At 69.2% G+C, this 83,021-nt stretch carries 71 protein-coding genes and 7 pseudogenes (1 of these 78 cut by a window edge); 44 read left to right on the top strand and 34 right to left on the bottom strand.

Annotated features, from left to right (window positions below; genetic code table 11):
* The coding region (locus ISP_RS29680) for a hypothetical protein (protein WP_265049868.1) at positions 1-631 on the top strand (631 nt) is incomplete at its 5' end.
* Between the two features lie 323 nt (positions 632-954).
* The gene (locus ISP_RS29675) at positions 955-1,380 is read left to right on the top strand and encodes a hypothetical protein (RefSeq protein ID WP_141748470.1); all 426 of its coding nucleotides are present in this window, start codon (positions 955-957) and stop codon (positions 1,378-1,380) included.
* On the opposite strand, the gene ISP_RS29670 is transcribed toward ISP_RS29675, so the two are convergent.
* From ISP_RS29670 to ISP_RS29655, 4 genes are all read right to left on the bottom strand, one after another.
* Positions 1,335-2,468 (bottom strand): hypothetical protein, encoded by a 1,134-nt coding sequence (locus ISP_RS29670; RefSeq protein ID WP_014467354.1) that lies wholly within the window; start codon positions 2,466-2,468, stop codon positions 1,335-1,337. The genes ISP_RS29675 and ISP_RS29670 overlap by 46 nt on opposite strands.
* Positions 2,465-3,115, bottom strand: a complete 651-nt coding sequence (locus tag ISP_RS29665; RefSeq protein ID WP_014467353.1) for a hypothetical protein — start codon at positions 3,113-3,115, stop codon at positions 2,465-2,467. The genes ISP_RS29670 and ISP_RS29665 overlap by 4 nt, the downstream gene beginning before the upstream one ends.
* Positions 3,112-3,672 carry a hypothetical protein gene (locus ISP_RS29660; RefSeq protein ID WP_013227603.1) on the bottom strand — a complete coding sequence of 187 codons (561 nt, stop codon included), beginning with the start codon at positions 3,670-3,672 and terminating at the stop codon, positions 3,112-3,114. Before ISP_RS29660 ends, ISP_RS29665 begins: the two co-directional genes overlap by 4 nt.
* Before the next feature lie 1,036 nt (positions 3,673-4,708).
* On the bottom strand, positions 4,709-5,206 hold the full coding sequence (locus tag ISP_RS29655) for a DUF6998 domain-containing protein (RefSeq protein ID WP_230468432.1): 498 nt from the start codon (positions 5,204-5,206) through the stop codon (positions 4,709-4,711).
* A 146-nt stretch (positions 5,207-5,352) separates the two neighbouring features.
* On the opposite strand from ISP_RS29655, the gene ISP_RS29650 reads away from it, so the two are divergent.
* Entirely contained in the window at positions 5,353-5,736 is a 384-nt protein-coding gene (locus tag ISP_RS29650) for a hypothetical protein (RefSeq protein ID WP_141748471.1), read from the top strand.
* 184 nt (positions 5,737-5,920) lie between these two features.
* Here the strand turns inward: ISP_RS29650 and ISP_RS29645 are convergent, their stop codons facing one another.
* Positions 5,921-6,178 (bottom strand): hypothetical protein, encoded by a 258-nt coding sequence (locus tag ISP_RS29645; RefSeq protein WP_141748472.1) that lies wholly within the window; start codon positions 6,176-6,178, stop codon positions 5,921-5,923.
* Positions 6,179-6,357: 179 nt separating this feature from the next.
* Here ISP_RS29645 and ISP_RS29640 point away from each other — a divergent pair, with 179 nt between their 5' ends.
* Positions 6,358-7,083: a hypothetical protein gene (locus ISP_RS29640; protein WP_013227601.1), complete on the top strand. Its 726-nt coding sequence runs from the start codon at positions 6,358-6,360 to the stop codon at positions 7,081-7,083.
* 16 nt (positions 7,084-7,099) lie between these two features.
* Positions 7,100-7,876: a hypothetical protein gene (locus ISP_RS29635; RefSeq protein WP_013227600.1), complete on the top strand. Its 777-nt coding sequence runs from the start codon at positions 7,100-7,102 to the stop codon at positions 7,874-7,876.
* Between the two features lie 16 nt (positions 7,877-7,892).
* On the opposite strand, the gene ISP_RS29630 is transcribed toward ISP_RS29635, so the two are convergent.
* The gene (locus tag ISP_RS29630; protein WP_013227599.1) at positions 7,893-9,866 is read right to left on the bottom strand and encodes a CHAT domain-containing protein; all 1,974 of its coding nucleotides are present in this window, start codon (positions 9,864-9,866) and stop codon (positions 7,893-7,895) included.
* Positions 9,863-11,827, bottom strand: a complete 1,965-nt coding sequence (locus tag ISP_RS29625) for a CHAT domain-containing protein (RefSeq protein WP_013227598.1) — start codon at positions 11,825-11,827, stop codon at positions 9,863-9,865. The genes ISP_RS29630 and ISP_RS29625 overlap by 4 nt, the downstream gene beginning before the upstream one ends.
* Positions 11,828-11,990: 163 nt before the next feature.
* Between ISP_RS29625 and ISP_RS29620 the strand changes: the two genes are divergently transcribed.
* Together ISP_RS29620 and ISP_RS29615 are read left to right on the top strand one after the other, a co-directional pair.
* Positions 11,991-12,701 (top strand): TauD/TfdA family dioxygenase, encoded by a 711-nt coding sequence (locus ISP_RS29620; RefSeq protein ID WP_013227597.1) that lies wholly within the window; start codon positions 11,991-11,993, stop codon positions 12,699-12,701.
* A complete protein-coding gene (locus ISP_RS29615) occupies positions 12,698-13,714 on the top strand; it encodes a hypothetical protein (protein ID WP_013227596.1) in 1,017 nt (338 codons plus the stop codon). Before ISP_RS29620 ends, ISP_RS29615 begins: the two co-directional genes overlap by 4 nt.
* 13 nt (positions 13,715-13,727) lie before the next feature.
* On the opposite strand, the gene ISP_RS29610 is transcribed toward ISP_RS29615, so the two are convergent.
* Positions 13,728-15,818, bottom strand: coding sequence for a tetratricopeptide repeat protein (locus ISP_RS29610; RefSeq protein ID WP_013227595.1), 2,091 nt, complete (start codon positions 15,816-15,818; stop codon positions 13,728-13,730).
* Positions 15,819-15,960: 142 nt separating this feature from the next.
* On the opposite strand from ISP_RS29610, the gene ISP_RS29605 reads away from it, so the two are divergent.
* From ISP_RS29605 to ISP_RS29595, 3 genes are read left to right on the top strand one after another with little or no spacing between them, the layout of a single operon-like run.
* The gene (locus tag ISP_RS29605; RefSeq protein ID WP_013227594.1) at positions 15,961-17,193 is read left to right on the top strand and encodes an OmpA family protein; all 1,233 of its coding nucleotides are present in this window, start codon (positions 15,961-15,963) and stop codon (positions 17,191-17,193) included.
* A gap of 3 nt (positions 17,194-17,196) precedes the next feature.
* Entirely contained in the window at positions 17,197-17,808 is a 612-nt protein-coding gene (locus ISP_RS29600) for a hypothetical protein (protein WP_141748473.1), read from the top strand.
* Positions 17,809-17,819: 11 nt separating this feature from the next.
* On the top strand, positions 17,820-18,782 hold the full coding sequence (locus ISP_RS29595; RefSeq protein WP_013227593.1) for a hypothetical protein: 963 nt from the start codon (positions 17,820-17,822) through the stop codon (positions 18,780-18,782).
* Between the two features lie 146 nt (positions 18,783-18,928).
* Here the strand turns inward: ISP_RS29595 and ISP_RS48365 are convergent.
* Positions 18,929-19,555, bottom strand: a pseudogene (locus tag ISP_RS48365) (DUF2637 domain-containing protein).
* Between the two features lie 1,000 nt (positions 19,556-20,555).
* On the opposite strand from ISP_RS48365, the gene ISP_RS29585 reads away from it, so the two are divergent.
* Positions 20,556-21,623: a tyrosine-type recombinase/integrase gene (locus ISP_RS29585; RefSeq protein WP_014467348.1), complete on the top strand. Its 1,068-nt coding sequence runs from the start codon at positions 20,556-20,558 to the stop codon at positions 21,621-21,623.
* Positions 21,624-21,847: 224 nt separating this feature from the next.
* On the opposite strand, the gene ISP_RS29580 is transcribed toward ISP_RS29585, so the two are convergent.
* Both ISP_RS29580 and ISP_RS29575 read right to left on the bottom strand, forming a co-directional pair.
* Entirely contained in the window at positions 21,848-23,263 is a 1,416-nt protein-coding gene (locus ISP_RS29580; protein WP_230468431.1) for a recombinase family protein, read from the bottom strand.
* 167 nt (positions 23,264-23,430) lie between these two features.
* A pseudogene (locus ISP_RS29575) lies at positions 23,431-23,672 on the bottom strand (IS110 family transposase); the annotation flags it as partial.
* 234 nt (positions 23,673-23,906) lie between these two features.
* Between ISP_RS29575 and ISP_RS29570 the strand changes: the two are divergent.
* The 6 genes and pseudogenes from ISP_RS29570 to ISP_RS29545 all read left to right on the top strand — a co-directional run bounded on the left by ISP_RS29570 (position 23,907) and on the right by ISP_RS29545 (position 32,101).
* Positions 23,907-24,035 carry a hypothetical protein gene (locus tag ISP_RS29570; RefSeq protein WP_014467346.1) on the top strand — a complete coding sequence of 43 codons (129 nt, stop codon included), beginning with the start codon at positions 23,907-23,909 and terminating at the stop codon, positions 24,033-24,035.
* 773 nt (positions 24,036-24,808) lie between these two features.
* Entirely contained in the window at positions 24,809-26,992 is a 2,184-nt protein-coding gene (locus tag ISP_RS29565) for an ATP-binding protein (RefSeq protein WP_014467344.1), read from the top strand.
* Positions 26,993-27,328: 336 nt separating this feature from the next.
* A pseudogene (locus ISP_RS29560) lies at positions 27,329-27,706 on the top strand (transposase); the annotation flags it as partial.
* A 118-nt stretch (positions 27,707-27,824) separates the two neighbouring features.
* Positions 27,825-28,214 (top strand): hypothetical protein, encoded by a 390-nt coding sequence (locus ISP_RS29555; RefSeq protein WP_155258933.1) that lies wholly within the window; start codon positions 27,825-27,827, stop codon positions 28,212-28,214.
* Positions 28,215-28,354: 140 nt separating this feature from the next.
* The gene (locus tag ISP_RS29550; RefSeq protein WP_013227589.1) at positions 28,355-31,546 is read left to right on the top strand and encodes an alpha-L-rhamnosidase; all 3,192 of its coding nucleotides are present in this window, start codon (positions 28,355-28,357) and stop codon (positions 31,544-31,546) included.
* Positions 31,547-31,900: 354 nt separating this feature from the next.
* Entirely contained in the window at positions 31,901-32,101 is a 201-nt protein-coding gene (locus ISP_RS29545; protein WP_034285207.1) for a hypothetical protein, read from the top strand.
* Between the two features lie 102 nt (positions 32,102-32,203).
* Here ISP_RS29545 and ISP_RS29540 read toward each other — a convergent pair whose 3' ends face one another.
* The gene (locus tag ISP_RS29540) at positions 32,204-33,073 is read right to left on the bottom strand and encodes a helix-turn-helix domain-containing protein (RefSeq protein WP_013227588.1); all 870 of its coding nucleotides are present in this window, start codon (positions 33,071-33,073) and stop codon (positions 32,204-32,206) included.
* A 63-nt stretch (positions 33,074-33,136) separates the two neighbouring features.
* Here ISP_RS29540 and ISP_RS29535 point away from each other — a divergent pair, with 63 nt between their 5' ends.
* The 3 genes from ISP_RS29535 to ISP_RS29525 are packed head-to-tail and all read left to right on the top strand — an operon-like array spanning position 33,137 to position 34,990.
* A complete protein-coding gene (locus tag ISP_RS29535; protein ID WP_230468429.1) occupies positions 33,137-33,766 on the top strand; it encodes a DsbA family protein in 630 nt (209 codons plus the stop codon).
* A gap of 19 nt (positions 33,767-33,785) precedes the next feature.
* Complete coding sequence (locus ISP_RS29530; protein ID WP_013227586.1) at positions 33,786-34,592, top strand: MBL fold metallo-hydrolase; 807 nt, start codon at positions 33,786-33,788, stop codon at positions 34,590-34,592.
* Positions 34,583-34,990: a nuclear transport factor 2 family protein gene (locus tag ISP_RS29525; RefSeq protein ID WP_013227585.1), complete on the top strand. Its 408-nt coding sequence runs from the start codon at positions 34,583-34,585 to the stop codon at positions 34,988-34,990. Before ISP_RS29530 ends, ISP_RS29525 begins: the two co-directional genes overlap by 10 nt.
* 166 nt (positions 34,991-35,156) lie before the next feature.
* Here the strand turns inward: ISP_RS29525 and ISP_RS29520 are convergent, their stop codons facing one another.
* Positions 35,157-36,155, bottom strand: a complete 999-nt coding sequence (locus ISP_RS29520) for a LacI family DNA-binding transcriptional regulator (RefSeq protein WP_013227584.1) — start codon at positions 36,153-36,155, stop codon at positions 35,157-35,159.
* Positions 36,156-36,420: 265 nt separating this feature from the next.
* On the opposite strand from ISP_RS29520, the gene ISP_RS29515 reads away from it, so the two are divergent.
* Together ISP_RS29515 and ISP_RS29510 are read left to right on the top strand one after the other, a co-directional pair.
* Positions 36,421-36,618, top strand: a complete 198-nt coding sequence (locus ISP_RS29515; protein WP_013227583.1) for a helix-turn-helix domain-containing protein — start codon at positions 36,421-36,423, stop codon at positions 36,616-36,618.
* Positions 36,619-36,941: 323 nt separating this feature from the next.
* A pseudogene (locus ISP_RS29510) lies at positions 36,942-38,024 on the top strand (glycosyl hydrolase); the annotation flags it as partial.
* On the opposite strand, the gene ISP_RS29505 reads toward ISP_RS29510, so the two are convergent.
* Both ISP_RS29505 and ISP_RS29500 read right to left on the bottom strand, forming a co-directional pair.
* Positions 37,960-39,699 (bottom strand): glycosyl hydrolase, encoded by a 1,740-nt coding sequence (locus tag ISP_RS29505; RefSeq protein ID WP_013227582.1) that lies wholly within the window; start codon positions 39,697-39,699, stop codon positions 37,960-37,962. The pseudogene ISP_RS29510 and the gene ISP_RS29505 sit on opposite strands and share 65 nt — an antisense overlap.
* 117 nt (positions 39,700-39,816) lie before the next feature.
* Complete coding sequence (locus ISP_RS29500) at positions 39,817-41,997, bottom strand: alpha-L-rhamnosidase C-terminal domain-containing protein (RefSeq protein ID WP_013227581.1); 2,181 nt, start codon at positions 41,995-41,997, stop codon at positions 39,817-39,819.
* On the opposite strand from ISP_RS29500, the pseudogene ISP_RS48360 reads away from it, so the two are divergent.
* Positions 41,884-42,408 (top strand): annotated as a pseudogene (locus tag ISP_RS48360) (LacI family DNA-binding transcriptional regulator); the annotation flags it as partial. The gene ISP_RS29500 and the pseudogene ISP_RS48360 overlap by 114 nt on opposite strands.
* 39 nt (positions 42,409-42,447) lie before the next feature.
* A complete protein-coding gene (locus tag ISP_RS29495; RefSeq protein WP_013227580.1) occupies positions 42,448-43,302 on the top strand; it encodes a substrate-binding domain-containing protein in 855 nt (284 codons plus the stop codon).
* Between the two features lie 163 nt (positions 43,303-43,465).
* On the opposite strand, the gene ISP_RS29490 is transcribed toward ISP_RS29495, so the two are convergent.
* On the bottom strand, positions 43,466-44,497 hold the full coding sequence (locus tag ISP_RS29490) for a LacI family DNA-binding transcriptional regulator (protein WP_176742137.1): 1,032 nt from the start codon (positions 44,495-44,497) through the stop codon (positions 43,466-43,468).
* 170 nt (positions 44,498-44,667) lie between these two features.
* On the opposite strand from ISP_RS29490, the gene ISP_RS29485 reads away from it, so the two are divergent.
* The 4 genes from ISP_RS29485 to ISP_RS29470 are packed head-to-tail and all read left to right on the top strand — an operon-like array spanning position 44,668 to position 50,307.
* The gene (locus ISP_RS29485; protein ID WP_013227578.1) at positions 44,668-45,612 is read left to right on the top strand and encodes a carbohydrate ABC transporter permease; all 945 of its coding nucleotides are present in this window, start codon (positions 44,668-44,670) and stop codon (positions 45,610-45,612) included.
* Entirely contained in the window at positions 45,609-46,430 is an 822-nt protein-coding gene (locus ISP_RS29480) for a carbohydrate ABC transporter permease (protein WP_013227577.1), read from the top strand. The genes ISP_RS29485 and ISP_RS29480 overlap by 4 nt, the downstream gene beginning before the upstream one ends.
* Positions 46,427-49,054, top strand: a complete 2,628-nt coding sequence (locus ISP_RS29475) for an alpha-L-rhamnosidase (RefSeq protein ID WP_013227576.1) — start codon at positions 46,427-46,429, stop codon at positions 49,052-49,054. The genes ISP_RS29480 and ISP_RS29475 overlap by 4 nt, the downstream gene beginning before the upstream one ends.
* The gene (locus ISP_RS29470) at positions 49,051-50,307 is read left to right on the top strand and encodes an ABC transporter substrate-binding protein (protein WP_013227575.1); all 1,257 of its coding nucleotides are present in this window, start codon (positions 49,051-49,053) and stop codon (positions 50,305-50,307) included. The genes ISP_RS29475 and ISP_RS29470 overlap by 4 nt, the downstream gene beginning before the upstream one ends.
* A 6-nt stretch (positions 50,308-50,313) precedes the next feature.
* Here ISP_RS29470 and ISP_RS29465 read toward each other — a convergent pair whose 3' ends face one another.
* The gene (locus ISP_RS29465; protein ID WP_014467338.1) at positions 50,314-50,949 is read right to left on the bottom strand and encodes a flavodoxin; all 636 of its coding nucleotides are present in this window, start codon (positions 50,947-50,949) and stop codon (positions 50,314-50,316) included.
* The gene (locus tag ISP_RS29460) at positions 50,949-51,353 is read right to left on the bottom strand and encodes a (R)-mandelonitrile lyase (protein ID WP_013227573.1); all 405 of its coding nucleotides are present in this window, start codon (positions 51,351-51,353) and stop codon (positions 50,949-50,951) included. The genes ISP_RS29465 and ISP_RS29460 overlap by 1 nt, the downstream gene beginning before the upstream one ends.
* 124 nt (positions 51,354-51,477) lie before the next feature.
* On the opposite strand from ISP_RS29460, the gene ISP_RS29455 reads away from it, so the two are divergent.
* Genes ISP_RS29455 through ISP_RS29445 form a run of 3 tightly spaced genes read left to right on the top strand, consistent with a single transcriptional unit; the run spans position 51,478 to position 53,804 of the window.
* On the top strand, positions 51,478-52,359 hold the full coding sequence (locus tag ISP_RS29455; protein WP_013227572.1) for a helix-turn-helix transcriptional regulator: 882 nt from the start codon (positions 51,478-51,480) through the stop codon (positions 52,357-52,359).
* Between the two features lie 60 nt (positions 52,360-52,419).
* Complete coding sequence (locus ISP_RS29450) at positions 52,420-53,301, top strand: aldo/keto reductase (protein WP_013227571.1); 882 nt, start codon at positions 52,420-52,422, stop codon at positions 53,299-53,301.
* A 56-nt stretch (positions 53,302-53,357) separates the two neighbouring features.
* Positions 53,358-53,804: a helix-turn-helix domain-containing protein gene (locus tag ISP_RS29445; RefSeq protein WP_013227570.1), complete on the top strand. Its 447-nt coding sequence runs from the start codon at positions 53,358-53,360 to the stop codon at positions 53,802-53,804.
* Here ISP_RS29445 and ISP_RS29440 read toward each other — a convergent pair.
* Positions 53,776-54,612 (bottom strand): oxidoreductase, encoded by an 837-nt coding sequence (locus ISP_RS29440; RefSeq protein ID WP_013227569.1) that lies wholly within the window; start codon positions 54,610-54,612, stop codon positions 53,776-53,778. The two genes, ISP_RS29445 and ISP_RS29440, sit on opposite strands and share 29 nt — an antisense overlap.
* A 142-nt stretch (positions 54,613-54,754) precedes the next feature.
* On the opposite strand from ISP_RS29440, the gene ISP_RS29435 reads away from it, so the two are divergent.
* From ISP_RS29435 to ISP_RS29405, 7 genes and pseudogenes are all read left to right on the top strand, one after another.
* The gene (locus ISP_RS29435; RefSeq protein ID WP_014467337.1) at positions 54,755-55,789 is read left to right on the top strand and encodes a zinc-binding dehydrogenase; all 1,035 of its coding nucleotides are present in this window, start codon (positions 54,755-54,757) and stop codon (positions 55,787-55,789) included.
* A gap of 14 nt (positions 55,790-55,803) precedes the next feature.
* Positions 55,804-56,781 carry an aldo/keto reductase gene (locus tag ISP_RS29430; RefSeq protein ID WP_013227567.1) on the top strand — a complete coding sequence of 326 codons (978 nt, stop codon included), beginning with the start codon at positions 55,804-55,806 and terminating at the stop codon, positions 56,779-56,781.
* A complete protein-coding gene (locus ISP_RS29425; RefSeq protein ID WP_230468427.1) occupies positions 56,778-57,167 on the top strand; it encodes a DUF2255 family protein in 390 nt (129 codons plus the stop codon). Before ISP_RS29430 ends, ISP_RS29425 begins: the two co-directional genes overlap by 4 nt.
* 204 nt (positions 57,168-57,371) lie before the next feature.
* Positions 57,372-57,716: pseudogene (locus ISP_RS29420) on the top strand ((2Fe-2S)-binding protein); the annotation flags it as partial.
* Between the two features lie 6 nt (positions 57,717-57,722).
* The gene (locus ISP_RS29415) at positions 57,723-58,694 is read left to right on the top strand and encodes an FAD binding domain-containing protein (RefSeq protein WP_013227564.1); all 972 of its coding nucleotides are present in this window, start codon (positions 57,723-57,725) and stop codon (positions 58,692-58,694) included.
* Positions 58,691-59,179 (top strand): hypothetical protein, encoded by a 489-nt coding sequence (locus ISP_RS29410; protein WP_013227563.1) that lies wholly within the window; start codon positions 58,691-58,693, stop codon positions 59,177-59,179. The genes ISP_RS29415 and ISP_RS29410 overlap by 4 nt, the downstream gene beginning before the upstream one ends.
* Positions 59,180-59,595: 416 nt before the next feature.
* Positions 59,596-59,700 carry a hypothetical protein gene (locus ISP_RS29405; RefSeq protein WP_014467335.1) on the top strand — a complete coding sequence of 35 codons (105 nt, stop codon included), beginning with the start codon at positions 59,596-59,598 and terminating at the stop codon, positions 59,698-59,700.
* A gap of 1 nt (position 59,701) precedes the next feature.
* On the opposite strand, the gene ISP_RS29400 is transcribed toward ISP_RS29405, so the two are convergent.
* The 3 genes from ISP_RS29400 to ISP_RS29390 form a co-directional block, all read right to left on the bottom strand.
* Entirely contained in the window at positions 59,702-60,106 is a 405-nt protein-coding gene (locus ISP_RS29400; RefSeq protein ID WP_013227562.1) for a DUF1003 domain-containing protein, read from the bottom strand.
* A gap of 2,756 nt (positions 60,107-62,862) precedes the next feature.
* Entirely contained in the window at positions 62,863-63,720 is an 858-nt protein-coding gene (locus tag ISP_RS29395) for an SAM-dependent methyltransferase (RefSeq protein WP_013227561.1), read from the bottom strand.
* Positions 63,721-63,809: 89 nt separating this feature from the next.
* Positions 63,810-65,201, bottom strand: coding sequence for an APC family permease (locus ISP_RS29390; protein ID WP_230468426.1), 1,392 nt, complete (start codon positions 65,199-65,201; stop codon positions 63,810-63,812).
* Between the two features lie 288 nt (positions 65,202-65,489).
* On the opposite strand from ISP_RS29390, the gene ISP_RS29385 reads away from it, so the two are divergent.
* The 5 genes from ISP_RS29385 (at position 65,490) to ISP_RS29365 (ending at position 70,592) form a co-directional block, all read left to right on the top strand.
* Positions 65,490-65,681 carry a hypothetical protein gene (locus ISP_RS29385; protein WP_013227559.1) on the top strand — a complete coding sequence of 64 codons (192 nt, stop codon included), beginning with the start codon at positions 65,490-65,492 and terminating at the stop codon, positions 65,679-65,681.
* Positions 65,682-65,854: 173 nt separating this feature from the next.
* Entirely contained in the window at positions 65,855-67,081 is a 1,227-nt protein-coding gene (locus tag ISP_RS29380; RefSeq protein WP_013227558.1) for a cation:proton antiporter, read from the top strand.
* A gap of 39 nt (positions 67,082-67,120) precedes the next feature.
* Positions 67,121-67,567, top strand: a complete 447-nt coding sequence (locus tag ISP_RS29375; protein ID WP_013227557.1) for a CBS domain-containing protein — start codon at positions 67,121-67,123, stop codon at positions 67,565-67,567.
* 19 nt (positions 67,568-67,586) lie between these two features.
* The gene (locus tag ISP_RS29370; RefSeq protein ID WP_013227556.1) at positions 67,587-68,879 is read left to right on the top strand and encodes an ArsB/NhaD family transporter; all 1,293 of its coding nucleotides are present in this window, start codon (positions 67,587-67,589) and stop codon (positions 68,877-68,879) included.
* Between the two features lie 861 nt (positions 68,880-69,740).
* Positions 69,741-70,592, top strand: coding sequence for a formate/nitrite transporter family protein (locus ISP_RS29365; protein WP_013227555.1), 852 nt, complete (start codon positions 69,741-69,743; stop codon positions 70,590-70,592).
* A gap of 21 nt (positions 70,593-70,613) precedes the next feature.
* Here ISP_RS29365 and ISP_RS29360 read toward each other — a convergent pair whose 3' ends face one another.
* The 11 genes and pseudogenes from ISP_RS29360 to ISP_RS29310 form a co-directional block, all read right to left on the bottom strand.
* The gene (locus ISP_RS29360; protein WP_013227554.1) at positions 70,614-71,798 is read right to left on the bottom strand and encodes a hypothetical protein; all 1,185 of its coding nucleotides are present in this window, start codon (positions 71,796-71,798) and stop codon (positions 70,614-70,616) included.
* Positions 71,795-71,959 (bottom strand): hypothetical protein, encoded by a 165-nt coding sequence (locus ISP_RS29355; RefSeq protein ID WP_013227553.1) that lies wholly within the window; start codon positions 71,957-71,959, stop codon positions 71,795-71,797. The genes ISP_RS29360 and ISP_RS29355 overlap by 4 nt, the downstream gene beginning before the upstream one ends.
* A gap of 5 nt (positions 71,960-71,964) precedes the next feature.
* Positions 71,965-72,636, bottom strand: coding sequence for a phosphate/phosphite/phosphonate ABC transporter substrate-binding protein (locus tag ISP_RS29350; RefSeq protein WP_013227552.1), 672 nt, complete (start codon positions 72,634-72,636; stop codon positions 71,965-71,967).
* Positions 72,636-73,763, bottom strand: a complete 1,128-nt coding sequence (locus ISP_RS29345; RefSeq protein ID WP_014467330.1) for an acyl-CoA dehydrogenase family protein — start codon at positions 73,761-73,763, stop codon at positions 72,636-72,638. The genes ISP_RS29350 and ISP_RS29345 overlap by 1 nt, the downstream gene beginning before the upstream one ends.
* Positions 73,764-73,844: 81 nt before the next feature.
* Positions 73,845-74,087, bottom strand: a pseudogene (locus ISP_RS29340) (phytoene dehydrogenase); the annotation flags it as partial.
* Between the two features lie 29 nt (positions 74,088-74,116).
* Entirely contained in the window at positions 74,117-75,112 is a 996-nt protein-coding gene (nrfD, locus tag ISP_RS29335) for an NrfD/PsrC family molybdoenzyme membrane anchor subunit (RefSeq protein WP_013227549.1), read from the bottom strand.
* Positions 75,109-75,939 (bottom strand): 4Fe-4S dicluster domain-containing protein, encoded by an 831-nt coding sequence (locus tag ISP_RS29330; protein WP_230468960.1) that lies wholly within the window; start codon positions 75,937-75,939, stop codon positions 75,109-75,111. Before ISP_RS29330 ends, nrfD begins: the two co-directional genes overlap by 4 nt.
* A 55-nt stretch (positions 75,940-75,994) precedes the next feature.
* Entirely contained in the window at positions 75,995-79,276 is a 3,282-nt protein-coding gene (gene fdh / locus ISP_RS29325) for a formate dehydrogenase (protein WP_013227547.1), read from the bottom strand.
* Between the two features lie 47 nt (positions 79,277-79,323).
* The gene (locus ISP_RS29320) at positions 79,324-79,620 is read right to left on the bottom strand and encodes a hypothetical protein (protein WP_013227546.1); all 297 of its coding nucleotides are present in this window, start codon (positions 79,618-79,620) and stop codon (positions 79,324-79,326) included.
* 4 nt (positions 79,621-79,624) lie between these two features.
* Entirely contained in the window at positions 79,625-80,104 is a 480-nt protein-coding gene (locus ISP_RS29315) for a DUF4383 domain-containing protein (protein ID WP_013227545.1), read from the bottom strand.
* A gap of 91 nt (positions 80,105-80,195) precedes the next feature.
* Positions 80,196-80,579 (bottom strand): phage holin family protein, encoded by a 384-nt coding sequence (locus tag ISP_RS29310; protein WP_014467327.1) that lies wholly within the window; start codon positions 80,577-80,579, stop codon positions 80,196-80,198.
* 389 nt (positions 80,580-80,968) lie between these two features.
* On the opposite strand from ISP_RS29310, the gene ISP_RS29305 reads away from it, so the two are divergent.
* Complete coding sequence (locus tag ISP_RS29305) at positions 80,969-81,409, top strand: SPW repeat domain-containing protein (protein ID WP_013227543.1); 441 nt, start codon at positions 80,969-80,971, stop codon at positions 81,407-81,409.
* Positions 81,410-81,562: 153 nt separating this feature from the next.
* Here ISP_RS29305 and ISP_RS29300 read toward each other — a convergent pair whose 3' ends face one another.
* On the bottom strand, positions 81,563-83,021 hold the 3' portion of the coding sequence (locus tag ISP_RS29300; RefSeq protein ID WP_235190539.1) for a glycoside hydrolase family 15 protein. Its footprint extends 317 nt past the window's final position; only the last 1,459 of its 1,776 coding nucleotides appear in the window; its start codon lies beyond the right edge, outside the window — the gene reads right to left on this strand; its stop codon occupies positions 81,563-81,565.

The raw sequence follows: 83,021 nt of genomic DNA, 5'->3' as shown, positions 1-83,021 counted from the left end.
CCACTTCTCCACATCGTCCATCGTTGATCAACGATATCGCCTACCTTGCAACACGCCCAAACGAGATGCGGTCTTAGTGCTCGGCATCAACGCCACCCTCGCCGACATCGAGTGGGACGAGGACCGCACACCCCAGGCCGAGGCTGCCTGGGAACGGCTCGGGTCGCACCTGGGGTTCACGTCGACCCGGCCGGAGAAGCTGTATGGCAAAGGCCCGGACAACCTCTGGGCACTGGCCGGTGACCGCCACGCGGTCGTCGAGATGAAGACGGGCTGCACCACCGACATGATCGCGAAGAAGGACGTCGACCAGCTCGGCGGCTCCGTCCGCTGGGACCAGGACAACCACCCGGGCATCACCAGCATCCCGGGCATCACCAGCATCCCGATCATGGTGCACCCCAGCCGGATCGTGAATCACCAGGGAACGCCAGTGCCCGGGATGCGGGTGATCACGGCCGCCAAACTCGACGAGCTCAAGACTGCGGTGCGGTCGTTCGCCGTGGCGCTGGCCGATGGACAAGGCCGTTGGTACGACGAGCAGGGAGTGTCGGTGCAGCTCACCCAGGCACGGCTGACCGCCGGAAAGTTTCTCAACGCGTTCACCGAGGTCAACCTGGTCGAATCCTGACAACACCGAGGTCACAGCTGTTGTAGGTGGCTAAAGGACAAATTCGACAACCAGTCGGTCGAACTGGTGCGCAAGGCACTGCGCCGTGACGGCAGCGGCATCGACGACGAGCCGACCCCGAGGGGGGCGTGGCCCGGGGACGAGCCGACGGGACGTCTAGAAGCCGAGTCGGCTTGTGCCACCTTCAGGAGCGATGGACCAACTGGACGAGCGGCACGAGGGTTTGCGCGAGGCCCGACCTCGCCGAGCACTCCGCCAGAACGGGCGCCTCATCCACTACCATGTTCGGCAGCCGGCCGTCGCGCCACCTAGAGGGGGCCGCCGTGTCCCCGCGCGAACGAGATGCGCACGAACTGCGCCAACTGGCCAGAGAAACTGCCGACCAGCTGGCTTCGTTCGCGCACATCTTCTCTGCGGCCGACCGACGTAACGATCGCGTCACGCCACCTGAATTATTCACGCTGGCGGGTCTGCTCGAAGATGCGGCAGCCGTCCTGGGCGAGGATGCCCGAGTGAAACCCCTGATCTTCTCGTTCAAGGACACGATCGTCCCCCAAAAGGAGCTCAATTTCGACATAGCCTACCGGTACCTGACTCCGATCGTCCGGGCCATCAGATCCAGGTACAACCTTCCTGGTTCACCCCACGCGAGTCCGGCATCGAAACCCCGCAGACGAGTCGACGTCCGGATCGACACCGATCGTCACGACCGTGCCCAGAGCGACGGGGATCGAGACTCCGGGACGTAGTCGGACGCTGCGGCGGGGCCGGGCGTCGGCTCCGGAGACGGCGAGGGGCCCGACGCCGGAGTCCGGGGCCTGCCGGGACCGCTGAGGCGGATCCCGACCTGGACTGAGACTTGTGAGAGCGGGGTCAAGTCCCGGAAGTCTTCGAACATGGACCACTCCGGTTCGCCGAGCTGGCGCAGAACCCGGTTCGAAATCGCGGTCAGGCCCGTCAAGTCGAGGTCGACCAGGTCCATCTTGGAGAGCGCGCGGGGCCAGTGATAGCGGTCGAACTGGGCTGTTCGCAGTGCCTGGCCGTGCGCGGTGGCCAGCTCCGCGATCGTCGTTCGCAGGTCATCTCGTGCGGACGGCCGTCCGTAAGTCAGCTCGGCGAGACGCACACCGCACTCCCACCAGAGTGCGACCGGCCGGCCGGTCACCCCCACCGACGTCGCCTGGGTCGCTTGACTCGCTCGACGGAGCAGATCGATGCCGATGCCAAACCCATCGACACCATCGGCGGAGGACAGCGCGGTGAAGAGGACCGCGATCTGCTGGGCAGGTGCCAGGAGACGCCGCGGAAGAGAGAAATACCCTTCGTCGACCCTTCGCGCCTCCGGTGCTGTTTCCGAGCCGAAGATGATTGATCGAAGCTGCCCTGCCGCTTCGAAGGCGGCGTCACCCGGCCCGACGGCCGCCGCGGAGAGGAAGTCGCCGAAGGGAAGCCCGAGTTCACGGTACAGGCTCGCCGACTGAAGCAAGAGGTTCCTGCCCTCGCGTGTATCGCCGAGAAGGGCAGCTTGCGCTGCATGGCGTAGCGCGTCGGCTCGCTCCGCCGTTCTGGCCCACGGCCTGCGTCCCGGTCGACCCGCCGCTTCGGCCATTCTCCGGCGAAGCAGGCCCGCCGGGCCGGCATCGTCGGTATCGGTGAACTTGGCGACCTTCTGGTCTGTCTCGTCGCCGAGCGGACCGTCCCGGAAGGCGTCGATGACGCCGTCGACGTCGAAGAGCGGGGCCTCGCTGCCGGCATAGCCGATGAAGAACTCCGCCCTGTCCCGCACCACGACCCTGTCCAGGCCCAACGCGTCCCACTGCTCGTCCGTCAGGCTCACAACATGTTCCGTTCGCCGAGCAATGCCGCCGGGTGGGTGAACCTCAGGTTCCACAGGACTTCGTCCCATTTCGACTCGCCTGACGGCAATGGGGTCCAGTGCACCGCACAGAGTATCTGCCTAGACGGCACGTTGATCTTCGCCATCACCTCGCCTTGGGGCTGCCACCGTGAGTAGGATCTGCCGAGATTCAGCTCCCGATATTCCTCAGCCACCGAGGGGATCGAGACCGCGCGGTTGACGCCGGTGAGAACGTAGCAGTAGAAAACCCAGCCAGCGCAGCGTGGCCAGTTCGGTCCCGGCTGGGAATAATCCGTTGTCGCGAAAGTTAAGGCGGTACGCAATGCGGAGTGCGTCTCATTTCGTTCGATGGCCACCTGTCGATCCACGCACCCCGCGGAAAGAGAGATGAACGGGGTGACGTCGTGGAACGGGGCTCCGGTGACAGGGTCGGGATCGCTGTATTTGTTGACATGGCGGTCGAGGTTGTCCTCAGTCAAACGGTCGAGGTTCTTGCCGAGCGGGAAGGGTTTCGGAGCGACAGTGAGCCAGCTTCGGCACCGGATCCCCGTTCCGCCGGTGAGTATCCGTTCCGCCTCGCGCTCGGGCAGCTTCGCCATTCCCTTGCAGCACCACTGGACGATCATCGGCCGACCGCGTCCGATCGCTCGATGCCGACCTCCGCGCTGAATGTCATCACCAAGCCTTCGTAGCACTTCTTGACAGTCAGCAGGGACGAAGTCCGCGGAACTCCGGAGAACATCTCACTCCAACCCTCTTCCCATTTCTTGGGATAAACATCGGCTCGGTTGCCGTTGTGTGAGGTCATCTCGGTGCGCAACCGTGCGCCCTTTCCCGGCTGTGCGTATGTTTCGAAAAGCAGATCGATGAAGGCTCCGTAGACGTCGAACGCGGATGATGTGAAGAACGCTCGGTTGGCGTGGAAGAGCCGGTCCAAGTCACGTTTACGCTGCAGCACATCCACTGGGGAAAGTGATGCCCAGGTGCCGATCCAAGAGAAGTAGCAGTACAGGTCGTTCAGCTTGGGCAGCGCCTCGCCGAGCACTTCGATTCGCTTCTCGATCAATTTCTGGTTCAACCAGTTGCTGTGCTCGAGACGGCGCATGGACCGCGTCAGCACAACGCCGATGAGAGCCACGGACAACGGAGTCAGCGCGGCCACGATCAGTTTCGCGATCTCCATACGCCCTCCAGGCGCGCCCGACCCGACGGCTGGTAGGTCGCGGCGAGGTGCGCCGCTGTTACGCATCGAGGCCGGATCATCCGCGCCATCGACGAAACATGGGACGAGCGTGCTCCGTAGCCGAGGGTGGCCACCCGGCACGGACGAAGGCTGCCGCGGCGAAGGGCAACCACGGCGGCCGGCCGAAGGTGATCGACGAGGACATGCTGGTTTCGTCCGTGCCCTGCGGGACAAGGATACCTCGATGCCGGAGATCGCGAAGAAGCTGACCAACCGCACCAGCAAGAACTCGTCGGTCGCCTCGCTCTACCGCGCCCTGGCCGACGCGTCATGACCGTCGCCATCCTGCAACTGCGCGAACCGGGAGCGGCGCAGTCCAACCTGATCTATTACTTCTGCGACCGGCCGCCGGGCATCGGCACATCCGCCCGGCTGGACCCCGGAATCACCGCGATGACCCCGGCTGACCGGCTGGCGAACATTCTCTGGGTGAGCGGGCCGCGCGGTTCTGATAGCGTGCTTCTCCGAAAGCCCCGTCGAGCACCTGCACTGGCTGCTCAACGACCGCGCGTTCCCGCCCTGGGCACTGCTGTTCACCCGCGAGTGGGTCTACTGCTCCGACGGCGTACCGGTCTGGTATACCCGCGAGGCCCAGCACCGGACCTTGACGCCAAACCAGCGGGACTGGGCGGTGAAGTTCGACGCCTACACCAGCGACTGGCTGCACGAGCGGAAGTGGCGCATCCCCATCCGGCCCGAGTTCAGCGGGCTGCAGATCACCTCCGACGTCATCGGGTCCGTCATCATCGGCGAACCGACATGGAAGCTGTGGCGGCAGGTACTCGAGCCGACCGACTACCTGATCGGCATGGATGGCACTCCCGGACTCGATGGTGTCTGCCCCGGAGGTGGCGCCGCACTGGCGGTTGCCCGCGTTGTGGGAGCAGATCCACGCGTTCTGCTGGGACCGTACGAATCGCCGGTTCGTCCTCGTTCACGCTCCGGCGCAGAGCTGAGACCGCACAACCTCCGGCAGCTACCGCGAGGCGACGGCACGGAACCTCGCCGTGACATCCACGCCGAGCCGAATGCCGGCGGTGATCCTGATTAGGCGCCCGTTGACGTGGTCGGAGTGCCGACCGGCAGTTTCGAGATCGGCGGCCGGCACCTCTCTGGCCTGGCGCAGCGCGTAGGTGGCGCTGTCGAAGGTGATCAGCACCGCGATGTCGAATTCGAAGGAGTGGAAGACCGAGAACACGGCACCCGCCCGGGTGTCCGGCGCGACGGTGCGGGCCTTCACCTGAATCCGGCGGCCATCGGCGGCGAGCAGGTCGTAGGACTTCAGCGAGTTTGCGGCCAACTCCCCGTCGTAGACCTGGGCCGCGAGGTACTCGGCGTAGTCACCCAGGGGAGCGTTGCGGGTCCGCACGACGCCGCGGTCTTGCAGCTCCTGCAGGATGGCGGCGTACCTGCCCAGCAGGTCCGGTACGGACACATGGCTGAGATCGTCGCGCGCTGCTTCCACTTTGTACATCCTTCTGCCGTGCGACCGTCTGTCGCTGCCCTCGATGACGTAGCAAGGACGCCGCTCGTTACCGTCGTGCGCCCGTTCCGCTGATCTCCCCGACTCGCCGAGTCGGAGCGACGCTTCGCCCAGACTCGCGGGTGTAGAACCTCGGCATGGTGAAGAAGAAAGGTCAGCGCGGTCTGCGCGGTCTTGTTGGCACCCCGATGGGCGGCCCCAGGAGTAAGCGACGCACAAGCACGCCGCCAGCCGAACGCAGCGATCACCACTGCCCTGATTGTCGGGCTGTGCCCGGCCAACCCTGCCGCACCATTGCCTCCGCGGTCGGCGCAGCACTCCAGCTCGGCAAGGTCCGGCCGACGATGCACGCCCGGCGCCCCAGCGGCCCGGTCGAGATCAGCAGTATCGACCCGAACCGCCCGGCGTTCGTGCCGCGTAATCAACGCCCCGATGCCGAACTCGGCCGAACTGACCGCCTCGGCCAGGACGCACTGCCACGTGGACAGCGACGCAACGTGACGCCCCGCAACTTCTACTGACAATTCTCCGCCGAGCGGCTGGCTGGGGGCGCTTCGCTGCAGAAGTCGGTAAGCCGTACGTCATCGTGACTCACGAAGCCGGCGCTCAGCTGAACGACGCATCTGGCGGACAGACCGCTCCGCCACGAAATGAGGAGGTAGCCAGACCTGGCCGGGCAGATCTGGCGCCTGTATGCGGTCGGCGTCAAGGCGTGCCGTCCTCGCATCGAGGCAGCGAGCCGGTAGCCTTGTCGATTCGTGAGGCAGCAGGCAGGTGCGGCGACGTGAAACCAAGCGAGGGCGAAGTTCGGGCGATTGTCGGCTCGGTGGCCAGTACGATCTTGCCGCCCGTGTCGTGCTGGCCAAAATGTCCACGATTGAGTGGGTGCAACTCGCGGATCCTGCCGCCGGCGTCGCGGATGACTTCCAGTTCGGTGCGGGTGGTGCGCGCTACGCGCTTCAAGTGAAGGGTCCCAGTACCCGAGTACGTACACCTGGGCTGACCTGACAAGCGCCTCGAAGGACGGGCCGGCACTACTGCACGAGCTGGCACAGGCGTGGCGAAGGCTACGGGGAGTGACGACTGGGAAGCTGGTCGTGTGCCTATGTACTAATAACACCCCGTCCACCACCAAGGCTACGGTGACCTCGCCGATCGGGAAGTCGACCGCGTCGGGGACGCGAAGTCTCGCCACCTTTCAAGGGCAGGCTTTTTTGCCCGTGCAAGACCGCGTCCGCCGAACGGGCATCACCCGATGGGCTGAACTAGCGCAACTATCCGAGATCACGCAGTGGGAGCCGGCGTGGCGAGCGCTGCGGACATGCAGCGGCCTTGATGACGACGCGTTCGTTTCATTCCTGTGCGACTTCGAGTTCAAGTTCGGGATCCTCCTCGTCGATCCACTGCTGAGCCCGGACCAGGACCCAGTCAGCCGCGATGCTGAACATCTCGCGCGCGAGATGTTCAGCATCGTTCGTGATCCCGCTCAACCCGCCAGGCTGAGCCGCGACGAGCTGCTCGCGCGGCTGGGTTGGACGGATCGCCTGCTTTACCGTCATCCGGGGCCTGCTGGCTCGGGCAAGTCGACGCTTCTGGCGGACCTTATCCTGCCTGGTCGCGTCGTGCGCCAACGGCTGTTGTTCCTCTTCGTCGGCATCGTGCGCAAGCAGGTCCTGGAAGTGGACTGGAACCAGGCCAAGGCCGCGATCTACAACCGGGCCACCAAGTACCTCGCCGTCTATACGACCCGGCCTACGAAACGCGCGATTCCGGCCGTGGCCGTCCGGGTGGCCAACGTCGCCGACGCGCATGCCATCGTCGCCGCGGCCGAAGCGGCGTCGGCAGCGCCTAGGCTCGACATCGTCTGAGCCTCGAGAGGTGAGCATGACCGCGGACGACGAGCTGGCGAAGGCCCGCCACGCCTACAAGGTCGCGACAGAGCGGCTGAACACGGCCAAGGCGAGGTTGAAGAAGGCCGGCCGTAAGGCCTTGGACGAGCTGGAACAGAAGTTCGGCAAACAAGTGGATGTGGCTGCCGCTCTGCACTACAGCACGTCGAACGTCGCCAAGCTGCGGCCCAACGAACGGGACACGCCGTGGGAGCCCAGAGGGCTGAAGTTCTACAAGACCGTGGACAAGGAGACCGGGAACCGCCATGACCTGGGTCGCCTCCGCACCGAATTCGATCAGGCGAAGCGAGCTGTCAGCATGGCCGCGGATGCGGTTCACGATGCCGAGGCCACTGCGGACATCGGTTCGCTCGACCTCGAGTCTGCGGCCGTGACGACGGCGACCGCCGTCAGCATCGACGACGTGCAGGTCTTCCAGAAGTTTCGCTGTGTCGTCCTGGACGTCCGCGTGCGCAACACGGGTCCGTCGGTGGCCAATCTGACCCGCGTCAGCCTACGAATCCTCGACCGTAAAAGTTACTTGACCGCTTACGCTCCTTCGGCAGGCTACGACCTGCTCGTCGACGGTGACGAGGGCGAGGTCGGCGTGCGGCACTCGCTGCTCCCCGACGAGGTCGACAACTTCCTGGTCACCCTAGGATTCACGGAAGCGGAGTCCGGGTACGAGTTCACCGCTGAGCTCGGCGTCCGCTACAACGGCGACCAAGTCGCCGTGTACCGGCCCTTGGTGTTCGAATCCTGCTTCGATTGACGAAGACGAGCGCGGCTCATCGATCGTCGCGTCCGAAGACGGCGAGGCCGGCCCGGTCGATGACCGTGGTGAAGCCGCTTCGGCCGATCGCCGCCCGGACCGCGTCGGCAAGCCCGCTCTCGGGTTCGAGCAGCGCGTCGGCGAGGATCCGGGCTGTCGAGGCGGCAGGCAGCGGCCACAAGCCCGCCACGACGGTGGTGGCGCCGGCGAGGAGCAGCGCCGTGGGCACCGCGAGCGGGAACGCCTCCGGCGGAGGCCCGCCGGAACGGCACGCCGCCAGGATGACCCGCTGCGGCAGCCGGGCCCTGGCGAGCGAGAGGACGTCGACCGGGCCGTCCGGCAGGTGCAACCGGTACTCGAGACCGGCGCCGGTCCCGTGCGCGAAGATCACCAGGACGTCGTCCGGATGTGGTGCCGCAGGCAGCTTCGTGTGGACGGTCGCGTGTTCCTTCAGGACAGACAGCAGCTCCTTTCCTCCCTGGACGCTGCTGTCGATGATCGCGTGCACCCGGCGTCGCGCGGAGGCGATCGGCGGCACGGCCGCGGCCACCGACATCGACGCCGCGACGGTGATCGGGCGAGTCGTCCAGGAACGGCCATGCACGGTCGCGCTCGACCAGGGGACGGTCGCCAGCGCCCCGGCTGGCACTATCACCAGTTCCTGCGTGCTGGACTGGTCGAGGGCCTCGGCGAAGGCCGGCGAAATGATCTTGCCGGCGAGCCGGTCCACATCGTCCTGGCTGACCGAGCGCAAGCCGGACAGCGGGCGGCCGCTCAGGCGATCGAGGGTGCGCTGGTCTTCGGCGTCGAGCCACACGCGGTTCAAGAGGTAGCCGCCCGGCGGGCGCAGATAGAGGACGACGACGTCGGCGTCGCCGAGGCCACGTCGCGGGTGCACCAGCAGGACGTGGCGGTCGGCGAGCCGGTCGAACAGCAGCTCCAGGTCGGGCCAGACAGGCTCTTGAGACGCGCGGCGAGCCAGCGACGCCTGCAAAGCGGCTGGTGACATCGAGTCGGCGGCCCAGTCGACTTGGTCGCGGGTGAGGCCGGCGTCGGCGAGGGCCTCCAGCAGCTCGCACAGCAGGATGACCTGCTCGGATGTGGCGTCGATCAGCAGCAACGTAATAGCGGCGTCCAGGCCCGCGGTCGCCGCGCGGGGAACCTGGCCGAGCCCGCGCCGGGAACGCCAGAACCCGATCGCCCGGGTCAGTCCCGCGCGTGCCTGTCCGAGATCGAGCGTGGGCCGGGAGTAGGCCTCGATGGCCTGCCGCAGACCTCGCAGCATGTCGTCGTCGTGTCCCTCGCCGATGATTCCGTCGAGAACTTTCAGCATCCGCAGTGCCCCGGTGACCCGGCTGTCGAGGACACCGGCGTCGCCGGTGCCGGGGGACCCGGGCCACACCGTCGCTTCGATCGCTCGCCGGACGACGTTGTCCTCGGGCAGCAGCGCCGCGCCCGCCCGCGCTTGTGCGCCGGTTTCCGGATCATGGGTGACCAGCCACAGCATCAGGTGTGCGTGTACGAGCCGCTGCTGGTCGAGCCCGCCCTCGGCCAGTGCCCGCCGGATGGCCCAGGTGGCCAGGTTGTACTGCTCGACCTTGCGCATGGCTTCGGCGGCGAGAAGGAAGTCGACGGCCGGCTGGTCCGAGTGCCCGCCCGCGGACAGCAACGCCAGTGCCTGCCCGCCGAGCAGGATCCACGGTTCCGGCTGATCGGGCTCGCACAGGACCCGGGCGCTGGTGCGGGCGGCGAGCACGAGCTTGCGATCGGGCGCTTCTTGCGGCGGGAAAGCCGCCATGACCGCGGCCACGGCGGAGGCGCGGACGAACTTGTCCACTTTGGGCTGGTGCAGGTCGTGGACCAGCTTCCGGGCCAAGGCGGCGTCCTCGGGGTTGGAGGCGCCGGTGCAGGCCCGGGTGAGGACGGAGGTGAGCACGACGACCAAGTCGTGTTCGAGGGACTGGCGACCCTCGGAATGCTCGCCGGTCATGTGAGCCCATGCACGGCCAGCCCCCAGCGCTGATCGAGCAAGTCGGGCACGGATGCACGCGCCGCTGTCAAGGCCGTCACCAGTTCGGTGCCGGACGCGAGCCGGTGGATCAGATCGGCCACGATCCGTGCGGTCGGCTCGGCCGGGAGCAGCCACAGGCCGCCGATCACGGTCGAGAACCCGGACAGCAGCATCGCCGAAGGCAGCGTGATCGGAAACGAGACCGGTGGCGCGGCCAAGGCCCGGCAGGCGGCCACGACGGCCGCGCCGGCTTTCACCTCGGTGGCGACCTGCAGCGCCGGCACCGGCTGTGCCGCGGTACCGGTGCGGAAGCTCAGGCCGGTGCCCTCGCCGTGGGCGAAGACCAGAAGCAGATCGCAGGTCTGCGTAACACCGGGGGAGTAGTGGGCGACGGTCAGCGTGCCCGACCGTTGGGCGGCTTCGAGCGCGGCGCTGACCTCGTCGGCACCTTCGACGCCGGGATCGATGAGGGTGACGACGGTGCGCACGACGCCTGACGTAGGAGCCAGCCGGGCGTGCACGGACAGGGAAGGAGTCAGGGCGACGGTGACGTCGTCGAACACCGGCGCCGCCTGCCACGGCAGCGACCACAGTTCGCCGTCCGGCACGATCACGATCGGCTGCCGACCGGCATCGGCGAGGCGCTCCAGCAGCGCGGCCGGCAGCAAGGAGCTGATCAAGCGGTTGACCTCGCGCAGGTCGGTCGCGCGCAGCTCCGCCGGGCGGGCGCGCCCGAACCTCCGCAGCACCGCGGCGTCGGCGTCGGTCAGCAACGTCGACTTGATGGCGACCGAGTCCGGCGGCTCGACGTACATGCTGAGCACCGACGCGTTCTTCGTGGCGAACATGCGCTGCCGCCGCAGCAGCAACGCCGGACGTCCCCGCAGGCCGTGCACGCAGCCGGCGAGGTCGGGCCAGGTGGGCAGGGCACTGGCCACATCGGCGAACCGCGCCTGGACCAGGGCCGGAAGGACATCGAGGTGCTCGTCGAGGACGATGTCGGACAGGCCGGCGTCGGCCAGCGCCTCGAGGAACTCGGCCAACAGGTCGGCCGTGGCCGCGGTGGCGTCGATGGTGAGCATGCTCGCGATCATGTCGATGCCGGTCCTGGCCACTGCCGGCACCTGTCCGTAGCGCTGCCGGGACCGCAGGGCCCGCACGACCGTGGTGAGCCCGCGCCGGGCCGCTTCGACGTCCACCTCCCGTTCGCCCAGCGCGGCCATCGCCTCGGCCAGGCCACCGACGACCGGATTCCCGGTCTCGTCGTGAAGCCGGCCGAAGTCCTCCGCCAGCGATCGTGCGGCAGCCTCCCGGTTGCCCGCGCGGACCGCGTCCCCGGCCGGCTCGAGCTGCGAAGGCAGATCCGGGTGGAGGGTCGCACGCAGCCTTTCCGCCTGGCGGGCCCGCGGGTCATCCGGCGGCAGAGTCGCGGCCAGTTCGTACGCTCGAAGGATATCCGCGCGGTCCTGGCTGATCAGGGCGAGCACGAACGCCGCTGCCGTTTCTTGGCTCGGCGTGAGGTCGTCCGCGGCCGCAAGGGCCCGCTCGGCGGCCCAGCGCCCCAGCTGGTCCTGTTCGATGTGGTGCGCCGAAAGGGCCACGGCCACGAAGTCGGCCGTACGGCGGGCCGGGCGCCCGCTGTCCGCCAAGACGCCGAGCGCGGCGGCGACGGCCAGCCGTTCGGTATCGGCGAGCCGGGTCGGCATCAGCTGACGCGCGGAAGTCGCTGCCGCTTCGGCGAGTTCGTCGGTGAGCTCGTCTGGCAGGAAGGCGGCGCGCACGCCGCCGAGCAGAGCGACGAGAACGGTTTTGTCGATGTCCGATCGGGCGATCTCGTCGATGATGCGCTGTGCGGACTCGGCGTCGTCTCGCTGCTGGGTGCTCCAGCAGCGACGGCTCAGCACCTCACCCAGCGCCGCCAGCGCCACCTCGTCCGTCACGACGCCATCTTGCCCAATCCCGGGCCGCGCCACCGCACGGAGTTTCCGGGCTGGTTCCGAACGGAGCCGGAAACCGGAAATCCCAGGAAACGGCGAGAACGTCGGCGCGTGGTCGTCACCCGCCTCCCGCGGCGGGGCCACGCAAGCGAAACGAGGAACGATCGTGACGTTCTCCATGCCGATCGACGAGAGCCGTCGGCACCTGCACACAACCGGGTTCGTCCTGCTGCGCGGGTGCGAGTTCACCGACGGCCGGACCGTCGACCGTGGCGCGGTCGGCGACCTGATGAGCGTCTTCGGGAAGATCTCCGCGCGTGACGGTGGCACCGCGATCTGGCCCGTCCGGCCGGCCACCACGGACGTGCACGCGACGTTCAGTGTGCGTGCGGGCGCTGCCGAGTGGCACACCGATGCCGCCTACCGCGACGTCCCGGAGGACTTGGTGGCGTTGCTGTGCGTCCGTCCCGCGGCCGACGGCGGCGTCAGCCGGCTGCTGCACCAGCGGCACGCTCGCACGGGTCTGGACGCCGACGTCGTCACCGCGCTGCGGCAGCCGTCGTTCAGCTGGCGTCCGCCGGCGGTGTTCGGCGGCGGCAGCATCCGACAGTTCCCGGTCCTGGCCTCGGACACCGTCCGGTGGCGCTGGGACAACCTCGAGGTGGCGCGTCCGCACAACGCCGTTGCGGCGAGCTTCCGGGAGCACCTGGCCGCTGCCTCCGGCGCGCTCGACCTGCCGTTGCAGGCCGGGGACGTGCTGGTGTTCGACAACCGCCGCGTCCTGCACTCCCGCACGGCGTTCACCGATCCCCGGCGGCACCTGCTGCGGGTCCGGCTGTGGACCCGTGCGGAAACGCGTGCCGGGGAGCAGCGATGACCGCGACGCCGCTGTCGGCCGGGATGCTGGTGGAGGCGGCCCTCGACGTGCCGGCCTGGGACGGCGAGCGGGCGGACTGGCGCGCGCGGGGCATGGCCGAGCTGCTGGTGCAGGCGCTGGCCACGGGTGACGGAGACCTGGCGGATGCCGTCTTGCGCGTGGTCCCGTCGATCGGCCCGGTCGGGTGGCGGTTCGCCGAGCGGGTCAGCGCGCTCGGCGACATCTCGGTGTCGCGGTTCGGGATCCGGCCGATGCCGTCGATGCGCTACGTCCCGACCAGGCCGATCGCAACCCGTCTGCCGGACGCTGTACAGGAAGCGGCCGGTCGTCTCGCGCGCCTCCTGGACCGCCGGGAAGCGCCTGAGCCCGACGGCCCGGGCTACCAACGCCGGGTCGCTACCACCGCGCGTCGAGTCGCCGAGGTCCTGGAGCGCACGGCCGTCGACCGGCCGGCCGCGGTCCGGGGCCACCGGTGCGCCGACCTGGCGATTCCGGCGATGCTGACCTGGCGCGGCTGGCTGGCGACCGGCTGCGGACCGCTCTTCGCCGCGACGCCCCGCCTGATCACCGAGGCACAGTTGCGGGTCTGGCTCGGGCTGCACGTGGGCACGCACCTCGACCTGCTCGCCCGGAGCGCCGCGCCGGTCCGCTGGCAGTTCGGCCGGCGCCTGCTTGCCGCCGAAGCCCTGGCCACGGCGGTCGAGATCAGCGCTTACCTCATCAGCGAGCGGCCGGACGAGATCGCCGTGCTGCGCGCCGGGTTGATCGAACGCCTGTCGCGACTGCCCGGCATCGGCGAGTGGGGACCGCGCGCGGCGGCAAGCTCGCCTTCGATGGCATCGGCCGCGACGATGAGCAGTCCTGAGTTCGTCGCCCTGCCGACGCTCGCTTGCGCCTACGTCGCGGGTCCGTTCGTGTTGGCGGAGAAGCGGTTTCGCAGCCGAGGCGTGCCGCAGGAGTACGCCGACGCGCTGGACCGGCGGTGGCGGCGGGCCGGTCTCGCTCACGGCTGATGTCCGCGCCCGCTCACTGCGTCCCGGAGCTCTTCGCGATCCGGTCCCGCAGTGAGCGGGCGGCGGACAGCAGCGGGTGCGTCTTGGCCAGGGCCGTCAGCCCGTGGGCCAGCGGCCGGTCGGACAGGACCGGTTCCAGCAGCTTCGCGGCGTGCTCCGGAGAGTCGTCGAGCTGCAGCCGGGCCAGCGCGACGCGGACCGCGAGCACGCTGGGGTGCGCGGGGTCGATGCCGGTTTCGCCTTCCCTCAGCGCGCGGCGAAAGGTCTGGCGCGCACGGTGCCCCTCGCCTCGTGCCGCGTAAGCCTGGCCGAGATCGTGCAGCAGGTCGACGTGCCGCGGGAGGACGGGCGTGGACGACGAGGCGTCGACGAGCCGTTCGAGGTCGGCGACCGCGGCGGCTTGATCGAGCTGCCAGGCCGTCACCGCGGCGACGCGCCGGTACTCGATGCTTTGAGGATCAGGATCGGTGAGGTGACGCCTCAGCAGCGCGAGGCCGTCGTCGAGCACCTGCGCACTGCGGGCGGCGTCTCCCGCGGCAAGCCAGGCAGCGCCGAGCCAAACGCGCACGGAGAGGGCGTGCCGGAAGGACATGTGCTCGGCTACCCAGTTCTCGTCCTGTACGAGCTCATCGAGAATCCGGCAGGCGGACTCCGGATCACCGAGGGCCAGGTAGCAGCGAGCTTCCAGCGTCCGTGCCTGCCTGGTCAGCAGTGAGTGGCGGCCGGTCGCGTTCGCCGCGGCCGTGACGGCATCGGTGACAGACCGGCGGGCGAGGTCCGGGTGACCGGCCGCCAGCAGTGCGCGGCCGTGGGTGGCGCGCGCCAGCGCGGCGGTCGGGCCGTCCGGCGCGACCGCCCGCCCGCCCTCCCCGTCGATCACCTCAAGCAGGTCCTCGGCCAGCCGGACCGCATCCGTGACCTGGCCCGCGTGCAGGTGCGCCCGGGTCAGCACCACCGTGCTCACCACCGCCGCGTCCCACAATCGCGGTACGGGGCTGGACCAGACCGGACGCAGCGGGCGGGCGGCGACGGCCTGCCGGGCGAGGGTCAGGGCTTCGGTGACTCGGCCGGTCCGCATGTACAGCTCGGCGAGGTTGGTGCGCGCCCGGGCGATGTCGTGTTCGTTGCCGAGCCGGCGCGCCTCTCGAAGCGCCTCGGTCAGACTGGTCTGCGCTTGGGGATAGTCGCCGTAGCGCAGCGCGCACTGTCCGTGCCTGCTGCGCAGGCTTCCGATCAGCAGGGGGCTGGGCTGAGCGCGCAGTGAATCTTCCAGCTGCGAGAACTCCGTCAACGCCAGGCCGAACTCCCGCAGCGCGCGTCGCCACAGTGTCTGGCCGGAGATCAGTGCGGTTCCCAGTTCGGTCCGGCTGGCGATCTCCCAGGTCGGGGCATGCTCGGGCCGCAGCGCGCGGAGCAGCTGTTGTTCGGCCGCGTACGCCCGGCCGACCCACGGACCGGTCGCCGGCAGCAGCATCCCGGAGAACCACAGCCCCGTCACCTGCTCGGCGATCACCGTTGCCGGGGCGTGGGTGTTCTGCCACCAGACGCGCAGCAGCAGGTCCGACAGAGCGTCGGCCATCGACTGGTGCGCCGCGGTGTCGAGGTGGCCGACGGCTCGCGCGGCCACCTCGACACCTTCTCGCAGTCGCGGCGCGAACCCGACCCAGCGGTTGTGCGTCCGCGCGGCGCGCAGCACCGTGGCCCAGGGCTCGCCGAACGACTCGCTCCGCCAGGCCTTCTCGTCATCGTTCTTTTCGTAGTTGGAGATGTCGCTGAGCCCGTACACCAGCTGAACCATCAGTGTGCGTTCGCGGTGCAGGAACCCGGCGATGTTCTCCGCCACGTCGTGGAGAAGACGTCGTGCCTCGCCGACGGTGTGGCGTTCGGTGCACGGCGAGACGGGATTCTCCAGCCAGCACCACAACGCCGTGATGATCATCATCGCGCGCTTGCGGCCGAAGCGGCTGGTGAAGCTGCTCTTGCCGATGCCGAGCACGTGCGCGCAGGCCTTGACGTCGAGCTTGCGGTAGCCCTCGCCGCGGAAGCTCTCGAGAAGGAGCTCGGCGGCCGCCTCCGGCGTCAGGTCCTGTGCTCTGCCGCTCATGGCCTTAAGTCCAATTTCTTCCCCTCTTTTGTGGACTCGCCGTCGTGATCGGCCTTCCTACGCTCGCCGGCTACGGACAGGAACACCGAACGGATGAACTGGAGAACCGATGTCTTCACCTCGCCGGAGGCGACCACCCCGAGTGCGTGTCCTCATTGCCGGCGTCTTCGTCGGCTGCCCGATGGCGATCTCGGCGGCATGCGGGGTCGACGAGCCGACGTGCGACGAGACCTTGCCGGCCTACCAGGCCGCGGCGCCGGACCCGGGCGACCCCGACTCCCGCCTGGAGGTGCTGGTCGACCACACCGCCGACGCCCCGCGCATCAAGATGCCCGCCGAGCTGGGCGAGAAGCTGCACGACATGCTCGACGCGCACACCGGCGGCGGCCGGGTGCTCATCGACGTCGGCCAGATCCAGGGACGCAGCGACGGGGCGGCGTTCTGGAAGCAGACCAACCGCGTCGCCCGGTACCGCACGGACGTCGACGCCGACCGCGACGGCTACGTGCGCCGGGTTCTCGGATGCCTCGATGCCTGGACCTCCTCCCTCGTCCCCCAGCAGCCCGACAGCAGCCTGCTCGACGCGCTGCAGAAAGTCAGCCGCCAGATCGGTACCGAGCACGGGCCGGTCAGCGTGGTGGCCGTGTCCAACGGGCTGGACAACACCGCGCCGCTGGACCTGCGCGTCCCGCTGGCCGGCGACGCCACTCCGGAATCGGTCGCCAAGATGCTCGCCGGCGACGCCGAAATCCCGGGTCTGCAGGGCGTGGACGTGCAGATCCTCGAGCTGGGGCAGACATCGCAGGGGCGGCGGCAGATGACCGAGGGCGAGCAGCGCTGGATCGTCTCCGTCTGGGGCGAAATCCTCAAGGCCGCCGGCGTGGCCAAACCGCGGCTCGAACGCAAGTCCGGGGACATCCTCGACGGAGCACCGGCGAACGTGCCCGCCGACGCCGTATTCGCCGCGGCACCTCCGCAGCCGAAGCCGCCGGTCGGCACCGGCAGCGTGTCGCTGTCGGCGCAGGCGCTCTTCGACCCAAACTCGCCCGTGCTGGCGCCGGCCGCCGAAGCTGTGCTCCGCCCGTACGTGACGATCCTGCAGGGCCCCGGCGCCCATGCCACCATCACCGGTCACACCGCCACCTGGGGCCCGATCCCCGGCCGGGACCTCCTGTCGGTCCAGCGCGCCGAAGCAGTGCGGAACTACTTCATCGAGCAGCACGTCCCGGCCGAGGCGCTGGCTCCCGCCCGCGGTGTGGGCAGCAGCGAGCAGGTCGTAAACGACATCGACCCGGCCGGCAACCTGATCGAGCAGGCTGCTCAACGCAACCGCCGGATCGTCCTCGACATCGTCACTCCCACGAAAGGACGCTGACCCATGAGCACTGACGACGACCCGCCGGACCTCCGCGGTCGTGAAGATCGTCCGAAGAAACCCTCGTTCTGGCGCAGGTGGCGCAGCAACCGGCCCTTCGCGCCACACGAGCGGCGGATGCGAGAGGACCTCATCCACGAACTGGTCAACGGCAGATCCCGGTTTTCGGAGCGCGAGAAGGTCTTCGGCGACGTACGTGGCGAGCTCATCGCCAAGGCGGGTGTGTACACCGCCTGCGAGGCCAGAAAGGGCGAGCTGACTTCGACTGGCGGCGGGCTCGAACAAGCTCACGAGCAGCTCGTTCTCGCCCAGGAACGGGAAGGGGCCGGGGCCGTCCTGCTCGCGCGGCGCCTCGAGGAGCTCCGCTATCAACGGAGGATGGCCGATCTTCCGGCCGACCTCGACGACATGCCGGAGCACCAGGGCGGGACCCGCCGCCGTCCTACGAGGACCCGCCACAGCGGACGACGCCGCCGCACCTGCACCCCGACCGGCACCTCGACCTGGCCTCGCTGGAGACCGGCGGCAAACGCCGATACCGGCGCCTGCTCGCCCGCACGGCTGACGGCGTCGTCATCGCTTTCGACGAGCTGTTCTTCTTCCAGATCTACTTGACCATAAGCGGTTTGCAGGTCGGGCGGACGGACTGGGGACACCTGGTCATCGGCATGACCGGCGGGTTCTTCCTCGGCCTGCTCAGCCCGGTGGTCGTGATCGTCGCATCGCACGTTCTCGCGGAGCACGTCGCCCGTCTGCGCCACGGGATGCTGAAGGCCCCCGCGTACGTGATGTCGTCGGCGTCCGGACGCAGCCGTCACCTGGTGCGCGCGGCGCGCTGGATCACCCGCCACCTGCCCGGCCTGGGAGCCACCCTGATCTTGACGGCGGCTTCAATCTCCTTCGGGCTCGCCGCGTCGGCTCGGCTCGGGGCCTCCCAGGTGAGCGACGGGACCCTTCGCAACGCCATGGCCCCGGTCCTGGTGCTGTTGTTCGTGACCTTGCCCTGGGTCGTGTTCTTGGCCCACCTCTACGCGGAGAACCCGAAGCTCGAGCAGCTGGAAGCGTTGCGGGCCGAAGACGAAGCGCGGCCGCCCACCGCCTTGGTTCTCGCGGAAGAAGCCGCCGAGATCGCGCACGACAACTGTCAGCGCGCGAAGGAGGAGGCGATCGCGGCCGCGGCCCGGCGCGACACCGCATGGGACGCGGTGTACCGGACGGTCCACGACGTCCTGTCCGAAGTCGACTACTACCTCGCTCAGGCGTCCAATATCAGCCTGGGTGTCCGGGCCCTGGTCACCTGGCCGGACATCAGGACCGGTGAGCCCAGAAGGCCGCTCACCGCCGAACTGGTCAAGGCCCTGGCCGAGGTGTCGGTCGATCTGTCGCCGCTCGAGCCGCACCTGGCCCAGCTCGAACGCCTTGCTCCTGGAGAATCTCAGGCCCAGGAGATCCGGGCGCTTCGGTCACAGGCGCGGCGGATGCACGGGATCGTCGTCCTGGCGCCAGTGATCGGACCGAAGACCAATGGTTCCGTGCCGAAGGAAGTCGCGGAGGACATCATCCAGAGCGAGGAGAAGCCGCAGGCGTGAAAGCGTGGCGAATGCGGCTCCTCCGGCTCGGGAAGGAGCGGGCTGGCGGGCACCGCCGACCGGACGGCAGCCTGCCCCTTCCCCGGCTGCAGGTCTTGCCGCGGCCGAAATCGTTATCCCTCCCGCGACGCCGCCAGGAGTGAGGATCAAGTCGTCGTCGACGTGGTCAGGTCGGCGGCGCGCCACTTGCGCAGGATGCGGCGCCCGTAGTTGTGGGTGCCGGCGATCCGGTCGAGGTCGGCCCCGGTCGGCGTGCGCCCCTGCCGCCGCTCTTTTTCATAGAACTCCCACATCCGTTGCTCCGCGGTTTTGTCCACAGGCTCATCCGACTCTGTGGACAAGTCGGCCGCCTCTGCTTCCCGTGGGATTTTGAAGGCCTGTGCCGACGGCGAGCGTCGGCGCTTCAAAGCTCGGTTCAGTAATTCGACAGCGAGCAACAGGGCAAGGGGCGGGCAAGCGGCCACCATGATGCCGAAGATGCTCAGTTCGGGAGCCGAGGCGATGTTGGCGCAGAGCGAGAGCGAGATGCCGAATACGAACGCGAGCTAGGCCTGCCACTTGCTCCCGGCAGCTTTCCAGAGCTCGACGGTAGCGATGGTGAGCAGGCCGTCGATGATGAGTGGCCAGATCCAGGCGGTCGCCTCGTCCGCGCCGAAGCGCAGAGCGAAGTGGAGGCCGTGCCGGTAGGAGGCGAACGCGGCGCCGACCGCGATGAGGCCGGTGAAGAAACACTGGATCCCCAGTGACAGGTCATGCCGGTGAGTTCGCGTCATGACCGTCCCCAGTGGCCTCGGCCGAACTCGACGAGGGTCAGTGTCGCGGAGATCTCCAGGTCGGAGCGACGTCCAGGCCGCGTGGTAGCTGTGCGTACCTCATCGGGGATACGGCGTTCTGTACCGGGGGCTTGCACGGGGCCACCGGTCTGGCACTATCGCCGCCGGCTGACAATCGACTCGACAACCTCCCTAGCCCACTTGGCTGCGTGGAACAGGCGGCCGGATACCTGGAGGGAGCTCAGGCCACTCCTGCGAGACGTTCGCGGACTCGCGAGACTGCCCAATCGAGACGGCCGAGACCTAAAATTCTCCGTGACCTTGGAAATACAGGCGCATCAAACACGTCCAGCAAACGGCGTATCTCAACTGACGGGACCATCGAGACACGTTGAGCTGGCGAGCCGCGGCGGTGCTGCCGGACTCGGTTGCTGTTGATCTTTGTGTCGGCCAAGCTGGCGGGAGATGCCGTGGTTGATCAGACTGATGCCGTTGGCGGGCAAGTTGCTCGAGACGACTCGCCTCCGTTTGCTGCAGTGTCCCCTGCTGTTGCCGACGCGGTGGTCGCAGCGCTCATTCCGAGCTATTCACGGCCTATGCATGCTCAGCGTTCTCCGGTATTGCCAATGGCTGAACTGCAGTCATTGCTGAGCGACGGGTCCATGCAGTACGAGATCAGCCGAGTTGACTCCTCGGGCAGACTGTCTGCGCGAAGGCTTCTTCTTGCGTTGAACTGGAAAGTTGGAGATCAGCTCGCACTGCAGACGTCTGACGGTATCATTGTACTTCGTCCCGCAACACGCAGCGTGAGCCGCGTAACGAAGCAGTGCAGTGTGGTGCTTCCGGCTGCGGCGCGGTTTCGGTCCGGAATCCACGGCGGCGACGGTGTCTTACTAGCGGCTGCGGTTGAACACGACACGCTGGTGGTGCACTCATTCTCGGTCCTGGATCAGATGATGTCCCGCTATCACCCGGCGCGCGCGACAGCCGCGCAGTGACCATGGCAGCACAGCAGTCACGCTGCGCTGACCGGGCTGACGATCTGGCCGCGGCACGTCTTCTGCTGGAGCGGCTGGGCGTCGACCCAGCCGACCTGGTAGCTGATCAGTCTGAGTGCCCGACGTCTGTGCCGACCTTCAGCGAGTATATTCCGGTGGTGGCCGCGGCTGTGTCATTAGGTACACGTTCTACCTACGCTTCCTACTGGAAGCACCTGGAAACCAGCTGGGGAAGTCGGAGAATCGACGAACCCACCCCGTCTGAGGTCAAGCAACTCGCCGAAGAAGTCAAGGCGAACGCGGTCAGCCGTAACAACTTCCGCGGCGGAACCGGCGCAGCCGAGAGCTTCATCGCTGCAGCAAGGTGCCTCTACCACCATGCTGAAGACGACCGGCTGATCACACGGGTAGCGAATCCCGCTGCCCGCGTCAGCAAGCCACGTCGCTTACCATCGCCCCGGCGTGCACTCACTGCCTTAGAACTCACAGAGATCAACGGCGTGGCCGGCTCGACTGGCGACGATCCTGAGCTCGACTCACTCCTTCTCCGGCTCCACACCGAGACCGCATGCCGCCGCGGCGGGGCCTTGCAACTGAGGCCACGAGATCTCGACCGGCATCAGTGCCTGATCTACCTGCGCGAGAAGGCGAACACCAGTCGGTGGCAACCCGTCTCGCCCAGCTTGATGGCCCACTTGATTTCACACGGCGAAGGTCGAGGCGCCGTTGATCCCGATGAACCGCTCCTGCGCTATCGACGGAAACGCCCCATCACCAGGCGTCGCTACGACCACCTGTGGGACCGCGTAGGACGACACCTGCCATGGGTCGCGCATCAAGGTATCTCTACCCACTGGCTGCGCCACACGACTCTCACCTGGGTTGAACGTACGCATGGCTACGCGGTCGCCCAAGCCTATGCCGGTCATCAGAGTTCGACCACGTTGAATCAGGCCGGAACAACCGCAACCTACGTTAAAGCCTCGATCCACGACGTTGCTGCGGCCCTCGCGGTGCTCACCCGCGAACCGCATCCCGTTGCAGGCGGCGGGTCGCTAGGGGAAGCGTGATCTGCTATCGTCAAGCCATGACTTTCCCTAAACCGGGGAAGATTTACCGCCGTGGGGGTTCAAGTCCCCCTTTGAACACGTAGACGTGGGAAATCTCCCGCTTCGCGGTTGGGCTTCTGGATCTCAGTCAAGTCGCAGGTCCGTGGCGAATTTCAGGGTGGGGTTATAGATCAACTCGGTCTCGGACACTCAATTACCCCATTGAGCCGCGCGTCGCGGCCAGGTCAGAGTAGCAGCAGCTGGTCGCCGCCGGTCTCGACTGTCGTGGCAAGTGCGGATTGTGGGCTGGATGCCTTGACTTCTCGAGGCGGGCCGCCGCACATGATCGTTAGGTCGTTCGATCTGAGGTAGTCGGCGATCGTAGACCCGTCGTCACCGACAGTATCGGCGAATCGCACGTGGAGATCGTTGAGTAGGTGGTCTTCGCGAACGTAGACGTTTTTGGCGAGTTCTGGTGGGCGGTTGCGGGCGCTGGTGTGGCCGTGGCGGCAGCGGCAGCCCGGTCGGCCGTTCACCCAGTGAGAATCCAGTCGACGGCCGCACAGCTGACATTGCACGAGCCCTGCCAGCACGTACGTCCTGGTATGGCCGTGCTGGGGGGGTCGGGCTGCGCGCATGCCCTGAATCGCCGCGAAGGTGGCCTCGGTGACGAGCGCAGAATGTGTCACCTTCTCCGACTCGGCCCAACCTCCTGTCGCCGGCGGCCGAGTGGGAACGCGGCGATGGGAGGGGGCCGTAGTTCTGGTGCCGTGCCGGTTCCACACCTGCCGTCCGGTGTACCGCGGGTTTTCGAGGATGCCGATGACGGTCCGGATGATCCACTCGTGCTTCGTTCGATGACGATTCCGAACCCGGTCGGCACGCGACGGGCACGGGACGCCGCGGTCGTTCAGTTCCCGTGCGATTCCGGCTACGCTTCGCCCGGTGGCTCGTTGCTGGAAGATCCACCGCACCCACGGTGCGGTGGCCGGATCGGGCTCGAGACGGTGTAGGCGGCGACCCCAGCTCGCATGGGCTCGGTTCGGGTGCGGACCGGCATCGGCTAGGCGGTAGCCGTAGGGTGGCCAGCCGCCGAGGAACCTGCCTTGAACACAGGCCTGGATGTGCATCGCCGTCAGCACTCGGTGCCGAACCCGCAACACCTCGCGACGTGACTGGGACCCGAGCAACAGCATTAGTGCCTGGTGCACCGGGTCATCAAGGTTCACCGGACCGTCCGCTTCGGGGAGCCACAGCTGGATGCCTTGCTCCTGGAGTGTGGTCAGCACGGCGTTGAACTGGTCGCCGTAAAACGCTCGCTCGTACTCGCCAATGACGACGGCATCGAATGAACGGTTCGGGTGTTCCGCGGCTGCCATCAGCTGGGCCGCGGCCGGCCGTTGACGCCAGGGCAACCGACGTGAACACCCTTCGTCGAAGTACTCCGTCACGGTCACGCCGCGCCCGCGGATTGTCTCCTCGGCGACCTCTCGCTGCCACCCCAACGACGTCTCCCGGCCCTGGAACTCGACCGTGGACATCCGTCCGTAGAACGCGAACCTCAGCCCGCGGTCTCCGACGGCCTGCCGACGACACCGGGCGCCGGCCCGACGCGGCGGCACCGTGCGTGGCAGGATGGCTTCGTGGGCGGTTTTGATCATCGTGTACCTCGGTGCTTGAGGCGGTTCGGGGCGCGGGTGGAACGCGGTCGCCCGGCACAGATGACGAGGTTATAGTCGATCGCACCCGAATGGCCGCACTGCCGCTCGTAGGCCCGTTACTGCACTGTGATTGGCCGACTGTCGTTCACGCACGGATCGTCCCGCGTTGCCAGGGTGTCATCGCCGACGACGACCGGGCGCAGGGTGTGTGGCAGCGATTGGGCGGCGTCGGGGATGATGAACGCGTCCCGGGCGTCGGTTTGGCGCGGTCGGGGCAGAGGTCGGCGATGCGGCGCATCGCTAGCCCGGGCAGATAAGCCACCTGGCGTCCGACGCACGGTCGGCCGCGACCGGCGGCTCCGGTCGTGGCCGGCTGGAAGACCACGACCAGCAGCGTTCCGCGCCGCGCGAGCGTGTTGAGCAGGGCTTGCAATTTCGGTTAGGTGTTGGACCGCTCGGCGTCATGCGGCCGCTTCCGAGTGGTAGGCGGGGTGAACTTCGTCGCCCGCTGGAGAAGATTCATGAAGGCACTTGGCCAACTCGACGCCGCGGCGCTGACGGGTACAGGTCGCACCTGTGCTTGCCTCTATCGGCGAAGCATGTGAAGCGCTGACGATACCGGCTGGCCTCGTCGAGCCAGGCGTTGGTCTGCGACGCGGTCATCGCGCTCGCCAACATCGGCGACTTCATCATCGACAACACTGTCGTCACCTGGCAGACCGCCGACCGCCACTTGAGCACCCTTCTCGCGCCGGCGCGGACGCGCGACTGATTTGGCCACGTCTGATAGGTGCGCAGGCGCACCAAATGGTACGAATTCCTGTTCCGGCGCAGGCCGTTGCGGCGGAATCAGGCCATTGAACTTACCTCGTGCGCGCAGTCCATACTGTGGCTGCAGGTCTACATTCCCAGCTACGCCGGCTGGGTCAGTTAGATCAAGTCGCCCAGTGTGACCCCGGCTTAGTCGAAGGCGATCTTTCCTCTATATTTATGTGAACTGCACTGCTGAACGTCCCTGTCGTCAACGGAGGCGGGATGGAAAATCCACAACCTGCGGTCCATCGTACGATCATCGCGGTGGACATCGAGGGATACGGCGACCCGCGTCGCACCAATCCCCATCGACTCGCCGTACGTGCTGGACTGTATTCGGTCATGCGGCAGGCTTTCGAGGGTGCGAACATCCCGTGGGCAAAATGCGATCTTCAAGACCTGGGTGACGGTCTGTTTATACTTGCGCCACCAGAGATGCCAAAAGCTCACTTCGTGGAAGTGGTACCGCATCTGCTGGTTGCCGCCTTATGTGAGCATAACTCGACTCGTCCAGTGGAGGAGCGGATCCGACTGCGGATGACGCTGCATGCTGGCGAGGTGGCTTACGATGATCACGGGGTGACGGCAACGTCGATCAACCTCGCTTTTCGGCTGCTGGATGCGAAGCCGTTGAAGGACGCACTTGCTGAATCTTCTGGATTGCTGGCCGTCATTGCTTCCGAATGGTTTTTCGGTGAAGTAATCCGAAACTGTCGTGGAATTGATCCGGCCATGTTTAGGCTGGTCCAAGTCGACGTGAAGGAGACGATGACGACCGGCTGGGTCAATGTCATTGACCGCCATATGCCTGACAATATGAGCAGGGCTGCTGATAATCTACCCGCCGAGCTGACCAGCTTCGTCGGCAGGCGGCACGAGTTGAAGGAAGCGAAGCGCCTGCTGTCGACGGCGCGGCTCTTGACGTTGACCGGTAGCGGAGGTGTCGGCAAGACGCGGCTGGCGCTGCGGATAGCGGCCGAGCTACGCGCGGATTTCACCGACGGCGTGTGGCTGGTCGAGCTCGCCGAACTGCGTGACTCGAGGTTGTTGCCGAGCGCGGTGGCGACCGTGTTGGGGTTGCGTGATACCGCTGATCCGGCTGCTGGCCTCGCAGAATTTCTCAGGGACAGGCAGTTGCTGTTGGTGCTCGACAACTGTGAGCACATGGCTGACGAGTGCGCGGCCCTGGTCACCAAGTTGCTCACGGCGGCTGATCAGGTTCGCGTTTTGGCCACCTGCCGTCATGTACTACACGCTGAGGGCGAGCACGTCCTCTGTGTCGAGCCGATGGTGGTCCCACACGACGTCGACGCGAGCGGCGGAAGAGAGGCGGCCGGAAGCAAGCGTCAGACCGACGCGGTGACCCTATTCATCGATCGGGCGGCCGCGGCCGTGCCTCACTTGAAGCTCGCGCCGCGCGACATGGCAGCAGTGAAGCAGATCTGTGCGCGGCTGGAGGGTATTCCGCTCGCACTGGAGTTGGCCGCCGTTTGGCTGCGGGTGTTGTCGGTCGATCAGCTGCTACAACGCCTGGTGGACCGGTTCGCCTTGCTCACTATGGGCCCATGCACCGTGCGGGCGCGGCAGCGGACGCTCGAGGCCACGATCGACTGGAGCTATGAGCTGTGCTCTCCGGACGAGCAGTGGCTGTGGGCGCAGCTGTCTGTCTTCCCCGGCGGGTTCGACCTGGAGGCGGTCGAGCACATCGGCGAGGTTGAGCACGCGCCGAACGCCGGTGTACTCGGTGTCTTGACCGGATTGATGGACAAGTCGGTCCTGTTCCGCCAAAAAGGCGCGTTTTGCGGGCACACGTGGTATTGGATGTTGGAGACCGTGCGGGCATACGGTGCGGGCAAGCTCGCCGAGCGGGGAGGCGAGCAGGATGTGCGGTTGCGCCAGGCCGAGTACTACGTGGCTGTGGCCCAGCGATATCGATGCGAGGGGTTCGGGCCTGGGCAGCTGGAGTGGGTTGCACGGCTGCGCCGTGAGCACGCGAACCTCCGGGCCGTGATGGACCACTGCCTGTCGATCCCCGACCGGGCGAGCCAGGCGCTGGACATCGCCGCTTCCCTGTGGAACTTCTGGTACGGGGGCGCTCTCGTGCGCGAGGGCTACCGGCACCTGCATGAGGGGCTTGAACTCTGCCACGGTCACACACTGGTGCGGGCGCAAGCTTTGTATGCGGCCTCGTTCCTGGCGATCCAGATCGGTGAGGCCGGCCCTGCGGGGGAGATGCTGGCCGAACTGAGTGGCCTGGCCGAAAGTTTCGGTGACGAACGGCTCCGCGCTGGCTACGCCGAGTGCAGCGGGATGTCCGCGTTCTTCGCGGGTGACCTGTCCGGTGGCGCCGAACTGCTGGAACGTGCTCTGGCCGGGTACCGCGCGGCCGGTGACGCGCTGCTGGTATTCGACGCACTGGTCCTGCTCGCCGCCATGTACTTCTTCCTCGACGATCCGCGCGGCGAGGCTGTCGCTGCGGAGGCAGTGGCGTTGACTGAGCGACACGAGGCCCGTTGGTCGCGGGGGTACGCGTTGTGGGCGGTCGCAATTCACCGTTGGCGGTCGGGCCGCCCTCGTGAGGCTGCAGGCATCCTCCGTGAGGCCATCGCGTTGCGGTTGGCCGATCGCACCCTGCTCGCGTTTCTCTTCGAGGCGCTGACCTGGTGCCACTCGTCGGCTGCCGAGTACGAACGGGCCGCCCGCCTACTCGGTTGTACCGTGGCAATTTGGCGACAATCCGGCGCGCGCATCAACGAGACGAGCCCCTACCAGACTTTCGACGAGCAATGCGCCGAGCGAACATCCGCGGCACTTGGGGCCGAAGCGTTCGACACTGCCTTCACCGAAGGGGCCGGCTCCGGACTCGATGCGGCAATCCGGTACGCGCTAGACGAGAACCCACAACCACAGCACTAGCGGCCAGCGGATAGATCGGAAAAACTGCGCCACCGGCTTCCGTTCCGTGGCGCCGGACTACTGCTATCGATGTCATCGGCCATGTACGACTCGGAAATCCTGAAATCCTTCACGACCTGCTTCAACGAAGCATCGCCGCGACGGACCACGGCGACGACGTCGTCACGGAACTCACGGGAGCAGGGCTTGGCACGATGACATCCTTCTAGGGCCTGTATCGAAGTCGTCTCGAGCAAGCTGAGCTGGAGTTGGTGTTGCTGGGCGTGTCGGTGCTCGACATGGGTGAGGTCTCCGGTAGGTGGTTCGTCGACCAAGAAGAACCTGAACACCGGAGACCTCGTGGACAAACGCAAGTCGATGCAGCCGATGGCCGAACGGCTTGGCGTCGATCACCAGCAGCTGCAGCAGTTCGTCACCACCTCGACCTGGGACCACGTCGAGGTCCGGCGTCGGCTGGCCGCATGGGCCGGTGAGTTCGTCGACCCGGACGCCCTGGACATCGATGACACCGGGTTCCCCAAGGACGGCGAGGATTCCCCCGGTGTGGCGCGGATGTACTGCGGCGCGCTGGGCAAGACCGGGAACTGCCAGATCGGGGTGAGCGTGCACGCGGTCACCGACTGGGCCTCGGCCGCGATCGACTGGCGGCTGTTCCTGCCGGAATCCTGGGACGACGAGAAAGCCGCCGATGACCCGGCGAGCCGAGCGTGTCGAGGCTCGGTTCGCCGCGGGTGCCGATGTCCTTGGTGCCGTCGAGCTTTTCGGCTCTGACCCACTGGCCGTAGCCCTTGATGTCGGACACGCCGACCGGCATGACGCCGAGGGAGACGAGGTGTTCGACGGCGTTCCACTCGGTCGCCGCGACGCGCTTGGCGGGCCGGGCAGCTTCACCTCCTTGCCGCGCGCGTCGACGACGGTGATCGGACCGGTGCTGCCGGTGGCGGCGGCGTTGCTGGTGGGCGCCTCGGTGGTGCCGCAGCCGGCACGAAGAAACGTGGTGGCCGAGGAGCAGCCGGGTGATCCGCATGCTTCTCCTGTTTCGATGGGGCAGACCGACGCGGTGCGCGCCCCGGTGTCGTCGAAGCGGCCGACCGCGCGGGTGTGGATCCGCCCGCCGGGCTGCGGCCGGCACAATTCGGACGCGCCGACGTGGGCGGGCATTCGACGGATTCACCGAGCCGGCCGCCGGATCCCTGTACCGGCTTGGGTCAGGGGCCGTTGACGACCGTGACCGCGGTCACCTACTCTCACCGGAGCCCCGCTCGATTGAATCGTTTCAATTATCTGGGAGTCGATGTGGCCGGACGGCAGCGCCGCAGGAAAGCCCCTCGTACGGCCAGGAGCCTGCTGGCCGTCGTCCTCATGGTTCTCGGTCTGCTGCACGGCACCGAGGCCACCGCGACGACCGTGGCCACCCTCGACGGGCTCACCACGAACGGCCGGACCAACCCACTCGGGATTCCCGGAGCGGACCCCGTCTTCGGCTGGAAGATGTCCTCGCCGCGTCGGGCGGTCACCCAGATCGCGTACGAGCTCGAGGTCGGCCGGACGCCGGGAGCCGCCGACGTCTGGCGCTCCGGCCGGGTCAAGTCGGCGCAACAGGTCGACGTCGCCTACGGCGGGCCGGATCTCGCCTCCGGCGTCAGGTACTTCTGGCGGGTGCGCAGCTGGGACGACCGGGGCGCGCCCAGCCGCTGGAGCCAGCCGGCGTGGTTCGAGACCGGGCTACTGACCGCGGCCGACTGGGGTTCCGCTGCCTGGATCGGCAAACCGGCGCCGTCGGACGCCCAGTGGACCGACTACACCGTCACCGAAAACTTCCGGCTGAACAACCTGGCCTTCGGCACCTTCCTGCGTGCCCGGGACATCAACAACGCTTACATGTGGCAGGTCAACGTCGGCGACTCCGCGACGTCCGTGCCGCTGCTGCGTCCGCACCTGCGCGTCAACGGCGGCTACTCGGTGCTGGCCGAAGTGGACCTGCGGCCGTTCGGGTTCACCCGGGCCGGCCTGCTGGCCGGGACGCACACCGTGGCCTACACCGTCGACGGCACCACGATCCGGACCACATTGGACGGTGTCGTCGTCGACACGCGCACGGCCAGCGATTTCCCGAGCGGCCGGGCGGGCCTGCGCACTTACGAGACGGAATCGGTCACGGTCACGAAGTTCGCCGTCACCAAACCGGACGGCAGCGTGCTGGCGAACCCCGAATTCGCCGTGCCGAACCCGTTCACCGGCGGCAGCATCGACAACGGAGCACTGACCGTCACGGGTAGCACCGACGCCCTGCTGGCCGGCCGCGACTCCTACGAGCCGCTGCTGCGGACGTCGTTCTCGACCACGCCGGGCAAGCGCGTGGCGCAGGCTCGCGTCTACGCCTCGGCGCACGGCGTCTACCAGCTCACGCTCAACGGCCGCAAGGTCGGCGACCAGTTCCTCGCGCCGGGCTACACCGAGTACGCCAAGCGGATCCAGTCGCAGACCTACGACGTCACCGATCTGGTCCGGGCGGGCGCGAACGGGTTCGGTGCGGCGCTCGGAGACGGGTGGTGGGCCGGGAAGATCGGGCTCGCCGGCAAGGGGCAGTACGGGACCAACCTGGCGCTCGTCGCGCGGCTGAAGATCACCTACGCCGACGGCAGCGTGCAGTGGGTCGACACGGCACCGGGCTGGAAGTGGCGCACCGGTCCGTTCGCGGCGACCGACAACCAGCTCGGCGAGACCTACGACGCCCGGCTCGAACAGCCCGGCTGGGCGGCCGCCGGGTTCGACGACTCGGCGTGGGCGCCGGTCGTCACCCGCCCCTCGGACACGGCGAAGCTGTCGCCGCAGCCGGACGAGCCGGTGCGGGAAACCCAGGTTCTCGGCACGAAAGCGGTCAGCCACCCGGCGCCGGGGGTGACCGTGTACGACCTCGGCCAGAACATGGTCGGCGTGGCCCGGGTGAAGATCAGCGGCAAGGCGGGGGAGACGGTCAAGATCCGGCACGCGGAGGTGCTCAACCCGGACGGCACGATGTACGTGGCGAACCTGCGGGCCGCGACGGCCACCGACTACTACCGGTTCGCCGGCGACGGCACGGTCACCTACCAGCCGACGTTCACCCAGCACGGCTTCCGTTACATCGAGGTCACCGGGCTCGCCACGCCGCCGGCCGCCGCGGACGTGCAGGGTGTCGTGTGGGGTTCGGACCTGCCCCGCACCGGCACCCTGGGGACGTCCGACGGCATGCTGAACCAGTTGCTCAGCAACGTTTCCTGGGGTGCGCGGGGCAACTTCCTCTCGATCCCGACCGACACTCCGGCGCGTGACGAGCGGCTGGGCTGGACCGGCGACATCAACATCTTCGCGCCGACGGCGAGCTACCTCGGCGACACCCGGGCGTTCCTCGGGAAGTGGCTGACCGACGTCCGTGACGAGCAGAAGAGCAGCGGGTCCATCCCGGCGGTCGTCCCCTCGACGAATGGTGCGTTCGATGAGAGCGGCGTCGGCTGGGAAGACGCGCTGATCACCGTGCCGTACGCGGTGTGGCATGCCTACGGGGATGCGCAGGTGCTGCGCGACAACTACGCCGCGATGAGCCGGTTCTTCGCCTATGCCCGCGCGAGTGCCGGGTCGGACAACCTGGAGACCGGGCGGTTGACGTTCTTCACCAACGACTGGCTGAACCTGGACGACCCGTCGAACCAGGGTGTGCTCGGGACCGCGATCTGGGCGCAGGACGTCCGGATGATGGCGGAGATGGCCGCGGCCATCGGCCGGACCGCCGAAGCCGCCGAGTACACGAAGCTCTACGGCGACGTCCGCGCGGCGTTCGCCAACGCCTACGTGGCAGCGGATGGGACGGTGCTGGGCAACTCGCAGACCGGGTACGCCCTGGCGCTCGGCATGGACTTGATCACCGATCCGGCGTTGAAGGCCAAGGCGGGGGAGAGGTACGTGGCGAAGCTCGCCCAGAGCGACAACCACCTCAAGACCGGGTTCATCGGGACGCCGTGGCTGATGCCGGCCTTGACGAACATCGGCCGCGACGACCTCGCCTACACGTTGCTGTCCAAAAAGGACTATCCGTCGTGGGGGTACGAGATCGGCAAGGGCGCGACCACTGTCTGGGAGCGGTGGAACTCGATCCAGCCCGACGGCACGTTCGGGCCGGTGGACATGAACTCGTTCAACCACTACGCCTACGGCGCGGTCGCCGACTGGATGCACCAGTACATCGGCGGCATCCGGATCAAGGAGGCCGGCTACCGCCGGAGCGTCATCGAGCCGCACCTCGGCGGCGGGCTCACCCACGCCGAAGGCGCCATCGACACCGTCTACGGGCGACTCTCGGACGCCTGGAGCATCACCGGTGACGGGCTGACCATGGACGTCACCGTGCCCGCCGGCACCACCGGCGAAGTGGTGATCCCGGCGGCCAACGTCACCGAGTCGGGCAAGCCGGTGCGGTGGGCCCCCGGCGTTTCGAGCGTGACCTACGACGCGGCGAAGAAGGCCACCGTTGTGGTCGTCGGGTCCGGGAACTACCGCTTCCGGGGCTCGAAATAGCCGGGATTGGGCGTATCCCCGGGTAACGGTTGAGCCCCCCGCGCCGCCGAGCAGGTCGTCCGCTCCTGCCGGGCGGCGGCAGGGCCGGTATGTCAGCTACAGCGTCAAGGTGGCCGACCTGACGGCGCTGGGAGCGGACGTGCGGCCCTGGGACAGGCGGCGGGCGCCCACGCAAACCGCGGTAAACGGCGCGACTGCGGGCTGGCCCGCATCAAGAGCGGTGCGGGTCTGGGTGCGCGTCAGACGGGTCTTGCCGGCGCGCATTTCCCGCCTACGTCTGGATCAAGCCGCCGGGTGAGTCCGACGGCGCGAGCCAGCAGATCCCCAACGACGAAGGCAAGGGGGGTCGACCCGATGGGCGACCCGACCTTCCACGGTACCCAGCAAGCCGCGAACGCCTCGCTGCCGGGCAAGTGGTTCGAGGCCCAGTTCGGGCAGCTGGTCCAGAACGTCCACCCGCCCCTGTGCAGTAATGATCTCCCGGGCCGGGCGGCGTCGCGCATCCACCGTCCGGCCCGAGTCCATGCGCCATTCGGCGATCGCGGCGTCCCCTGAAGTCGCCTGCCGGACTGACACAGGTGAGAATGGAGTCCTCGACGGTGTTCGGCAGTTCGTCGAGGATCGCGCGTTTCAGCATGGTTTCGTACGCCGTGGTCATCAGCGGTGGTTCGCGTCCAGCCGGACGCGGTCGCGAAAGGCGGCCGGCGTCGTTCCGGTGCGGTGCTGGAAGTACTTGGAGAAGTTGGACGGATCGTCGAAGCCGAGGTCCTCGGCGATGCGGGCCACCGGGTTGCGTCCGTGGGCCAGTTGGCGCTTGGCTTCGAGGACGATGCGTTCGTCGACGAGCTGCTTCGCGGACAGGCCGGTGTTCTCGCGGGCGAGGCGGTTGAGGGTGCGGGTCGAATAGCCCAGCCGGGCGGCGTAGTCGGCGACTTTGTGCCGGGTCCGGAAACTGTTCTCCAGCTCGTCGCGGAACCACACGAACGCCTCGTGCGTGGGCGGGCGGCGGCCGCTGCCCTCCGGGACGGCCATCACCAGCAGGAGCAGCGCGGCGGCCAGCGCGCGGGCGAGCGCGGCGTCCCGCAGGCTCGCGTCCGGCGCGGCGGCGGTGACGAGCGCGGTGGCCAGCGCGGCCGCCGCCGGTGTGCCCGCGACCGTCGCGGCGGCCCAGTGGTTGGGCGTCGCCACGCCCGCAGACCGGATGAGCTCCCAGGTTCCGATGTCGATCGCGGACGGGGTGAACAGGAACACCGGGCCCTCGATGTGGTCGATGGCGCCCCACTGCTGCACCTGGCCGGAGCGCACCCAGAGCAGGTCGCCGGGCGCGAGCGGATGGCCGGTGAAGTCGACGGTGTGCACGGTGTGGCCTGCTTCGATCTCGATCAGCAGGTCGAAGCCCAGGCGCTGGGGCGCGACGAATTCGTGCGGTCCGCTGCGGGCCCGCATTCGTGCCAGCGACGTGAGCTCGATCTCGCCGGTCACCCCGGGTGGCGGCTCGTACCGGACCGGCCGGATGCTCTGTCCCATTTTTACCATGATAGGTCACGTGCCGACCGTGAAAAGGCCAGGTCGCGTTCCTACTCTGTGGTCATGGCAGTGAAATTGACCTATGTGTTCGACGCCTACTGCGGCTGGTGCCACGGCTTCGGGCCGGCGGTCGCCGGGTTCGCCGCCGCCAACGCCGGGCGGATCGAGCTCGACGTCGTCAGCGGCGGACTGTTCACCGGCGCCCGCGTCGCCCCGATCGGCACCATGCCCTACGTCGACGGCGCCAACGCCCGCATCGCCGAGCTGACCGGCGCCGAGTTCGGCCCCGGCTACCGCGCCCTCGTCTCCGACGGCCGGTTCCGGATGGATTCCACGGCCGCCGCCACCGGCTTCGCCGCGTTGCGGGCGGTCGCACCGGATCGGGCTCTGGAGGCGGCGGAGGCGATGCAGCGCGCGTTCTACGTCGACGGGCTGAGCCTCGCCGAAGCCGACACCTACCGGCACCTCGCCGGACTGCTGGGCCTCGACGCCGACGCCGTGCTGACCGGATTCACCTCCTCAGGTGCCTTGGCGGCGCAGGACTTCACCCGCGCCGCCCGGCTGGGCGTCACCTCCTACCCGACGCTGCTGCTGCACACCGCGACCGGCGTCGTGCGCCTCGGCGGCCCCACCTCGACCGCCGCCCACCTGACCGACGCCCTCGACCGCCACCTCACCTCTGTTTCGCACTGAACCCCGGAAGGACCGAACCATGAGCACCCTCGGTTACCAGATCATCGACGCGGCCGACACCTCGCTGAACAAGACCAGCGTGCTGGTCACCGGCGAGACCGAAGCCGTCGTCGTCGACGCGGCCTTCACCCGGGCCGACGGACACCGGATCGCCGCCGCGGTCCTCGACTCCGGCAAGCGGCTCACCGCCGTGCTGATCACCGCCGGCGACCCGGACTTCTACTTCGGCGCCGAAGTCATCGCCGACGCCTTCCCCGAGGCGGTGTTCCTCGCGCCCGCCGACGTCATCGAGCACATCCGCGACACCTACGACAAGAAGCTCACCGCGTGGGCGCACCTGGGCGCCAACCTGCCGACCCGGCTGGTGGACATCGCACCGCTGTCCACGCCGTCGGTCACCGTGGACGGCGTGGCCATCGAGGTTCGGCGCGGCAGCGCGGCCCTGGGCGACCGCGCCTGGTACGTCTTCGAGCCGGCGGAGCGCGCGCTGCTCGGCGGGGTGCTGCTGTTCGAGGGCCTGCACGTCTGGACCGCCGACAGCGGCAGCACCGAACAGCGCACGGAATGGCTCCGCGTCCTCGACGACCTGGAGGCGCTCGACCCCGCCTTCGTCGTGGCCGGCCACCGGGCCGCCGGCGCCCCGACCGACCTGACGGCCATCCGGCACACCGGCGACTACTTGCGGTTCTTCGAGAAGACCGTCGCCGAGGCCGCTGACGCCGCCGAGGCCGAGGAGCGGCTGCTGGCCGCGTACCCGGACGCCGGCCTGAAGATCGCCGCGTCGCTCGGCACCAAGGTCGCGAAGGGCGAGCTGACATGGGGCTGACCGAGGACACCTCGCCCGCCGCCGTCGTCCGGCGCCAGTACCTCGCTTCGGCCGCGGGTGATCTCGCCGCCCTGCGTGAGACGCTGGCCCCGGACGTCGAGTGGACGGAGATGGCGGGGTTCCCGCTCGCCGGCACCTACCGCACGCCGGAGGGCGTCACGAGCGGTGTCATGGAGAAGTTGGCGCAGGACTGGGAGAACTGGACGGCCCACGACGACACCTACGTCGTCGACGGCGAGGACGTCGTCGTCCTCGCCCGCTACACCGCGACGCACCGGGTGACCGGCAACCCGCTGAACGTCCGGGTGGCGCACCACTTCACGGTGCGCGGCGGGCTGATCGTCCGGTTCGAACAGTTCGCCGACACCGCGCTGGTCCGCGACGCCGCCACGTCGTGACGCGTGCCGGACCCGTCGAAACTCGCAGCGACGATCGCGAACTCGCCACCGGACGGAGAACCTTCTGCGTTGTACGGCAGAGCTTCCGGTCGGTGCGGTATTCGTTGGTGCTTGGCCAGGCAGAGCAAGCCGGCTGAGCTCAGCGCGGAGATCGAGGCTCTGGCGCCTACCGCGGAGCGGTCGACGCGCGGACGACCAATTCCGGAGTGAAGGTGACTTGCTGATGCTCGTGTGCGGTATCGCCGGTCTCCTGCATCAGCAGCTCCGCGGCCGTGTGCCCGAGTTGCCGGCGCGGTTGCCGGACCGAGGTGAGGGGGACGGTCGCGGCAGCGGCGAACTCGATGTCGTCGTAGCCGACGATCGCGAGGTCGTCCGGAACGCGGATGTGCAGGGCGGCGCACGCCTGGAGCAGGCCGAGAGCAAGCAGGTCGTTGGCGCAGAACGCCGCGGTCGGGCGATGCGCGGCCGGCAGGCCCGCGAGGCGGCGGCCCGCGTTCCCGCCGTCCGCCACGGCCATCTGCGACGTCGTGAGGTCGACCAGGCGGTCCCGGCTGAGGCCGGCGGTCCGCAACGCGCGCAGTGCGCCCTCTCGGCGGTCGCGCACCTGGCCGACGCCGAGCGTTCCGCCGATGAACGCGATTCGGTCGTGGCCCTGCTCGAGGAGGTGGCGGACCGCGATTTCGCCGCCGACCACGTCGTCGACGGCGACGGAGCAGTGGCTGCCGGAGTTGCGGGTGCGGTCGACGACCACCAGCGGTGTGCCTCGCCGTGCGATCTCGTCGAGCTGAGGTGAAGCGGGATCTACCGGCGTGATCAGGATGCCCTGCACGCGTTGCTGTTCCAGCCGTCCCAGGTGAGCGGCTTCACGGGCGGGGAGATTGGCGCTGTTGCACAGGAAGAGCGAAAGGCCAGTTTCGTCCACCGCGTCCTCCGCGCCGCTCGCGACGTCGGTGAAGAAGGGATTGCGCCCGTCGAGCATCACGTACGCGAGTACCCGGCTGTGTCCGACGCGGAGGTGGCGAGCGGTCTCGTTGCGCACGAACCGCAGCTCGGCGATGGCGGTCTGGACCCTGGCTCGGGTCTGGGAGCTGACCAGGTCCGGTCGGTTGAGCACGTTCGACACGGTGCCCACCGACACCCCGGCCGCGGCGGCGACCTCCTTCATGCCGACGGTGCGCCGCTCCGTGGGCTGAGGCAAAACGTTTCACCACCTGATCGCGCTCGGCGTTGACTTGCCTTTACAGGGGATAGTAGCGTCATCGCACCCGGTGTTGAAACCTTTTAATCTTCCGGAGGACGCGATGGTGCGACAGGATCCGGTTCGGGCAGCCCGCAGCGCGGTGTGGGGGAGTGATGCCGCCGATTCGGTGGCCGCCGGGCCTCGGGTGCTGGGCGCCGCCCTCGTCGAGGGGTGAGCAAGCGGTGGGCAGGTGAACGCGGTGCTCGAACGCGAAGACATCGATCTGCTCGCTCTCTTCGCGGAGGGGTTGCCGCTGGACACGATCGGGCGCCGGCTGGAGTTGTCTGATCGGACGATCCGTCGCCGGCTCCGGTCGATCTGCGATCGGGTGGGGTGTTCGACGCCCATCCAGGCGGTGGTGTGGGCCGCCCGTCGCGGGCTGGTCTGAGCCGTGGTGGCCGCGGGTTCGGGCTGCCCTCGGCGGGTGCGTCCGAATGTGGACAACCCCTTGTGCGGCAACGCAATCGGTCCTAGCGTCGAGAGCGTAAATCGATTCATTGCACAGGTGACGCCCGGAATGTCTCGCTGAAAGCTGGGCGTAGGGCGGCTTTCGTACGTGCGCGAAGTTCCTCGAGGGCATGCATCGCTTGCTGTACAGGGAAGCTCGGCCTCTTGAGGATTACCGGTCTTGTCGACCGGCGGCCGCCTGAGAGGTGAATCGTTTCAAGGCGGGGTGTGGACACACCTCCGGATCGACAACGAGGACAGTCAATGGCGACGAGTCGGCGAGGGTTTCTGCGCGGCGCGGCGGTGGCGGCGATCGGTGCGGCGGGCGCCGCGGCGGTGCCGGACACCGCGGTGGCGGCGGGCGGCACTGCGCCGGATTTGTCCGGGCTGGCACCGCTTGCAGGCCCGCGGCTCGCATCCGCGCTGGACGGTTCCGACGTGCTGGTCGGGTTCCGGACGCCGCCCGCCGACGCCCTGCCGCGCGTGTGGTGGCACTGGATGAACCAGAACATCACCACCGACGGCATCAAGGCCGACCTGGAGTGGTTCAAGCGCGCCGGGATCGGCGGGATGGTCAATTTCGACGGCGCGGGCCGCGTTCCGGTCGTGGTGCCCACCCCGTTGCCGTACATGTCCGACGGCTGGAAGGCCGCCTTCCGTTCCGCCATGCAGCTGGCCGACCAGCTCGGCCTCGAAGCCGACGTCGCGTGTTCGCCCGGCTGGTCGGAGACCGGCGGCCCGTGGGTGGCGGCCGAAGACGCGATGAAGAAGTACGTCTGGACCGAAACCTGGGTCAGCGGCGGCCAGCACGATGTCGAACTCCCGCAGCCGCCCGCCGTCGCCGGCCAGTTCGCCGACGCCGCGGCCTCGTCGTCGACGCCCACTCCGCTGCCGATGTTCTACCGTGACGCGCGGGTGTTCGCCTACCGCGTCCCCAACGGAACACGAAACCAGGCGGCACTCGCCCCGCGCGTGTACGCCGCCGCCGGCCCACTCGACGGCGCGAAGCTGGCGAACGCCTCGGTCGCCGACCCGCAGAACCTGCCCGCCCCGGGGCCTGACGGCACCTGGGTGCGCCTCGACTACGACCGCCCGGTCACCCTCACCGGCCTCACCATCGCGGCCGGCGGCGCGTTCAGTGGCTGGAACGACGTCGTCGAGTACGGGCCGTCAGCCCAGGTCTACAGCAGCGGCGACGGCCGCACGTGGGATCTCCGGACCACCGGCATCTACAGCGGCGTGCAGCGGACGCTGTTCGTGCCGCAGACCACGGCCCGCTACTTCAAGGTCGTCTTCCGCCAGAACAGCACGGCGCCGTCGACGGCCCCGATCGCGCTGTCGAGCTTGATCCTGCGCACGGTCGCGACCGTGCACGAGTTCGAGGTGAAAGCGGGCTTCGGCCAGACCGCGCCGTCCCCGTCTCCAGCACGCTGGTTCCCCGGGCGAAGTAGTTGTTGAGCGTGGCCCAGCTCGACCATTGCGGGAAGTTCTTGTCGTTCCAGCTGTCGGTGACGGTCTCGCCGAAGCGGGTCGTGCCCGGCCAGGCCGCACCGGCGGTCTGGAGGGCGAAACCGTGGATGAACGGCTGGGACACGCCCGCGGCCCACTCCTTGCCCATCAGGTCGCGGTAGTCGTCGAGGTTCATGCTGTAGGCGGGCTTGAAGATCGCCCCGAGCTCGACGCTCAGCAGGTTCCCGCCCGCCTGGTGTACGCCGGACGCGATCGTCTGCTGGAAGGCGAGGGAGTTCCGCCAGGCCGGGTCGTCGGTCGAGATGGGCAGGTTTTCCCCGGCGTCGAGGGACTCCGTCTCGGACCTCCCGCCGAAGCTCTGCAGCGAGCGGAAGCTGCGGATCGGCTCGAGGTCCTGCAGGTAGGCGGCCTGGGCCTTGTACTGCATGCCGTACTGCTTCGCCCAGTCCTGGAACACTTGCAGGTGGTTGCCGATGTACAGGTCGGTCAACGTTTCGTAGTAGTCGTGCCGGACCTTGTCCGCCGACCCGTCGGTGAGGGTGAAGTCGGGGTTCGGCTCCTTCGGCGGCACCGGGAAGTCCGACTCGCCCTGCACGAACATCAAGGGCAGAAACTTGGCCATGTCGTAGCCGCGGCGGCCGCGGAACTCGGCCGCCATCTTCGGCGTCCAGAAGATGGACGTGCCGTGCAGCTCGAGGGAATCCTCGAACAGGTCCGCGCCCGCCTTCCGCAGCTTCGGCGCGTTGTCCTTGCCGATCTGGATCTGGTCGAGGTCTTGGGCGGCCTTGCGCGAGGCATCGGCGTCGAAGGGGTTCGTGTAGTTCCCCTTGTTCTCCCGGGACCAGAAGGCGAACAGATCCCAGTTCCCGCCGTCCGGCGCACGCCAGGTGAGGTTGCCGTCCGTCACCTGCGCCGTCAGATCGGTCAGGGAAGCGGGGGCCAGGGCGGTCGACTTCGCCGGTGGCTGGCCAGGCGTCGTGACGTCGGGGCCTGCGTCGACGACCCGGGCCGCGGTGACCGCGACGAGTTTCCGGACCTGCGGAAGCTGAGCCGCGTCCATCGGCGGCGTAACGGGTCCGGAGAAGCTCTGCCCACCCGCCAGGTGAACTCGGCCGTACTGCAGCTCCTGAGAGGCGAACCCCGATCCGGCTCCGGTGCTCGGCGTCTGTACCGGCCAGGCCGCCCCCATGGTCATCGAAATCTTGATGCCGAGCTGCGCGGCCTTGTCCAGGACGTGGCCGAGAATGGCGCGTTGTTCGTCGGTGGCCCAGGCGCCGGCGGAGAACGCGATCTCGATCTCGCCGAACCCGGCGTCGGCGATCACCTGCAGTTCGCGCAGCGCCTCGGCGTCGTCGAGAGGTTTCTGCCACCACCAGCGCGTGGCCGGCTTGAAGTGGTTGTCCGGGTGCGCGAACTGCGCGGGGGAGAGGCCGCCGGCGAGGGGTTGCAGGGTGTCGATCCCGGCTGCCGTGCCGGCATCCGGCCCCGCGTTCGCCGCGGGGACCACGGTCAATGCGGCGAAGACAGCCGCCGCGGAAAGGCCGGTGGTCACGAGGGACCACCGGCTTCTGCGCGGCGTTGCGGACAAGAACATGGCACACCTCCAAGGGGTGCGTGTGGCGCGGGCCGCCGCGGCGGAGCTCGCCACGGCGGCCCGCTGAAGGAAATTTCAGCCCTGGGAAACGGTGATCTGGTACGAGCCGCCCGAGACGGTCAAGGTCGCGGAGTCGCCGGTCGACTTCGCCCGGGGCCCGGAGTCACGACCGTTGACGGTGACCACCGAGCCGCGGCCTGCCGGCACGGTGATGGTGCCCGAGGTGCCGGCGGGTGCCTGCACCGTGAGCGTGAACCGGCCGGAGCGCGAGTCGCTGGTCCACTGCGTCTTGATGGTTCCGTAGGCGGTCGGGACGGCACCGGCGGCCGAGCGCACCGTGCCGGGGTTCGGCGCGATGCTCCAGGTCTGGTAGCCGGCGCCGACCGGCTTGATCCCGAGGAGCTGCTCGGTCAGCTGGACCGACGGCGACGCGGCCCAGCCGTGCGCGAGGCTGGCCGTCGCCCGGTTGACCCCGCCGGTGCTGTTCTTGAACTCCCAGAAAGCCCCGGTGTAGAGCGGGTTCCGCGGGTCCACCACGGGACCCCAGGTGCGTCGCACGAGGTCCAGCGCTCCGGCGGTGTCGCCGGCCGCGAACCGGCCGGCCGTCTCCATGCCGTTGCCGAACGGCTCGATGGTGTGCCCGGTCGGGTCCTGCAGGCCGGGGCCCATGATGGCGCCGTACGGCGTCCACAGGGTCTTCAGCGCGGCGAGGACCTTCGCCTCTTGCCCGGCCGGGACGAAGCCGTACTGGAGCGCCAGGGCGTTGGCGTCCTCGACAAGGACGTCCGGTTTGGCGCTGCTCTGCCCGTACGCGCCCAGCGCCGGGTTCCACAGCTTGCTCATGACCGCGGTCTTGATGGCGTCGGCCTTGGTGTCGTAGCCGTCGGCCAGCGCCGCGGAGCCGACGGCGCGTTCGAGCCAGGACATCTCGCGCAGGACGATGGAGTAGTCGATGCTGTACTTGGTGACTTCCCCGGTCTGGGTCGCCTGCCAGTAGTCACGGTCGTTGGACACGACGAGGTTGTCCGCGTTGCGGAAGCTGTCGTTGTACGCGAGTTCCTTGCGCAGCGCGGGAAGCACGGCCGTGACGTAGGCCTTGTCCCCGGTGTAGCGGTAGTAGTCGATGAACGCCCGCAACCCGTAGCCCGAGTAGTTGTTCGAGTAGAAGAGTGGCGAGCCCGCGGGATTGGTGCGCTTGGCGAAGTCCGGCGAGCCGGGGAACGCGCCGTCAGCCCGCTGGGTCGCCAGCAAGGTGTCGAGCGACGACTTCACGTAGGGCGCCCCGGCGGTTCCGAGACTGGTGAGCAGGGTCGGGATCTGGACGAGCAGGTCGCCGGTCCAGATGCTCCGGTCGCGCTTGGCGCCGTCGTAGATCCGCGCGTCCGGGAGCCCGTTGAGGCCCGGCGCCTTGAGGTTCATCTGCAGGGTGTACGCGCCGGAGTACCACATCCGGTTCAGCTGGTCGTCGCTGGAGAGGAACCAGCCCTGATAGTCGGCCGTGGTCGCGCGGAACGCCTGGAAGGTCACCCCCAATGAGGAAAGGCTGACGCTGCCCGGAGTGGAAACGGTGAGCAGCGCGAACCGGAAGCCGCCGTGGAAACCGCCGGTCAGCCGGCCGGCCGCGGTGGGCTGGAAGGTGTCCGGACCGCCGACACCCGCGAGGCCGCGGGATTCGTCCGAACTCGGCGCGCCTGGCGACGTCTTGACGGCCGTGCCCGCCGGGAGATCAGCCGACAACGGGGGCGTGACGGTCGCGGTACGGGCGGTGGTGTCGAAGGCCGTGATGGTGCGCGTGACCGGGGTGCCGCCCGCGGCGGTGAACGTGATCGTGTTGCCGGTCTCGAGGTTGGCCGCGGAGGCCAGGGGGACCTGGGTCGACCCGCTGGGCACCGCGGACGGCACCGTCGTCGCGGCCGGGGTACGGATGTACTGGCGGGCTTCGGAGGTGACCAGGGTGAGGGCCGGGGCGCCGGTGACCCGGGTCGGCTCGAGGTACGGGGTGCCGCCGATCTCTTGGCCGAAGTCCAGCAGCACCGAGGCCGGCGTCCCGCCCGCCACCGTCGTGAGAGTCGTCGCGGGCCCGTGGGAGCTGGTCAGGGACTGGGGATGCTTGACGTCGCCGCGGCCTTCGGCCCGCACGGCGTGCACGTCGGACGCCGACGGCCCGAGCACGTAGGACTTGCAGGCCGCGTTGCCCAGCCCTTGCGCGGCCTGACCTGGGGTGGTGGCGAGGACGGGGGTGATGGCAGCGAGCACGCCAATGGTCGCCAGACGGCGAAACCGAGTCGCTCTCGCGCGAGTGAATCGTTTCAATTCGAGCGCCTTCCTCTCCTCGTCGAGTGGAGGTGTGCGGGGTGGCCGGGGAGGGGGCCAGGAGGAAAGCTTGGATACGCAGTACGACGCCGGGCAAGCGTTTGTCCGATACCGGACGCGCATCGCACGTCGGCCCAGGTCAGCGGGCCGGTTGCGGGTCACGCGCCTGGACTAGCATGGACTCCGGGTCCACGGCGTGCGGAGAGGAACGGTCGGCTGAACAGGGTCACGATTCGCGACGTCGCCGAGCTGGCCAGGGTTTCGCCTGCCTCGGTCTCGAACTATTTCCACAAGCCGGGGAAGCTCTCCGAACCGACGAGGGCGCGGATCCAGCAGGCCGTCGACGCCCTCGGGTTCGTCCCGAACGACGCCGCCCGCACGCTCCGCACCGGGGTGAGCCCGGTCATCGGCTACATCGCCTTCGAGCTCGCCGGGGCCACCACCCCGGAGATCGCCGCGGCGATCGAACAGCGCGTGTCGGCCGAGGGCATGTACATGCTGATGGCCAACGACACCGGATCCGAGCAGCGCGAGCGCAGCTACCTGCAGCTCTTCGCGAAGCAACTGGTCAGCGGAGTCATCATCGCCCCGGTCGGCAACGTGGAGGCGGAGCTCGCCCGGATGCGCTCGTTCGGCATCGCGAGCGTGCTCAGCGCCCGACGCGCCGAGTCGCCCGAGCAGGCGTCCGTGTCGATCGACCACGTCGCCGGCGGCAAGCTGGCGGCGGCCCACCTGATCGAGCAGGGACGCAAGCGCATCGGCTTCGTCTCCTCCTCGCTGGAGCTGAAGCAGGTGGCCGACCGGCTGAACGGTGCTCTGTCCGCGGTGCACTCGGCGCCGGGCGTCACCCTGGAAGTCATCCCCGTGCCCGAGCGCTCGGTCGAGGCAGGCATCGCCTGTGCGGACGCCATCGCGAACCGGCCGTCCGAGCAACGTCCCGACGCGTTGTTCTGCGCCAACGACCTGCTGGCCATCGGCGTCGTCCAGGCCTTCGTGTCCTCGAAGGTCGTCAGCGTGCCCGCCGACATCGCGGTGGTCGGCTACGACGACATCGCGTTCGCCCGGTCCACGATCGTCCCGCTCACCAGCATTCGCACCCCCCACGCGGAGCTGGGCACGGCGGTCGCCGACCTGCTCTTCGCCGAGATCGAGGCGCTCGGCTCGACCGGCGGCCGCCCGGACCTGCCCCGGCCCCAGGTGGAGTTCTCGCCCGAGCTGGTCGTGCGGGCCTCGACCGTCCGGCAGTGATCTTTCCCGACCGACGTAGAGCATGCGCTGAGATTAAATCGTTTTACCAGTGGGAGTGATGAGGCGCCGGCTGCGGGATCCGCTGAGCCACACACCGCTCGACATCGTGGAAGCCATCGAAAAGGCACTGGCTGCGCTGCCGACCGGCGAGCTGTGAACCGCTTCAGGGGCGCGGGGGAGCGGTGGTCCGCCGCGGAACCAGCTTCGGGGCGAGCTTGACCTGGGCCGCCGGGCGGGTGCGGTCGGCGATGCGCTGCAGCAGGAGCCGGGCGGCGTCGGTGCCGATGTGGTGCCCGGCCTGGTCGACGCTGGTCAGCGAGATCGGGCCCAGGGCAGCGAAGCTGGTGTTGTCGTACCCGGCGAGGGAGATGTCCTCGGGCACAGTCAGGCCTGCCTCGGACAACGCGGTCAGCACGCCCATGGCGACGATGTCGGCGCCGGCGAAGATGGCCGTCGGGCGCTCGGGGCGGGCGAGGATCTGCTGGGCGCCGAGGTAGCCGCCCTCCTGGGTGTAGCTGGTCGACACGATGTCGACCGCCAGCCCTCGCGCGCGCATGGCCCGGTGGTAGCCGTCCGCGCGGACCGCGTTGGGCATTTCAGCGAGGCGGGCGGGGTCGGTCTCGTGGTGCTCGATGTGGGCGATGCGGCGGTGCCCGAGATCGGCGAGGTGGTCGACGACGAGGGCGGCGCCGGCCGTGTCGTCGTCGGTCACGGTGTCGTAGTGCGCCGACCGGGAGTGGCGCCCCACCACGACGGTGGGAATGGTCGTCGCGAGGCGGTCGAGGCGCGTTCGCGACATCACCGGGGCGATGAGGACGAGCCCGTCCATGCCGCGGTCGACCATCGCGTCGGTGAGCTTGCCTTCGTCCTTCTCGTTGTCGCAGCTGGGGCCGAGCAGCACGTGGTAGTCGGTGTCGCGCAGCGTGTCGGTGAGACCGTCGAGGATGTCGGGGAAGAACGGGTTGCGGATGTCGGGCAGCATGACGCCGATGGTGTAGGTCTTCCCGCGCAGGCCCCGGGCCGCGGCGTAGGGGCGGTAGCCCAGCTCCTCGATCGCCCGGTGCACTTTCGCCCGCATGGCCGGGCTCGCGCCGTAGGCGTTGCGCAGCACCTTCGACACCGCCGTCGTCGAAACGCCTGCGTGGCGGGCGACGTCGACGATCGTCACCCGCCGTGGTGGCTCCGTTCGGTCCATCTGGGAAACGTTACCTAACGCATGCAAGCTTGCCACCAGGTGTCTTGACGTGTCGGTCACCGGCTCTTAGAGTCACCCGCACCCAATAATGGGCAACGTTACCCAAAGCTCCTCGACCAGGGCTGATCCGTCGGCCGCAACGTTGAAACGTTCAAACGAGGTGGGCGCCAATGACTGTCGCCATCAAGGACCGACGTGCGGACGCCGTCGCCCCGCCGCCGGACCGCCGGCGTGGCCGGGGGAACCGGCGCGCGACCCCGCCGTGGTGGTTCACCGTGCCGGCGTTGCTGCTGTTCGCTTTCGTCGTGCTGGTGCCCAGCGCGCGCGGGGTGTACTACGCGTTCACGGACTGGGACGGCCTGTCGCCGGACTTCTCCTGGATCGGCTTCGGCAACTTCGCGGAGATGGTCGACGATCCCGCGGCCACCCAGGCGGTCTGGCACACGCTGGTGATCGCCGTGGCCATCACGGTGATCCAGAACGGCGTCGGCCTGCTGCTGGCCCTCGGCGTCAACAGCATCATCAAGTCCCGCAACGTGCTGCGAGTGCTCCTGTTCGCACCGGCCGTGGTCACGCCGATCGTCTCCGCGTACCTGTGGCGCAACCTGCTGGGCCCGGACGGCGCGGTCAACAGCTTGCTCGGCGCCGTGGGCCTGGACTCCTGGCGGCAGGACTGGCTGGGCGACCCGGACATCGCGCTGTGGTCGGTCGTCGGCGTGATCGTGTGGCAGTTCGCCGGGTACTCGATGGTGATCTTCCTGGCCGGCCTGCAATCGATCCCGCGCGAGATCCACGAGGCCGCGGCCATCGACGGCGCCGGCGCGATCCGCCGCTTCTGGTCGGTGACGCGGCCGCTGCTCGCGCCGGTGTTCACGATCAACCTGATGCTCTCGATCATCGGCGGGATCAAGCTGTTCGACCAGGTGTACGCGCTCACCGGCGGCGGCCCGGGCCACGCGACCGACACGCTCTCGACGTTGATCTACAAGGACGCCTTCACCCTGGGCGAGTTCGGGTACAGCATCGCGCTGGCCGTGGTGCTGACGATCATCGTGTCGGTCGCCTCGACCGGGCAGTACCTCGGGCTGTCGCGAGCCGAGAAGGCCGTGTCGTGAACCGCTACCGCGGCTGGACGCTCACCCTGGAACTGGTGATGATCGCCGTCGGGCTGGTCTTCGCGTTCCCGGTGTACGTGCTGGTGAACCTCGCGATCCGGCAGCCGTCGGACACGTCGTCGCCGCTCGCGCCGACGACGTCGCCGACCTTCGACAACTTCACGCAGGCGTGGGAGCAGGGCGCGCTGGGCGGGGCGCTGGCCAACAGCGTGCTCGTCACCGTCGGCTCGGTGGTCGTCATCCTCGCCGTCTCCGCACTCGCGGCCTACCCGCTGGCCCGGGTCGCCGCGCGGTGGTCGCGGTGGACTTTCCTGCTGATCATGCTCGGCCTGGTGCTGCCGTTCCAGCTGGCGGCTTTGCCGCTGTACCAGGCGATGCGGGACCTGGGCCTGCTCGGCACGCCGTGGTCGCTGATCCTGTTCTACTCCGGGCTGCAGGTGCCGTTCACGACGTTCCTGTACGTCGGGTTCCTGCGCGCGGTCCCGCGCGACTTCGAGGACGCCGCGCTGATCGACGGCTGCACGACCCTGCAGGGCTTCCGGTACGTCGTGCTGCCGATGCTCAAGCCGGTGACCGTGACCGCGCTGGTGCTCAACGCGGTCGCGGTGTGGAACGACTTCTTCACCCCCCTGCTGTACCTCAGCGGCGGCGCTCAGCAGACCCTGCCGGTCGCCATCGCCGGGTTCGTCGGCCAGTACGTGGCCGACTGGAACCTCATCTTCGCCGCGCTGGTGATCAGCATCGTGCCGATCCTGGTCGTCTACTTCGCGCTGCAACGCAGCATCATCAATGGTTTCGCCGGAGGGCTCAAAGGATGACCGACACTCTGACGCCGTACGCATTGCGGGCGGAGCAGCGCCACGAACCCCTCGGCCTCGGCGAGCCGCGGCCGCGGCTGTCGTGGCGGCTGGCGAGTGACCGGCACGGCGCCGCGCAGAGCGCCTACCGGATCACCGCCGCCGAACGCGCGGCCGACCTCGACGAGCCGTCCCGGCTGCTGTGGGACAGCGGCCGCCGCGAAGCCGCGGACGGCGTGCTCGTGCCGTGGGACGGGCCGGTCCTGCGCTCGGCCACCCGGTACCACTGGCGCGTCGAGGTCTGGGACGAGACCGGCGCCGCGGCGGGCACGGGGGAGACCTGGTTCGAAACCGGCCTGCTGCACCGCGACGACTGGACCGCCCAGTGGATCGCCCGCGATCCCCACGCTCAACCAGTGTTCGACCCGCCGACCGACCACGACCAGCCCCTTGGTGAGCCGCCGCTGAACCTGCGCCGGGAGTTCGAGCTGACGCGGGAGCCCGTGCGCGCCCGCCTGTACGCCACCGCGCACGGCGTCTACGAAGCGTCGCTGAACGGTGTCCGTGTGGGCGACGTCGAGCTGGCACCGGGGTGGACGGAGTACCACCACCGTCTCCAGTACCAGACTTACGACGTCACCTCGTTGCTGAGCAACGGAACCAACGACCTCGGCGCGGTCGTCGCCGACGGCTGGTGGTCCGGTTTCGTCGGGTTCGACGAGCGCCGGCCCGCCCGGCACTACGGCGACCATCCCGGGTTCCTCGCCCAGCTCGTGGTCGACTTCGCCGACGGCTCGAGGCAGGTGGTGGCCACCGATGCCGTCTGGACCGAGCGGCCGGGTGCGGTCCGGTTCGCGGACCTGCTGCTGGGCGAGCACGTCGACGCGTCGCCCGCGGCGGGACCGTGGCAACCGGTGGCCGTGCTCGACGGCGACCTGGGCCCCCTGGTCGCGGAGCCCGATCCGCCGATCCGCGTCACGACCGAAGTGCCGCCGATTTCGATGACCGAACGGGAACCGGGACGGTTCATCGTCGACTTCGGACAGAACCTCGTCGGCCGAGTCCGGCTGACCGTCCGCGACGCCCCGGCCGGCCAGCGGGTCGTCCTGCGGCACGCCGAGATCCTCGACGACGGCGAGCTGTACCTGGCCAACCTGCGGCGCGCCGCGGCCACCGACAGTTACGTGTGTGGCGGTGAGCCGGTCGAAGTGTTCGAGCCGCGGTTCACCGTGCACGGCTTCCGGTACCTGGAAGTCACCGGGTACGCCCTCTCGGCGGACGACGTGGTGGCCCGCGTGCTGCACAACGACACCCCGTGGACGGGGTCGTTCGAGTGCTCCGACCCGATGGTCAACCAGTTGCAGGCCAACATCTCCTGGGGTCAGCGAGGCAACTTCGTCGCAGTGCCCACCGACTGCCCGCAGCGCGACGAACGCCTCGGCTGGCTCGGCGACGCCCAGATCTTCGCCCCGACCGCCAGCCGCAACGCCGACGTCTCGGCGTTCTTCGCCCGGTGGCTGGCCGACGTCGTCGACGGCCAGGACGCCGACGGCGCGTTCGGCGACGTTGCCCCGCGCATCGCGATGCCCCGCGAGGCCGCACCGGCCTGGGGCGACGCCGGAGTGATCGTCCCGTGGCACCTCTGGCGCACCTACGGCGACCGCCGCGTGCTGGAGCGGTGTTTCGACGCGATGGTCGCCTGGGTCGCGCACATCCGCCGGCACAACCCCGACCTGCGCTGGCGGAACCGGACCGGCAACTCCTACGGCGACTGGCTGCAGATCGACGTCACCACGCCGCGGGATGTGCTCTCGACGGCGTACTTCGCCCGCAGCGCGCAGCTCGTGGCCGAGGCCGCCGAAGTGCTGGGCCGGCCCGACGTCGCGGCGGAACATCGGGACCTGCACGCGTCGATCCGGGCCGCGTTCATCGAGTCCTATGTGGACGATGACGGCACGGTCGAAGGTGGCACCCAGACCGCGTACCTGCTGGCCCTGGCGTTCGGCCTGGTCCCGGACGACCTGGTCCCGGCCGCGGTCGACCACCTCGCGGCGGACGTCGAGAAGCGGGGCAACCGCCTGACGACGGGGTTCGTCGGCGTCGCCCTGCTCTGCCCGGTGCTGGCCGACCACGGTCGCGGCGACCTGGCGTACGCGTTGCTGCAGCAGGAGGAGTTCCCGTCGTGGGGCTACTCGATCCGGCACGGCGCCACGACGATCTGGGAACGCTGGGACGGCTGGACCGAGCACGACGGGTTCCAGTCCGCCGCGATGAACTCGTTCAACCACTACAGCCTCGGCAGCGTCGGCGACTGGCTCTACGGCCGGGTCGCCGGCATCGACCAGACACCCGCCTCCGTTGCCTACCAAGAACTCCTGCTGCGCCCGCTGGCCGGCGGCACACTGACCTGGGCACGAGCCGAGCAGGAAACCGCACGCGGCCGGGCCGCCTGCGGCTGGTCCCTGGACGGCGACCGGATCACAGTCACCGCCGACGTCCCGCCGGGGGCCACCGCCGTCCTGGAAGTTCCCACGACCGACCCGGCCAGCATCGCGAGCGAGCACGGGATCCGGACCGGCACCACCCTCCGGCTGACCTCCGGCCACCACGTCGTCACCGCTTCCTTCACGAAGGAGTCGCTATGAAGATCCGCCACGTCTTATTGGCCGTGACGACCGGCGCCGCGCTGGTCGCCTGCAGCGGAGGCACCAACGCCGCCAGCCCCGGCACCGGCGACCAGACGCTCTCGCTGGCGTCGGTCGACCAGGGCTCCATCGAAGACGTCGTGAAGGCGTTCGAGGCGGCCAACCCCGGAGTGAAGGTCAACTTCACGACCAGCGGCGCCGACCAGTTCCAGCAGCAGATCCGCACCCAGCTCGCGTCCGGCACCGCGCCGGACGTCATGTCGGTGTGGCCGGGCAACGGCAACCCGGGCACCGTCACGGTCCTGGCCAAGGGCGGCTACCTGCGCGACCTGTCGGACCAGCCCTGGGCTGGCAAGTTCCCGAAGGTGGTCAGCGACGTCGCGCAGTACCAGGGCAAGACGTACAACGCCATCTACGGGATCAACGGTATCGGCGCCGTCTACAACCAGGAGGCGATGAGCAAAGCTGGCCTCACCGCGCCGACGACGTGGACCGAACTGCTCGCCTTCTGCCGCGCAGCCAAGGAGAAGGGCACGCCCGCGTTCGCGCTCGGCATCCAAGACAACTGGGTCACCCAGGTCGCCCTCTACCCGCTGGCCGCCACCCTGGTGTACGGCCCGGACCGCGACTTCGAGAAGAAGATGGCGGCCGGCCAGACGAGCTTCGCGAATTCGCCGTGGGCGGCGGCCTTCGCGAAGTACGGCGAGATGGAGCAGACCGGCTGCTTCCAGGAAAACCCGCTCGGCACCAGCTACGAAGCCAGCCAGAAGCTGGCCGCGACCGGCAAGACACTGGGCATCATCCAGGGCAACTGGGTGATCTCGCTGCTCAAGAAGCAGAATCCGAGCGGCACGTTCACCCTCAAGCCCGTCCCCGCGACCGACGACCCGAGCCAGACCATCGTGCCCGCCGCGGCCGGCGCGGGCTACGGCGTCAACGCCAAGGCGAAAAACCCGGAGCTGGCGATGAAGTTCATCAACTTCGTGATGTCCCCGCAGGGCATGAACCTGTTCGCGGGCAAGCAGGGCGGCCTGCCGTCCCTTTCGGACACCGGCTACCAGCTCGACCCGTCGCTCACCGAGCTGTCGACGTACATCACCCAGAACAAGACGGTGCCGTTCATGGACCAGCTGTGGCCCAACCCGAAGGTGCAGCAGACGATGCTCACCGGTATCCAGGAGGTCTTCAGCAAGCAGTCCACCCCGGACAAGGTCCTGGCGGCGATGGACGCCGACTACAAGTCCGGCGCCTGAACGCGGTCACCGCAGGCCGACGCGCTGGAGCCAGGCCGTCACGTCGGCTCCAGCTTGGCCGACCTCTTCGCCACGCACGGCGAGTCCTTCGCCGATGGTCGCGCCCCGGCAGGCCTGCCGGTAGTCGTCGGGGGCCCGGCCCAGGCCGCTCACGGCGTAGGTGGTGACCGGTAGGACCGTCTTGCCGGTGAAGTCGAAGCGCTCGGCGAAGGTCCGCATGATCATCGGCGGGCGGACGTTCCAGAGGCCGCTGGCCAGCAGCACGACGCCGTAGCCGACGATGTCCGGGAGCGGGTTGGCGATGGCCGGCCGGGCATCGGCGTTCTGCTCGCGGACGTTGCGCGCCACCGTGTCGTCATAGCTGTCGGAGTAGGGCGCGGCGGCTTCGACGCGGTGGACGTCGCAGGCGATGCTGCCGCTGATCATGCGAGCCAGCAGCTCGGTGTTGCCGACGTCGAGGTTCTTCCGTCCGCCGTAGTAGTAGTTCTCGCCGGCGCGGGAGAAGTAGGCGAGCAGAACCCGCCTCCCGGCCTGCGGGGACGGTGGGGTGGTCGGTCGCGGGTCGTCGGTGCCACAGGCCATCAGCGAAGCAACTCCCAGTGCGGTCGCCGCGCCGCCGCGGAGGAACCGGCGGCGGCCCATCACGGCAGGCGGTATTCGGCGCCGGTCACGTGCTCGCCCCAGGTCGACTCGGGCGTGTCGTCGCCGGGAGCCGGGGCCTCCCACAGGGCGAGGTGCGTCATGAAGTTCTCGGGCGCCGCGCCGTGCCAGTGCCATTCACCCGGTGGGGTGCAAATCACGTCACCCGGGCGCATGACGACGATGTCGCCGCCGCGGGCCTGCACGAGGCCGATGCCCTCGGTCACGTGGAGGGTCTGGCCCACGGCGTGGCTGTGCCAGGCAGTGCGCGCCCCTGGGGCGAAGCGCACGACGTTGGCGCGCATGCGCGAGGGCTCTTCACCCTGGTAGACGACGTCGAAGTAGACGTCACCGGTGAACATCTCGGCCGGTCCCTTGGTCGAGGGCGTCTTCGGCAGCTTTTCCACGGCTCTCCCTTCGCTGGTACTCGGGTGCCCAGTCAACGGCGTCCGCGCGGGCGCGGGGAGTGTGTGCCGTTCCGGGTAACACCAGTGCCTCCTTCAGCGGTGGCGGGCCGCTTACCCTGGGGGTATGGACCGGACCGACCACCGCGCCGAGGTCCGCGAGTTCCTCAGCTCGCGGCGGGCGCGCATCACCCCCGACCAGGCCGGGCTGCCCGCCTACGGCGGCAATCGCCGGGTCAAGGGACTGCGTCGCGAAGAGGTCGCGATGCTCGCCGGCGTCTCCATCGACTACTACGTCCGCATGGAACGCGGGAACCTCGCCGGGGCCTCCGAGAGCGTGCTGGACGCCCTGGCCCAAGCGCTGCAACTGGACGAGGCGGAACGGGACCACTTGTTCTCGCTCGCCCGCACCGCGGGGCCGGGCTCCTCCCGGCGCCGAACGCCGCCGGCCAGCGTGCGCGCCACCACCCAGTATGTGCTGGACGCCATCACCGACGCGCCTGCGTGGGTGCGCAACGGGCGGCACGACATCGTGGCGATGAACGGGCTCGCCCGCGCCCTGTACGCGCCGTTGCTGGCGGATCCTCGCCGGCCGGTGAACACGGCCAGGTTCGTGTACCTCGACCCGTCGGCGCACGAGTTCTTCGTCGACTGGGAACGGGTCGCCAACGACTCCGCGGCGATGTTGCGGCTGGAGGCGGGCCGCACGCCGCACGACCCGGCGCTGATCAAGCTCGTCGGCGAGCTGTCGACCCAGAGTGAGGTGTTCCGCAAGCGCTGGGCGTCTCACGACGTGCAGTTCCACCGCAGTGGCCGCAAGCGGCTGCGGCACCCGGTCGTGGGGGAGCTCGACCTGAGCTACGAGTCGATGGAGCTCCCGTCCGAGCCGGGTCTGGTGCTCAACGTCTACACCGCGGCTCCCGACACCCCGACCGCCGACGCGCTCAAGCTGCTCGCCAGCTGGGCCGCCACGCAGGACCTGACGAGCGAAGCCGCCGACCGCACCTGATCGGCTGAGGGGCAACGCCAGCGCCTCCCACCCCCGGCCGCTCGCGCTTAGCGTGGAGGCATGAGCACGAATCTGACGTTGAACAACGGGGTCGAGATGCCCGCCCTGGGCTTCGGTGTCTTCCAGACCCCGCCGGACGAAACCACCGCGGCGGTCGCGGCCGCGCTGAAAACCGGCTACCGCCACATCGACACCGCGGCCGCGTACATGAACGAGCGCGGCGTCGGTGAAGGCATCCGGCGCTCCGGGGTCGACCGGTCCGACATCTTCATCGAGACGAAGGTGTGGATCAGTGACTACGGCTACGACGCCACCCTGCACGCGTTCGACAAGAGCGCGGGCAAGCTCGGTATCGAGCAGATCGACCTGCTGATCCTGCACCAGGCGCTGCCGTCGCGGTTCGACCTGACCGTCGACGCGTACCGCGCGCTGGAGAAGCTCCTGGAAGACGGGCGCGTGCGTGCGATCGGGGTCAGCAACTTCATGCGCGACCACCTCGAAAGCCTGTTCAAGGAGACTTCGGTGGTGCCGGCGGTCAACCAGATCGAGGTGCACCCGTACTTCCGGCAGCCCGACGTCCTCGCGGCGAACGCGGAGCACGGCATCATCTCGCAGGCGTGGTCCCCGATCGGGGGAATCACGTTCTACCGCGACGGCCAGCACAGCAGCACCCTCGAAAACGAGACGATCGTGCGCATCGCCGAAGCCCACGGCAAGTCGCCGGCGCAGGTCATGTTGCGCTGGGGCCTGCAGCAGGGCCGGTCGGTCATCCCGAAGTCGACCAAGCCCGCGCGGATCGCCGAGAACTTCGCCGTGTTCGACTTCGAGCTCACCGATGGGGAACTGTCGGCCATCGACGCGCTCGACACCGGTGTGCGCGGCGGCCCGCAGCCCGAAGACATCACCCTGGAAGCCTTCGGCCGGGAGATCCCCGAAGCCTGACGCACCGGGGCGCCGATCCCGCGGGACCGGCGCCCCGAGCTGGCACACTGGTCCGCATGGCAGGTCGGCAGGACGGCACCGAGCTGGGCAACTTCCTCCGCGCCCGGCGCGCGCAGGTGAAGCCGGAGCAGGCCGGGATACCCGCCGGGCCGGGGTGCCGGCGCACGCCGGGCCTGCGCCGGGAAGAGCTGGCGTCGCTGGCCGGGATGAGCGTCGACTACTACACGCGGCTGGAGCGGGGCAGGGAACACCGTCCGAGCCCCGGGGTGATCGATGCGCTCGCGACCGCACTGCGCCTCGACGAGACCGAGCACGCGCACCTGTTCGATCTGGCGGCTCAGGCCGCCCACATGACGCCGCCGCACCGTCCGGTGCCGGGCACGCAGAACGTCTCGCCGGGCACGGAGCTGCTGCTCGAACACCTCCGCCCGCGGGACCACGACGCGATGGTTCTGCTCGACAGCCGTGCCGAGCTCAGCTCGGGAAGTCGGTCGTCACGCTGAGGTCGGCCCAGTCGTTCACCTCGGCGAGCTGGCCTTCGAGCTCCGCGCGCACGGTCTTGACGGCGTCGCTGCCCAGGAGGAGCCGGAACGGAGGTTTGTCCGATTCCACCGCGGTGACGATCGCCTCGGCTCCCCGTGCCGGGTCGCCCGGCTGGTGGCCGTGCGAGCTGTCGTTCTCCTTGCGGCGGCGCCCGGCGGTCTCGGCGTAGTCGGCGATGGCTTGACCCGCCTGCTGCAGCGACCGGCCGGCGAAGCCGGTCCGGAAGGCGCCCGGGTCCACCACGATGACCTTGATCCCCAACGGGGTGACTTCCTTGCGCAGGGCGTCGGACATCCCCTCCAGGGCGAACTTGGTCGCCGAGTAGTACCCGGACCCCGGCGCGGCCAGCCGGCCCGCGATCGAAGACACGTTCACCACCGCACCCGCGCGCCGGGCACGCATGCCCGGCAGGACCGCTTTGATCAGGGCGACCGGTCCGAAGAAGTTGGTCGCGAACAGCTCCGCGACCTCGTCCTCCTCGCCTTCCTCGACGGCGGCGCGGTACCCGTGTCCGGCATTGTTGACGAGCACGTCCACCTGGCCGAAGCGGTCCTCTGCCGCCTGGACGGCTTCGGCGACCCGGGCCGGCTCGGTGACGTCCAAGGCGAGCGCGAGACCGGTCTCGGGGTACGGCGCCACGAGGTCGGCGATCGACTCCGGTTTCCGGGCCGTGACGACCGCCTTCCAGCCGCGGGCGAGCACTGCCTGGGTCAGCGCCCGGCCGAGGCCACTCGAACATCCGGTGATCAGCCACGTGGGCGACTTCACTCCACTGTCCACAACGGCCACGGTAGAGGTGGCCGCCCGATCGTGGGGGGCACTGTCATTACCCCGAACGCCCGTCCCTCCCGCGCCCGCGGCGGAGCGGGTTTCGTGGGAGGTGACCGAGACCGACGACAGGAAGATGCCGATGCGAGCGACTGTGATGTACGGGGCCGGCGACGTGCGCGTGGAGCACGTGCCCGACCCGAAGATCGACCGACCGAGTGACGCCGTGGTGCGCGTGCTGCGTTCGTGTATCTGCGGCAGCGACCTGTGGCCTTACGGGGCGATGCCCGCCTCCGAGCACGGCCGGCGGATGGGACACGAGTTCCTCGGCGTGGTCGAGGAAACCGGCGCCGAAGTAACCGGGTTCAGGACCGGTGACGTCGTGGTGGCGCCGTTCGTCTGGGCGGACAACACCTGTGACTTCTGCCGGGCCGGGCTGCAGCCCTCGTGCCGCCACGGCGGCCAGTGGGGCCTCAACGGGGTGGACGGCGGACAGGGCGAGGCCGTGCGAGTGCCCTTCGCCGATGGCACCCTCGTCAAGCTGCCGGTAGGCGAGGACTCCGCGCTGTTCCCGTCGCTGCTGACGCTGTCGGACGTGTTCTGCACCGGGCACCACGGCGTCGTCACCGGCGGGGTGAAGCCGGGTTCGTCGGTGACCGTGATCGGCGACGGCGCGGTCGGGCTGTCCGCGGTGCTGGCCGCGCGGCGGCTCGGGGCCGAGCAGATCATCCTGATGGGCCGCCACACCGACCGCACGGACCTCGGGCGCGAGTTCGGCGCCACCGACGTCGTCGCCGAGCGGGGTGAAGAAGGCGTCACCAAGGTCCGCGAGCTGACCGGCGGCGACGGGACCCAGACGGTCGTCGAGTGCGTCGGCACGGAGCAGTCGATGCACACCGCGCTGGGTGTGGTCCGCGACGGCGGTGCGGTGAGCCGGCTCGGCGTCGCGCAGTACACCGAAATCCCGTTCGGGATGGACACCATCCTGCGCAACATCACCGTCACCGGTGGGGTGGCGCCGGCCCGCGCGTACATCGAGGAGCTGCTGCCCGACGTGCTCGAGGGCAAGTTCGAGCCGGGTCGCGTGTTCGACCGCACGATCGGCCTCGACGAGGTGCCGGACGGCTACCGCGCGATGGCAGACCGCGAAGCGCTCAAAGTCCTCGTCCAGCCGTGAAGGGAGGTACCACGATGAAGCACGTCAAGCTGCGTGACCTCGACGTCGCGCGCATCGGGCTCGGCGCCATGGGCATGTCCTTCGGCTACACCGGGGCCGGCACCGACGATGCCGGGTCGATCCGCACCATCCACCGCGCGCTCGACCTCGGTGTCACGCTCATCGACACCGCCGAGGTCTACGGCCCGTACGCCAACGAAGAGCTGGTCGGCCAGGCTCTGCAGGGCCATCGTGACGAGGTCGTGCTGGCGACGAAGTTCGGGTTGATCTCCCACACCGGCCGCGAGCCCGGCACACCCGACAGCAGTCCCGCGAACATCCGGGCCGCGGTCGACGGGTCGCTGCGCCGGCTGGGCACGGACCACATCGACCTGTACTACCAGCACCGCGTCGACCCGGCGACACCGATCGAGGACACCGTCGGCGCCCTCGCCGAACTGGTGGCCGAGGGCAAGATCCGCCACATCGGCCTGTCCGAGGCCGGGGTCGACACGATCCGGCGGGCCCACGCCGTGCACCCGATCACCGCGCTGCAGTCGGAGTACTCGCTGTGGACCCGGGATCCCGAGCCGGAGATCCTGCCGCTGCTGCGGGAGCTGAACATCGGGTTCGTCCCGTATTCCCCGCTGGGGCACGGGTTCCTCACCGGCCGGATCCGGTCCACAGAGGACTTCGACGACGGCGACCGGCGCAAGACCAACCCGCGGTTCACCGGCGAGAACTTCCAGCGCAACCTGCGTCTCGCCGACGAGGTGGAAGCCGTCGCCACCGAAGCCGGGGCGACTCCCGCCCAGGTCGCGCTGGCCTGGTTGCTGTCCCGGGGTGACGACATCGCCCCGATCCCGGGCACCAAGCGCGTCTCCCGGCTGGAGGAGAACACCGCGGCCGACGGCCTCGAGCTGACCGCCGGACAGCTCGCCAAGCTGGACGCGCTCACGCCCGCATCGGGCGACCACCACGAAGAGGCGCAGATGCGCATGCTCGATCGATGAGGGAAATCATGACCACCTTCGACCTCACCGCGCTCGACCGTCCGGACGAGGTCGAGATCACCTCGCTGCGGGAAGACGGCACCGCCCGGTCCTACCGCGTCATCTGGGGTGTCCGCCTCGACGACGACTTCTACGTCCGTTCCGTCCGGGGACCGTCGGCCGCGTGGTTCCGCGGCACCCGGACCCGCCACGAAGGCCGCATCCGCGCCGGCGGCGCTGAATACGACGTGTCCTTTGTGGATATCGACGACGAGGAGGTGAACGACCGCATCGACGCGGCCTACCGCGCCAAGTACCGGCGCTACTCGAGCCCGGTGCGGTCCATCACCAGCCCGGCCGCACGGTCCGCGACCCTCAAGGTCGTGCCGCGGCCCAGCTCTTCATAGTCGCAGCGTCGCCGCGGAGGTGCCAGGCCCTGGTGTGCCCCGGCACAGCAGGTCCTGCCACCGAGGCTGATCACGCTGCCAACCTGGGTGAATCGTCCGATTTCCGCCGGAGCCGTCGCCGAACCGAGAGAGCAGGTATGTCCGCCGAACTCCTCGAGTCTCCAGCCGAGCTTTCCCGGCGCACGTTCATGGCGGCGACCGCCTTGCGACGCCGGTGCCTGCGGGGCGTGCACGGTCCTGGTCGGCGGGCAGCGCGTCAACGCCTGCCTCACCCTGGCGGTGCGGCTGGAGGGCGCCGAGGTCACGACCATCGAGGGATTGTCCGCCGGGGAGAAGCTGCACCCGCTGCAACAGGCGTTCATCGACCAGGACGCCTTCCAGTGCGGCTACTGCACTCCCGGCCAGATCATGTCCGGCGTCGGCTGCCTTCGCGAGGGCCACACCGGCTCGCCGGAGGAGATCCGGGAGTGGATGAGCGGCAACATCTGCCGCTGCGGGTGCTACGTCAAGATCGTGCGCGCGGTCGAGCAGACCGCCGGCCGGAAGTGAGGGGCGATGCACCCGTTTTCCTTCACGAAGGCCGCGAACACCCGTGACGCGCTCGACGCCGGGCAGCGCGGTGGTCGCTACATCGCCGGAGGCACGACGCTCGTCGACCTGATGCGCGAGACCGTCGAACGGCCCGACGCCCTCGTCGACATCACCGCCTTGCCGCTGCGCGAGATCACCGTCACCAAGACCGGCGGGCTGCGGCTCGGCGCGCTGGTGAGCATGTCCCAGGCGGCCGCCCACCCCGCGGTCCACCCGGTCATTTCGCAGGCCCTGGAGCTGAGTGCGTCCGCCCAGCTGCGGAACATGGCGACCCTCGGCGGGAACATCATGCAACGCACGCGCTGCACGTACTTCCGCGACGTGACCGCCGCCTGCAACAAGCGCTCGCCGGGTTCGGGCTGTGCCGCGCTGGGGGGCTACAACCGCGCTCACGCGATCCTCGGCGGCTCCGAGCAGTGCGTGGCCACCCATCCCTCCGACCTCGCCGTGGCGTGCACGGCGCTGGAGGTCACCGTGCACCTGCTGGGGCCGACCGGGTCGCGCACCCTGCCGTTCACCGACTTCCTGCTGCGGCCCGGAACCACCCCGGACCGCGAACAGGCCCTCCGGCCGGGTGAGCTGATCACGGCCGTGGAGGTGCCGGCGTACCCACGGACGCTGAAATCCGGGTACCTGAAAGTCCGCGACCGGCAGTCCTACGAATTCGCCCTGACGTCCGCCGCCGTCGCCCTGAACGTGCGTGGCGGCGTGGTCCGCGAGGCGAAGGTCGCCGCCGGAGGAGTGGGCACCGTGCCGTGGAAACTGTCCATTGTAGAGCATTTTCTGCTCGGCAAGCAGCCGTCCGAGCAGCTGTGGTCCGACGCCGCCGCGCGGGCGGCGGACGGCGCCCAGCCGTTGGCGCACAACGGCTTCAAGGTCGAACTGCTGAAACGCACCGTCGAACGCCAGCTGCGCGGCGTGGGAGGAGCCGCATGAGCCCGCAGCCCCAGACCGCCGTCGGCGCGCCGCTGTCGCGAGTGGACGGACGGCTGAAGGTGACCGGACGCGCGGACTACGCCGCCGACCACACGCCCGAAGGGGTCGTGTACGCGGTCGTCGTCGGCAGCAGCGTCGGACTCGGTCGCATCACCGGCGTCGACACCGCGGTCGCGCTGGCCGCGATCGCGGACCTGTCCGAGCGGGTCGGCAACTACATCGATCTGGTCATCGAAGGCCTGATCGACATCTACGAGACCGAGCGTCGCCGGTGGAACAGCCGCACCGGCGCCGCCCGCGCGGCCCAGATCCGGCTCGTGCTCGAGTCCGAAGGTCTCGGCGAGGACGCCGCCGAGTCGCTGCTCGGCTGGTCGCTGGGCGGGTGGCACCAGGCGGCCGTGGTGTGGCTGCCCCCGGACATCCGGCCGCGCTGCAGGCCGGCGCGCGCCTGCTGGCCGAGGTTTCCGGCCGCGGAACACCGCTGACCATGCTCGACGACGACCGGACGCTGTGGGCGTGGCTCACCCACCACAGCCGCTTCGAGATCGATCGCGATCAGCTTCGGACACAGGTCGAGGGCCCGCTGCGGATCGCCCTGGGCGGCCCCCGCCCCCGGGCCGGCCGGTTTCCGCGGCACGCTACGCGAGGCCCAGCGGGCCCGCGCGATCGCCGAAACGGGCGGCGTCCACGTCGGGACCGTCGTGTTGTTCGATGCCGTCGCGGTTGCCGCGCTGCTCACCCGGGACAAGGAGGACCTCCGGCGCTGGGTGGACCGGATCCTGCCCGGGCTCATCGGCGACGAGACCGCGACCAGGCAGCTGTGTGACACCCTGCACGTGTTCCTCGAGCTCGGGGCAGCTACACGCAGGCCGCGGCGCGGCCGCACCTGCACAAGAACACCGTGCACTACCGCGTCCGCAAGGCCGAGGACCTGCTCGGTGGTTCAATCGCCGACAACCGGTTGGCGGTCGAGGTCGCGCTGCTCGCCGCCGAGCTGCTGCTGTAGGTCATCGGCCGGCGTCCTCGACCAGACGCCGGTGCAACTCGGTGGTGAGGACATGGATCTCCCGGGTCAGTTGTGTGTTGGTCTTGAGTTCTTGCTCCTGTTCGGTGAAATCGTGGTCGGCCTTGGCCTGCTGGAACGCGGCCTGACGGTTCTGCCCGACCATGACGAACGTCGAGAGGAAGATCGCTTCGAGGGAAACGATCAGCGTCAGTTTGGGCCACGGATCCGGCTCGATGAAGACCATCCAGACCGTGAACAGCACGGCGTGGATGTAGACGAACGGCATGGAGCCGGCGAACGCGGTGATCGCGTCGGCGATCCGGAGTTGAACATCGGCACGTCGCTGTGCCTGGTGTGCCACGACAACGGGGTGGTGGGGCGAGCTGTTGACGAATTCGGGCTGCACGTCGTCTCCCAGAACCGGAGGTCGGCGCCGGAACGACTGATCCGGGCTCGAGAATCCGTTCCTACACGTGTGCCGCCGCCGAAACAAGGAATCGGCGGCGGCTGAAGCCCCTGCGGTCATGAATCCGGCCGGGACCGTGGTGTCGCGGCACCTCCCAGAACACCCCGGTGGGCGGCACCGGCATCGGCCTGGGGGCCGTGTCCACGGAGGACTTTTCGGCGGTCTTCGCCGCGTTGGACTTGGACGGCTCCGGCGAGCTGGATCGCGCCGAGTTCCACCAGGCACTCGAGGAGTTCTTCTGCGGCAACGACCCGGATGCCCCGCCGCGCACCGGTTCGGCAAGATCGCCGGCCAACCGGCCGGGCACCCGCTCCCCTCCCGGTCTCCGGCCCGAACTCCGGGGCCTCGGGCTGACCTCGTTCGACCACTCCCCGGGCGGCGCAGTAGTAGGCCCGGATCGCCTATCGTGCTCGCCACTCCGGCCTGGCCGAATCAGGGTGAAGCCGCTCAGTGCCGGCCGCCGAGCCTGCTCCCATCGCAGCTGTGGCGTCCTGCCGAATCTGGCCAGTGTGGCGGGATGCTGAAATCACCCGGCTCGGGCATTGCGGCACTCAGCCGGCGCTGCGAGTGTTCGGGTCGGCTCTGGTGGTCGGCACTCGGCAGCGGAGGAATATGGACGACGGCGGGCGCGAACGTCAGGACGGGTGGACGGCGTAACTGCGTCTGTGCTGGGCCCGGGCATGGGTGTGACCTTGGTGGCAGGAGGTCGCCGGGATGATCCCGCGGCGCGTTGGCACGGGACGGTCGCCGGTCAGGTTCTCTATGAGGGAAGTCCCGTCGTCATCAGCGAAACTAACAGCCGGTTCCGGGGAAACCCCGGTTCGATCGGAATGCCACTCGTGCAGGTCGCGGTGCGATCCGGGAGTTCAGTCGGATGGCGGCATATTGTTCTTGATTGAGTGCGCGAACTCCTCGCGGAATCGCCTTGGTTCACGATGTCGAGTGACCGGTGACGCGGGCACAGTGATGCACAGTGAGCAGGGTGCGGTGCACCGGACCACAGCCGAATCGCCGACGCGGCAATTCGCGTGCCTCGGCCGAATGTTCACCGTGACCGGCCGAGGAGTGCCGCAGATCGACTCGGTCGAGCGTCCGCCGGAAGCGTGGCGTACACCACAAGGTGAAACATTCCCCGGCGCGTTCCGCCGAGGACAGTGGTGGGTACCCGCGTGCTCGTCGACCGACGAGCGGAGGATGTGGCATGGCGAACCGGGCCTTCAGTTGCGCGCGGGTAGCGCTGCCGGTACGGCTTCAACTGGACGACGACGACGCGATGTCGGCGTTCGTGAAGTCGATGCCGTCCATGGCGACCGCCTCGGACGCCGATGTCGCCCGGCTGGTAGGCACCATCCGCAACCTCAACGCGCAGCGCGTCACCCCTGATGTCGCCGTGGCAGAGGAGCACCGGCGTCGCAGTCCACGCGTATTCCCCGCGAATGCCGCCATGCCGGCCTCCGACACGCCAGGACGCCGTCGGCGCCGACTCCGTCGGGAAAGAGGATGGACGTCACCGGGCGCCTAGGCGTTCCCTGGCCACGGCCGGCGCGGTCGACCCGGGACCTGCAAGAGGATTTGCCGCCGGGTATGAGCCGCGCACGATCCGAGACTCGAACGCGGTCGCGCACTTGCACCTGCTGGATCGAAGATGTACGCGACGGTCCGCTGACCAACCCGGTCCAGCTCGACCGTCGGCGCCAGGAGCGCCGCCCGCACGTCCGCCACGATCCACTCGAGCGATTCGGTCCGGAGGGCAAGCTCCGCAACGGCACCAGGGCCGAGTTGGGAGCGACTTGGTGGGAGAGGTGACGTGCCTAGTCGGCGCCGAAGTCGGGCGGCAATTTCGTGACCGCGGGCGCCATCCCGAACAGGACGAGCGCGGACAGCCGGTTCTTGCCGAGGTTCGTGCGCGACACTTGCTCCGATCGGCGATTTGACCACGCGGAGGCCGCGTTCGCGCTTGAGCTCGGCTGCGCCGCGACGCATCGCGGACCCCGACGGTAGACAGCGACGGGCGCGGTCCGAGCGCGGCCGGCACGAACGGGTGCGAGATCCATGCGCGCCGATACCAGGGCGCGGTCGTACTGCGTCCTGATCAAGTCTGCGCTCCGGAGGGGAAGGCCAAGAGAGTTCCGGCGTTTCTCGACCGGAAACCGGCTCGGCGGTTCCAGACCTCCGATGCCGACGGTGACGGCTTCGTCGAGCGGTCAGACTTCGTCGCGGCGGACCATCGGCTGGCCGAAGAGTTCGGTCACGGCCCGGACGCTCCCGCCCGGAAGCGACGCCCGGGACGTGTTCCGCCGGCTCGACGGGGGACAGCGACGGCTTCACAACCACGGACGACGTGCTGGAGGCGATCCGCGAGTTCTACTTCGACGACGCGCCGGGCTTCGCGGGCAGTTGGCTGCTGGGCCCCCATATGCGACGTAGCGGCTGCCGACCTCCAGCACGAAGAACACGTAGATCCGCTTGAGGGTGACCGCGCAGTCGACGTGGAAGAAGTCGCAGGCCAGCATCGTCGAGGCCTGTGTACGCAGGAACTGCCGCCAGGTCGTGTCGGTGTGCCGGGCCGGCGCCGGAGGTATGCGTCTAACACGCTTGTCGCCGCAGGTCAGCTGCGCGGACCGGCTTGTGGAACCCCACAGGTCCTCGTCGCCGTTGCGGGTTTCAACCGGCGCGACATCGGTACTTGAACCAGGTCAGCGGCGCTCGGCGTAGACGGACCGTTCGACTTCGGACACCGGTAGCGCGCGGCCGCTGGGGCGAAGGTAGCGGTCGGTGAACTCGGCCGGGCCGCACTGCTCGACCTCGCGCCAGCCGTACCCGGCGAGGAACGCTGCGACCTCGCCGGGGTGCAGCCCGAAATGCCACAGCCGGCGTTTGACGACGAACTCGTCGTGTGCGGCCTGGGCACCGTAGGACGTTGTGCCGTCGAGGAAGTCCTGCCGGATGTAGGTGAACGTGAGGCCGCTGCCGGGTGGTGCGGCGGACAGGACGTCGAGTGTCCGCCGCACCGCGGTCTCGGTCAGGTACTGGGTCACGGCTTCCCAGATGAAAAACGTCCGCTGCGCACTCCGGTAGCCGTGCTCGGCGAGCTCTTCGGCGAGATCCTGGGTTTCGAAGTCGACCGGCACCAGGGTGACCGACTCGGGAAGTCGCCCGAACGCCTTCCGCAGCGCGGCCTCCTTGCGGGCGATGTTCGCCGGCAAGTCCACCTCATAGACCGGGATGCCGTGGAGTGCCGACAGGCGGTAGGCGCGAGTGTCGAAGCCCGCGCCCAGGATGACCACCGCGCCGACACCCCTCTCGACTGCGGCGAGGAGCTTGTCGTCGATGAACCGTTTGCGGCACAGCATGCTCGCCCACAGGCCGGGCATCTTCTTCTCGGTCGCCGAGTAGAGGGCTTTCCGCAGTGGCCGCCACGCGATCACCAGCCGCCCGGTGCGCGGCAGGATCTCGCGGGCGATGTCGTCGATGATCAGCGGCGAGTGTTCGTGCTGGTCGGCGGCGACGATGACCATCGGCCCGAGTGCGGTCCGATCGGCTCCCTGCGGCATGGCGTGCTCCTGACATCGACGGGTTCAACGACGCCGACCAGGCTTCCCGGCACACCGCTGGTGAGCGTACCCGTACTCCGCCCGGCACGTCATTCCTCGTGCTCGGCCTCGGCGGCGATGTTGCGGATGCCGCGCGGACGTCCGGACCGGACCCACAGCCAGTACAGCCCGGCGGCGATGAGCAGCGAGGCGGCGATGGAGATGATCGGGTCGCCGCGGGTCAGGTTCACCACGAGGGTGAACCCGACCGCCAGTGCACCGACGAGGTTGACCACGAGGAACCCGATCCGCCGCTCCCGCAGGGAGAACTTGGCCATCGCGGTCAGGCCGGCGAGGAAACTGACGAACACCGAGGCCGCGTAGAACAGGACGAGCTCCTGGTCCCGCCCGCCGGCCGCGGCCGTCACCGCGCCGGCGGCCACCAGGAACACCACGACACCCCAGTACGGCGTGTGGTGGTTGTTGGTGCGGCCCAGCCCGGCCGGGAGGATGCCCGTGGTGGTGCCGTCCGCGTGGCGGTGCCGCGCGAGCGCCTTGAACAGGCCCGGTCCGGCCTGGAACGACGAACTCGCCGCGGACAGCAGCAACAGCGCGGTGGTCAGCTGGAACGCGGCGAACACCGGCGTCGAAGTGGCCGCGCGGGCGAGCTCGGCGACCTGGGTGGTGTCCTCGTGCGGGACGCCGATGCCGAGCCGGACCGCCTGCGCGGTCAAGGCGAGGGTGATGGTGCCCACCACACCCAGCGTCAGCCACAGCGTGACCCGGCCGAACCGGCGTCGCCCGGGATCGTCGAGCTGGCCGAGCTGCGCGATCGCCGAGGACGGGGCTTCGATGCCGGTGGCCAGTGCCATCGCGACCGGGAACGCCAGCGCCACCGCCACCAGCGGCGAATGCCCCGGATCGGCACTGGTGGTCCCGGCGGGCCGCGGGTCGACGAACAGCCCGGACACCAGCACGGCGACGGCGAGGGCGATGAACGCCACGGTCATCACGGCGAACACCGTCCGGCCGAGGTGCCCGAACCACGTTCCGCCGGCCACCACCGCGACCAGCAGGACCGCGATCAGGACCCGCCACGGCGCGAGTGCGGGGACGAACGCGATCACCGCGGAGGCACCGGCCGCGGAGCTGATGGCGATGGTGAGCACGAAGTCGACGATGAGCGCCCCGATCGGGATGAACGCGGCGCCTTCGCCGAACGCCTCGCCGGTCGCCGCGGCCGCGCCGCCGCCCTGCGGGTAGCGGGCGACCAGCTGGTGGTAGTTCACGATGACCAGCACCACGATCCCGACGACCAGCGCCATCGTCGGCAGCAGCAGCGCCAGATCGCCGTGCAGCGCCCGCAGCGCCGCCTCGATCGCGTACGCCACGGACGAGACCGGGTCGGCCATCACGGCGAAGGCGAACGCGAACAGCAGCACGCCACGGCGGTGCATCAGCCCCGGCCGCGGGTGTGGTGGAACTGTGGTGATGCGGGGCACGGGGCGGGTCCTTCGTCGTGGGGGAGTCAAGGCTTTCGCTGACTTTCTAACGCATTCCTTGCGGGTCGGCGATCGCCACGTTGGCAGGTAACGCGCCCGCCTGGCCAGTATCGGGTCTTTGCGACATTCTTGCGGGGGCAGCATGGCCGGATGTGCCCAAGTGAGGTACTTCCGGTCGCGCAGCGATGCCGCCTGATGCGTCGCAACCTGGTACCGGTGCGCTGCCGGAACTGTGGTTCACGTCCGGAGGCAGCAGTGGAAAAGGACCTACGAGCAACTCGCAAGACGATGAAGATCAACCTGTTCTTCTGCGGTGTGGCCGGGCCGCCGTTGATCCTCCTGGCAAATCAGCTGACTGGCGAGTTCCAGTGGGTTCCGACAGTCATCGACGCCGTCGTCACGGTCGGCTTGATCGTCTTCCTGGTGATGACCAGGAGCGCGAGATTCGATCACCAGCCGGGCGAACGACGTCAGGACTGAAGCTCCGGGCGGGCGGTGGCCGGGTGAGTATCACCACAGGGTGATGAGCCGCCGTCGGTTTGCTCTCGGCCGGTCCATGCGGCATCTTTACGCGCAGGAGTGCCGGGAAGTCTGGTCGGCCTGTCCGTGCCCACCCCGGGCGGCGGGCGGTATCGCCGACCGTAGGGAGTTCGATGGCGCTCATCTTGGCGTTCGGCGTCGTGCTGTTGATCAGCGTGTCGCTGTCCGGCGTCGCCGCCCGCACGATCCTGTCGACGGCGTTGCTGTTCCTGCTGGCCGGAGCCCTGATCGGGCAGGGCGGGTTCGGGCTGGTCGAGATCCATCCCCGCGATCCGCTGGTCACCGCGCTGGCGGACATCGCGCTCTTCACCGTCCTGTTCACCGACGGCCAGCGAGCGAGCCTGCCGGCACTGCGGGAAGGCTGGCGGCTCTCCGGCCGGGCGCTCGGGCTGGGGATGCCGCTGACCATGATCGGCGTGGCCGTGCCGGCGCACTTCCTCGTCGGGCTGGACTGGCCGACCGCGTTGCTGGTCGGGGCGATCCTGTCGCCGACGGACCCGGTGTTCGCGGCGGCGATCGTCGGGCGTGACGACGTGCCGTTGCGGCTGCGGCGGCTGCTCAACGTCGAGTCCGGCCTCAACGACGGCCTGGCGCTGCCGTTCGTGCTGATCTTCCTGGCCACCGCCGCGCACACCGAGTCCGATCTGGGCACGGTCGCGCTCGAACTCGTGCTCGGGCTGGTGCTGGGTATTGCGGTGCCGGCGCTGGTGTGCCTGGCGTGGCGGCTCAAGGTGCTCACCGCCGAACCGCGGCTGCAAGCGCTCGGACCGTTGGCGATCGCCGTGATGCTCTACGCGGGGTGTCATCTCACGCACGCGAACCCGTACCTGGCCGCGTTCGCCGCCGGCTCGACGCTGGCGACGATGGACAAGGTCGCGGCCGAGCACTTCGAACCGCTGGGTGACTTGCTGTCGGAGATCACGAAGTTCGCCGCGCTGCTGGTGTTCGGCGCCCTGATCACCCCCGACCGGCTGTCGCACCTGAGCGTCGGCGCGTGGGTCGTCGCCGTGCTGGCGATCGTGCTGGTCCGGCCGGCCGCCGTGCTGCTGTCGCTGCTGCGCACCCCGATGTCGGGGCGGGAACGCTCGACCGCGGCGTGGTTCGGGCCGAAAGGGTTCGCGTCGGTGGTTTACGGACTGCTCGCGTTGCAATCCGGAATTCCGGACAGCGAGCTGGTGTTCGACCTCGTCGCCGTGACGATCGCGTTGTCGATCGTGCTGCACTCCTCGACCGACGTCCCCATCGCCAAGGCGCTTCGAGTCGAGCCCCCGGACAACCTGCCCACCGGCCACGCCACCCGCGCCGAGGACCGTCAAGAAACCGACAGGAGAAGCCCATGAACCCCGGCGCCCCCGCTCGGGACGTCGTACGCTGGGACGATGCACGCCGCCGAGATGGCCGAGGAATACCCGGTCGTGGAGCTGGACTCCGACGCGCTGGACGCCGCCCGGCTGCTGGCCGAGCGGCGGCTGCCCGGCCTGGTCGTGACCGACAAGACGGGCTGCCCGCAGTCGGTGCTGCCGGCCTCGCAGGTGGTGCAGTTCCTCATCCCGAACTACGTGCGCGACGACCCTTCGCTGGCCGGGGTGCTGAACGAGTCGATGGCCGATCGGGTCGCGGACAAGCTGGCCGGCAAGACTGTGCGCTCGCTGCTGCCGGAGAAGGCCACCGAGCTGCCCCGGGTGAGCTCCGACGACACGATCGTCGAGGTCGCGGCGATGATGGCCCGGCTGCGGTGTCCGCTGGTCGCGGTCATGGAGGGCAAGACGCTGCTCGGCGTGGTTTCGGCGTCCCGGCTGCTCGAGCTGGCGCTGGCGCCGCACTGACCCCGGCGTGGGCGGTGGCATGAGCACCGTCATCGCCGTCACCGTGTTCGTGGTCGCCTACCTCTTCATCGCGACCGAGAAGATCCCGAAGATGGCCGCCGCGCTCGGCGGCGCCGGGGTCGTGCTCGCGCTGGGCGTGAGCGGCTCGGAAGACGCGTTCTTCTCCGAAGACACCGGCGTCGACTGGAACGTCATCTTCCTGCTGCTCGGCATGATGATCATCGTCGGCATCCTGCGCCGGACCGGCGTCTTCGAGTACGTCGCGATCTGGGCGGCGAAACGGGCCAAGGGCTCGCCGCTGCGGGTGATGATCCTGCTGTGCCTGATCACCGCGGTCGCTTCGGCGTTCCTGGACAACGTCACGACCGTCCTGCTGATCGCCCCGGTGACGCTGCTGGTCTGCGACCGGCTGGACATCAAACCGGTCCCGTTCCTCATCGCCGAGGTGCTCGCCTCCAACATCGGCGGCACGGCAACGTTGATCGGTGACCCGCCGAACATCATCATCGGCAGCCGCGCGGGCCTGGCGTTCAACGACTTCCTGGTCAACCTGGCCCCGCTCGTGGCGATCGAACTGGTCGTGTTCACCCTGGTCCTGCCGCGGTTGTTCCGCGGCTCGTTCACGGTCGACCCGGCGAGGGTGGCCGACGTGATGGCGCTCAACGAACGCGAAGCGATCCAGAAACCTGAACTGCTAATCAAATGCGGCGTCGTGCTGCTCGCGGTGTTCGCCGGTTTCGTGCTGCACTCGGTGATCCACATCGAGCCGTCGATCGTGGCTCTGCTCGGCGCCGGCGTCCTCGTGCTGATCTCCGGAGCCGAGCCGAAGCAGTACCTCGCCGGCGTCGAATGGGAAACCCTGCTGTTCTTCGCCGGGTTGTTCATCATGATCGGCGCGCTGGTCAAGACCGGGGTCATCGGGACGCTCGCCCGCCTCGCCGCCGACGCCACCGGCGGCAACGCCCTGCTCGCGGTGACGCTCATCCTGGGCGTGTCGGCGGTGCTGTCGGGCGTCATCGACAACATCCCGTATGTGGCGACGATGAGTCCGCTGGTGCTCGCCCTCACTGAGGACATCCCCGATCCGGCGCATTCCGAGGCGCTGTGGTGGTCGCTGGCGATCGGCGCCGACTTCGGCGGCAACATGACGGCGGTCGGCGCCAGTGCCAACGTCGTCATGCTGGGTATCGCCGCCCGCTCCGGTTCGCCGATCTCGTTTTGGGAATTCACCAAGAAGGGCGCGGTCGTCACCGTGATCACCGTGCTGGTCGCGGCACCGTACCTGTGGCTGCGCTACTTCGTTTTCGCCTGAACACGGTAAACGGGCAGAGTACGGGGTCCGATGGACGAGGAGTCGCGGTCATGACCCCTCGACAGCGAAGAAATCTTGCTGGCGGCCGTGGTGGTCACGACATCTTTCGTGGCCATCGTTTTGGCGTGAGCCCAGCGATATGCTGGCGGGAATCTCGCTCGCCGGAGGTCAGCTCATGAACCACCTCGTCACCGCTTCAACCCTCATCGGGGTGTTCCTGGCCGTCGTGCTGGCGCTGCGTTTGGCCAGACGGCGACAGAAACCGTAACGCCGTCAGCACGAGCAGGACGGTGGGCAAGAAGGTGCGCCTCCGGGATGCCGGTCACCGGTTGCGCGGACGGCGCGCCCCGGATTCCGCCGGCAGGCTCGTCCCTCGGGAAGGCGCCCCGTCACGGGTGGGCCGCCGGAGAGGATGGCCCGCCGGTTCCCCCGGCTGCTTGCGGCAGCCGTTCGACGAGCCATCCTCTTTCCCCCGGGTCGGCCGGACGACCGTCACCCCTCAGCTGGCGTCCGTCCGGCGTGGTTCGTGGTGGCGGCGTGGGCGAGTCCGTCGGTCTCGGCGGCGTCGCGACCGCTTGGCCGACCGCGTCGGCGGCGCGCTGCGTCGTCGCGACAGATCCAGCAAGGCCGCGCACAGGCTCACATGACGCTTGAGGTCGGCGAGCGTTCCGTTCGAGCCAAAGAGGACACGCTGTTGTGTCGTCTTTGGCTCGTATGGGCGTCCTCACGCGGCCAAGTCGCGACGGTGCGAATTCGGTCACGAGACCGTGATCACCGCGTCACTGTCATGTCCTTGGCAACAGTTCGACTGGGCAAGCGATCGTGCGATCGCCGTAGCCGATACCGCCAGGAGGAGTCACCGTGCCCGTCCCGATTGCCGAAGCCCTCAGTGTCCAGGCGGACGCCGCCCGAAGCAAGATCGGCGAGCTGCGCCGGCCAGGCCGGTACCTGGTGAGCTCGGCGCTGGCGGGTGCCTACATCGGAGTCGCCGTCGTACTGCTGCTCGCGGTGACAGGACCGCTCAACGCGGCACAGTCGCCGTGGACGAAACTCGTGCAGGGGCTGGTGTTCGGGATCGCCTTGACGCTGGTGGTGTTCGCGGGCGGTGAGCTGTCGACCGGGAACATGATGACGATGGTGCAGGGCATGTTCGCGGGCCGTCGCGGAGTGGGCGCCGGGTTCGCGGTGATCGCGGGATCGTTCGCAGGCAACCTGGCCGGCTCGGTCGTGTTCGCCTGGCTGGTCCACGAAAGCGGAATCCTGCAGGCCGGAGCCACTCCCGGGCACGCCGCACCCGCGGCCGCGCTGCTGGCGGCGACGGTGAAGGCCAAGGCCGCGGAGCCGGCGGTGATGCTGTTCTTCCGTGGCGTGTTGTGCAACTTCCTGGTATGCCTCGCGGTCTGGATGGCCGCGCGGACGAAGTCGGACGGCGCGAAGCTGACGCTGATCTTCTGGTGCCTGCTGGCGTTCATCGGCTCCGGGTTCGAGCACGTGGTGGCCAACATGACGGTGTTCTCCCTCGGCATGTTCGAGGACGTGCCGGGTGCGACTTTCGGGGCTTTCGCGGTGAACTTGGTGCTGGTCGGTCTGGGCAACCTTGTCGGTGGTGGCGTGCTCGTCGGCGCGGGTTACGGCTTCCTCGGTCGCGGCGGCTCCGCTCCGGCGGCCGAACCCCGCCCGGTCGGTGAGGCCCTCGAACCCGTCTCCGCGTAGAGGTCGCTGTTGTCCACCGGGTCACATGAAATTGCGGGTGTGCAGCCGGGACAGTTCGGTGGCTTCGTCGTCGGGGAATCCGATGTGGACCAGCCGGCGGCGCCGTCCTTCGTCCATTTCGGCCTGCAGCGCTTGGACCTGGTCCCAGCCGCGCCCGATCGCTTCCCCGGACCACGAGCCGGCGGCCAGGACGACGAGTGCGTCGAAGACGTCTTGGTTGAGCCCGGCCGTGTCGATCAAAGCGTCGTGCCGGCGCTCGATCGCCGCGCGCAGCCGGGTCCGCAGGTGCGGGTCGATGGTGCCGAGGTGGTGCAGGTGGGCGACGCCGAAGGCGACGTGGCGGGCTTCGTCGCGCCGGGCGAGCCCGGTCACCCGGCGGGTGACCGGGTCCGGTGCGGTGCGCTCCAGGAACTCCAGGAGGTTGAGGAACGTGCCTTCGCCGAGAACCGACAGCATGAACGACGCCATGGAGAAGTCGGGTTCGTCGAGCAGGGTGGCCAGTGACTCGCGGCCGCCGGCGGACGAGGTGCCGAGCCGGCCGCCGCGGAGCAGGGCGCGGCGGGTGAAGACGTCCATGTGCCGGGCTTCGTCGGCGGTCTGCACGGCCAGCAGCTGCATGACCTCGCGGAAGTGGGGGTGGATGCGGCCGAGCAGCCGGGCGGGGATGACCAGGGCGGCCTGCTCGTTCTCGATCAGGTAGGTCATCACCTGGACCACGGCCTGCTCGATCTCGGCGGGCAGGGCGAACTCCGCGGTCCAGTCGACGGCTTGGTCGGGGTCCCACTGCGCCGACGCGGCGTGCCGGTACAGCGCCGGCGCGACGTCGGCCCAGACCGCGTCGCGGTGGCCGAAGTCGAACCGCGGTTCCGGGCCACCGGCCTCCACGAGCGCACCGCGCGCCGCCAGGCCCCACCGCGCGGGTGGTGCTTCCACCACGCCGGACGGAGCCGGGTCGCCGGCCCGCTCGGCGCCCGCCCACCGATCCAGGTCGGCGCGGCCGCGGACGACCGACAGGCCGGCTTCGTCGGCCTCCACGTGGTGGCCGTGTTCGCGGCACCACGCTCGCAGGTGCACGGGTAGCGCCGGGTCGGCGCCGGTGACGGCCAGGCGGTCACCGGGGGAGAGGTCCGCGAGGGCGCGCTGCAGCAGCAGGTGCGCGCCGCGGTCGAAGGACAGCCGGTCCAGATCGAGCCCGGCCGCCGTCACGGCCGGTACTCCGCCGCGGTGATCGTCCCGTCGACGTCGTAGAAGCCGACCTGGTCGACCGCGGCTTCCAGCTGCGCGTAGCCGGTGGTCCGGCCGGGCTCCCAGCGCGTGAGGCCTTCGAGGTCCAGCAGCGGCCGCACCCGGGGGTCCGCGTGGGACATCGACGTCAGCAGCTCGCCGAGCCGGCGGGTGAGCGGGGTGTCGGTGACCGCGAGGACGCAGTGGTCGTACGGGGTGGTGCGGCCAGGATCCGGGTGCCGCCGGCGGGCAGGGTGCCTTCGCGGGTGAAGAGCAGGTGGTTGCCGTCGGTCATCGCCGCGGCGTCGACGTCGCCGGTGGCCAGGGCCCGCGCGGCGTCGCGTTCGCCGCCGATGTGGTCGCCGTGCAGGCCGACGCCGACGTCGAACCGGCGGACCGTGACGTTCTTCCCGCCGACGAGACCGGCTTGCCGCAGCAGCGCGCCGGGGATCAGGGTCGCCTGCGGGGAGTCCACCGCGCCGAGCGCCACGGTGCCGCCGGCGAGGTCGGCGAGGGTCCGGTGGGGAGCGTCGGCCCGGGTGACGATCACCGAGGTCAGGTCGCGGTCGGTGTCGCGCATGACCAGCGGGTGGATGGTCTGTCCCTCGGCCTTGGCCAGGCGGCAGGTGCGCACCCAAGCCAGCGGGGAATGCCAGGCAGCGTGGATTCGGCCGGCCACGAGGTCCTCGGTCTGGCGTTCGTAGTTCGAGTAGAGCACGTAGTCGAAGGCCAGGCCCTGGTCGCGCAGCCAGTCGCGGAACCCGCTCCAGATGGTGACGACCTTGGGGTCGTAGGCAACCGCTCCCAGCAGCAAGGTCATCACGCCTCCGCCGCGAACAGGGGCAGGTCGAGGGCCGCCCGGCCGACGAAGTCCTGCAGTGCCTCGGTCGTCGGCGCCATCACGCGCGCAGCCAGGGCGTCGCGGAACCGGCGTTCGATGCCGAGGTCCTTGCGGAACGCCGAGCCGCCGCACAGCCGCATGACCCCGTCGGCGACCTCGGCGGCCGCTTCGGCCGCGACCAGCTTGACCTGCAGGACACGCAGCATCGCGTCCGGGCGTTCGGTGGCCAGTGCGGTGAGGGTGTCGCCGAGGAAGGCGCGGACCTCGTCGGTGCGGGTCCGCAGCGACGCGAACTGCGCGCGCCGGGCGGGCTGGTCGGCGAGGCTTTCGCCGAGGTGCTCCAGCCGGGTGCCCGTCAGGTGGTCGGCGGCCGCCGCGACGAGGGCTTCCATGACGCCGAGCGAGAAGGCCGCGTTGAGCACGAGGAAGCGCGGTAGGGCGGTGGTGAGCGCGATGTCGAGCCCGGCGCCGTCGGGGCCCAGGCGGGCGTCGGCGGGGATTTCGGCCGAGGTGGCGGTGATCGGGGTGGAGGCGTTGCCGCGCAGGCCGAGGCCGTCGAACCGACCGTGCACCTCCAGGCCGGGCGTGTCGGCGGGCACCAGCCACAGGGTCATCGCTCCGCTGTCGCCCAGCGGTTTGCTGGACCACACGTAGCTGTCGGCTTCGCCGGCCGAGGTCACCCAGCTCTTGCGGGCGTCCAGCAGCACCTTGTCGTCTTCGGCCTTGGCGGTGCTCAGCGGGGCCCAGAAGTGGCTGCGCGAACCCGACTCGGAGAAGGCGAGCGTGGTCAGGTGCCGCCCGCTCGCAATGGCGCGCTTGGCCTCCGGCGATCCGTGCGCGTCCACGACCGCCGAAGCCGCGTAGTGCATGAGCACGACCATGGCGGTCGAGCCGCACGCCCGGGCCAGCCGCTCGATCACCACCGCGGCCGCGTCCAGTCCTGCTCCGGCACCGCCGTCCTCGGGCGAGCTGAGCAGGCCGAGCAGGCCGGCGGAGCCCAGCGCGGAAATCGAGGCCCTCGGGAACGTCCCGGTCCGATCGACCTCCTCCGCGTCCGGCGCGACCCTGCCGGCCACCACTTCGTCCACCGCCACGGAGTAATCCATCGGCACGCCGCAACCACCCTTTTCGTCGGCACAGTCGTGCGGGCGCTTACCCACACTGCGCGGCGGTCAAACGTCGGCCGCTCAGCGGTAGAGCAGGCGGTGGGCCTGGGCGATGACGTCCCGGTAGAGACCGCCGGCGACGCCGTTGCGGGCTAGCGCGGCGCGGGCGGCGTTGGCGCCCGGTCCACCGTGGACGGCGTCGCCCGGGTGGGCGGACGCACCGGCCAGGTACAGGCGATCGACCGGTGTGTCGGCCCGGCCGAGACTGGGCACGGGCCGGAAGATCAGCTGCTGGTGGGCCGCCGCGCTGCCGGCGTTGATCGCCACCACGACGGCGTCGGCGCTGTCTTCGGTCACCCGGAAGAATTACCTTCGGCAGCCGTGGTTACACGCTGCCGTTGCGGCACGACCGTGTACTTCGGGTCTTCGGCGGAGTCCAACCCGGCGTGGAAGATGCCCCAGCGGGTTGCGGCGGAGGCGGCGATCAGTGCGGCCCCGGACAGCCGTCGCACCCATCCCCGGCCGAGCGCGGCCCCGGCCACCCCGGCCGCGGACAGGATCTCGGCCGCGCGCAGGTACTTGCCGCCCTTGCCGGAATGGTAAGGCTCAGCGACCATGCCGAGCCGGTGCTCCATGCGTTTCAGCGCACCGATCTCGAGGGCCGAGCCGAACAGTGCGAGGTTGCGGGCCGGGGCGCATTCGCGCTCGGGCGCGGCCAGCAGCCCGAGGCCCCCGGCTGCGCTCGCGCCGGAGCCGACGAACAGGTAGGGCATCTCGCGGTAGCCGTCGTGCCAGGCGGGCACGGCGGTGTCGCTGACCAGCGCGGCGGTGTAGGCCGCCACTGCGGGGCCGAAGGCGGCGGCGCCCACCGTCGCGGCCGCGCCGACGCGGGGCAGCTTGCCGGTGACGGCGGAGGCCGCCGCGGCCCCGGCGAGCGGGCCGTAGGCGGACAGCAGCCACGAGCCGACGCTCATCGGCGACGTCACCTTGAACACGCGCAGCATGTTCAGGAACCGCTCGGGCCGGCCGAGGTCGTGGACCAGCGCGACGAGCGAGAGGCTGATCGCCCCGAACGCGCCGGTCTTCGCCGCGAGCGCCAGTGTCCCCCGCCCGGTCGCTTGAGCACCGGCGCCGAGCAGAGAGGACGCGCCCGCCAGGCCGCCGAGGAAGAGGTAGCCGGGGATGTCGGGGGAGTGCCAGACGGGGCCGTTGATGATCGGTTTGCCGTAGTAGGAGGTGAACTCGGCGTCGGGCACCATCGGCTGTTCGCCGCGCTTGCGCCGGCGCTTGCGGCCGGTGGCCACACCGGTGAGGGCTTCGCGTCCCGGGCGGACCTCCTGATCGCTCATTTCCGCCCTCCCAGTGCCGTCGCGGCGAACGCGGCCAGCGCGCCGCCGACCAGGGTGACCGCGGCCGTGCCGACGTGCCGCCACATCGCGGGCAGGTCGCGGGTGGTGACCTTCGGGTCCGGCGGCAGGCCGTACACCTCGGGTTCGTCCAGCAGCAGGAAGAACGCGCCGTCGCCGCCGACGCCGTCGTCCGGGCTCTCGCCGTAGAGACGGGCGTCGGCGACACCGGCGTCCTGCAGCTGCTCGACGCGGTTCTGCGCGCGTTCGCGGAGTTCGTCGAGCGGACCGAACTGGATGGAGTCGGTGGGACAAGCCTTGGCGCACGCGGGTTCCTGGCCCTGGCCGAGCCGGTCGTAGCAGAGCGTGCACTTCCACGCGCGGCCGTCGCCATCGCGCTGGTCGATGACGCCGTAGGGGCACGCGGGAATGCAGTAACCGCAGCCGTTGCAGATGTCCTCCTGCACGACGACCGTGCCGAACTCGGTGCGGAACAGCGAGCCGGTCGGGCAGACGTCGAGGCAGGCGGCTTCGGTGCAGTGCTTGCACACGTCCGAGGACATCAGCCAGCGGAAGTCGGTGGACGGCTCGTCGGCGGCCATCGCGAGGACGTCGGTGTCGTGGTGCAGCCCGGAGTCCTGCCGGGAGATCGGCTTGCGCTGCTCGATGAACGCGACGTGGCGCCAGGTGTCGGCGCCGAGCCCGACGGTGTTGTCGTAGGACATGCCGGTCAGGGCGATGCCGTCTTCGGGTACGGCGTTCCACTCCTTGCAGGCGACTTCGCAGGCCTTGCAGCCGATGCACACGCTGGTGTCGGTGAAGAACCCCATGCGCGGCGGGTGGTCGCGGTAGCCGGTGGCCGACGCGGGATCGAGTCCGGTCACCTCACACCTCCGTTCCGGTTTCCGGGGTGATCCCCGCTCGGTGCTGGTATTGTCGGACCAGCTCGGCGCGCCCGGGCCCGCGGGGACGGCGCCCGGGCCGGATGTCGCAGGCCGCGGCCTTGGTCTCCTGGATGTGACTGTTCGGGTCGAGGCTGAGCGAAATGAGCTCGTTGACCGTGTCGCCGGTGGTCAGGCCGTTCTGACCCCAGTGGTAGGGCAGGCCCACCTGGTGCAGTGTCCGGCCTTGGATCTTCAACGGCGTCAGCCGCTCGGTGACCAGCACCCGGGCCTCGATGACGCCGCGCGCGGTGGCGATCGTGGCCCAGCCCAGGTGTTCGAGCCCGCGCTCGCGCGCCAGCTCGGGCGAGATCTCGCAGAACAGCTCGGGCTGCAGTTCGGCGAGGTAGGGCTGCCAGCGGCTCATCCCGCCCGCGGTGTGGTGCTCGGTGAGCCGGTAGGTGGTCACCACGAACGGGAACACCTCCGAGCCGGGGTCGGTGCCGCTGGGCTGGAACCGGTTGTGCTTGTGCCGGATAACCTGCCGGACCGGGTTGCGCTGCTGCGGGTACAGCAGGTTCGGGAACGGCGAGTCCTGCGGCTCGTAGTGCGTGGGCAACGGCCCGTCGGTCAGCCCGGCCGGCGCGTAGAGCCAGGCCTTGCCGTCGGCCTGCATGATGAACGCGTCGGTGCCGGTGAGCGCGTCCGGGCCGGTGGCGCCCTCGTCCGGCTCGAAGTCCGGGGCCTTCGTGACCTTGAAGTCGGGGACGTCGTGGCCGGTCCACTTGCCTTCCTCGGCGTCCCACCACACCAGGGCCTTGCGGTCGCTCCACGGTTTGCCGTCGGGGTCGGCGGAGGCGCGGTTGTAGAGGATGCGGCGGTTGGCGGGCCAGGCCCAGCCCCACTCGGGGGCGACCCAGTTCTGCTGGGTGGTCGGTTTGCGCCGGGACGCCTGGTTGACGCCGTCCTTGTAGACACCGCAGTAGATCCAGCAGCCGCAGGCGGTGGAGCCGTCGTCCTTGAGCTGTTCGTAGCTTTCCAGCGGTTCGGCGTCGGAGTTCCAGCCGTTGATCTCGGCCAGCACCGCCTCGGCCTCGGGCTCCGCCGTCTCACCCTTGGTGGGGTAGTCCCAGGTGAGTTCCAGCACCGGCCGGTCGCGCTCGCGCTGTTCGTCCGAAGTGGACGCTTCCATCGTGGCCGCCAGGAGCTTCTCGCGGATCTTGCGGCCCAGGTGGAAGGTGAACCACAGGTCGCTGCGCGCGTCCCCGGCCGGCTCGACCGCCTGGTGGTGCCACTGCAGCATCCGCTGGGTGTTGGTGAAGCTGCCGTCCTTCTCGGTGTGGGCGGCGGCGGGCAGGAAGAACACCTCGGTGGCGATGTCCTCGGTGCGCAGCTCGCCGCTTTCGATTTCCGGCCCGTCCTTCCACCACATGGCGCTCTCGATGAGGGAGAAGTCCCGCACGACGAGCCAGTCCAGGTTGGCCATGCCCAGCCGCTGCATCTTGGCGTTGGCCGAGCCGACCGCCGGGTTCTCGCCGAGCAGGAAGTAGCCCTTACAGGTGCCCTTCAGCTGTTCCATGACCGTTTCGTAGGTGCTGTGGCTGCCGGTGAGCCGGGGCAGGTGGTCGAAGCAGAAGTCGTTGTCCGGCCGGGCCGCCGGACCCCAGTAGGCCTTGAGCAGGCTCACCAGGTACGACTTCATGTTGCCCCAGTAGCCCTTCTCGGTCCCTTCTGCCTCCACGAACGTGTCAAGGTCCTCGTTCGTGTGGGCGTGCGGCATCGGGATGTAACCGGGCAGCAGGTTGAACAACGTCGGGATGTCGGTCGACCCCTGGATCGACGCGTGCCCGCGCAAGGCCAGGATCCCGCCGCCGGGACGGCCGATGTTGCCCAGCAGCGTCTGCAGGATCGCTGCCGTGCGGATGTACTGGACGCCCACCGTGTGCTGGGTCCAGCCGACCGCGTAGGCGAACGCGCTGGTCCGGTCCCGCCCGGAGTTCTCCGCCAGCAGCTCGCACACCTGCCTGAAGGTGGCCTGCGGGACGCCGCAGATCTGCTCCACCATCTCCGGGGTGTAGCGGGCGAAGTGCCGCTTGAGGATCTGGAACACGCACCGCGGGTGCTGCAGCGTGACGTCGACCTCCGGCTCGGCGCCCACCTCGGCGCCGCCGGAACCGTGGGCTTCGCCGCGGCCCGCCTCGCTCACCGAACTGCCCTCGCCGGTGCGCTCGTCCCACTCCTGGTCCCGCTCGCCGGAGGCCGCCTGCATGTCGCTGCCGGCGTATTGCCAGGTCTGCGTGTCGTAGCTGCGCTGTTCGCGGTTCAGGCCGGAGAAGACGCCGTCGAGGTCCTCGGTGTCGGCGAACTCCTCGGCGATGATCGTGGCCGCGTTCGAGTACGCCAGCAGGTACTCACGGAAGTACTTCTCCTCCTGCAACACGTAATGGACGATGCCGCCGAGGAACGCGATGTCCGTGCCCGCGCGCAGCGGAACGTGGATGTCCGCCAGCGCGCTGGTGCGGGTGAACCGCGGGTCGACGTGGATCACTTTCGCGCCGCGCGCCTTGGCTTCCATCACCCACTGGAACCCGACCGGGTGGCACTCGGCCATGTTCGAGCCCTCGATGAGGATGCAGTCGGCGTTCGCCAGGTCCTGCTGGAACGTCGTGGCCCCGCCACGACCGAAGGAAGTCCCCAAACTGGGAACGGTGGCGGAGTGTCAAATCCGGGCCTGGTTCTCGATCTGGATCGCGCCCAGCGCCGTGAAGAGCTTCTTGATCAGGTAGTTCTCTTCGTTGTCCAGGGTCGCGCCACCGAGGCTGGCGATGCCCATGGTGCGGCGGGTGCGCTTGCCGTCGACCTCCCATTGCCAGCCCTCGGCGCGGGCGGCGATGGTGCGGTCCGCGATCATGTCCATCGCGGTCTCGAGGTCGAGGGTCTCCCACTCGGTGCCGTACGGCTTGCGGTAGAGCACTTGGTGTTCGCGGGCCGAGCCGGTGGTCAGCTGCAGGCTCGCCGAGCCCTTGGGGCAGAGCCGGCCGCGGCTGACCGGCGAGTCGGGGTCACCCTCGATCTGGGTGACCTTCTCGTTCTCGACGTAGACGTTCTGGCCACACCCGACCGCACAGTACGGGCAGACTGATTTGACCACTTTGTCCGCGTTCGTGGTGCGCGGGGTGAGTTCGAGGCTGATGCGGCTCTTGGCCGCCGCTCCGCGACCTGTCGGGTCGTTCTCGGTCAGCTGCCGGTAGACCGGCCACTCCGAGACCCAGCGCTTCAGGCCCATCGCTCACCTCCATCGCTCTGCGCGCGTTTACCCGGGGTTTTCCCCGATCAAACCTGGCTTCCCGCGGCCCGCATTTGCGCGTCCGCGCGGACACGCTCGGCGATCCAGCGGCGCACCGTCTCGCGGCCGGTCGGGTTCGCGTGCTCCGGATTGGACAGGTCCTGTCCGGACGGTGGCAGCCCGCGGATCCGGCGTTCCTCCGGGCTCGGCGCGTCCCCGCCGTCCGCGGGCAGCCCGGTGCCGATGAGATGGGCCAGACCCGGTGGGATGCCGAGCCGGCGGCCGATCTCGGTGTAGTCCAAGCCGAGCGCGACGAGGTCCTGCACTTGCTGCCGGGTCGCCATCCCGTCATGCCTTTCGCACATCGCGCGGCGGGAAGTCGCCGCGTCGCCGGTCGAGCGCGGTACAGCCGATGCCCAGCGCGATCATGCCGACGCCGAGCCCGAGGTGCAGCCAGTTGTCGGCGTCGTTCACGGGGACGAAGTTCGGGGCGCCGGCACTGTCCGTTCCCAGGCCGTAGACGCACAGGATGAGATAGACCAGGCCACCGATCATCAGGTAGGCCCGAGAACCGCCGGGGTAGCGGGCCGCGATCACGCCGACCACCCCGAACAGCAGGTGGACGAGATTGTGCAGGACCGACACGGTGAACACGTCGAACAGTTGAGCCATCGAATGGTGGCCGGCGAACTGCAACTGGTCGTAGTGGGTCGTGATCCCGGGGATGAACCCGAGCACGCCGACGATCAGGAAGATCGCTCCCACCACTGCCGTGGTGCGCTGCACGAGGAACGTCGCGGGCTTGGTGGTGCGTGGGGTTTCGGTCATCGCTGCTCCTGGATCCGGTGGCGACGGAGGGCCCCGTCGGTGTCGTCCCGCGTGAGGTGCGGCGCGCGCAGGGCTTCTACGCTGGAACACTTCACGGGACGGGGTCACCGCCAGTGCCATCGAGCGTTTCCTTGGTTTCGCGAATCGTCTCGCGGGGAAGCGCGGACGCTTCGCGCACCTTGCCGATACCTCGCCGCGCCAACACTGCTCCGGCAACCGAGACACCGGCGCCGACGAGCGCCGCGGACGCCCACGGCGGGAGGCGGCGAGCCAGCAACAGCACGGCCGCTGCGGTGATCGAGGCGCCGCCGTAGAGACCTGCCACACCCGCGGCGCCGATCATGCCGCCGCCCAGCCCGGCCGACTTCGCGCTCTCGCGCAGTTCTTTCTTCGCGTGGGAGATCTCCCGTCGGACCAGCTCGGCGATCTGGTCCGCGATACCTCCGACGGGGTCCGTTTGGTCCGGTTCGCCCATGATCATCTCCTTTCGATCCGGTGTCGTGCCTCCGCGTACCCGCACCCGCCGGCGTCATGCATTCGTTCGTCCAGATGCCGATCGCACGATTCGGTCGAGTACGAGCCCGCGCAGGTCGGCTTCACCGTTTGCCACGCCGGTGGACGAGGGCACCCGCGGCTGTCGCGGTGGCGGCTCCTGCTGCGGCGAGAAGCCCGTGGTGCTGGCTGAACCACAGCTGAGCGCTGTGCGTCGGGCGACAGCGCGCCATCGCTCGGATATCCCGACCACGTGGCTCAACCATTCGTCGGAACAACTGTTACCTCGGCGAAATCTCTGGCCATCGGTGCTCCGTTTCCTGCCCCGCGGAGGGGGTATGCGAGGTCGTCGAGTGAGTGAGGTGAGGTCCGATGGCCAAGATCGGAACCGCGACGAAGCAGGGTGCCCGCGATCAGAAGATGCGGGAAGGCCGCCTCCCGATCGCCGCGGAGTTCCTCGTGGGAGCCTGGCTGGTGGTCGCGGCTTTCGTGTTCAGCTACTCGGTGACCTTGGCCGGTTCCGCGGGGTTCTGGAACGTGCTGCTGTGCGGTGCGGTCGTGGCGGTCGTGGCAGCGGTACGGCTGGTCGCTCCCCGGGCGGCCGCGTGGCTGGGCTTGATCAATGTCGTCGTCGGATTCTGGTTGATCGCTTCGCCGTTCGCGCTCGGCTACCCGGCCGAAGGACACCGTGACGCAGCGAAAACGAATGCTCTCGTGGCCGGAATCCTGGTCGCGATCTTCTCGGTCACGGCGGTCACCGTGGCCGCCCGCCGCAAGGCGGCGGCGCGCCACCGGCCGGGTGCACCGTCTTGACCGCGAGCTGGTTGCCGGGGAGAGCGCTGTTGGGGCAGCCCGTTCCCGGCACGGGAACGAAGTTCGGCTCGGTCCCCTGCAGCAGGTGGATCCGCAAGAAGCACCCGAGGAACCGGTCCCGCCGCGAGCGGTGAGCAAGAGAACGCCGGTCGGTCAGGCACTGCTTGCCTCGCCGTGCGCCGGGCCCGCGAGCCGCTGGGCGGTCTCGAGGAGCAGCCCGTGGACGAAGGCCTGGGGCAGGTTGCCGCGGAGCTGCCGCTGGCGCACGTCGTACTCTTCGGCGAGCAGGCCGGGTGGACCGCAGGCAGCACGGTTGCGCTCGAACCAGCGGAACGCCGCCACTTGGTGGCCTTGCTGCCATTCGGCGAGTGCCATGACGAATCCGCAGAGCAGGAAGGCTCCTTCGGCGTCACCGAGCGGCCGGTGGTCGGGGGAGAAGCGGTAGACATAGCCGTCCTGGGTGAGTTCCGTGCGCACGGCCTCGAGCGTCGCCAGTGTGCGGGGATCGTCGGCCGGCAGTGCGCCGCGCACCGGCGGGAGCAGCAGCGCGGTGTCGACGTGGTCGTGTGCCGGGCTGCGCCGCCAGGCGCCGCGGGAATCGACGCAGCGGCCGGCTGTCTCGGTCAGCAGGTGGTCGGCGAGCGTGACCAGTTCGGCGGCCCGGCCGGCCGGGAAGTGGCGGGCGACGCTGCGCAGACCCGCGACGCAGGCAAGTCGCGAGTGGGTCCACCAGGCGCGCTCGAGTTCCCAGACACCGGCGTCCGGCTCGTCCCACTTGCGGGCGATCAGATCGGCCACGACGTCGATGGCCTGCCGGGCGTCGGAGGTCAGGCGGTCGTGCCCCGCGGCCGTCGCGTAGAGCTGGAGGATCTCGCCCAGTGCGTCGAGCTGGAACTGGCCGCGGACGTGGTTGCCCAGCACGGCCGCGCCGCCCGGATAGCCGGGCAGGTCCAATGTGCGCTCCTTCGGCGGTGGCCGTCCGTCCGTCCGGTAGGCGGGCAGGAGCCGGTCGCCGTCCTGCAGCACGCGCGCGGTCACGAACGCGAGCGCGTCGTCGAGCAGCGGATGCGGTTCGTCGACCGACGCCGCGAGGCCGGCGTAGCACTGGTCCCGCAGCCACACGTAGCGGTAGTCGTAGTTGCGGCCGGCTTCCGCGCGTTCGGGGAGGCCCAGTGTTGCCGCGGCGACCATGCCACCGCCGTCGGAGGTCAGGCCACGCAGCACCGCGTAGGAGTGCTGCGCGTCTCGAGGTGCCACGCTGCCGGTGAAGGGCGGGACGGCGGTGCTCCAGCTGTGTGCGGTTTCGGTCCACAGCCGGTCGGGGTCCGGGGGTGACGGCAACGGCTGGTCACTGATCTCGAGGACCAGGTCATGCCGGCGGCCCGCGGTGACGGGCAGGTCGAGGACGAGCCGTCCGGTTTCGTCGAGGCGAGCGTCGGAGGCTCCCTGCCATCGGACGCGAAGCTCACCCGTTCGGGCCGTCCACGTTCCGTCGTCGTCGCGATGGACCTCCCGCAGCGAGCGGGTGCCGAAGCGGCCGCGTACGTCGAGTTCGACCCGCATCGCGACATCCTGCTCGCCGGCCTCGATCCTGCGCAGCACGACTACCCGG

This window comes from Amycolatopsis mediterranei (assembly GCF_026017845.1).
Lineage (GTDB): Bacteria > Actinomycetota > Actinomycetes > Mycobacteriales > Pseudonocardiaceae > Amycolatopsis > Amycolatopsis mediterranei.
The sequence above is the reverse complement of the archived record's forward strand: the minus strand, read 5'-3'. Positions and strand labels throughout refer to the sequence as shown.

Excerpts from the sequence above, each read along its gene's own strand:
- ISP_RS29665 (WP_014467353.1), bottom strand. The coding sequence starts at position 3,115 with ATGATCGTCCAGTGGTGCTGCAAGGGAATGGCGAAGCTGCCCGAGCGC.
- ISP_RS29660 (WP_013227603.1), bottom strand. The coding sequence starts at position 3,672 with ATGGAGATCGCGAAACTGATCGTGGCCGCGCTGACTCCGTTGTCCGTG.
- ISP_RS29655 (WP_230468432.1), bottom strand. The coding sequence starts at position 5,206 with ATGTACAAAGTGGAAGCAGCGCGCGACGATCTCAGCCATGTGTCCGTA.
- ISP_RS29650 (WP_141748471.1), top strand. The coding sequence starts at position 5,353 with ATGGTGAAGAAGAAAGGTCAGCGCGGTCTGCGCGGTCTTGTTGGCACC.
- ISP_RS29635 (WP_013227600.1), top strand. The coding sequence starts at position 7,100 with ATGACCGCGGACGACGAGCTGGCGAAGGCCCGCCACGCCTACAAGGTC.
- ISP_RS29630 (WP_013227599.1), bottom strand. The coding sequence starts at position 9,866 with ATGACCGGCGAGCATTCCGAGGGTCGCCAGTCCCTCGAACACGACTTG.
- ISP_RS29615 (WP_013227596.1), top strand. The coding sequence starts at position 12,698 with ATGACCGCGACGCCGCTGTCGGCCGGGATGCTGGTGGAGGCGGCCCTC.
- ISP_RS29610 (WP_013227595.1), bottom strand. The coding sequence starts at position 15,818 with ATGAGCGGCAGAGCACAGGACCTGACGCCGGAGGCGGCCGCCGAGCTC.
- ISP_RS29600 (WP_141748473.1), top strand. The coding sequence starts at position 17,197 with ATGAGCACTGACGACGACCCGCCGGACCTCCGCGGTCGTGAAGATCGT.
- ISP_RS29585 (WP_014467348.1), top strand. The coding sequence starts at position 20,556 with ATGGCAGCACAGCAGTCACGCTGCGCTGACCGGGCTGACGATCTGGCC.
- ISP_RS29580 (WP_230468431.1), bottom strand. The coding sequence starts at position 23,263 with ATGATCAAAACCGCCCACGAAGCCATCCTGCCACGCACGGTGCCGCCG.
- ISP_RS29565 (WP_014467344.1), top strand. The coding sequence starts at position 24,809 with ATGTTTAGGCTGGTCCAAGTCGACGTGAAGGAGACGATGACGACCGGC.
- ISP_RS29550 (WP_013227589.1), top strand. The coding sequence starts at position 28,355 with ATGGTTCTCGGTCTGCTGCACGGCACCGAGGCCACCGCGACGACCGTG.
- ISP_RS29545 (WP_034285207.1), top strand. The coding sequence starts at position 31,901 with ATGGGCGACCCGACCTTCCACGGTACCCAGCAAGCCGCGAACGCCTCG.
- ISP_RS29540 (WP_013227588.1), bottom strand. The coding sequence starts at position 33,073 with ATGGGACAGAGCATCCGGCCGGTCCGGTACGAGCCGCCACCCGGGGTG.
- ISP_RS29535 (WP_230468429.1), top strand. The coding sequence starts at position 33,137 with ATGGCAGTGAAATTGACCTATGTGTTCGACGCCTACTGCGGCTGGTGC.
- ISP_RS29530 (WP_013227586.1), top strand. The coding sequence starts at position 33,786 with ATGAGCACCCTCGGTTACCAGATCATCGACGCGGCCGACACCTCGCTG.
- ISP_RS29525 (WP_013227585.1), top strand. The coding sequence starts at position 34,583 with ATGGGGCTGACCGAGGACACCTCGCCCGCCGCCGTCGTCCGGCGCCAG.
- ISP_RS29520 (WP_013227584.1), bottom strand. The coding sequence starts at position 36,155 with ATGAAGGAGGTCGCCGCCGCGGCCGGGGTGTCGGTGGGCACCGTGTCG.
- ISP_RS29490 (WP_176742137.1), bottom strand. The coding sequence starts at position 44,497 with ATGGACCGAACGGAGCCACCACGGCGGGTGACGATCGTCGACGTCGCC.
- ISP_RS29485 (WP_013227578.1), top strand. The coding sequence starts at position 44,668 with ATGACTGTCGCCATCAAGGACCGACGTGCGGACGCCGTCGCCCCGCCG.
- ISP_RS29475 (WP_013227576.1), top strand. The coding sequence starts at position 46,427 with ATGACCGACACTCTGACGCCGTACGCATTGCGGGCGGAGCAGCGCCAC.
- ISP_RS29470 (WP_013227575.1), top strand. The coding sequence starts at position 49,051 with ATGAAGATCCGCCACGTCTTATTGGCCGTGACGACCGGCGCCGCGCTG.
- ISP_RS29465 (WP_014467338.1), bottom strand. The coding sequence starts at position 50,949 with ATGGGCCGCCGCCGGTTCCTCCGCGGCGGCGCGGCGACCGCACTGGGA.
- ISP_RS29455 (WP_013227572.1), top strand. The coding sequence starts at position 51,478 with ATGGACCGGACCGACCACCGCGCCGAGGTCCGCGAGTTCCTCAGCTCG.
- ISP_RS29450 (WP_013227571.1), top strand. The coding sequence starts at position 52,420 with ATGAGCACGAATCTGACGTTGAACAACGGGGTCGAGATGCCCGCCCTG.
- ISP_RS29445 (WP_013227570.1), top strand. The coding sequence starts at position 53,358 with ATGGCAGGTCGGCAGGACGGCACCGAGCTGGGCAACTTCCTCCGCGCC.
- ISP_RS29435 (WP_014467337.1), top strand. The coding sequence starts at position 54,755 with ATGCGAGCGACTGTGATGTACGGGGCCGGCGACGTGCGCGTGGAGCAC.
- ISP_RS29430 (WP_013227567.1), top strand. The coding sequence starts at position 55,804 with ATGAAGCACGTCAAGCTGCGTGACCTCGACGTCGCGCGCATCGGGCTC.
- ISP_RS29425 (WP_230468427.1), top strand. The coding sequence starts at position 56,778 with ATGAGGGAAATCATGACCACCTTCGACCTCACCGCGCTCGACCGTCCG.
- ISP_RS29415 (WP_013227564.1), top strand. The coding sequence starts at position 57,723 with ATGCACCCGTTTTCCTTCACGAAGGCCGCGAACACCCGTGACGCGCTC.
- ISP_RS29410 (WP_013227563.1), top strand. The coding sequence starts at position 58,691 with ATGAGCCCGCAGCCCCAGACCGCCGTCGGCGCGCCGCTGTCGCGAGTG.
- ISP_RS29395 (WP_013227561.1), bottom strand. The coding sequence starts at position 63,720 with ATGCCGCAGGGAGCCGATCGGACCGCACTCGGGCCGATGGTCATCGTC.
- ISP_RS29385 (WP_013227559.1), top strand. The coding sequence starts at position 65,490 with ATGAAGATCAACCTGTTCTTCTGCGGTGTGGCCGGGCCGCCGTTGATC.
- ISP_RS29380 (WP_013227558.1), top strand. The coding sequence starts at position 65,855 with ATGGCGCTCATCTTGGCGTTCGGCGTCGTGCTGTTGATCAGCGTGTCG.
- ISP_RS29375 (WP_013227557.1), top strand. The coding sequence starts at position 67,121 with ATGCACGCCGCCGAGATGGCCGAGGAATACCCGGTCGTGGAGCTGGAC.
- ISP_RS29370 (WP_013227556.1), top strand. The coding sequence starts at position 67,587 with ATGAGCACCGTCATCGCCGTCACCGTGTTCGTGGTCGCCTACCTCTTC.
- ISP_RS29355 (WP_013227553.1), bottom strand. The coding sequence starts at position 71,959 with ATGTCCCACGCGGACCCCCGGGTGCGGCCGCTGCTGGACCTCGAAGGC.
- ISP_RS29350 (WP_013227552.1), bottom strand. The coding sequence starts at position 72,636 with ATGACCTTGCTGCTGGGAGCGGTTGCCTACGACCCCAAGGTCGTCACC.
- ISP_RS29345 (WP_014467330.1), bottom strand. The coding sequence starts at position 73,763 with ATGGATTACTCCGTGGCGGTGGACGAAGTGGTGGCCGGCAGGGTCGCG.
- nrfD (WP_013227549.1), bottom strand. The coding sequence starts at position 75,112 with ATGAGCGATCAGGAGGTCCGCCCGGGACGCGAAGCCCTCACCGGTGTG.
- ISP_RS29330 (WP_230468960.1), bottom strand. The coding sequence starts at position 75,939 with ATGGGGTTCTTCACCGACACCAGCGTGTGCATCGGCTGCAAGGCCTGC.
- ISP_RS29320 (WP_013227546.1), bottom strand. The coding sequence starts at position 79,620 with ATGGCGACCCGGCAGCAAGTGCAGGACCTCGTCGCGCTCGGCTTGGAC.
- ISP_RS29315 (WP_013227545.1), bottom strand. The coding sequence starts at position 80,104 with ATGACCGAAACCCCACGCACCACCAAGCCCGCGACGTTCCTCGTGCAG.
- ISP_RS29310 (WP_014467327.1), bottom strand. The coding sequence starts at position 80,579 with ATGGGCGAACCGGACCAAACGGACCCCGTCGGAGGTATCGCGGACCAG.
- ISP_RS29305 (WP_013227543.1), top strand. The coding sequence starts at position 80,969 with ATGGCCAAGATCGGAACCGCGACGAAGCAGGGTGCCCGCGATCAGAAG.